Source organism: Rhodanobacter thiooxydans, assembly GCF_021545845.1.
Lineage (GTDB): Bacteria > Pseudomonadota > Gammaproteobacteria > Xanthomonadales > Rhodanobacteraceae > Rhodanobacter.
This window is the reverse complement of record NZ_CP088923.1, coordinates 2,159,039-2,272,382: the sequence shown is the minus strand read 5'-3', so window position 1 is coordinate 2,272,382 and position 113,344 is coordinate 2,159,039. Positions and strand designations below refer to the sequence as shown.

Annotated in this window: 108 protein-coding genes, 5 tRNA genes and 1 riboswitch (2 of these 114 cut by a window edge); of the genes, 42 read left to right on the top strand and 71 right to left on the bottom strand. The window is 66.1% G+C overall.

Going from position 1 to position 113,344, the window contains the following annotated elements; all coding sequences use genetic code 11:
- Nucleotides 1-1,894 carry the 3' portion of a Tn3 family transposase gene (locus LRK53_RS10165; RefSeq protein ID WP_027491976.1) on the top strand. 1,064 nt of this gene lie to the left of the window's left edge, so only the last 1,894 of its 2,958 coding nucleotides appear in the window; its start codon lies off the left edge, out of view; its stop codon occupies nt 1,892-1,894.
- Between the two features lie 86 nt (nt 1,895-1,980).
- On the opposite strand, the gene LRK53_RS10160 is transcribed toward LRK53_RS10165, so the two are convergent.
- The 6 genes from LRK53_RS10160 to LRK53_RS10135 are packed head-to-tail and all read right to left on the bottom strand — an operon-like array spanning nt 1,981 to nt 5,990.
- Complete coding sequence (locus LRK53_RS10160) at nt 1,981-2,373, bottom strand: 2Fe-2S iron-sulfur cluster-binding protein (protein ID WP_235642042.1); 393 nt, start codon at nt 2,371-2,373, stop codon at nt 1,981-1,983.
- Nucleotides 2,374-2,384: 11 nt separating this feature from the next.
- Nucleotides 2,385-2,747 (bottom strand): phenol hydroxylase subunit P4, encoded by a 363-nt coding sequence (locus LRK53_RS10155; RefSeq protein ID WP_027491975.1) that lies wholly within the window; start codon nt 2,745-2,747, stop codon nt 2,385-2,387.
- Between the two features lie 34 nt (nt 2,748-2,781).
- Nucleotides 2,782-4,344, bottom strand: a complete 1,563-nt coding sequence (locus LRK53_RS10150) for an aromatic/alkene/methane monooxygenase hydroxylase/oxygenase subunit alpha (RefSeq protein ID WP_235642041.1) — start codon at nt 4,342-4,344, stop codon at nt 2,782-2,784.
- A 39-nt stretch (nt 4,345-4,383) separates the two neighbouring features.
- Nucleotides 4,384-4,653: an MmoB/DmpM family protein gene (locus LRK53_RS10145; protein ID WP_027491973.1), complete on the bottom strand. Its 270-nt coding sequence runs from the start codon at nt 4,651-4,653 to the stop codon at nt 4,384-4,386.
- On the bottom strand, nt 4,650-5,687 hold the full coding sequence (locus LRK53_RS10140; RefSeq protein ID WP_027491972.1) for an aromatic/alkene monooxygenase hydroxylase subunit beta: 1,038 nt from the start codon (nt 5,685-5,687) through the stop codon (nt 4,650-4,652). The genes LRK53_RS10145 and LRK53_RS10140 overlap by 4 nt, the downstream gene beginning before the upstream one ends.
- 45 nt (nt 5,688-5,732) lie before the next feature.
- Nucleotides 5,733-5,990: a phenol hydroxylase subunit gene (locus tag LRK53_RS10135; RefSeq protein ID WP_027491971.1), complete on the bottom strand. Its 258-nt coding sequence runs from the start codon at nt 5,988-5,990 to the stop codon at nt 5,733-5,735.
- Here LRK53_RS10135 and LRK53_RS10130 point away from each other — a divergent pair.
- On the top strand, nt 5,935-7,950 hold the full coding sequence (locus LRK53_RS10130; protein ID WP_221174180.1) for a sigma-54-dependent Fis family transcriptional regulator: 2,016 nt from the start codon (nt 5,935-5,937) through the stop codon (nt 7,948-7,950). The two genes, LRK53_RS10135 and LRK53_RS10130, sit on opposite strands and share 56 nt — an antisense overlap.
- A 409-nt stretch (nt 7,951-8,359) precedes the next feature.
- Nucleotides 8,360-8,881, top strand: coding sequence for an ester cyclase (locus LRK53_RS10125; protein ID WP_221174179.1), 522 nt, complete (start codon nt 8,360-8,362; stop codon nt 8,879-8,881).
- A gap of 203 nt (nt 8,882-9,084) precedes the next feature.
- Here LRK53_RS10125 and LRK53_RS10120 read toward each other — a convergent pair whose 3' ends face one another.
- Both LRK53_RS10120 and LRK53_RS10115 read right to left on the bottom strand, forming a co-directional pair.
- A complete protein-coding gene (locus LRK53_RS10120) occupies nt 9,085-10,116 on the bottom strand; it encodes a YncE family protein (protein ID WP_235642040.1) in 1,032 nt (343 codons plus the stop codon).
- 57 nt (nt 10,117-10,173) lie between these two features.
- Nucleotides 10,174-11,394 (bottom strand): MFS transporter, encoded by a 1,221-nt coding sequence (locus tag LRK53_RS10115; RefSeq protein ID WP_037089010.1) that lies wholly within the window; start codon nt 11,392-11,394, stop codon nt 10,174-10,176.
- Nucleotides 11,395-11,446: 52 nt separating this feature from the next.
- Between LRK53_RS10115 and LRK53_RS10110 the strand changes: the two genes are divergently transcribed.
- From LRK53_RS10110 to LRK53_RS10100, 3 genes are all read left to right on the top strand, one after another.
- Entirely contained in the window at nt 11,447-12,418 is a 972-nt protein-coding gene (locus LRK53_RS10110) for a chromate resistance protein ChrB domain-containing protein (protein ID WP_235642039.1), read from the top strand.
- The gene (locus tag LRK53_RS10105; RefSeq protein ID WP_051257495.1) at nt 12,415-13,341 is read left to right on the top strand and encodes a DUF1259 domain-containing protein; all 927 of its coding nucleotides are present in this window, start codon (nt 12,415-12,417) and stop codon (nt 13,339-13,341) included. The genes LRK53_RS10110 and LRK53_RS10105 overlap by 4 nt, the downstream gene beginning before the upstream one ends.
- A gap of 181 nt (nt 13,342-13,522) precedes the next feature.
- The gene (locus LRK53_RS10100) at nt 13,523-13,681 is read left to right on the top strand and encodes a hypothetical protein (RefSeq protein WP_185754572.1); all 159 of its coding nucleotides are present in this window, start codon (nt 13,523-13,525) and stop codon (nt 13,679-13,681) included.
- A 391-nt stretch (nt 13,682-14,072) separates the two neighbouring features.
- Here LRK53_RS10100 and LRK53_RS10095 read toward each other — a convergent pair whose 3' ends face one another.
- The 12 genes from LRK53_RS10095 to LRK53_RS10040 form a co-directional block, all read right to left on the bottom strand.
- Nucleotides 14,073-14,744 (bottom strand): DUF6969 family protein, encoded by a 672-nt coding sequence (locus LRK53_RS10095; RefSeq protein WP_425504553.1) that lies wholly within the window; start codon nt 14,742-14,744, stop codon nt 14,073-14,075.
- Nucleotides 14,745-15,212: 468 nt separating this feature from the next.
- Nucleotides 15,213-16,304: an inorganic phosphate transporter gene (locus LRK53_RS10090; RefSeq protein WP_027491761.1), complete on the bottom strand. Its 1,092-nt coding sequence runs from the start codon at nt 16,302-16,304 to the stop codon at nt 15,213-15,215.
- Between the two features lie 85 nt (nt 16,305-16,389).
- Nucleotides 16,390-17,097, bottom strand: a complete 708-nt coding sequence (locus LRK53_RS10085; protein ID WP_037089023.1) for a TIGR04282 family arsenosugar biosynthesis glycosyltransferase — start codon at nt 17,095-17,097, stop codon at nt 16,390-16,392.
- A complete protein-coding gene (locus LRK53_RS10080) occupies nt 17,067-17,753 on the bottom strand; it encodes a TIGR04283 family arsenosugar biosynthesis glycosyltransferase (protein ID WP_037089004.1) in 687 nt (228 codons plus the stop codon). The genes LRK53_RS10085 and LRK53_RS10080 overlap by 31 nt, the downstream gene beginning before the upstream one ends.
- The gene (locus LRK53_RS10075) at nt 17,750-18,883 is read right to left on the bottom strand and encodes a methyltransferase domain-containing protein (RefSeq protein WP_235642038.1); all 1,134 of its coding nucleotides are present in this window, start codon (nt 18,881-18,883) and stop codon (nt 17,750-17,752) included. The genes LRK53_RS10080 and LRK53_RS10075 overlap by 4 nt, the downstream gene beginning before the upstream one ends.
- The gene (gene arsS, locus LRK53_RS10070) at nt 18,829-19,809 is read right to left on the bottom strand and encodes an arsenosugar biosynthesis radical SAM (seleno)protein ArsS (RefSeq protein ID WP_027491759.1); all 981 of its coding nucleotides are present in this window, start codon (nt 19,807-19,809) and stop codon (nt 18,829-18,831) included. Before arsS ends, LRK53_RS10075 begins: the two co-directional genes overlap by 55 nt.
- A gap of 174 nt (nt 19,810-19,983) precedes the next feature.
- Nucleotides 19,984-22,125 carry an FAD-dependent oxidoreductase gene (locus LRK53_RS10065; RefSeq protein ID WP_027491758.1) on the bottom strand — a complete coding sequence of 714 codons (2,142 nt, stop codon included), beginning with the start codon at nt 22,123-22,125 and terminating at the stop codon, nt 19,984-19,986.
- Nucleotides 22,126-22,150: 25 nt separating this feature from the next.
- The gene (locus LRK53_RS10060) at nt 22,151-22,753 is read right to left on the bottom strand and encodes an RNA polymerase sigma factor (protein ID WP_235642037.1); all 603 of its coding nucleotides are present in this window, start codon (nt 22,751-22,753) and stop codon (nt 22,151-22,153) included.
- A 22-nt stretch (nt 22,754-22,775) separates the two neighbouring features.
- Nucleotides 22,776-23,297 carry a DoxX family protein gene (locus tag LRK53_RS10055; RefSeq protein WP_027491756.1) on the bottom strand — a complete coding sequence of 174 codons (522 nt, stop codon included), beginning with the start codon at nt 23,295-23,297 and terminating at the stop codon, nt 22,776-22,778.
- Nucleotides 23,294-24,079 (bottom strand): HvfC/BufC N-terminal domain-containing protein, encoded by a 786-nt coding sequence (locus tag LRK53_RS10050; protein ID WP_027491755.1) that lies wholly within the window; start codon nt 24,077-24,079, stop codon nt 23,294-23,296. Before LRK53_RS10050 ends, LRK53_RS10055 begins: the two co-directional genes overlap by 4 nt.
- Entirely contained in the window at nt 24,054-24,920 is an 867-nt protein-coding gene (bufB, locus tag LRK53_RS10045) for an MNIO family bufferin maturase (protein ID WP_027491754.1), read from the bottom strand. Before bufB ends, LRK53_RS10050 begins: the two co-directional genes overlap by 26 nt.
- 9 nt (nt 24,921-24,929) lie before the next feature.
- Nucleotides 24,930-25,226, bottom strand: coding sequence for a BufA1 family periplasmic bufferin-type metallophore (locus tag LRK53_RS10040; protein ID WP_027491753.1), 297 nt, complete (start codon nt 25,224-25,226; stop codon nt 24,930-24,932).
- A gap of 248 nt (nt 25,227-25,474) precedes the next feature.
- Between LRK53_RS10040 and LRK53_RS10035 the strand changes: the two genes are divergently transcribed.
- Complete coding sequence (locus LRK53_RS10035) at nt 25,475-25,897, top strand: hypothetical protein (RefSeq protein ID WP_027491752.1); 423 nt, start codon at nt 25,475-25,477, stop codon at nt 25,895-25,897.
- Between the two features lie 106 nt (nt 25,898-26,003).
- On the opposite strand, the gene LRK53_RS10030 is transcribed toward LRK53_RS10035, so the two are convergent.
- From LRK53_RS10030 to LRK53_RS10015, 4 genes are all read right to left on the bottom strand, one after another.
- Nucleotides 26,004-27,551 (bottom strand): patatin-like phospholipase family protein, encoded by a 1,548-nt coding sequence (locus tag LRK53_RS10030; protein WP_235642036.1) that lies wholly within the window; start codon nt 27,549-27,551, stop codon nt 26,004-26,006.
- Nucleotides 27,508-27,930 carry a DUF427 domain-containing protein gene (locus LRK53_RS10025; protein ID WP_235642035.1) on the bottom strand — a complete coding sequence of 141 codons (423 nt, stop codon included), beginning with the start codon at nt 27,928-27,930 and terminating at the stop codon, nt 27,508-27,510. The genes LRK53_RS10030 and LRK53_RS10025 overlap by 44 nt, the downstream gene beginning before the upstream one ends.
- A gap of 216 nt (nt 27,931-28,146) precedes the next feature.
- The gene (locus LRK53_RS10020; protein ID WP_027491750.1) at nt 28,147-28,683 is read right to left on the bottom strand and encodes a CBS domain-containing protein; all 537 of its coding nucleotides are present in this window, start codon (nt 28,681-28,683) and stop codon (nt 28,147-28,149) included.
- A gap of 312 nt (nt 28,684-28,995) precedes the next feature.
- Nucleotides 28,996-29,850, bottom strand: a complete 855-nt coding sequence (locus LRK53_RS10015) for an AraC family transcriptional regulator (protein WP_027491749.1) — start codon at nt 29,848-29,850, stop codon at nt 28,996-28,998.
- Between the two features lie 140 nt (nt 29,851-29,990).
- Here LRK53_RS10015 and LRK53_RS10010 point away from each other — a divergent pair, with 140 nt between their 5' ends.
- From LRK53_RS10010 to LRK53_RS09975, 8 genes are all read left to right on the top strand, one after another.
- Entirely contained in the window at nt 29,991-30,548 is a 558-nt protein-coding gene (locus LRK53_RS10010; RefSeq protein WP_027491748.1) for a carboxymuconolactone decarboxylase family protein, read from the top strand.
- Between the two features lie 82 nt (nt 30,549-30,630).
- Nucleotides 30,631-31,371 carry a cysteine hydrolase family protein gene (locus tag LRK53_RS10005; RefSeq protein ID WP_235642034.1) on the top strand — a complete coding sequence of 247 codons (741 nt, stop codon included), beginning with the start codon at nt 30,631-30,633 and terminating at the stop codon, nt 31,369-31,371.
- A gap of 355 nt (nt 31,372-31,726) precedes the next feature.
- Nucleotides 31,727-32,047 (top strand): EthD family reductase, encoded by a 321-nt coding sequence (locus tag LRK53_RS10000; RefSeq protein ID WP_027491746.1) that lies wholly within the window; start codon nt 31,727-31,729, stop codon nt 32,045-32,047.
- Nucleotides 32,048-32,130: 83 nt separating this feature from the next.
- Nucleotides 32,131-32,568, top strand: coding sequence for a hypothetical protein (locus tag LRK53_RS09995; protein WP_027491745.1), 438 nt, complete (start codon nt 32,131-32,133; stop codon nt 32,566-32,568).
- 33 nt (nt 32,569-32,601) lie between these two features.
- Nucleotides 32,602-33,315, top strand: a complete 714-nt coding sequence (locus LRK53_RS09990; protein ID WP_027491744.1) for a haloacid dehalogenase type II — start codon at nt 32,602-32,604, stop codon at nt 33,313-33,315.
- On the top strand, nt 33,315-33,872 hold the full coding sequence (locus tag LRK53_RS09985) for a peroxidase-related enzyme (RefSeq protein WP_027491743.1): 558 nt from the start codon (nt 33,315-33,317) through the stop codon (nt 33,870-33,872). Before LRK53_RS09990 ends, LRK53_RS09985 begins: the two co-directional genes overlap by 1 nt.
- Before the next feature lie 204 nt (nt 33,873-34,076).
- A complete protein-coding gene (locus LRK53_RS09980; protein ID WP_027491742.1) occupies nt 34,077-34,322 on the top strand; it encodes a hypothetical protein in 246 nt (81 codons plus the stop codon).
- A 44-nt stretch (nt 34,323-34,366) separates the two neighbouring features.
- Nucleotides 34,367-35,209: a sterol desaturase family protein gene (locus LRK53_RS09975; RefSeq protein WP_027491741.1), complete on the top strand. Its 843-nt coding sequence runs from the start codon at nt 34,367-34,369 to the stop codon at nt 35,207-35,209.
- 111 nt (nt 35,210-35,320) lie between these two features.
- Here LRK53_RS09975 and LRK53_RS09970 read toward each other — a convergent pair whose 3' ends face one another.
- The 3 genes from LRK53_RS09970 to LRK53_RS09960 form a co-directional block, all read right to left on the bottom strand.
- Nucleotides 35,321-36,316, bottom strand: coding sequence for an NHL repeat-containing protein (locus LRK53_RS09970; RefSeq protein ID WP_051257493.1), 996 nt, complete (start codon nt 36,314-36,316; stop codon nt 35,321-35,323).
- Nucleotides 36,313-36,660, bottom strand: a complete 348-nt coding sequence (locus LRK53_RS09965) for a heavy-metal-associated domain-containing protein (protein ID WP_235642033.1) — start codon at nt 36,658-36,660, stop codon at nt 36,313-36,315. Before LRK53_RS09965 ends, LRK53_RS09970 begins: the two co-directional genes overlap by 4 nt.
- 183 nt (nt 36,661-36,843) lie before the next feature.
- Complete coding sequence (locus tag LRK53_RS09960; protein ID WP_037088998.1) at nt 36,844-37,719, bottom strand: transporter; 876 nt, start codon at nt 37,717-37,719, stop codon at nt 36,844-36,846.
- A gap of 449 nt (nt 37,720-38,168) precedes the next feature.
- On the opposite strand from LRK53_RS09960, the gene LRK53_RS09955 reads away from it, so the two are divergent.
- Together LRK53_RS09955 and LRK53_RS09950 are read left to right on the top strand one after the other, a co-directional pair.
- Nucleotides 38,169-38,327 carry a thioredoxin family protein gene (locus LRK53_RS09955; protein ID WP_235642032.1) on the top strand — a complete coding sequence of 53 codons (159 nt, stop codon included), beginning with the start codon at nt 38,169-38,171 and terminating at the stop codon, nt 38,325-38,327.
- A complete protein-coding gene (locus LRK53_RS09950; protein ID WP_081666542.1) occupies nt 38,324-38,779 on the top strand; it encodes a heavy metal-responsive transcriptional regulator in 456 nt (151 codons plus the stop codon). The genes LRK53_RS09955 and LRK53_RS09950 overlap by 4 nt, the downstream gene beginning before the upstream one ends.
- A gap of 38 nt (nt 38,780-38,817) precedes the next feature.
- Here LRK53_RS09950 and merA read toward each other — a convergent pair whose 3' ends face one another.
- The 4 genes from merA to merT form a co-directional block, all read right to left on the bottom strand.
- A complete protein-coding gene (gene merA, locus LRK53_RS09945; RefSeq protein ID WP_425504498.1) occupies nt 38,818-40,494 on the bottom strand; it encodes a mercury(II) reductase in 1,677 nt (558 codons plus the stop codon).
- 148 nt (nt 40,495-40,642) lie between these two features.
- Nucleotides 40,643-40,885 (bottom strand): mercury resistance system transport protein MerF, encoded by a 243-nt coding sequence (gene merF, locus LRK53_RS09940; protein ID WP_027491736.1) that lies wholly within the window; start codon nt 40,883-40,885, stop codon nt 40,643-40,645.
- 3 nt (nt 40,886-40,888) lie between these two features.
- Nucleotides 40,889-41,164 carry a mercury resistance system periplasmic binding protein MerP gene (merP, locus tag LRK53_RS09935; protein WP_027491735.1) on the bottom strand — a complete coding sequence of 92 codons (276 nt, stop codon included), beginning with the start codon at nt 41,162-41,164 and terminating at the stop codon, nt 40,889-40,891.
- A 13-nt stretch (nt 41,165-41,177) separates the two neighbouring features.
- A complete protein-coding gene (gene merT, locus LRK53_RS09930; RefSeq protein WP_037088997.1) occupies nt 41,178-41,528 on the bottom strand; it encodes a mercuric ion transporter MerT in 351 nt (116 codons plus the stop codon).
- Between the two features lie 233 nt (nt 41,529-41,761).
- Here merT and merR point away from each other — a divergent pair, with 233 nt between their 5' ends.
- A complete protein-coding gene (gene merR / locus LRK53_RS09925; protein ID WP_027491734.1) occupies nt 41,762-42,163 on the top strand; it encodes a mercury resistance transcriptional regulator MerR in 402 nt (133 codons plus the stop codon).
- Between the two features lie 161 nt (nt 42,164-42,324).
- The gene (gene ligD, locus LRK53_RS09920) at nt 42,325-43,395 is read left to right on the top strand and encodes a non-homologous end-joining DNA ligase (protein ID WP_235642031.1); all 1,071 of its coding nucleotides are present in this window, start codon (nt 42,325-42,327) and stop codon (nt 43,393-43,395) included.
- 238 nt (nt 43,396-43,633) lie between these two features.
- Here the strand turns inward: ligD and LRK53_RS09915 are convergent, their stop codons facing one another.
- From LRK53_RS09915 to lexA, 4 genes are read right to left on the bottom strand one after another with little or no spacing between them, the layout of a single operon-like run.
- On the bottom strand, nt 43,634-46,714 hold the full coding sequence (locus LRK53_RS09915; RefSeq protein ID WP_027491733.1) for an error-prone DNA polymerase: 3,081 nt from the start codon (nt 46,712-46,714) through the stop codon (nt 43,634-43,636).
- Between the two features lie 10 nt (nt 46,715-46,724).
- A complete protein-coding gene (locus LRK53_RS09910) occupies nt 46,725-48,128 on the bottom strand; it encodes a Y-family DNA polymerase (protein ID WP_027491732.1) in 1,404 nt (467 codons plus the stop codon).
- A 12-nt stretch (nt 48,129-48,140) separates the two neighbouring features.
- Nucleotides 48,141-48,764, bottom strand: coding sequence for a translesion DNA synthesis-associated protein ImuA (gene imuA, locus LRK53_RS09905; RefSeq protein WP_235642030.1), 624 nt, complete (start codon nt 48,762-48,764; stop codon nt 48,141-48,143).
- A complete protein-coding gene (gene lexA, locus LRK53_RS09900; RefSeq protein WP_037088988.1) occupies nt 48,764-49,384 on the bottom strand; it encodes a transcriptional repressor LexA in 621 nt (206 codons plus the stop codon). The genes imuA and lexA overlap by 1 nt, the downstream gene beginning before the upstream one ends.
- A gap of 533 nt (nt 49,385-49,917) precedes the next feature.
- On the opposite strand from lexA, the gene msrB reads away from it, so the two are divergent.
- Complete coding sequence (gene msrB / locus LRK53_RS09895) at nt 49,918-50,367, top strand: peptide-methionine (R)-S-oxide reductase MsrB (protein WP_235642029.1); 450 nt, start codon at nt 49,918-49,920, stop codon at nt 50,365-50,367.
- On the top strand, nt 50,364-50,873 hold the full coding sequence (msrA, locus tag LRK53_RS09890) for a peptide-methionine (S)-S-oxide reductase MsrA (RefSeq protein ID WP_027491730.1): 510 nt from the start codon (nt 50,364-50,366) through the stop codon (nt 50,871-50,873). Before msrB ends, msrA begins: the two co-directional genes overlap by 4 nt.
- 8 nt (nt 50,874-50,881) lie before the next feature.
- Here msrA and zipA read toward each other — a convergent pair whose 3' ends face one another.
- From zipA to LRK53_RS09825, 13 genes are all read right to left on the bottom strand, one after another.
- The gene (gene zipA / locus LRK53_RS09885; RefSeq protein WP_027491729.1) at nt 50,882-51,868 is read right to left on the bottom strand and encodes a cell division protein ZipA; all 987 of its coding nucleotides are present in this window, start codon (nt 51,866-51,868) and stop codon (nt 50,882-50,884) included.
- 10 nt (nt 51,869-51,878) lie between these two features.
- The gene (gene smc / locus LRK53_RS09880; RefSeq protein WP_027491728.1) at nt 51,879-55,388 is read right to left on the bottom strand and encodes a chromosome segregation protein SMC; all 3,510 of its coding nucleotides are present in this window, start codon (nt 55,386-55,388) and stop codon (nt 51,879-51,881) included.
- A 135-nt stretch (nt 55,389-55,523) separates the two neighbouring features.
- A complete protein-coding gene (locus tag LRK53_RS09875) occupies nt 55,524-55,769 on the bottom strand; it encodes a BolA family protein (protein WP_027491727.1) in 246 nt (81 codons plus the stop codon).
- An 8-nt stretch (nt 55,770-55,777) separates the two neighbouring features.
- Nucleotides 55,778-56,080, bottom strand: coding sequence for a YciI family protein (locus LRK53_RS09870; protein WP_027491726.1), 303 nt, complete (start codon nt 56,078-56,080; stop codon nt 55,778-55,780).
- 51 nt (nt 56,081-56,131) lie between these two features.
- Nucleotides 56,132-56,626, bottom strand: a complete 495-nt coding sequence (locus tag LRK53_RS09865) for a PaaI family thioesterase (RefSeq protein ID WP_027491725.1) — start codon at nt 56,624-56,626, stop codon at nt 56,132-56,134.
- Entirely contained in the window at nt 56,623-58,143 is a 1,521-nt protein-coding gene (lysS, locus tag LRK53_RS09860) for a lysine--tRNA ligase (RefSeq protein WP_027491724.1), read from the bottom strand. The genes LRK53_RS09865 and lysS overlap by 4 nt, the downstream gene beginning before the upstream one ends.
- Nucleotides 58,144-58,215: 72 nt before the next feature.
- Nucleotides 58,216-58,575: a hypothetical protein gene (locus LRK53_RS09855; protein WP_027491723.1), complete on the bottom strand. Its 360-nt coding sequence runs from the start codon at nt 58,573-58,575 to the stop codon at nt 58,216-58,218.
- Nucleotides 58,576-58,602: 27 nt separating this feature from the next.
- A protein-coding gene (gene prfB / locus LRK53_RS09850) for a peptide chain release factor 2 (RefSeq protein ID WP_185754570.1) occupies nt 58,603-59,728 on the bottom strand; the annotation gives its coding sequence in 2 pieces (ribosomal slippage) (nt 58,603-59,652 and nt 59,654-59,728; 1,125 coding nt in all).
- A 153-nt stretch (nt 59,729-59,881) separates the two neighbouring features.
- Entirely contained in the window at nt 59,882-61,549 is a 1,668-nt protein-coding gene (gene asnB, locus LRK53_RS09845; RefSeq protein ID WP_027491721.1) for an asparagine synthase B, read from the bottom strand.
- 516 nt (nt 61,550-62,065) lie between these two features.
- Nucleotides 62,066-62,431, bottom strand: coding sequence for a SpoIIAA family protein (locus LRK53_RS09840; RefSeq protein ID WP_027491720.1), 366 nt, complete (start codon nt 62,429-62,431; stop codon nt 62,066-62,068).
- A gap of 66 nt (nt 62,432-62,497) precedes the next feature.
- On the bottom strand, nt 62,498-64,306 hold the full coding sequence (locus LRK53_RS09835; protein ID WP_051257492.1) for a single-stranded-DNA-specific exonuclease RecJ: 1,809 nt from the start codon (nt 64,304-64,306) through the stop codon (nt 62,498-62,500).
- A complete protein-coding gene (locus tag LRK53_RS09830; protein ID WP_027491718.1) occupies nt 64,303-65,223 on the bottom strand; it encodes a phosphoglycerate mutase in 921 nt (306 codons plus the stop codon). Before LRK53_RS09830 ends, LRK53_RS09835 begins: the two co-directional genes overlap by 4 nt.
- A gap of 4 nt (nt 65,224-65,227) precedes the next feature.
- Nucleotides 65,228-67,156 carry an ABC-F family ATP-binding cassette domain-containing protein gene (locus LRK53_RS09825; protein WP_027491717.1) on the bottom strand — a complete coding sequence of 643 codons (1,929 nt, stop codon included), beginning with the start codon at nt 67,154-67,156 and terminating at the stop codon, nt 65,228-65,230.
- A gap of 207 nt (nt 67,157-67,363) precedes the next feature.
- Between LRK53_RS09825 and LRK53_RS09820 the strand changes: the two genes are divergently transcribed.
- The 5 genes from LRK53_RS09820 to LRK53_RS09800 all read left to right on the top strand — a co-directional run bounded on the left by LRK53_RS09820 (nt 67,364) and on the right by LRK53_RS09800 (nt 71,376).
- Nucleotides 67,364-67,729 (top strand): hypothetical protein, encoded by a 366-nt coding sequence (locus tag LRK53_RS09820; RefSeq protein WP_027491716.1) that lies wholly within the window; start codon nt 67,364-67,366, stop codon nt 67,727-67,729.
- 193 nt (nt 67,730-67,922) lie between these two features.
- Nucleotides 67,923-68,957 (top strand): agmatine deiminase family protein, encoded by a 1,035-nt coding sequence (locus LRK53_RS09815; protein WP_027491715.1) that lies wholly within the window; start codon nt 67,923-67,925, stop codon nt 68,955-68,957.
- 57 nt (nt 68,958-69,014) lie between these two features.
- Entirely contained in the window at nt 69,015-69,905 is an 891-nt protein-coding gene (locus tag LRK53_RS09810) for a carbon-nitrogen hydrolase (RefSeq protein WP_027491714.1), read from the top strand.
- Nucleotides 69,906-69,994: 89 nt separating this feature from the next.
- Entirely contained in the window at nt 69,995-71,230 is a 1,236-nt protein-coding gene (locus LRK53_RS09805; RefSeq protein ID WP_027491713.1) for a TraB/GumN family protein, read from the top strand.
- Nucleotides 71,231-71,292: 62 nt separating this feature from the next.
- Nucleotides 71,293-71,376: transfer RNA gene (locus LRK53_RS09800), tRNA-Leu, on the top strand.
- A gap of 93 nt (nt 71,377-71,469) precedes the next feature.
- Here LRK53_RS09800 and LRK53_RS09795 read toward each other — a convergent pair.
- The 11 genes from LRK53_RS09795 to LRK53_RS09745 form a co-directional block, all read right to left on the bottom strand.
- The gene (locus LRK53_RS09795) at nt 71,470-71,850 is read right to left on the bottom strand and encodes an HU family DNA-binding protein (protein ID WP_027491712.1); all 381 of its coding nucleotides are present in this window, start codon (nt 71,848-71,850) and stop codon (nt 71,470-71,472) included.
- 302 nt (nt 71,851-72,152) lie between these two features.
- Nucleotides 72,153-72,226, bottom strand: a tRNA-Cys gene (locus LRK53_RS09790).
- 84 nt (nt 72,227-72,310) lie between these two features.
- A tRNA-Gly gene (locus LRK53_RS09785) sits at nt 72,311-72,386 on the bottom strand.
- Between the two features lie 128 nt (nt 72,387-72,514).
- A tRNA-Gly gene (locus LRK53_RS09780) sits at nt 72,515-72,590 on the bottom strand.
- A 52-nt stretch (nt 72,591-72,642) separates the two neighbouring features.
- On the bottom strand, nt 72,643-73,254 hold the full coding sequence (gene pgsA, locus LRK53_RS09775) for a CDP-diacylglycerol--glycerol-3-phosphate 3-phosphatidyltransferase (RefSeq protein ID WP_027491711.1): 612 nt from the start codon (nt 73,252-73,254) through the stop codon (nt 72,643-72,645).
- A gap of 72 nt (nt 73,255-73,326) precedes the next feature.
- The gene (uvrC, locus tag LRK53_RS09770) at nt 73,327-75,168 is read right to left on the bottom strand and encodes an excinuclease ABC subunit UvrC (protein WP_027491710.1); all 1,842 of its coding nucleotides are present in this window, start codon (nt 75,166-75,168) and stop codon (nt 73,327-73,329) included.
- Nucleotides 75,169-75,418: 250 nt separating this feature from the next.
- A complete protein-coding gene (gene kdsB, locus LRK53_RS09765) occupies nt 75,419-76,198 on the bottom strand; it encodes a 3-deoxy-manno-octulosonate cytidylyltransferase (RefSeq protein ID WP_027491709.1) in 780 nt (259 codons plus the stop codon).
- Nucleotides 76,199-76,251: 53 nt separating this feature from the next.
- Nucleotides 76,252-77,562, bottom strand: coding sequence for a 3-phosphoshikimate 1-carboxyvinyltransferase (gene aroA / locus LRK53_RS09760; RefSeq protein ID WP_027491708.1), 1,311 nt, complete (start codon nt 77,560-77,562; stop codon nt 76,252-76,254).
- Nucleotides 77,559-78,647: a prephenate dehydratase gene (gene pheA, locus LRK53_RS09755; RefSeq protein WP_027491707.1), complete on the bottom strand. Its 1,089-nt coding sequence runs from the start codon at nt 78,645-78,647 to the stop codon at nt 77,559-77,561. Before pheA ends, aroA begins: the two co-directional genes overlap by 4 nt.
- Before the next feature lie 322 nt (nt 78,648-78,969).
- Nucleotides 78,970-80,058, bottom strand: a complete 1,089-nt coding sequence (serC, locus tag LRK53_RS09750) for a 3-phosphoserine/phosphohydroxythreonine transaminase (protein ID WP_027491706.1) — start codon at nt 80,056-80,058, stop codon at nt 78,970-78,972.
- Between the two features lie 81 nt (nt 80,059-80,139).
- Entirely contained in the window at nt 80,140-80,907 is a 768-nt protein-coding gene (locus LRK53_RS09745; protein ID WP_235642028.1) for an FHA domain-containing protein, read from the bottom strand.
- A gap of 79 nt (nt 80,908-80,986) precedes the next feature.
- Between LRK53_RS09745 and LRK53_RS09740 the strand changes: the two genes are divergently transcribed.
- Nucleotides 80,987-81,262, top strand: a complete 276-nt coding sequence (locus tag LRK53_RS09740) for a polyhydroxyalkanoic acid system family protein (RefSeq protein ID WP_027491785.1) — start codon at nt 80,987-80,989, stop codon at nt 81,260-81,262.
- A 107-nt stretch (nt 81,263-81,369) separates the two neighbouring features.
- The gene (gene infA, locus LRK53_RS09735; RefSeq protein ID WP_007508585.1) at nt 81,370-81,588 is read left to right on the top strand and encodes a translation initiation factor IF-1; all 219 of its coding nucleotides are present in this window, start codon (nt 81,370-81,372) and stop codon (nt 81,586-81,588) included.
- A gap of 100 nt (nt 81,589-81,688) precedes the next feature.
- On the opposite strand, the gene clpA is transcribed toward infA, so the two are convergent.
- Nucleotides 81,689-83,959: an ATP-dependent Clp protease ATP-binding subunit ClpA gene (gene clpA, locus LRK53_RS09730; protein WP_027491784.1), complete on the bottom strand. Its 2,271-nt coding sequence runs from the start codon at nt 83,957-83,959 to the stop codon at nt 81,689-81,691.
- Nucleotides 83,960-84,025: 66 nt separating this feature from the next.
- On the bottom strand, nt 84,026-84,352 hold the full coding sequence (clpS, locus tag LRK53_RS09725; RefSeq protein WP_027491783.1) for an ATP-dependent Clp protease adapter ClpS: 327 nt from the start codon (nt 84,350-84,352) through the stop codon (nt 84,026-84,028).
- A 117-nt stretch (nt 84,353-84,469) separates the two neighbouring features.
- On the opposite strand from clpS, the gene LRK53_RS09720 reads away from it, so the two are divergent.
- The 3 genes from LRK53_RS09720 to hflD are packed head-to-tail and all read left to right on the top strand — an operon-like array spanning nt 84,470 to nt 86,734.
- Nucleotides 84,470-84,955: an NUDIX hydrolase gene (locus LRK53_RS09720; RefSeq protein WP_027491782.1), complete on the top strand. Its 486-nt coding sequence runs from the start codon at nt 84,470-84,472 to the stop codon at nt 84,953-84,955.
- Complete coding sequence (gene mnmA / locus LRK53_RS09715) at nt 84,952-86,100, top strand: tRNA 2-thiouridine(34) synthase MnmA (RefSeq protein WP_027491781.1); 1,149 nt, start codon at nt 84,952-84,954, stop codon at nt 86,098-86,100. Before LRK53_RS09720 ends, mnmA begins: the two co-directional genes overlap by 4 nt.
- A gap of 10 nt (nt 86,101-86,110) precedes the next feature.
- Complete coding sequence (gene hflD / locus LRK53_RS09710) at nt 86,111-86,734, top strand: high frequency lysogenization protein HflD (protein WP_235642027.1); 624 nt, start codon at nt 86,111-86,113, stop codon at nt 86,732-86,734.
- A 144-nt stretch (nt 86,735-86,878) separates the two neighbouring features.
- Here the strand turns inward: hflD and LRK53_RS09705 are convergent, their stop codons facing one another.
- Nucleotides 86,879-88,150 (bottom strand): porin, encoded by a 1,272-nt coding sequence (locus tag LRK53_RS09705; RefSeq protein ID WP_027491780.1) that lies wholly within the window; start codon nt 88,148-88,150, stop codon nt 86,879-86,881.
- A 194-nt stretch (nt 88,151-88,344) separates the two neighbouring features.
- Here LRK53_RS09705 and rnt point away from each other — a divergent pair, with 194 nt between their 5' ends.
- The 6 genes from rnt (at nt 88,345) to phoU (ending at nt 93,850) form a co-directional block, all read left to right on the top strand.
- Nucleotides 88,345-89,007 carry a ribonuclease T gene (rnt, locus tag LRK53_RS09700; RefSeq protein WP_027491779.1) on the top strand — a complete coding sequence of 221 codons (663 nt, stop codon included), beginning with the start codon at nt 88,345-88,347 and terminating at the stop codon, nt 89,005-89,007.
- Nucleotides 89,008-89,192: 185 nt separating this feature from the next.
- Nucleotides 89,193-90,224: a phosphate ABC transporter substrate-binding protein PstS gene (gene pstS / locus LRK53_RS09695; protein ID WP_027491778.1), complete on the top strand. Its 1,032-nt coding sequence runs from the start codon at nt 89,193-89,195 to the stop codon at nt 90,222-90,224.
- A 74-nt stretch (nt 90,225-90,298) separates the two neighbouring features.
- On the top strand, nt 90,299-91,318 hold the full coding sequence (pstC, locus tag LRK53_RS09690) for a phosphate ABC transporter permease subunit PstC (RefSeq protein WP_027491777.1): 1,020 nt from the start codon (nt 90,299-90,301) through the stop codon (nt 91,316-91,318).
- Complete coding sequence (gene pstA, locus LRK53_RS09685) at nt 91,318-92,184, top strand: phosphate ABC transporter permease PstA (RefSeq protein ID WP_027491776.1); 867 nt, start codon at nt 91,318-91,320, stop codon at nt 92,182-92,184. The genes pstC and pstA overlap by 1 nt, the downstream gene beginning before the upstream one ends.
- Complete coding sequence (gene pstB, locus LRK53_RS09680; RefSeq protein WP_027491775.1) at nt 92,177-92,986, top strand: phosphate ABC transporter ATP-binding protein PstB; 810 nt, start codon at nt 92,177-92,179, stop codon at nt 92,984-92,986. Before pstA ends, pstB begins: the two co-directional genes overlap by 8 nt.
- Nucleotides 92,987-93,127: 141 nt before the next feature.
- Complete coding sequence (phoU, locus tag LRK53_RS09675) at nt 93,128-93,850, top strand: phosphate signaling complex protein PhoU (RefSeq protein ID WP_027491774.1); 723 nt, start codon at nt 93,128-93,130, stop codon at nt 93,848-93,850.
- Between the two features lie 105 nt (nt 93,851-93,955).
- Here phoU and sugE read toward each other — a convergent pair whose 3' ends face one another.
- The 4 genes from sugE to rnr all read right to left on the bottom strand — a co-directional run bounded on the left by sugE (nt 93,956) and on the right by rnr (nt 97,929).
- Nucleotides 93,956-94,273 (bottom strand): quaternary ammonium compound efflux SMR transporter SugE, encoded by a 318-nt coding sequence (sugE, locus tag LRK53_RS09670; protein ID WP_027491773.1) that lies wholly within the window; start codon nt 94,271-94,273, stop codon nt 93,956-93,958.
- A 76-nt stretch (nt 94,274-94,349) separates the two neighbouring features.
- Nucleotides 94,350-94,619, bottom strand: a complete 270-nt coding sequence (locus tag LRK53_RS09665; RefSeq protein WP_027491772.1) for a CBU_0592 family membrane protein — start codon at nt 94,617-94,619, stop codon at nt 94,350-94,352.
- Nucleotides 94,616-95,362 carry a 23S rRNA (guanosine(2251)-2'-O)-methyltransferase RlmB gene (gene rlmB / locus LRK53_RS09660; RefSeq protein WP_027491771.1) on the bottom strand — a complete coding sequence of 249 codons (747 nt, stop codon included), beginning with the start codon at nt 95,360-95,362 and terminating at the stop codon, nt 94,616-94,618. The genes LRK53_RS09665 and rlmB overlap by 4 nt, the downstream gene beginning before the upstream one ends.
- Entirely contained in the window at nt 95,359-97,929 is a 2,571-nt protein-coding gene (gene rnr, locus LRK53_RS09655) for a ribonuclease R (RefSeq protein ID WP_235642026.1), read from the bottom strand. Before rnr ends, rlmB begins: the two co-directional genes overlap by 4 nt.
- Nucleotides 97,930-98,186: 257 nt before the next feature.
- Between rnr and LRK53_RS09650 the strand changes: the two genes are divergently transcribed.
- A tRNA-Leu gene (locus LRK53_RS09650) sits at nt 98,187-98,273 on the top strand.
- A gap of 93 nt (nt 98,274-98,366) precedes the next feature.
- On the opposite strand, the gene LRK53_RS09645 is transcribed toward LRK53_RS09650, so the two are convergent.
- Together LRK53_RS09645 and LRK53_RS09640 are read right to left on the bottom strand one after the other, a co-directional pair.
- A complete protein-coding gene (locus LRK53_RS09645) occupies nt 98,367-99,665 on the bottom strand; it encodes an MFS transporter (protein ID WP_027491770.1) in 1,299 nt (432 codons plus the stop codon).
- Nucleotides 99,666-99,723: 58 nt separating this feature from the next.
- Nucleotides 99,724-100,737 carry a LacI family DNA-binding transcriptional regulator gene (locus LRK53_RS09640; protein WP_027491769.1) on the bottom strand — a complete coding sequence of 338 codons (1,014 nt, stop codon included), beginning with the start codon at nt 100,735-100,737 and terminating at the stop codon, nt 99,724-99,726.
- 423 nt (nt 100,738-101,160) lie between these two features.
- On the opposite strand from LRK53_RS09640, the gene LRK53_RS09635 reads away from it, so the two are divergent.
- Genes LRK53_RS09635 through LRK53_RS09625 form a run of 3 tightly spaced genes read left to right on the top strand, consistent with a single transcriptional unit; the run spans nt 101,161 to nt 108,174 of the window.
- Complete coding sequence (locus tag LRK53_RS09635) at nt 101,161-104,421, top strand: TonB-dependent receptor (RefSeq protein WP_027491768.1); 3,261 nt, start codon at nt 101,161-101,163, stop codon at nt 104,419-104,421.
- A gap of 26 nt (nt 104,422-104,447) precedes the next feature.
- Complete coding sequence (locus LRK53_RS09630) at nt 104,448-105,782, top strand: hypothetical protein (protein WP_235642025.1); 1,335 nt, start codon at nt 104,448-104,450, stop codon at nt 105,780-105,782.
- A 43-nt stretch (nt 105,783-105,825) separates the two neighbouring features.
- Nucleotides 105,826-108,174: a beta-glucosidase gene (locus LRK53_RS09625; protein ID WP_235642024.1), complete on the top strand. Its 2,349-nt coding sequence runs from the start codon at nt 105,826-105,828 to the stop codon at nt 108,172-108,174.
- Nucleotides 108,175-108,367: 193 nt separating this feature from the next.
- On the opposite strand, the gene LRK53_RS09620 is transcribed toward LRK53_RS09625, so the two are convergent.
- Nucleotides 108,368-109,399 carry a beta-propeller fold lactonase family protein gene (locus LRK53_RS09620; RefSeq protein WP_235642023.1) on the bottom strand — a complete coding sequence of 344 codons (1,032 nt, stop codon included), beginning with the start codon at nt 109,397-109,399 and terminating at the stop codon, nt 108,368-108,370.
- Nucleotides 109,400-109,546: 147 nt separating this feature from the next.
- A complete protein-coding gene (locus LRK53_RS09615; protein WP_027492659.1) occupies nt 109,547-109,951 on the bottom strand; it encodes a VOC family protein in 405 nt (134 codons plus the stop codon).
- Nucleotides 109,952-110,159: 208 nt separating this feature from the next.
- A riboswitch (glycine riboswitch) is annotated at nt 110,160-110,260 on the top strand.
- A 39-nt stretch (nt 110,261-110,299) separates the two neighbouring features.
- On the opposite strand from LRK53_RS09615, the gene gcvP reads away from it, so the two are divergent.
- Complete coding sequence (gene gcvP, locus LRK53_RS09610) at nt 110,300-113,188, top strand: aminomethyl-transferring glycine dehydrogenase (RefSeq protein WP_027492660.1); 2,889 nt, start codon at nt 110,300-110,302, stop codon at nt 113,186-113,188.
- 87 nt (nt 113,189-113,275) lie between these two features.
- On the opposite strand, the gene LRK53_RS09605 is transcribed toward gcvP, so the two are convergent.
- Nucleotides 113,276-113,344: the 3' portion of a hypothetical protein gene (locus LRK53_RS09605; protein WP_235642022.1), read on the bottom strand. The gene runs 333 nt beyond the window's last position; 69 of the gene's 402 nt are visible here — the last part of the coding sequence; the start codon falls outside the window, past its right edge; its stop codon occupies nt 113,276-113,278.

Genomic DNA, 113,344 nt, shown 5'->3' with positions numbered 1-113,344 from the left:
CGAGGTGCTGCAGGAGGATTGTGCCGCGATCAATGCGTACAGCGGTGACAACTACTACCCCTTGCTGTGGAAGTTCTTCAAGAGTCACCGCCCCACAATCTATCGCATGGTCCGCCTTCTTGATCTGTCCACGACCAGCGAGGACCGCTCGTTGGTGGAGGCGCTCGCTTTGGTGTTGGAACACGAACCCCGTCGCGGCGACTGGATCGACGAACCTGTCGACCTCGCGTTTGCTAACGATCGATGGCGACGGGTCGTGTCGCATCGGGCCGAGGACGGTACCGTTCGTATTCACCGCCGGCACCTTGAGGTGTGTGTCTTCTCCTGCCTGGCCAACGAGCTGAAGACTGGCGACATGGCGATCGGCGGCTCTGAGGAATATGCCGACTATCGCGGTCAGCTTTTAAGCTGGGACGATTGTGAAAGCCGGCTGGCCGATTACTGCGGTCAGTTGGGCTTGCCCACCGATGCTGCGGCTTTCGTTGCGCAACTGCGGGAAGAACTTACCCGCACGGCGGAAGAAATCGACGCGGCGTATCCGGACAACAACCAGATCGTGATTGATGATCGCGGCGTTCCGGTTCTCAAGCGCGTCGTCGCCAAGGAACCGACCGAATCGGCCAAGGCCCTGGAGACCGCCATTCTTCAACGCATGCCCGAGCGCAACATCCTCGACATCCTGTGCAACGTCGCCCATTGGGTGAATTTCCCCCGACACTTTGGCCCGCTCTCCGGCTCCGATCCCAAGCTCGAACGCGCCACCGAACGCTACGTCCTGACCACGTTTACCTATGGCAGCAATCTGGGGCCCGTACAGGCGGCACGTCACTTCCGGGGCGCTGTGACGCCGCACATGCTCTCTTTCGTCAATCGTCGCCATGTCAACGGCAAGAAGTTGGACCTGGCGATCAAGGACATCGTCAACGCCTACAACACACTGCACTTGCCCAAGGTGTGGGGCGATGGGAAAAGCGCGGCCGCCGACGGCACGAAATACGACATGCGCGATCAGAACCTGATGGCCGAGTATCACATCCGTTATGGCGGCTACGGCGGCATCGCCTACCACCACGTCTCCGATACCTATGTGGCGCTGTTTTCCCACTTCATCCCATCCGGCGTGTGGGAGGCGATTTACATCATCGAAGGCTTGTTGAAAAACAAGTCCGATATCCAGCCCGACACAGTGCATGCCGATACCCAAGGTCAGTCGGCGCCGGTATTCGCGCTGTCGTACTTGCTTGGCATCAAGCTGATGCCGCGTATTCGCAACTGGCAGGATCTGAAGTTCTTTCGTCCTTCCGCCGAGACACGCTACGAACACATCGACTCATTGTTTAAGGACACCATCGACTGGGCGCTCATTGAAACCCACTGGAAGGATCTGATGCGGGTGGTGCTCTCGATCACCGCCGGGAAGATTTCATCCGTGACACTGTTGCGCAAACTAGGCAATAACAGCCGCAAGAACCGGCTTTATCAGGCATTCCGCGAGCTGGGCCGCGTGGTGCGCACCAACTTCCTACTGCGCTACATCTCCGACTTGGATCTGCGCGAAAAAATCACGGCCTCAACCAACAAGGTCGAGGCCTACAATGGTTTCGCCAAGTGGAACTTCTTCGGCGGGGAAGGGGTGATTGCCGACAACGACCCCGAGGAACAAGAGAAGACGGTCAAGTACAACGACCTGGTCACCAACGCGATCATTTTCAGCAACGCGGTGGATCTGACACGTATCCTTCGCGAACTGGCCACCGAAGGGTGGAAGCCGAAACGAGAGGATGTCGCCACCATGAGCCCGTACATGACCGGTCATATCAAGCGCTTCGGCGACTACCTGATCGATATCGACGCTGTTCCCGATCCCTTTCTGGTGGAACTCATGCTGGAATAGCCGGAATGCCGCCAGTGCAACCGATCGCAGAGCGCCGCCACATCCAAGCTAAATTTCCAGCCAAGCTTCTGAAAGTGCGTTCCTTTTCAGAAGGTGTGTCCCATTTTTACACGTATCTCGGCTGGACCCCGTGTCAGGTCCTCGATCCGCACCACCTCGGCCTGGCGATCCTCCAGCGGCAGGTACAGCGCATCCGGGTCCTCGTCGACGTCCGCCTCGATCACCGCGTCGTCGTGCAGGGTCGCGCAGCAGGCCAGCGCCTGGCTCTCCTCCCGCTCGAAATCCATCAGCGCGAACGGGCTGGCGTTGCCGTGCTCGAACTCACCCTGCACGACCTGCACCTTGCAGGTGCCGCAAAGCCCGTGGCAGCACGCATGCGGCAACCACACGCCCTGCCGCAGGCAGGCATCGAGGATGGTCTGGTCCTGCTCGACCTCCACGGTCTGCCCCAAAGGCTCGATGGTGAGCTGGTAGGCCATGCCGAGGCTCCTTACGTACCGCTGCCGGCAATGCCGGTCAGCCCCGGTGTGCGAAATTGCACCAGCGATTTGTGCACCAGGCCGTTGTCCGCCAGGCTCTTGGTCGGATCGGGCATCCAAGCGTCCTGGCCGTGCTGCCACTGCACTTTTTTCCAGTCGATCCGGACGAAGTCCGGATGTGAGCCGTACAGACTGGGCAGTACCTCGTCGCGCAAGACGGCAAAGCGCATGTCGGGCGACACCGGAATGCAGAACGGTGCGCAGAACATCAGGTGATCCCGCCAGTGGAGATAGAGCAGGCGGTTGCCGTGGAAGTTTTCCTCGGCGTCGCGGGGAACGCCGGTATAGTCGGGTGAGAGTGCCTGGACGGCCATGCGCGAATCTCCTCGGAAAGTTGAGCGGTCTGCCTCAATCGGTGGTGCGGGTGCCGGTCCAGCGATCCCAGTTGGCCTTGTCGGGCGACAGGTCGTGGTCGCCGTTGTCCACCCCGGGCGCGAAGTGGTACCAGGTCAGTACCTCCGGCACGGTGGCGCCGCCGCAGTTGCCCTGGAAAATCTGGTGTACCGGCAGCCACGCCTGCACGTACTTCTCCGGCTCGTAGTCGAAGATGTCCTTGCAGCCGTCCGAACAGAAGTGGTATTTGGCGCCCTTGTAGTCGCTCTCGCGGAAGCAGATGCGTGTCGGGTCCGTGTCGACCTCGGTGAACAACATCGGGACCTGGCAGGTCTGGCACAGCATCGGGAGCCCGGGGCTGAACCAGCGCTCGCCTTTCTTCGCCAGGCCGTCCCAGTGCTCGAAGCGCGGGCGATAAAACTTGTCGAAGGTGTCGGGATATTTCTCCGCGAGCCACTCCTTCTCGCCGTCGCCGGGTATCCAGGTGTGGAAGGCCGCAGCATGGGAAAAGTTGTAGAACGTGCTCCAGACCTGGTGCGACAGGTGCGCCTTTTCCTTCTGCGCCACCTCGTGGTACTTCGGCATGCGTACCCCGTAGCGGGACAGATCCTCGAACAGCGCGCCGCCGTTCTTCTCGAAGTAGATCTCCCAGGCCTCGGACCAGGACATCACGCGCTTGGGCAGCATGTAATCCATCATCATCGCCACCAGCGCCAGCAGCCGGTAGCCGCGCCAGAACCACTTGTCGATCCAGCGCTGCACGATGGGCAGGTTGGCGGGATCCTGCTCCAGCAGGAACTTCACGATCTCCAACCCCAGCGTCATGTGGCGCGACTCGTCCGACTGCGCGGAGAAACCGAACGTCACCGTGGCCATGTCGCCGTTGAACGCGGCACCCGACATGAAGGGCATGAACAAGAGGTTGGTCAGTATGTATTCGAACGAGAAGGAGATCGCCGTGACGAACTCGAATGGACCGGCCGTCATGGCGTCCTCGAAATAGGACTTGGGCACCGACAGGTACCAGACGCGGTCGTACATGTGGATGTTATCGTGCAGGCCACTGAAGAACTTGTTGTAGTGGCTGATGGTGTGGACCTGCGTCTGCGCATGGCGCAGTTCGTCGATCGCCTGCATCTGGCAGGCGACCCGCGCACCGACCCCGCGCAAGTTGCGACCGGCCATGGCATAGCCGCGGCTGGCGGCTATTTCCAGTGGCGACACACCCTGGAAGAACAGCTTCAGTGCATTGATGTAGCGTGCATCGGTGACGTTGAGATGGCCGTTGTTCTGCTGGAAGGCATCGATGATGGCGTAGAGCTTGCGTTCCTTTTCGCCCTGGAACTTCCAATAGGCATCCATGGTGAGCCGGAACGGGTCCTGCCAGCCTTCCCAATCGTGGATCTTGATGCCCTCGAACTTGTCGAACGGAAAGACCTTGTCCATCGGCTGGTAGGTGGTGTCCCAGCCAAGGTCGCGCGTCATCAGGCTGTAGCGCTCTTTCAGGCCCACTTTGCGTGGGGCAGTCTTGGCGTTGTCTGCGCCTTTCGCCACGATATCGGAGGCTCGCTTGTTCATGGTTCTCTCGTCGGTACGGAGTGTGGTGTGGGTACCGCGTCAGCCGCGGACCAGACAGAATTCGTCGTCGCTTTCGTCGATGTTTCCCGACAGCGAGATCAGGCTGAGGTGCAGTTCCTGCAGGTCCCAGTCGCGACCCAGGCGTTGGCCCACGGACTCGCGCCGCACGACCAGCCGTCCCGGCGCATCGATCTTCACCATGGCGGGGAAATCCGAACGTGTGGCCGCAGGGTTGTCATCGAGGATCGCATCGATGATGGCGCGGGCCTCGTCGCTGGTTTGCAGGGCGATGAAGACGTTGTTGTTCATGGCTTCCTCCCGGTCGGGTCGGACGGCGACGAAGTATTCACAGCGATGCCGACCCGCCCGGCGCGGGCGACAAGGTCACCGACGGCTTCGGCGGTGACGGCCTCAGCCTGGTCGCCGAACGCCGCCGTCGCCCGTGGCCGGAAGGCATCGACCCATGCTGGCAACCAGTGCTCGATCCATTGCTTGAGCAGCACCGCATTGGCCTCCGACTCGGCGACCGCAGTGCGCAGGCTGGCATCCACCCAGCGGACGCTTTCCTCATACCAGCTCTGGGCGAACTCCGTGGACAGGGCGTAGCCACTGGCCGCTTGCGGTGCGAGCACCTGCTCCAGGTGGCTCATGGCCAGCGGATACACCAGGCCATCGAAGAGGAAATTCTGCACCAGCAGCACTTCGAACCAGTCCGCGGTGACGAACAGCTTTTCCATGCAGGCGCGCACGCCCTGCCAGCATGGGTCGCCCAGCCAGTCCTGCCGGGCCTGGTCGAGTACGGCGGTGTCGTTGCCGTCCAGCAGCAGGCCAATCCGGGTCAGGTACTGCGCCAGGCCAAGACGATCCATGGTGTGGAATTGCGCGGCCTGCGTGATGGCCGCACCGTAGCCATAGGCCACCACAGTGCAGTTGTTCATGTTGGCGCCCCACTCGTAGTGGCGCAGCGGCACCAGCAGGCGGGTCAGACGCGCGCGGTCGGCTTCCGCGGCATCGCGCAGCATCCTGCGGCGGTCGACGAACTCGAAGTTGCTCTCCTGCACTTCCTGCTGCCTGGCCCGCGCCTGGACATACACGCCGTAGTAGTAGTGGCGGGGATCGCGGAAGGCATACCAGTCATCCATCACGATGGCGGTGCGGCGCACGTCGTACAGGTCGTACTGGGGCTGCCAAAGCGGCCTGTAGTGGAAATTGGCCGTTGACTGCAGGTCGAACGTCGCCTCCTGGTAACGCGTGGCCGGCTTGTCAGCCCCGAACCGGCGCGCTATTTGCGAGAACGTCTGCCGGATTGGCCGGATATCACTTGTCTTGATGTCGACCTGCATGAAAAGCTCCTGTGATTGTGTGTCGGTGGCGCCGGTCGAACCGGCTCAGCTCTCGACGTCGGGTTTGCCGTAACGCCATTTCAGCCGCTCGGCGTCCACGGCTGCGCACTCCGGGTCTGACAGGAAACGGCTGTGATGCCGGGCACAGAACTCGCGAAACTGCTCGGGCCGCATTACCAGCTCCACGGTCAAATCCGGATCGCCCAGGGAAAACTCGAACTGCACGAAGCGCTGCCCGATGCCCCCGGTGACGCGCACCGTCGTCGCGGGTTGGCGAAATGCCGGCTGGGTTGATGCATTCATCAGCTGCTCCTGTTGCGCAGGCGGAACGCCTTGGCAGTCCCTAAACGCAATCGCCGTGCCAAGCCTTCACGAACGGCTTCACAGCGCGCTTTGCGCCGGCCAAGCCGCGAACGGTGCCGGGCTGCGTTTGCGCAAATGGTCAATTGATGCGCCGCAGCTTGATGATTTGCGCATGCTGCAGTGCAATCAAACTGTGCTAGGCCCTGCCGAACGGCCTGCAACGCCCGAAAGACGGGCGGCGTGCCACCGGCCCACCTCTTCCGTGGCGGCTCCGATGCCAGCGATTTCTGTTCAGAACGACCTGCTCGACTCGCTCCGATCGCTGATTCGTTTTGAATCGTCGAGCGGGCTCATCTGGCTCGACCAGCACCGCATGATGTTGTTGCACACCGGCGCGCTCGGCGCGTTGCGGCGCGAGCTGCTGGAAAGCTTGGGCGAGCAGCGCGCGCGTGGTTTGCTGCTGCGCATGGGCTTCGTTTCCGGCCAGCGCGATGCGCAGCTGGCGCGCAAGTTGCGCCCAGACCTGGTCGATCAGGTCGAGAGCTTCGCCACCGGGCCGCTGCTGCATTCCTTGGAGGGCGTCGTCAAGGTCGTCAAGGTCAAGCAGGATATCGACATCCAGCGCGGTCGCTATTACGGCGAATACCTGTGGCAGAACTCCTGGGAATGTGAATCACACGTGCGCGAGTCCGGCTATTCGGACGATCCGGAATGCTGGTCGCAGATCGGTTATGCCTCGGGCTATACCAGCGCCTTCATGAACCGCTTCATCGTGTTCAAGGAAGTGGAGTGCACGGCGCAAGGCGACCCCTGCTGTCGCATCGTCGGCAAGCCGGCCGAGGAATGGCACGATCCCGACTACCTGCAGTACTTCCGCCCCGATTCGATCGCGCACGAATTGCTCGACCTGCAGATGGAGGTCGAGCACCTGCGCTCATCCATCGCCCGCCCGCGCTACGATGGCCCGCTGGTGGGTGCATCGTCGAAGTTCCTCGACGCGATGGCCCTGCTCCGCAACGCCACACCCAGCCAGATCAGCGTGCTGCTGCTGGGTGAGACGGGCGTGGGCAAGGAGATTTTCGCGCACTGGCTGCATGACAATGGGCCGCGCGCGGCGCAGCCGTTCGTCGCGGTCAACTGCGGCGCGATACCCGACAACCTGATCGAGGCGGAGCTGTTCGGCGTCGAGAAGGGCGCCTATACCGATGCGCAGAGCAGCCGCGCCGGCCGCTTCGAGCGCGCCGACGGCGGCACGCTGTTCCTCGACGAGGTCGGCGATCTGCCGCCCAGCGCGCAGGTCAAGCTGCTGCGTGCGCTGCAATCCGGCGAGATCGAGCGACTGGGCGGGGAACGGGTCAAGGTCGTCAACGTCCGCGTCGTCGCCGCCACCAACGTCGACCTGCTCAAGGCCGTACAGGAGGGACGCTTCCGTGCCGACCTGTATTACCGACTGGCCACCTTTCCCATCACCATTCCGCCGCTGCGCGAACGCCGCGTGGACATCCCGCTGCTGGCGGAGCGCTTCATCGAGAAATTTTCCCGCCCTGTGGGCAAGCAGATCCGCGGCCTGAGCGACCGCGCGATGCAGTCCCTGGTCGATTACGCCTGGCCGGGCAACATCCGCGAACTGGAGAACGTCATCGAGCGCGGTGTGCTGTTGACGCCGGACAACTCGGCGATCGACCAGCACCATCTTTTCCCGCACGCTGGCTCGATGCCCGCGCAGCACCTGCAGGCATCCGGCGCGATCGGCACCGATACCCCCCGCCATGCCGACACGCTGGCCGAGCGCGTGCTGGAATCCGGCATCGGGCTGGAGGAACTGGAAGACGGCCTGCTGCAGATGGCGGTGGAACGCTCGGGCGGCAACTTGACCCGCGCCGCGAAACTGCTCGGCATCAGCCGCGCAAAACTCGCCTATCGGATCAAATGCATGCGAGATATAGACAAGGGGGATTGAACCGAGCGACCAAGTGGATGAAATTTGAGCGTAGCTTGTAGCCATCCCGGTCGGTACCAGTCGAACTTGTCCGCAGCGCGAAACCATAGGCGGCGGAATACAGAATCCGACGTCGTCACTAGGGGCGTGATCGCCGCGCGCATCACCCTACCCCCGATAACGCGCCCTAATCGCGCGCCCTACGTCAGCTCCCGGCCAACTGCCGACATCAGCATAGTCACGCGAACGGCAGCCATTCGGGTTGGAGCGGATCTTCGGGGCGCTCTGTCATGGGCCAGCTTGAGGTCCGAAATCGTCTCGTTCTTTCGAATGCTTGCCTGCGCTCCGAATCGTCGTGAATCACGACCAAGGGTGGCGCCATGGTTGCTGGTTATGCGCGGCCTTCGCCGCCACGATCCATGCGGGCAGCATGATCGACAACACCAGCAACGGCACGGTCACGGGTACCAAGGCCACACGGGTCGGCGACTACGGCAGTTCCTGTGGTTGCCGTTTGGCAATGCGGGGCGGCAGGACGTTGTTGTGGCATTTTGCCGGTGCTACGGTTCGGGAGTCTGATTCGCAGCCAGAACAGGAGAGGCCCATGCAAGGCGACGCGGTTAAACGTAATCTGAAGGGCATGGATGATCTCGACTTCACCGGATGGAACAACGGCGACTGGACCGGAGTGTTCGCCCATCACCACACCGACGATGTCCTGGTGGACTGGAAGGGTCAGGCTCCGACTCGCGGGATTCAGCAGCATATCGACGCCATGAAAGCGTATGTCGAATCGGCGGGTGGCACGCCACCGCAGATAACCTCCCATCCGATTGCTTTCGGATCCGGCGAGTGGACTTGCGTCGTCGGCGAGTTCGAAGGCGGAGGACGCATGGTAACCGTCGCCAAGTGGCGCGACGGCGCCATTGCTGAAGAGTACATCTGGGCTTAGAAGGCCTCGATAGAGTTGAGCGGTAACCGAGACCGCCTTCAGGCCGTCGGAATCGGGCACGCATTGAGATTGGTCGAGCCGGTGTGGGTCGAGGACCTCCCTTTGTTGCGTGCCCTCCATGCGCCTGAGCAACCGTACTGGGCGGCGGTATCCAGAGCATGGGTTTCACGCGCTTTCGGTCGCCGACTCCGGGGTGAACCAACCTACAGCTGTGGTCGCGTGATTCGCAGCTTGGACTTGCCCCACATGGGCTTCAACGGGAAATAGGCCTGGTGCGTGGTGCCATCCACGGCGACGACGTGGGCATTCGGGCCGAGCACCGCGGTGGCGAGCGGTCGAACGGTGCGCCCGGTGACCTTGAAAATCGACACCTCGCCGGATTCACCGGCCACGTAGAGCCAGCCGAGCGAAGCATCGAAGGCCAGGACATCCGGATCGTCGGCAACGTCGAAGGTGGCCCGCACTGTTCGACTGGTCAGGTCCAGAACCAGCAACTTGCTGTTGTCCTCACAGGCGATGAAAGCCAGACGTGAGGCGCCATCGATGTAGAGACCGTGATTGCCGACGGCTCCGGGAAGGCTGATCCGGCTGATCACCCTGTCGGTAGCTGGGTCGATTTCCACCAGCTGCTTGCGGGTCTGCGCGTTCGCGAAGATGTGCCGGGTGACCGGATCGTACTGGGTGTTGCCCACCTCGCCGCCCAGCGGGATCGTGGCCACCCGGGCGTTCGATCGCACGTCGATCACGGTATCGGTGCCGCCGTGTTCGTCGGAGACATACAGCTTGTGCACGTCCGGGGCATAGGCCATGCCGTCCGGATAATCGCCCGCCGGCGTGCGCGCAATGATCTTGAAGGTTTTGGCGTCGATGGCGACCACTTCATCGGCGCCGGTCGCCGAGGCGTATACCCGATCCAGCTCCGGCACATACAGCACACCGTGGACGGAGCTGACGTCGGGAATGGTCGCCACCACCTTGCGCTGGGCGGTGTCGAACACGACGACGGCGCTGTCGCCCAGATGCGCCAGGAAAAGAAGATGGCTTCGTTCGTCGAGGCTGGCGTAGTCCCAGCGCGTGGCTCTGCCGGGTAATAGCACCTCCGCGAGCGTGGTCAGCGGCAACCGGCTACCCGGACTGTTCGCCCCGCTGCACGCGGGCGTGGTTACGACCAGTGATGCAAAGGCCACCAAGGCCATCAGGCCTCGACAGAGGGTGCGGTCTGCCTTGAGGTTCATGTGCCGGCACTCGTGTCCAAGGCACACATGCTACGCGCTACGTATGCTGCCATGACGTCACCGTTCTTCCGGTGGCTTGAGGTGCCGGAACTGCGCCAGTAACAGCAGGTCGTAGAGGATCTTGAGTGAGCCGCAGATCAGCAGCGGCCAGGCGAAAGACGAAGCTGCGAACAGCGCACCCGCCAGTGCAGGACTCGCGGAGGATGCCAGGCTGCGCGGCACCGAAGTGAAGCTGGCGGCGGCACTGCGCTCGGGCTCGGTCACTACGGCCATCACGTAGGACGAGCGTGTCGGCACATCCATCTGCGACAACGCGGCGCGCACCAGCAGCCATGCCAGCGCCGGCGCAAGCGACGGGGCGAAAGCCGCGAGCATCAACGCGATGCTGGAGGGGATGTGCGTGAACACCATCGTGTTGACCAGACCGATCCGTCGCGACAGTCGCGCGGCCACCGGATACGACAGCGCGGACAGCAACCCCGTGCCGAAAAAGAACACACCGGCCGCCGTCAGCGAGAGATGGAACCGCTGGAACAACCACAAGGCGAGCAGCGATTGCACGACGAATCCACCGGCGAAGGCGTCCAGGCTGAACAGGGCCGCGAGCCTCATGACGATGCTGCGCGAAGGGCCAAGTGCACTCACCGGGACGGCCGCTCCATTGACGGCATGCCGGGGAAGGCGCGTATAGAGGTATCGCCCCGCCACTCCTAGCAAGGCGTACAGCACGAACATGGCCCGTATCGTGGTCAACCGGCCTACGCCCAGTGGTGCTGCCAGTTCGGGGACGCTGGCGAAGAGTGCACCCAAGGCTGCGGCCAAGGCGCCGGCCAGACTGTAGCGCGCGAACATCCGGGTGCGGTCCTGATCGCCGGCTTCGCGTGCCAGTGCGGCGTGCTCCAGCGGCACGAACACGCTGACGTTGCCGGCGGACGGGTTGATCGTGCCGGCGAAGGCGACGATCAACAGAACGCCGTAATCACGAAAGATGGCGAACGCCAGCCCGCTGGCGACCATCAGTCCGGCGGCGAACAGCAATAGCCGGCGGACTCCGTAGCGTGCACCCAGCCACCCGGCCGCGAAGGTCAGGCACGCCGAACCGAGCAGCGAGGCAGTGGCCAGTACGCCGACCGCGAACGGCGAAAAACCCAGTGCCAGCAGATAGGCCGAGAGCAGGATCGCGACGAAGCTGTCGCCAAAATCGCGTAATGCGCGAGCGGCAAACAGGCTATACAGCGGATCGAACGTCCGCCGTGAGGATGCGGCCACTAAATTCATAGGCAGATCCGAGTTCTTGTAGATGCTATTACATGGATGTAGCGTACGCTACATGAAAACAAATCCATCGCCTTGGCTGATGCTGGTGGTATCGCTGCCGGGACGCAGCCAGACACCACGCATGCGGCTGTGGCGTGCGCTCAAAGGAGCCGGCGCCGAGGCGCTGCGCGACGGGGTGTATGTACTGCCGGACAACACGTCGGCCCGGGACCTTTTCCAAGCCCAGGCCGAGGAGGTCATGCGTATCGGTGGGATCGCCCAGATCGTGCCGTTCCATGCGACCGATGCCACTCAGGAAGCCCAGCTACGAGGCGCATTTGACCGATCGGCGCTCTACGCCGAAGGGCTGGAGCAGTTGTCCATGGTGATGGTCGAGCTGCCCGGTCTGGCAGAGAACGAGGCGCGCCGACGGCTGGCGGCGGCGCGCCGTGCGGTGGAGGGCGTCGTTGCCGTCGATTTCTTCCCCGGGAAGGCGCGGGATCACGCCGAAACCGCCTTGCGCGATGCCGAGCAGACCCTCAACGGCCAGTTCGCGCAGGACGAACCTCACGCTGCACATGGGCTGATTGCCCGCCGGAACGCCGCCGAGTACCGCGCTCGCCTCTGGGCCACCCGCAAGCACCTGTGGATCGATCGGGTGGCTTCGGCCTGGCTGATCCGGCGTTTCATCGATCCGGATGCCCGCTTCCTCTGGCTGGACCAGCCCGCGGATTGTCCAGCTGACGCCCTGGGCTTCGATTTCGACGGTGCCACGTTCACCCACGTCGGTGCCCGGGTGAGTTTCGAAGTCCTGGTGACCAGTTTCGACCTGGATCGCAATGCCGGCCTGGCTCGTTTGGGTCGCCTGATCCACTACCTCGACATCGGTGGCGTGCCGGCCGCCGATGCCGCCGGCTTTGCCAGTGTCATGGCCGGTGCGCGAAGCCGTCGCGGCAACGACGACGACGGCTTGCTGCAGGACATGACCACCGTGCTCGACTGTTTGTACGCCGCATACCTCGACCCACCAGGAGAATCGCCATGAACGCTCGCATTTTCCGCCCCTCCCTGCGCCCGCTTTGCCTCGCGCTGATCGCGCTCAGCCTGACCGCGGCAGCCCTGCCCTCTGTCGCCACGGCCCTGGATCCCGCCACGATCGGCAAGGCCGCCGGCGTCGACGCCAAGGCGCAGCCCGATGGTGCCGTCAAGATCGGCTGGAGTCGCTCGGACGTGCCGGTCACCGTCGACGGCATGCGCCTGTCGCCGGCTGCCGGCCTCGGCTCCTGGGCGTCCTTCACCGCGATGGGCGATCAGGCCATGGTCATGGGGGACACCGTCGTCTTCCAGGACGAGGTCGACGCCGCCATGGACGCCGCCTTCGCGCACGGCTTGAGCGTCACCGGGCTGCACAACCATTTCTTCTACGACCAGCCGAAGGTGTACTTCATGCACATCGGTGGCGAGGGTTCACCGACGCAGCTGGCCGCTGGCGTCAAAGCGGTGTGGGATGCGGTGAAAGCGGTACGCGCAACCCATCCTCAGCCTGCGCAAGGGTTCGGCGGCGCCACACCGTCTCCGGGCAAATTGAATGCGACATCGATCGCCACGATCATCGGGCACCCTGCACCGGTCACCGATGGGGTGGCCAAGGCCACCATCGCACGAGAGGGACAGATGCACGGACAACCCATTGGCGCATCCATGGGGTTGACCACCTGGGCCGCGTTCAGCGGTAGCGATGACCTGGCGTCCATCGATGGCGATTTCATCATGCGAGCCGACGAGGCGCGCCCGGTACTGCAGGCGCTGCGCAAGGCCGGTATCCACATCGTGGCCTTGCACAATCACATGATGGGTGAGAATCCCAACTACTACTTCACCCATTTCTGGGGCAAGGGCAAAGCCGCCGACCTCGCGCACGGATTCCGTGCGGCACTGGATGCCCAGGTCGCCAGCGCGAAGCACTGACCATCACGCCCAAGGAGCACCATGCGGAGTGCGTCGCTGCAGCTTGCGATCGGGGTGGCCATGATGACGGCCACCACGGCAACGCGGGCGCACACGCAGAGCGCCATCGTCAGTACCGGCTTCACCCGCCGAGATCCGCGTGCTGCGGGTTCCTGACAGTACCATCCACCTGGATGGTGCTTTGGACGAACTCGCCTGGGCATCCACGTCCGTTATGGTGCTGACCCAACAGGACCCGCATCCGGGCGAACCCACGGCCAACCACACCGAGGTGCGGCTGCTGGCAGCATCGCGAAAGAAGCTCAGCAGCACCCGCCTGCCCCGCAAGGCGTCGAGATGAATCGGGTGCGCCGTGGATGCCATGCGTTCGAAATTCCGGTACAGGCGCCGGGGTCCTGATGCGCATGTCGCTCTCCAAGTCGCCCTCCGGGCGACCGGTGCGGTCCAAAGGCGTCAACTTGAAGAGACTGCAAATTCCCAGTTGGATTCATGCGCCGATCCGGGTATTCGCGGAAGCCACTCCTTCCCTGCTCCTCGACAACGTTCTCCAATCATTTCGTTCGACATGGGTCCGGGACGTTTCAGAGACGGTTTTTTGGCCGCTCGCGGTAGTCATGCGCAAGCCAGGTCGTGCAGAGACCGTTCCAGCGCCATGTCTGCCTGCTTCCTGTGGAGCGACGCGCCCGGGTCTTGAGCAGCACGATGTCAAAAGACGAATCTGGGGTACTGGCTCACAACACGATGGTCATTTCCGACAGGAGCTCCAGGTTCTGATCCGCCAGTACGCCATGTGCCGGCCTGCTGGACAAGGTGGCATCACGCGCCGCCATGACTTCGTGAATCTCGCTGGCACACAGCGCGACCACGCTCTCCAGCACGGCGTCGATGCTGGCGTGGCTGGTGTCCAGGTGCATCCGGGCCAGCAGCCGTTCGGTACTCGCGGCGCTCAGCATCAGGTCGCCGGTAACCCAGCTGTTGACGGTGAACAGACTGGTTGGCACGCCCTTGGCGCTCATGCCTATGCCCAGCAGGTGCCGGGTGGTGACCGATGCCTGCGGATCGCCGGTCAACGCTGCGAAGGCCTTTTCCGCGCCCGACCGGAGCCGCCTTGCCCACAGCGGACGGCGGGCAAACAGATGGAAGTGACCGTGCTCGGTGGCGCCGGGTCGATCTTCGGGTGAGTGCGAGTGGTAGAACCACTGGTAGCCACTGACCCGATCGATCGCATCGTTTTCGGGATAGTGCTGCCATTGTCGCGGGGGCTTGCCCGCAAGCAGGCCTTGCAACAAATGCTCGCCGCGCGCCGCCAGGGCGGCGTAGGTTTCCAGCAAGCGCCGGCCGGCGGCATCGGCGTCGGTACCGCCAACGGGACCCCGATGCCGCCGGCCAGGCGCCGGTGCCATCAGTGCTGGGCAGCGCACTTGGGAGCGCACTTCGCTCCGCACTTGGGTGCGCATTTGGGTGCGCACTTGCTGGCGCCACACTTCGCCTTCATGTGCCGGTGCGGGTGCTTCTTGGCAGCGCACTTGCCTGCCGCACACTTGGCGCCGCACTTGGTCATGCTCGTCGCCGGCCCGCACTTGGCCTGGGCGCCGCTCGTGTCCGCGGCAGCTGCGGGGAGGGCAACGATGGCAGCGGTCAACGCGGCGAGCGAGGCGAGTTTCACGGAAGCTTTCATGGGGTTCTCCAATGCAGGTGAAAGGCAGAAGTACGGGTAGAGACGCAGGGTCTCGACAACAGAGAGGCCGCCGGCGAACGAAAGGATTCAGGAAACCGATGCGGTGAAGCGTGCCCATCCGTATCGCAGGCAGGAGGCCGGCGCGAGCGGCGGAAAATCATCGTCAAGGCCGTGGGCTCGGCTTCGCCACCGCTCAACCGAGCCACAAATACAGCAGCGCGCCGAACATCGCGCCGACGGGCACGGTGATCAACCACGAAAGGACGATGGCGGTCATCACGGGGCGATCCACGCCGGCACCATTGCTGATGCCGCTGCCGGCGAGTGCGCCGACCGACACATGGGTCGTGGACACCGGCAATCCGCTGAATGACGCCGTGCCGACCAGCAGACTGGTGGTCAGGCCGGCGGCCAGCGCCCCGCCGGCATCGAGCCGCGTGATCCTGTCGCTCATGGTGCGGGCGACGCGGGCCGCCCCCAACAGGCCGCCGACGAGCATCGCCAGGCCGACCGCCAGCGCCGAGGCGTTACCGTCCAGCGCGGCGACCGGCAGCAGCAGCGCCGCGATCTTGGGTGTGTCGTTCAGGCCCCTGGCGAAACTGACCGCACCGCCGGAGAGATACAGCAGGCCATCCACCAGGCCACGGGCATCGGGCCGCCACACCCGCCGGGCCCCGACGCTTTCGCACTCGGCCACGGTACCGGCGAGAGCCACCGGCATGCCCGTACGCAGCATCAGTCCGTCCGCAGAGACCTGCACCGCACTCACCGTGCACTCGCACTCCGGCTCGCGCTCTGCTCGGGCGGTCAGCCGGCGCAGCCACGGCGCCAGCAGGTAGGCCGGCAGGACCGCAATGACGGGAGTCGCCAGCAGCGGCAGCAGGAAGCTGTGTCCCAGCGTGCCGAATTTCACCGCCGAGCCGACCGCCATCAGGCCGACACCGCTCATCGCGCCGACCAGCGCGTGGGTGGTCGAGATCGGCTGCCCACGCCAGGCGGCCAGCGCGACAGTGATACCGGCGCCGCCGGCGACCGCCAGCGCAAACGGTAGCTGTGCCGCGACCTCGGCCGGCACCAGGCCGGCACCCGTGAACGCCTTCAGCAGCGCACGCGCGAGGAACACCGAGGACAACGATCCGGCCAGGGTGGTGATGCTCGCCCAGCCCAGGCTGGTCCAGTAACCGCCGCGGCGACTGCCGTACAGGACGGCCACGCCCTTGAAATTGTCGTTGGCGCCGTTGGTGGCGGCGAGGAACAGCACGGTCAGTACGAGCAGGGTTTCCATCGGGCATCCCGGGTAGCGTCACGCGAAGACGAAGCTGTAAGGCACAAGGCCACATGCCATAGAGCCATCCGGGTGGCAAAACGATTCAGGCGGTTGGAAATTCTGCAAGTTGCCGCTGCATCCAATCCGCCAGCGCACGCTGCGCCGGCAAGGCCTCCGGCAGCCGGCCAAGCGCGCCCAGCACCCGCGGCAGATCGTCGGCGTTGTCGACATCGGCGAGCACGGGCAGATCGGCGATGCTTCCCGTCGCTGGCAGTGCCCTGCGCAACGCCAGGCAGGTGTCGCCCTGCGAATAGCGCACCGACTGCCAGATCGCCAGCGGCACCGGCGTGTTGGCGCCGAACAACCAGAAGCCACCATCGGTGGCGGGACCGAACACGAACGCCACCGGGGGCTCGGCCAGTGCCTGCGCGGCCTGGGCCAGTTGCCCCGACGTGAGCTGCGGCACGTCCGCGCCCACCAGCAGCACGCTGTCGTGCCGGCTCAGCAGGGTCTCGAGGACGTGATGCATGCGCGTGCCCAGATCGCCCTCCCCTTGCCAGATCGTGGGAAAGTCCGGCCATGCTGCGTGTGCCGCGTCGTCGGCCTCGGCTACCGCCCAGTAAGGCGTGATGAGCGGCCGGGCCGACTCGGCCACCGCCGCCACGGCAGCGCTGGCCAGCCGATGGAAGTTGAGCGCGGCGCGTTCGCCGATAACGGCTGCCAGCCGCGTCTTCAGCGGCGAATGACCCGGAGTCTTGACGAAAATGGCCAGCGCGGTCGTCATGCCCTCGTCCGCCGCGTGGCGCGCCATGCCGGCCACGCCTGTGCCGCGGTCAGTCGCCAGTGCCTGAGCGTGGTACTCAACCAGCCGTGTCGCGCATATTTGCGTGCGCTGGTTTCCAGCACGGCGGGAATGCGCCGCAGCGGCAACCCTGCATGTCTTGCGGCCCATACCAGCAGGTGGTCCTCGCCGTAACGCGCCTGCTCGTCGAAGCCGTGCAGCGCCGCGAAGCAATGCCTGGGCAACAGCAGTCCCTGATCGCCGAACGGCAGCCCCAGCCAGCGCGCGCGCCAGTTGGCACCGGCCGCGTTCAACGCCGTCCAGCGCGGGCCATCGCCACGAAAGGCGAGCGTGAACCAACCTAGCGCCTCGGCGCGCTGCCCGATGAAGTGCTGTAATTCATGCAGGGTGCCGGGACGCAAGCGCGAGTCGGCGTGCAGGAACCACAACCAGTCGCCCGTAGCCAGGCCGGCGCCGAGATTCTGCTGGCGGGCACGGCCGGCCTCGCTGCGGCACTGCCGATAGTGCAGCTGCGCGGGCCACGTCGTCAGTGGCGGCCGCGACTCGTCATCGGCGCACACCACGATCACCTCGCTGCCGCTCGGCAAGTCCGCCAGCTGCCGCAGCAGCTCGGGCCATTCGGTTTCGCCGGGCGCCAGCGGCACGATCACCGACAACGAGGTCATGTCAGCAACAGCCGGACGAACAGCTGGCCGCGGTGCCGGTCGATGCGGCGGGCGCGCAATCGAACAGGCCGAAATGCTGCCGCTTGTCGCCGTCGATGCGGAAATGCGCGGCATAGCGGCTGCCCGAGAGCATGTCGGCGGTGTTTCCGCAGACCCGCACCGGGCGGCCGCTCTCGAACAGGTGATGGTCGTCCAGCGCGAAGCGGTGCGGGTGCCCGGGCAAGCTGCCCAGGTAGGTCGCGACCTGGCCGTAATCCTCGCAGCGATCCTCCAGCGGCAGCTTGAATGCGCGCCAGGTGATCGACTCGAAGTTCGCAAAGCCGATACGTTGTTCGATCGCCGCATCGGTCAGCGCGATCGGGCTGCGCGCACACACGCGCATCGGCCATGCCCAGCTCACCGAGCAAGCGGCGGAAATCCTCCACGTACAGCGCGCCGGCCAGGCACTCGCCCAGCAGCACCGGGTCGGCCAACAGCTCGCCTGGCAGCCGGCGGTCGCTGAACACGTCGGAGAAATACAATTCGCCACCGGGCTTGAGCACGCGGCATATCCCGGCGGACGCGCGGCGCTTATCCGGCACCAGATTGAGCACGCAGTTGGACACCACGACGTCGACGGAGCCATCGGCGATGCCCAGCGCCGCCAGGTCGGCGAGATCGCCCAGCTGCAGGGTGACATTGCTGTGCGCATGGCCGAAGGCCTGTGCGTGCCAGGCGCGGTGGCGCTCGGCCACCGCCAGCTGCTGCTCGGTCATGTCGACACCGATCACCCGCCCCTGCTCGCCCACCAGCTTCGACAGCAGATAGACGTCCCGCCCGCTGCCGCAGCCGAGGTCGAGCACGGTGGCGCCCTCCACCGCCGGCGGCAGCGGCGAGCCGCAGCCGTAGAAGCGCTCGCGCACTTCCGGGTGCAACTGGGCGAGGATCGAGCGCAGTTTTTCCGGCATCGCTTCCAGGCTGCAGCATGCCGTGGTGCGCAGATCACGGCTCGACTGCAGGGTTTCGCCGTAATAGCTGCGCACGGCGGATTGCTGCTCTTCCGCGCGGGCGACGACGTCTTGTTCCAGGTTCATGGTCATGTCAACGATCCTCCACAGGAGCTGCCCGCCCCGGCGGTACAGCCATAGCAATGATTGGCGAACGCAATCGGGCCGTACCCGACGTCCGCCAGGGCGTCGATTTCCCACAAGCTGCGTCGGCGGCCGCCCAGCGGCAGCCCCAGCGCCTGGTTGAAATCGCAGTCGAACAGTTCGCCATCCCAGCTCACCGACAGCAGGTTGCGGCACATCACGCCCAGCGCCGCCCGCGGATTGAACGCATCGAGCAGGGTCTGCATGTAACGCTCGTGGCGGCCTTCGCGCTCGAGCAGGTGCAGGAAGCGCTTGATCGGCATGTTGGTAATGGTGAACAGGTGGTTGAACACGATGCCGAAGTGTTCGGCCAGTTCGCGCCGGTAGGTTGCCTCCAGCGCCGCCTGGGCCGGTGGCAGCGTGGCGCCCAGCGGGTTGTAGACCAGGTCCAGTTCCAGCCCGGAGCCGGCGCGGCCGTAGCCGAGCGCATTGAGCCGATGAAGGGCGCGCAGGCTGGGATCGAAAACGTGCTGCCCGCGCTGCTTCTCCACGTTGGCCTTGCTGTAGCAAGGCAGCGAGGCAACCACCTTGACGCCCTGCGTGGCCAGGAACTCCGCGGTGTCCTCCTGTCCGGGACGGAACAGCACGGTCAGGTTGCAGCGGTCGATGACGGTCTTGCCCAGCGCACGGGATCCCAGCACCAGGGTGCGGAAATGCGGATTGAGTTCCGGCGCGCCGCCGGTCAGGTCCACCGTATGCACGCCCGGAGCATTCGCCAGCAGTTCCAGGATGCGTTCCACCGTGGCCGCCTGCATGATCTCGGTGCGCCCGGGGCCGGCCTCCACGTGGCAATGCTGGCAGGCCAGGTCGCACAGCTTGCCGACGTTGACCTGCAGGATCTCCGTCGGCGTGCGCGGCAAGGCGAGCCCATGCTCGCGCAGAGAGCGGGCGAACGATGGTGCGGCGAAAGATGGCACGGCGTTCATGGCAGCATGTCCTGGCGATGTTGGCGGCGCTGGCGCACCTGTGCGGACCGGTCCGGGCGCCCCGGCAGCAGAGCCTCCACAGTACGCCGTGATCCTTCGCATGCCGGTCGCACGGCAAGCATGCGGCACCCGGCCCTCTGTCCTGGCATGAAATCGTGATTCCTCATGCCGTCCTCACTTCCGCCGCCAGGCGTGATAGCGGGCCAGCCAGCGCAGCACTCGTTCGGGCGCATGGGCCTTCTTCCAGTTCCCCGCCGCGTACTTGTTGGCTTCGGCCCAGGTCGGATACGCGTGGATGGTGCCAAGGATCTTGTTGAGTCCCAGCCCATGGCGCATCGCCAGCACGAACTCGGCCAGCATTTCGCCTGCATGCTGGCCCACGATGGTCGCGCCCAGGATGCGATCCTTGCCCGGCGCGGTCAGCACTTTCACGAAGCCATGCGCCTGATCCTCGGTGATCGCCCGGTCCAGGTCGTCCAGTTCATAGCGCGTGGTCTCGAACGCAATGCCCCGCGCCTGCGCCTCGCGCTCGTTGAGGCCGACGCGCGCCACCTCCGGATCGACGAAGGTCACCGCAGGAATCACCGCGTAGTCGACGCGAAAACGCCAGATCGAGCCGAACAGCGCATTGACGGCGGCGTACCACGCCTGGTGGGCGGCGACGTGAGTGAACTGGTAGGGCCCGGCGACGTCGCCGCAGGCATAGATGTTCGGGTACAGCGTGGCCATCCAGGCATCCGTATCCACCGTCCTGGTCACGGAGATGCCCAGTTCCTCCAGCCCGAAGCCGGCGACGCGGGGCTTGCGCCCGACCGCCACCAGCAGGGTGTCGAAGGGGATTCTTGCGCGCCGGCCCTGGTGGTCGCAGACCAGCGCGTATTGCCCGCCGTCGCGTTCGACCGCCAAGGCGCGGCAGTCCGTACGCACGTCCACGCCATCGGCCGACAGGCGCGCCCGCACGAAGGCGGATACCTCGTCATCCTCGCGCACCAGCAGGCGTCCGTGGCTCTGTACCTGGACGACCTGCGTACCGAGTCGGGCAAATGCCTGCGCAAGCTCGCAGCCGATCGGGCCGCCACCCAGTACCAGCAGGCGCCCGGGCGGGTCCTGCAGCTGCCACAGCGTCTCGGAGGTAAGATAGCCCGCTTCGGCCAGCCCCGGCAGATCCGGCACCATGGGTTCGGCACCGGTGGCGATCACGATGGCGCGCGTGGTGACAGGCCTGCCGTCGATCTCGACCGCCCACGGCGACACGATGCGTGCATGGCCATGCTGCACGTCCGCGCCCAGCCCGCGGTAGCGTTCCACCGAGTCGTGCGGCGCCACGGCCTGCACGGCGCGCCGCACGCTGTCCATCACGGCGCGGAAATCGACCCTGATGTCGCCGGCATCCACCCCGACGCGGGCCGCGCTCCGCGCCTGCGCCGCCAGCCGGGCCGCGTGGATCAGCGCCTTCGATGGCACGCAGCCGGTATTGAGACAGTCGCCGCCCATGGCGTCGCTTTCCACCAGGGTAACCTTTGCCCGCACGGCGGCGGCGATGTAGGCGCTGACCAGTCCCGCCGAACCGGCGCCGATCACTACCAGGTTCCGATCGAAGCGCTTCGGCGCCGGCCAGCCTGCATAGAGGCGCCGCCGCTTCACCCACGCCACGCTCCCGCGCGCCAGCCATGGGAACACCCCCAGCAGGACGAGTGAGCCGGCGATCCGGGGCGAGACGATGCCCGACAACGAGTGCAGGCGGGCCAGCTGGGTGCCGGCATTCACGAACACCACGGTCGCCGCCAGCATGCCGAGCTGGCTGACCCAGTAGAACGCGCGTATCGGCAACCGGGTCAGCCCCATCAGCAGGTTCACCACGAAGAACGGGATCACCGGAACCAGCCGTAGCGTGAACAGGTACAGGGCGCCTTCGCGACGGATGCCCTCGTCGACCGCGTGCAGGCGCTGGCCGAAGCGCCGCTGCACCACGTCGCGAAACACGAACCGGCTGGCCAGGAACGCCAGCGTCGCACCGATGCTGGAGGCAAACGACACCAGCAGCGTACCTTCCAGCAGGCCGAACGTCGCGCCGCCCGCCAAGGTCAGCAAGGTGGCCACCGGCAGCGACAACGCGGTGACCGCCACATACAGCAGGAAAAACCCACCGCCGAGCAGCCACGGATGGGTCTGCCGGAAAGCGTCCAGCGCGAGCAGGTGCGCCTTCAGCGCCGCGAGCGTGAACTGGTGCTGCCAGCCCAATGCGAAGAACACGACGACCGCACCGGACAGGCCGATGACGATCAGCCAGCGGAGGATCGTGGTGCGATTTTTCATGCGTACGGAATCCGGTCGGCGGCGCTCAGTCCCTGAGATATTCCTGGACCATCTGGCGGCCACGATGGATGCGGCTCTTGACCGCCTCCCGCGTCAGCATGAGCTGGCCGGCGATCTCGCTGATCGAGTACTCCTCGAAATCGCGAAGGATGATCGCCTCCCGGTATTTTTCCGGCAGCGACTGGATGGCGGCAGCCAGGTCCGAGCGCAGATCGGGACGCTCGACATAGACGAAGATGGCGTGATCCGGCTCCGGCAATGCCACCTGCCCGCGCATCGCGCGCAGCAGGCGGTGGCATTCGTGGCGCACGATCGAGAAGGCCCAGGCAGGAAACGAAGCGATCGTGCGCAGCGTGCCGAGCCGGCGGTAGATCAGCAGCAACGATTCCTGCACCGCATCGTCCGGGTCCACGCTGCTGGCGCATTGCGATTGGGCGATGCGCCGCAGGTCCGGCCGGCAGGCGGTCAGCAGCCGTTCGACGGCGGCGAGATCGCCCTGCCGCGCGGATTCCAGGAGGATCGGGTCATGTCGCATGGGTGAACCTTTGCATGGTTGCTCGATGGTGCAAACGGTGGAGATTCCTGTTCTCTCACCCCATAGAGGACACCAGCTCATCAAAGGATTCAAGCGGATTGACCGGCACGGCCGGCTACCCTGCCCGTACCGCGGTATCCGCGCCGTCGCCGCGCCGCGCCGCGGGCCGGAGTCGTTCGAGGATACGATCGAGCGAGAACGGGCCAGGACCCCAGGCGATCACCGCCAGCAGCATCATCGCCCAGACCTTGTGGTCGCTGAAATCGTTGCCGACCAGGCCGGCCCAGAAACCGTGCGGCCACAGATCCGGGTAGGAAACGACGGCCATGATGTTGTAGATGAACAGGAACCCCGCGGTCAGCCGTCCGCCCAGCCCCAGCAGGAGGAACCACGGCGCGACCAGCTCGATCCAGGTGCCGAGAAACGCCGCGGCGTCGCCGGACAGCAGGGGTACGTGGTATTCGTTGTTGAACAGGTAGGACGTACCCGCCGGGTCGTCGAGCTTCACCACGCCGGCGCGCCAGAACGCCAGTGCCACCCACACCCGGAACAGCAACAGCACCACCGGCCCCAGGCTCGACAGCGCCTCCGCCAGTTGCCGGTAATAACCACTCGTGCGCCACAGCAGCTTGTTCATGTGCAGCCCTCTTGGTTGTTGAACGCCACGACCAGGCCCTGCACGAGCAGGTCCCGCAGGCAGGGTTGAAGATCGAAAGCGGCATCCAGGTCCGCGGCCGCCCGATGGGCCGCAGCCACGTCGCCGCCCGCGGCCAGCACCTCGATGCAGCGGAACGTGGCGGGGTCGACCGCGGCCATGGCCACCTCGCCGCCGTCACGCCATAGCAGGACATTCTCGCCACCTCGATCGGGACGCGGAGCGGGCCCGACGGGCGACTGGCACCACTGCCACAGCGTGAGCACAGCCCAGCGGCTGTGCAGCCGATGCAGGCTCGGATGCAGGCGCAGGTGCAGCCGGTGCGGTTCCACCGCAGCCGCGTCGGCGGCGGCCCGGGCGTCGGCAGGCGTCGCATCCGGCGCCAGCACGGTCAGCTGGCGCAACCAGTCCAGCCTCGCGATGTCCGCCAGATAGCCCAGCGAGCGGGCCTGCGGCATCGCCTCGATGAACCCGGGCAGCGCGCCGCCGAAGGACTGCAGGTTGCCGCAGGTCGAGGGATGCTGCTGCTGGTAACGCGCCGCCATCGCCTCGAAGAAATCCTCGCCCACCAGCGCATGCACGGTGGGGAAAGTGTCGTGCAGGGCCGCCTTGAGGGTCGCGGCCACCGCGTTGCGGTAGATGCGCAGCCGTGCCGCCGGATCCAGCCCGGCGCCGTCGACCCATGCCGCCACGTCGTCGCCGCGGCCCAGCACGGCCGCGGCAAAGCCTTGCTGCAGTTCATGCAATCGCGGTGCGGCAGGCATGCAGCGCCTCCTCGGCACGGGCGGCTTCGGCCAGCAGCACCTCCAGTTCGGGAATGTCCTGGTCCCATTCGATCAGGGTCGGCTGCGGTCCGCACAATTCCAGCGCCTCGCGATAGAGCGCCCATACCTCGTCGGCGACGGGACGGCTGTGGCTGTCGATCAGCAGTGGCACCGGCAACCGGTCTTTGCGCAGAAACCCGGCCAGATGGATCTCGCGCACCGAGGCATGCGGCATGGCGCGCAGGTACTCGCCCGGGTCGAAACCGTGATTGACGCTGTTGACGTAAACATTGTTCACGTCCAACAGCAGGCCGCAGCCGCTGCGGCGTACCAGCTCGGCGACGAAGGCCGACTCCGGCATGTCGGCGTGGCGGAAGCTGAGATAGCTCGAGACGTTCTCGACCAGGAACTCGCGCCCCAGCGCGTCCTGCACCTGCTGCACGCGCGAGACCATCAGGTCCAGCGCTTCCCTCGTATACGGCAAGGGTAGCAGGTCATTCAGGTGGACGCCGCCGATCGCAGCCCAGCAGATGTGGTCCGAGACGAGCGCGGGCTGATAGCGGTCGACCAGCCGCCGCAGGCTGGCCAGATGTGCGACGTCGAGCGCGTCGGACGAACCCAGCGACAGGCCGACGCCGTGCAGACTCAGGGGATAGTCCGCGCGGATACGCTCCAGCGCCGCATGCATCGGACCGCCGGCGGCGAAATAGTTCTCGCTATGCACTTCGAACCACGGCACCGGTGGCCGCTCCTGCAGTACCCGGGCGATGTGCGGCGCACGCAAGCCGATCCCGGCCTCTGCAGGGATCGGGCGCTGCGCCTGTGGCAGCAGGCAGCTCATGGCCTTGGCTCAGGCCTTGTCCGCCGGGGTGGTGGAACCGCCGTCGATCTTCTCGCACAGGCCGGCCGGCACGGCCACGAATGCATTAGCGTCGCGTGCCTTGCTGTCCTGGCCGGCGCACGAATGCCCCGGCGACTTGCAGTCGTTCTTGTGCGCCGCGTTGATGCCGTAGCACTTGACCATCGCCATCTTGCCGCTCTTCATGTCGTTCGCGCCGTTCGGCGCCGGGCTGGCGGTGGCGACCGACGCCACGCCGAGGGTCAGCGCGCCGGCCAGAGCGACCTTGAGCAGGTTGTCGTAGTTCATGATGGATATCTCCATAAGGTGAGCCGGGGCGTCCGGCACCTCATAGAGCCGCCCGGGAGGCCAAAGGATTCACCATACGGGTGTGCTGCAGGCGACCCATCAAGCCGATGAGGCAGCAAGGCGGCGGGTGTCGACTGCGTCGCCACGGCAACAGCATCCGTCGGCAGGCAACGGACTGGTGCGGACGCTGACCTGCGGCCGCTGCGTACCGATTGCAACGTGGCCCTCGATGGCGTCAAGCTGCACGAATGAATCACAGGTCGGCAAAAATCTGGCGCTCGTATCGCAGCCTGCCCCGCTGGGTACAGGTCTGGGTGGGCTTCGTGCTGATACCGGTCAACGTGTTGCCGTTCCTTCTGCTGGACACCTGGAGCGGCCGTGCAGGCACCGCGGCCGCCCTCTTTGTGGTGGCTACCAACCTGCCGATCATGTGGTTCGCCGGCGGCATGAGCCGGGCGATGTCGCTGCCGCACCTGTTGGCCTGGATTCCGCTGGAAATCGCGTTGGCTCTGCGCCTATCCGGTGCCGCCGGCAATCTGCCGCCGTCAACGGCCGAAATGGCGCTCGCGATCGCATTGTTGCTCGTCAACGGCATCTCGCTGGCGTTCGACGCGCTCGACTCGTGGCGCTGGTTGCGAGGACGGCGCGACGTACCCGGAACTGCAGCCTGAGTCTGCCGTGGCGGGGAACGACATCAGCCTCGTACCGCCACTGACGACCGATGCGAGCTGGCTTCCCGCCATCCATGGGTGGACGCGCATTCAATCGCCGGCAGGATCATCGCCGTCCAACCCCAGCCGGCTCTGCAGCAGTCGTGGCATGTGGATCCACCAGGGCAGACTGCTCATCGCGCAGCTCGCGCAGGAAGCTCTGAAACTCCGGCGCCTGAGTCAGCAAGCGCCCGGCCAGCGCACGCAGCGCATCGACCTGATCGCGGCGCAGGTGAAATGCCGTCGGCATCGCATTGAATCGCTGCCGTTCGGCACCGTCCTTGATCTGGCCGAAGGTCAGCACGGCAAAGTTCACGTCCACCGTGGGGTCTCCCGCCGGACGCAGCGCATTGACGTGGCGTGCCCACATCAGGAAGCCGTTTTTCGCCAGCGCCGCGGTCTCGTTGTTGAGTATGCCCAGTGAAGCGTCGAACGAGGCGCGCAAGATATCGATCGTTCCCGGAGCGCGCCCCCGTTCGGACCATGGGTAGGGCGCATAGACCTGGGCATTGGCGACGATGACCAGCACATGCCGCACACGGCGTAGCTGTTCCGGGGTGAAGGCACCGGCCATGTCCGGCACGTTGCCGTACTGCGCCACCGGACTCATCATCGAACCGCGTACGCCGAGGTTGTCGGTGATGCCGCCGTCGACCAGGCGCAGGACCGGCATCCGTTCCGGGTCGTCATAACGTGACAATGCGAGCGCCACGGCATGGCGGCGTGACAGCAGGTCATCGTGCGCCAGCGACTGCGCCACCCACGGCTGGTGTCGTTGCGGGCAATCGGGATAGTTGCGCAGTGCGATCGGCGCGAACAGCCCCGGCACGGCAGCCGATGCCATCACCGCGTTGGCCACCGGATAGGTCGACAGATCCGAGCAGAGAAAATCGAACTGCTGCTGGATGAAGGAAAACGTGGTGGCGTTGTTCAGGTCACTGGCGTTGAGAATGACCATCGGCAGGCCCGCCGGCGACATGTCGGCGAATGTTTTGCCCTCCAGCAACGTCCGGTCGAGATAGGCGGCGACCAGATCGCTGCGGTTGTAGTGGCGACCGGCAATCGACAACAGATGATCCGGGCGCCCCAGCAGGCCCAGCAGCTCGCCTTGCCAGTCGCGATAGAGGAAGCGGGTCCGGAAGTCACCGAAAATGCGGTCGCCGAACAGGCCGTAGTACGCCGCGGTGTAGCTGCCGCCGGAAACCGAGGTGACCACGTCGACCAGATCAAGCAATCGCGTCGGCTGGCCGCCCGACGGGACTTCGGTGTCGCGCAGCTTTTCCAGCACACCGTAACTGAAGGCAGCCGCGCGGGTGCCTCCGCCGGAAAACGCCAGCACGACGAAGGTATCGCGGGGAGCGTGCGGGAATCGCGTCTTGAATTCGTAGCGATCCTCCACCCCGGCCGGCTTGATCCGGGTATTCCAGGTCCGCGTGGCGCAACCGGCAAGCGCGCACAGCGCGAGGCCAAGCAGCAGGCATGGCCAGCTGCGCGGCAGACGACGGGACGCAGGCGTCACGGCCTTGTCCTGCGTTGCGGTGGGCATGGTTCGTCCCCGGCCCGGATGGCTTTCAGGGGCGAACCATGACACCGTGCCAGAACGCGACGTGCCCACGGATTTCCGCCGCTTCCGGCTTGGGTTCCGGGTAGTACCACGCCGCGGCGGGATTGACCTCGTCGTTGACCACTACATCGAAATAGCTGGCCGTGCCCTTCCATGGACACATCGAATGCCGGGTGCTGTCGCGCAGGTGCTCGCGCCTGAGCGATTCTGGCGGAAAATAGTGATTGCCCTCGATCACGATCGTGTGATCGCTTTCGGCGATCACAATGCCTTGCCACATGGCGCGCATGGGTCTCTCCTCGTTGCGGTTTGTCGGAAAAGAAATCGAACCGATGCCACTGCCGCCCGCGCGGGCCGGCTCATTCGCGATCAGGGTGCGATGATCGGCCCGCACATCGCCGAGGATGCATCCGACTCCCGGAGCGATCACTGGTCATGTCTCCACACGTACACGCCCGATAGATGCGCCTCCCCGGTCGAAGGATTCATCAGGGTCACGCTTCATGACAGGGCCGTAGCAGCAACGGCTTGGGCCGGCTATCCACGTTTCATCGCGACACAGGCAACACGATGTCCGCCACCAGCTCGACGAATTTTCCCGGTGCCGGTACAACCTCGATGACCGGCTGCGGCATGCGATGTCGGCTCATACCGGGAGCCGCGGAAACATGGATGTTTCCATCTCGGTCCGGACCATGGAAGCGAGCACCGGCGAGATGCCGAGGCGCCGTTCGATCTCGGTGCGCGAGATCAATCCGCGTATCTCGTCGCGTTCATCGTCCTGGCGCTCGGTGATCAGGAGATGGGTCTGTCTGGTTTCACGAAAGGTTTCCAGGATGTCGCCTGTCCGCGCTTTGCGGATGTCCTCGACCCGCAGGGTCGGCAAGCTCTCCACGGCGGTCATAATATCGGCCACCTCGATATCCTCGTGCCGGCATTTCGGATGGGTACAGTTCGAACCGCGCAGGAACTGCAGCGGCTTCTGCCCCTGGATGTCGTAGGCTGTGATCAGCCCGAGCATGCTTTCCTTCACCAGCACCAGCAGCGTACGCACACGTGCATCGATCATGCGCTGGAGTGCCTCATCGATGCTTCGCTCGGGCTCGACCGTCACCGGACAGACTCGATGGAAATCCACCATGACCGCCAGCGCGGGATCCTCGTCTTTCAGCGAGGATTCCACGAGATGGGGGTGCCTACGTACAAACGTGGGAAGGCGGCTGAGATGGGTAACGACTGAGCGAAACGGCATGGGGATCACCTCGACTCGGTGGGGTCGAAACCCACGGGGACCGTAGTGCAGAACCAACCTGCGTCAATGGTATGCGCAGCTTCGGAGATCAACGGCCCGTGAGGGGTGAAGACGCGCGCGGCAGTTCGGATAGGCTCGAAATCCATGGTCAGGAACGCGGGGCAATGACCATGAACTTCCCGCTGCCGCGCGACGCCCTCACCCGATAGAGCTGCCGAACCACCAAAAGGATTCGGCAAGGTTTCAACGCGATCGCGAAACACCCGGCGAGTATCCATGGAGGCGCTTGAAGGCGCGGCTGAAGGCTGCCTCCGTCGCATAGCCGGCGATCACCGCCGCTTCGGCCACGCTGACGCCGCGCTCGGCCAGCGCCGACTTCGCCTGCTGCATGCGCAGGCCGGTGACGTACCCCATCGGGGTGGCTCCGGTCGAATGGGCAAATCGCCGGGCGAACGCCGCCCGCGACAGATGCACCCGGTCGGCGAGCATCGCCACCGTCCAGGGCTGCTGCGGATCCTGATGGATGGCCAGCAACGCCGGGCCGAGATGCGGGTCGAAAATCGCGGTCAGCAGCCCCTGCGCGACCGTGCCGGCGGCCAGGCATTGGCGCAGCGCATACATGAACAGCGCATCGGAAAGCTTGTCCATCAACGCCATGGCGCCGGGACCGTTCGACTCGGCTTCGGCGACGATCAATTGCAGCAGGGCCGCCGGCGCGCCGGAGTCCCCGCCGCCCGGCTGCGGATCGTGCCGAAGCAGCAGCTGCGCCGGCAGCGAAGCCAGCAGCACTTCCGACAACGGCGAGTCGAACTCGAAGTAGCCGCACAGCAGCAGCGTGGGAACGTCGCCATCGGCGCCCAGCGACGCGATCAGGCAATGGTCCACCGGGCGGTTGAACAGTACCGCGTCGCCGGCCCGGAGCAGGATGTCGCCGGCATGGCCGTCATACCGCATCACGCAGCGGCCGGTGGCCACCAGGTGGAACATCGCCTTGCGCTCGTATTCACCATCGACCACCCACTGCCCGCAATGCGTGGTCCGATGGAACACACGCGTCTGCAGGCGGAGGTGCCGCATCAATTCACTCAGTTCGTCCACGAAGGCTCCCGATCAAGACGCGGAGACAAGCATGCGCGCGTTGCAGACATGGTTGCGCGGGCGGTCTAGGGCCACAGTATGCCCATGGCCGCTTTACCATTCGACCGGCCATCCATCAACCCATCAATGGAGTATGAACCATGAGCGAATTCACCTTGCAGACCCCCGACTCCGCCCCGGAAGCAGCACGCCCACTGCTGCGGGGCGCACGCGACAAGACGGGCTTCGTGCCCAACCTGTATGCCAACCTCGCCAACGCGCCGGCAGCGCTGGAAGCCTACTTCGGCCTTTCCGCCCAGTTCGACAAAACTTCGTTCAACCCGGTGGAACGCCAGGTGGTACTGCTGGCCGCCAGCGTGGAAAACAATTGTGAGTTCTGCGTCGCCGCCCATTCACTGATCGCCCGCAAGGTGGCCAAGGCTCCCGATGCCGTCGTCGACGCGTTGCGCAGCGGCACCACCCTGCCCGACGCCCGGCTGGAAGCCCTGGCCACGTTCACCCGCCGCATGGTGAAGGAGCGTGGCGAGGTGGCCGGAGCGCCGCTGCAGGCCTTCCTCAAGGCCGGATTTACCCACCAGCAGGCGCTGGAAGTCGTGCTGGGCGTGACGATGAAGACGCTCAGCAACTACACCAACCACCTGACCGAAACCCAGACCAACGAGCAGTTCGCCAGCGAGGCATGGAAGCGCCAGGCATGACGTTTTCGGCAGGGTCGCAGGGACTGAAGCATCCGGCCCGCAACATACCCCCCATCATCAGGACATCAGGTTCATGCATTGCATGCAAAAGACTCTCGCACTTCTTGCGGCATCCGTGGGTATCGGTTTCGCAGCCGGCCCCGCCCATGCACAACTTCCCAAGACCACCATGCAGGTCGACCACGCCAACACCGCGCTGGTCGTGATTGACCCGCAGGTCGACTTTCTCAGCCCCAAGGGCGTGACCTGGGGGCTGGTCGGCAAGAGCGTCGTGGCCAACCACACCGTTGAAAACCTCGACACCTTGTTCAAGGCAGCGAAGGACAGCAACATGCAGGTCGTCATTTCGCCCCACTACTACTATCCGTGGGACCACGGCTGGAAGTTCGGCGGCCCGCTTGAAGTGGCGATGCACAAGATCGGCATGTTCGACCGCAAGGGACCCCTGAGCCTCGACGGGTTCGAGAACTCCGGCGCCGACTGGATGCCGCAGTACAAGAAGTACATCAATGACGGCAAGACCATCGTCACCAGTCCGCACAAGGTCTATGGCCCACAGACGAACGATCTGGCGCTGCAGCTTCGCAAGCACGGCATTTCGAAGGTGATACTCGCCGGCATGTCGGCCAACCTCTGTGTCGAAAGCCACCTGAGGGAACTGCTGGAGCAGGGTTTCGAAGTCGAAGTGGTGAAGGACGCCACCGCTGCCGCGCAATTGCCGGGGCTCGACGGCTACGCCGCCGCTTTGACGAACTTCCAGATGATCGCAAATGACGTGGTGACCACCCAGGAAGCGAAGGACGCCATCCTCGCCACCAGGTAACCCCCTTCGACCGGGCGGCCCTTCCAGGAAGGAAGAGCCGCCCGGACCGAATGGCGCTTACTCAAGCCCCGTTCGTCCCCGGATCAAGTCCGGGGCAGGCTCTGAGCGTAGGCCGAAGGCCGAAGTCGAAGGACACGCCGGCGATGGGGCGGCCCTGGTCTGGCGGCGCTTCGACTCCGCCCGCTGCGCGGGCTACGCTCAGCGAGAACGGGGCTTAAGTAAGTGCCATTCCCGCCCGGATCGAATGCATCGAACACAAGCAGGACCGGCCCGCCTGCATTCGAACGGAGGCAAGGCGTACCGACAGATTCCCTGGCGCGCGCAAAGTGCGCCCCCAACCATGAGCAGGAAAATCATGATCAAGATCAGTGTGATGTACCCCCATGCCCCGGAAGCCCGGTTCGACCATGCGTACTACCGTGACACGCACATGCCGCTTGTGAAGCGACGCATGGGCGACAGCTGCCGGTACTACTCGATCGACAAGGGACTGGCCGGCGGAGCCCCCGGGGCGGCACCGACCTATATCGGCGTGAGCCATATTTTCTGTGACTCGGTGGAAGCCTTCCAGAACGGTTTCGGACCGCACACCGCCGAACTCATGGCCGACCTCCCCAATTTCACGGACATCACGCCGGTCATACAGACCAGCGAGGTCATGGTCGAGCGCGGCTGACCGGCCTTGCGTCGTCAATGCATCCATTCGGCGAAAGGATGACCGTTAGTCTGTCGCCCTCGCCTTCCCCGGAGATCCATCCCATGAATTCATCAAAACGGCTGGGTTGGGCACTGCTTGGACTGCGCCTGTCGATCTTTCTCGTGATGCTGATGTGGACGCTGGACAAATTCATCCGGCCCGAACACAGCGCTGGCGTATTCAGCCATTTTTACGCCGTCACCGGCCTCGGCCAGGGTGCCTTCGTCGTGATCGGGGCCATGGAGCTGGTACTTCTGCTGGCCTTTGTTGCCGGGCTCGCACGGCGTTACACCTACGGCGCGGTGTTGCTCCTGCATGCCGTCTCGACACTGTCCGCCTGGCATCAATACGCGCACCCCTATGAAGGCACCAATCTGATGTTCTTCGCCGCCTGGCCCATGCTTGCCGGATGCGCGGCGCTCTATCTGTTGCGCGATGCCGACACCATGACGATCGACGGCCGCAGACAAGCCGCGCGCGGCAACCCGGGCCATTCCTGAACATCCTGGACAAACTGAAGGAGGCACGGCCACATGACACGCCCCGAAATCGCGGTATTCGACGCCTACGGCACCCTGTTCGATGTGCACTCGGCGGTAGCCCGGCTGGCCGATCGCATGGGCCCGGAGGCCGAAGACATATCCGAGCGATGGCGACAGAAGCAGCTTGAATACACCTGGACCCGCAGCCTGATGCAGCGCTACGCGGATTTCTGGCAGGTAACCGGAGAAGCACTGGATTACGCCCTGGCCGCAGCGGGCCGCCGTGATGACGCCCTGCGCTCGGCGCTGCTGGACGCCTACCGCGAGCTGGACGCCTACCACGAGGTGCCCCGCGCCCTGGCTGGATACCGCGCGGCGGGGATGCGCGTTGCCGTGTTTTCCAACGCCACCCGCTCGATGCTGCAGACGGCGCTGGCCGCCGCGCATCTCGACGACCTCGTCGACATGGTGTATTCCGTGCACGAACTGCAGGTATTCAAGCCCGATGTCCGCGTCTACGCGGCGGCGGCCGACGCATTCGGCGTCGCACCATCGGCCATCGCCTTTCATTCATCCAACGCCTGGGATGTCGCCGGCGCGGCTTCCTCAAACTGGCAGGCGTTGTGGATCAACCGGACCGGGCGCCCACAGGAATACCCGTGGGTCCCGGCCCCCGCCGTACCTGACCTCGTCCAGGCATTGCGGCACGTCGTGGGAGCGGCGCCAGTTGCCGGCATCAACGACATCCGGGGAGGAGTCGATTGATGGGCTGGATCAGCGAAATCCCGGACAGCGAGGCACGCGGCCCGCTGCGTGACATCTACGGCACCATCAAGAAGCAACGCGGCAAGGTGGCGCGCATTCTCAGCGTGCACAGCCTCGACCCGGACGCCCTGCAGCACCATCTCGACCTGTACCTGCACCTGATGTTCTCCCCCGGTCCATTGAGCCGGCGCGAGCGCGAGGCCATCGCGGTGGTGGTCTCCACCGCCAACGGTTGCACCTATTGCGTGGCGCATCATCTGGAGGCGCTGCAACGCCATGAAAAGGATGCGGCCGTGCTGGCCGCCGTGCGCACGGCACCCGACCAGCTCGCCGACTTGCGGCTGCGTGCGATGCTGCTGTACGCGCGAAAGCTCACCGCCGCCCCGTCGACGATGGACCAGGCGCAGGTGACGGCATTGCGCACGGAAGGGCTCACCGACGGGGATATCCTGCGCATCAACCTGGTCACCGCCTATTTCAACTTCGTCAACCGCATCGCACTGGGCCTTGGCGTGGAAGCCGACTCGGAAGAGATCACCGGCTATGCCGACGAATGAAGCGGTTCCCGTCCATACCGGCCCCGGGGCCGGACAAGACACGCCACCCCGTGCTTGCCACGCGACGTCATGCTCAGTGGTAGGGTTGCCTGCGCGGGTGGTTCCGGCGCGGATAATGCGGCGTTCCCGCCCTGCACGCCATCGCCCGCTTCACGATCTGATGCCGGCTCCCGTTCCATGCCGGCTTGCCGGAAAGACCATGACATGCTGACGTTGCGTCACATCCTGGGGGTGGTGTTCCACCCTCCCCATCTGAAACGGACCTGCATGGTGGCGCTGCTGGTGGGTGTGTGGCTGAGCGTGTTCAACCTCGGTGGCCAGCTGCTGGCTGGACCGTGGAACGCGCAGCTGGCGATCAAGATCGCCATGAATCTGCTGACCCCGTTCGCGGTCGCCAATCTCGGACTGATATCCCGCCAGGCCGGTTCGGAATCGGACAAGGCTGGGTGATGTCCTCGACGATCGATCCGGCCTCCTGACCAGGGCATCCGACGATGGCCCCGTTTATACTCACTCACGAACCCGCGATCCGGCTCGGTGCCTTCACCGGCATCTTCGCCATGATGGCGCTGTGGGAAGTGCTGGCGCCCCGGCGGCGCCAGACGATCGGTCGATGGCGGCGCTGGCCCGGCAATCTCGGCATCGTCGTGCTCAACAGCGTGCTGGTGCGGCTGCTCTTCCCCACCGCCGCCGTCGGCGTGGCGTTGTACGCCGAGACCCATGGGTGGGGACTGCTGCATGTGCTGAAAGCACCAAACTGGCTGGCGCTTGGCGCATCGGTACTCCTGCTAGATCTAGCCATCTATCTGCAGCACGTGTTGTTCCACGCGGTGCCAGTCTTGTGGCGGCTGCACCGGATGCATCACACCGACCTCGAATTCGATCTGACCACCGGCGCACGCTTCCATCCGCTGGAGATCCTGCTGTCGCTGGGCATCAAGCTGGGCGTCATCGTGGCCTTGGGCTCACCCGCGACGGCCGTGCTGGTTTTCGAGGTGCTGCTGAACGCCACTTCGATGTTCAACCACGGCAATGTCCGCCTGCCGATGCCGCTGGACCGCCTGCTGCGCCGGATCCTCGTCACGCCGGACATGCATCGCGTGCATCACTCCTGGCATCCGGACGAGACCAACGCCAACTTCGGCTTCAACCTGCCCTGGTGGGATCGCCTGTTCGGCACCTATCGTGCGCAGCCACGCGACGGCCACCTCAACATGACCATCGGCATCCAACAGTTCCGCGACCCACGCGAGCTGCGCCTGGATCGGATGCTGTGGCAGCCGTTTCGCGTCGACCAACGCACTGACCAGGACGGCCGCCCATCATCCGGTGTCTGACCATGGCGGGCTGCGCGTCCCTTGATCGGTACTTGTCTGCGCCAGAGTCCAGAGCAGCCCTGACTTTGCTTGTAGCCGCCTTTCATGAGAGGGCACAAACACACTATCGGTTTACCGGGATGATGCCGACTTCCACACCTCGACCGAGTTGTCCGCAAGATTGGTAGCGTAGACCGTGCCATCCTCTGCCACCGCCACCCCGGTTTCGGTGAAGCCCGGAATCCGATGGGGCGTTCCGAAGGCGGTCAAGAAGCGACCCTTGGCGCTGAATTTCTGGATGCGGTTGTTTTCCTCGTCGGCCACAAACACATTGCCATCAGGGCCGATGGCAATGGCGGTCGGCGTCCTGAACCAGCCATGGAGCGAGCCGAGGATATTGATGAACGCAGGAAGGTGTAGCCCCATAGGACCGCCCCACATCCGGAGGAATCGCCCATCGGGGCCAAACATCTGGATGCGATCGTTGTAGCCATCCGTGACATAGATATGGCCACGCCTGTCGGTGGTCACGTCGGTGGGATAGTTGAATGCGCCTGCGGACACATAGCCCTTCTTCCCGGTGGTGCCCCACTGACGCACGAACGTGCCATTGGAACGCAACTCCTGGATACGCTGGTTGTAGAAATCCGCCACCACGAGATTCCCGTTGGGCAACACGGCAACCCCCGAGGGTGCCTTGAACTCGCCTGGTCCTGAACCGCCGTGGCCGATGACCTCAAGCAACGCGCCGCTGGTCGAAAATACCTTGATGTCGTCGTTCCAGTAGTCCGCAACATACAGTTTGCCGCTGGCCACGGTGAGGTTCATGGGCCGACCCAACCCGGCAGCACCGGTGGCTGGATGATCGATGGCGCGAAGAAACCGGCCGTTGCGGTCGAAGACCTGGATGCGATGATTGCGCGAGTCGGCAACAAAAACCCTGCCCTCGGCCAGCGTAATGCCAACCGGATCCTGGAATTGACCCGGCTTCGATCCGGCACCGCCCCAAATCATCACCCGCCGGTAGGGCGGCTCTTTGCAACCGGGCACCCAGAGCAGCCAGCCTGTTCCAGCGATCAGCAACAGGGCGGCCACAACGCCGAGCAACCCGTACAGCGTGCGTTTCACGGCTTGGCTCCAGCCGGACGATTGACTACAGCTTTCAGTTGAAAACCGGCCTTGTGCACCACTTGCGCCAGCTGCGCGTCGGTAAATGCGGTTCCAGGACTCACCGTCACGATGAGCACGCCATTGCTGAGGTTCACGTCGGTGTTCTCCACGCCCGGCTGCTTGGCGAATTCTTTTTCGATACCGTAAGCGCAGAACGGACAGGCCAAGCCGTCCACGCGCAGCACGTAGGCGTTGGCAGGCGGGGGGACCGTAACTGTGGAGCTGGCGAAAACCGGCCTGATAGCTATCAGGCCCAGCGACAGGACGAGCAGACGCAGGAAGTGGACCATGGGACGAAACATAAGCGTTCTCCTTGAAAAATCGCGCACGGCTCAGAGCTTGTGAAGAAAACCACTTCCTGTGGTTTTCTTCAGTCGCGAGTCCGGTACACGCCCGGACTCGCTCACATGAAGCAGTCACTTGCGTGACTGTTTCATGCCCGGCCCTCCATGGCCGGTCTGAGAGGTTGAAAAATTCACAACCTCTCAGAAATTGAACCGCAGGGCAACGTTGTAGATACGACGATCGCGCAAGCTGCCGAAGGGCACATTGCGCTGCACTGGAATCTGGACAACTCCTTGCAAGACCCAACGAGGCGTGACGTACTCCAGACCGGGTGCGATGAACCACTCGGTGCCGCCGGACGCCACGACAGGGCTGCCGTTCATGACGTTGCGCCCGGTCCGGATCAGGTTCGTTTCCAGCACGCCATAAAGGAAGTGCGGCAAGCCGTTGCCAAGTTTCCGCGGCAGCAGCCGGTACTGGAACGAGGCGTCGAACTCGCTGACATGGCCGGGCGAATACCCGGCATGCCGGCCGTTGCCTTGGTAGCTCAGGGACGTATCGATCTCGTAGTTCAGCGTCTGCCAGGTGGCCACGACACCTCCGAGTACACCCCACGTGCCCGAACCAGGTTGGAACATCCGCGGCTGCGCACCATAAGTATCCCGATAACTGTCGCGGCCGGTCGGCGCCACCGCGCCAAGGATCGGCGCCACGCGAAAACTCGCACCAGCGATATTGTTCTGCCACACCGTATAGCGGACGAAGAAAGTGCTGTCGCCCAGACCATGGTTGGCCCGATGGACAGCTCCCATGGGCGTGGTCATATCCAGCGTCTTGTCCAGAAACGGCACCATTCCAAACACGGTCAGTTTGCCGGTAACGCCATAGGCCAGGACGCTGATGCCGGCCCGGGCGGCCACCCGCATATCGGGTAGTGCCGTTCCATCGTCGAGCAAGCGATACATCATCGTCTCCTGGAACAGCAGCTCACCCTGGCTGACCGGCAACGCCGTATTGAAGGTGATGGGCCCAGCAGCGGCGGGCGCGCTGCCGAATGCGCCGACGGCAGCAGTCATCAACACAACCCATGTCGCTCGAAGCTTTGCCGTTGATGCGTTTGAGTGGTTCGCTTTGCATGGTTTCATGGTGGTTCGTTCCCAGCAAAATCGTGGTCCGGTGAGGGCTCGCCTCACCCGGTCCAATCCAGCACCGCGTGAGCGTCGCCGGGGAGTTTCAAACCTGGAGCACGCTCCAGGTCAAGAGCATGGCCATTCCGGTTGAGATTTCCTGCACTTGGCATGCCTTTCGCAATGAACGAAACCGGTCTTGCACAACCCACGCAAGGAACCATCGCCGGTGAGATGGGAGCGTCTCCAGCACGTGGACATCGCTGATTACCTGGAGCAAACTCCAAGTCAAGCTATTCCGCGACTGTCATTGCATCGTGCCTGCCGAGCTTTACTACAATCCCTACTGCACCGCCTGCGGTGGCGTCGAGGAAGCAACGGACCAACGCAGTGAATCCGTGCACTGGATCGACGCAACCGTGCATCTGGAAGCGGCCGCCAAATTACGCATCGTCCGCCTGCCCGCATTGGTCATCGACGGTCGGCTGGTGGTGCAAGGCCCGCGCGCGTTTGCGCAGCTTCGTGCGTGGATCGCCAGGCAAGGAAACGACACGTGAGCGCTTATCGGATCGGCGATGCCGCGCAGTTGGCAGGCATGAGCGTCGATACCTTGCGCTATTACGAACGCATCGGACTGATGCGCCGCGTGTTGCGCGACGGCGGCGGACGGCGCGCCTACACCGAAACTGACCTCGAACGCCTGCGCTTCATCGCCCGCGCGCAGGCCATGGACTTCTCGCTGGCCGAGATCCGACAGCTTCTGGAACTACGCGACCATCCGGCCACGGCGCGCGCGGAAGCACGTCGTCTGGCTCATGGCAAGCTCGATGCCGTGACCCAGCGTCTGCGCACCTTGCGCCATTTGCGCGACGAACTGCGCCTCCTGCTGAATCTGTGCACCCGTGTCGACGGTTCCTGCCCGATCCTGGAGATGGAATCCACATATCAAACGACACCACCTGCCCCGGACCGTGTGAGAAAAACGGCCCTGACCCGAAGGCGCTCGTGAGCCATGGCTGGCACACACCCACAACCCGACCGTCTCGCTCAACCTGCGCAGCACGACAGCTGTTTCACATCCTTGCTGAAAGTCTGCGCGCACAACTTCAGCCCCTCGACCATCGTCAGGTACGGGAACAACTGATCGGCCAACTCCTGTACCGTCATGCCGGCCCGCAACGCCAACGCAGCCGACTGGATGATTTCCCCGGCCTCGGCGGCAACCGCCTGCACGCCGAGCAGGCGAAGGGAACCGGTTTCCGCAACGATTTTTATAAAGCCTTGAGTATCGAAATTGACCAGCGCGCGTGGCACGTTGTCCAGGGTGAGCGTGCGACTGTCGGTTTCGATGCCCATGAGGTGGGCCTCGGCCTCGGACAGCCCGACGGTGGCGACCTGGGGTTCGGTGAATACCACCGCCGGCATCACGGTGAGATCCAGGGACGCCTCGCCGCCCAGCATGTTGGTGGCTGCGCGGGTACCGGCCGCCGCTGCCACATAAACGAATTGTGGCTGATCCGTGCAATCACCGGCGGCGTAGATGTGTCCGGCACTGGTGCGCATGGACTCGTCCACCACAATGGCGCCGCCCTGGTTACGCGAGACACCGATCGCGTCCAGGTGGAGATCCCGCGTGTTCGGTGTGCGGCCGGTGGCCACCAGCAGACGGTCGGCACGCAGTTCGCCAGCGTTGGTGTTGAGTACGAACTCGCTCCCTGCATAGGCAACCTCGCTGGCCTGCGTGTACTCGAGTACGCTCATGCCCTCGTTCTCAAAAGCAGCCTTGACCGCGACTCCGATGGCTGGGTCTTCGCGGAAGAACAGCGTGCTTCGCGCCAGAATGGTGACCTGGCTGCCCAACCGGGCGAAGGCCTGGGCCAGTTCCACCGCCACCACTGAAGAGCCGATCACCATCAGGCGCCGGGGGATGGTGTCGCTGACCAGTGCGGTGGCGCTGGTCCAGTACGGCGTGTCCTTCAGCCCCGGGATCGGGGGAATCATCGGGCTGGCGCCGGTGGCAATCAGGCAGCGGTCAAACGTCACCGAACGCTCGCCACCGTCATTCAGACGCACGCCGAGCCGATGTGCATCCACGAATTGCGCCTGGCCATGGATCACCTCGATGTTGGCTTTCGCAGCCAGAATGCCTTCGTACTTGATGTGGCGAAGCTCCTCGACGCGTGCCTGTTGCTGCGCGAGCAATCGGGTCCGATCGATCACCGGGGTCGCTGCACTGATTCCCCCATCGAAAGGGCTGGTTCGGCGCAGGTGGGCAATGTGCGCACCGCGGATGAAAATCTTGGACGGTACACAGCCGATATTGACGCAGGTGCCACCGATGGTGCCGCGCTCGATCAGCGTTACCTGTGCGCCACTCTCTGCAGCCTTCAGCGCAGCAGCCATCGCCGCCCCACCGCTGCCGATCACGGCCAGCCTGAGCGGGGAGCCTCGATCCGGACCTGGTGCTTCCATGGTGGGCGTGTTCGTCACCGGTGCGCTCGTACCCGGGTATTGCCGTTGAGGCGCGATCACACGGTACTTGCTCGGCAGCGCGGCATTGAGCGATTCAACCGTCAACGCGGATTCGGCCCGGATATGCGCGGTATTTTCGGGATAGGCGACCGTCACCGCATGGAGACCGGCCACGCTCTTCAGCGCGTCTTCGACATGCGCGGCGCAGGCATCGCAGGTCATGCCAGACACGGACAAATGCATTTCTTTCATGAATATCTCGAAATAGTGACATGAAGCAAGTAGCCGCAAACGGACACTTCTTGGAGGAAACTTCGAAACCTTCCCTTGCACCGGAAAGCGACGTTCCAGCAACCATCGGGGGCAACAAGAAATACCAACACAACCAGTGATGCCCCGATCACCGCTGCTCTTTGTGGCTCGGCATGCAGCAGGCTCGCTCCCGCTGCCGTTTCCATAGCGCATAGACCGTGATGCCGAGAAATACCACCAGGGCAGGCAGCAACACATAGTCCAGATAACCGGTGAGTGCCGACAGGCCGATGGCCCCCAGCAAGAGCACCAGAATCGGCGTGGCGCAGCACAACACCGCCAGCACTGAGCCGACCACACCCACCTGTATCAATGTTTTTGGATTCCCCACGTCTTATTTCCTTACCGTGGCTGGATAACCGGCATTGGCCGTAGCTGTGGTCAACTGCTGGACGCTGGTCTTGGCATCGTCAAAGGTAACGACCGCCTCGCGCTGCTCGAAAGCCACCGTGACGTTCTCGACGCCCCCTACTCGATCGAGCGCCTTCTTCACCGTGATCGGACAGGCCGGACAAGTCATCCCCGGCACGGACAGCGTGACGGTCCGGGTGGCGGCCCAGGCAGGGGCAGTCACGACGGCGAGTGCAAGAACGGCAACCAGCTTTTTCATGATGAACTCCAGATCAGTAGAACAAGGGAAGCACGTAGGGAAATCCGAGCGCGACCAGCACCAGCGCGGCCACGATCCAGAAGATGAGCTTGTAGGTGGTCCGAACCTGCGGTATCGCGCAGACCTCACCCGGCTGGCAGGCAGTTGCCGGACGAAAGATGCGTCGCCAGGCAAAGAACATCGCGACCAACGCCAGCCCGATGAACCACGGACGGTAGGGTTCCAGCACGGTCAGATTGCCGATCCATGCGCCAGAAAATCCGAGGGCCACCAGCAGCAGCGGCCCCAGGCAGCAGGTGGATGCCAGGATCGCGGCCAGGCCGCCGGCAACCAGTACGCCACTGGGTTTCTTTGGTGCAGACATAAGTGATTCCTTTTCCATTGCGACGATCCGGTTCACCGTACAGGGACAGCGTAAGGGCGTACCTAAGTACGGAGTCAAGCGTTCCATGCGGAGGTGTTGTCGGGTGCCGTGACGCATGCCGTTGCGCGGTGGAGGGAACGCCGCCGTGATAACGGCTACGCCGGGATCTGGCCCTTTGTGCATCGCCACACGGTGCTAACCTGCCTGCGCAGTCCTGCATGGAATCAAGCGCGATGACGAACAGCCAGAAAAACCTGACCATCGGCGCCTTTGCCAAGGCGGCCGGGGTCAATGTGGAGACGGTCCGGTTCTATCAACGACGAGGCCTGCTGTCTGAACCGGACAAACCTTACGGCGGCATCCGCCGTTACGACGAGACGGACGTCGCGCGCGTGCGATTCGTGAAATCGGCTCAGCGACTCGGCTTCAGCCTGGACGAGATCGCCGAACTGTTGCAACTGGAGGACGGCACGCATTGCAGCGAAGCCAGTGTGCTGGCCGAACACAAACTCAAGGACGTGCGCGAGAAACTGGCGGACCTGAAGCGCATGGAACGGACCCTGTCCCAGCTGGTCCACGCCTGCCACAGCCAGTCTGGCCAAGTGTCCTGTCCGCTGATCGCGGCCCTGCGTTGAGGGGTTGTGATTTTTTCAACCGCTCAGACCGGCCACGGCGAGGGCATGGATGCCCGAGTTGAGGCAACGCAGGAGCAGTTGCCCGATGCCCGAGTTGAGGCAACGCAGGAGCGGTTGCCCGATGGCCGAACATGAAACAATCACGCCAGTGACTGTTTCATGTGAGCGAGTCCGGGCGTGTACCGGTCGCGGTGGCCGAGGTGTACTACCGCGGCATCGGCAACAAGAACCTGTTGCGCCAACCGAGCCTGAAGACCATGCGTACCGACAAGACCGCGGCGGACCTGGCCGATACCGATCGCACCCCGCCTGCCCGCCCTGCCAGGGCCTCCACACGCCGCCAGGCTGGCCAGACCACCGGCGGCATCGTCATCAGCCATCCCGAGCGCGTGGTGTATCCCGACGACGGCATCACCAAGCAGCAGGTGGCCGATTACTACGCCAGTGTAATGAAGTGGTTCCTGCCCGGCGTGGCGGGCCGTCCGGTGTCGGTGATCCGTTGTCCGGAAGGCACGGCGAAAACCTGCTTCTTCCAGAAGCACATGATCCAGGGTCTGAAGCACGTCGGCAGCGCGAGGCTGAAGGAAGAGTCCGGCGCCCAGGCCAGCTACATCTACCTGCGCGACGCCGCCTCGGTGATCGAGCTGGTGCGGTTCGGCGTGCTGGAGTTCCATCCCTGGGGCGCGACCATCGAGCAGCCCGACCGTGCCGACCGCGTGGTGTTCGATCTCGACCCCGGCAACAACGTGGGCTGGGAGCGCGTGGTGGCCGCGGCACGGCTGGTGCATCGGCTGCTGTCGCAGCTGGGTTTGGAATCATTCCTGCGCACCACCGGCGGCAAGGGCCTGCACGTGGTGGTGCCGCTGAATCCCGGCTGCCCCTGGCCGCAGGTGAAGGATTTCGCGCGGACGTTCGCCGGCACGCTGGCGCAGGCCCATCCGCTGGAGTTCGTCGCCACCGCCAGCAAGGCCCGCCGCAATGGCCTGATCTACGTGGATTACCTGCGCAACAGCCGTGGCGCGACCAGCGTGGCGTCGTACTCGCTGCGCGCGCGCCCCGGCGCGCCGGTCGCCATGCCGCTGCGTTGGGCCGAGCTGGGCAAGCTGAGAAGCGGCCGCGATTTCGACATCCGCTCCGCGCCCAGGCGCCTGGCGCGCTTGCGCACCGACCCGTGGGCGGGCGTGGACACGCTGCGCCAGAACCTCGACCAGGTAATCAAGAAGTTCGGCTGAAGCCGTTCCCGGGCCGTGCACTGCGCCATGCACCACGGCCCCGTACCAAGAGGAGCGGGGTCAATGGCGCGAACTCGGCCCGCAGGCGCCGGGGTTCGCCACCTGGCATCCCTCCGCGCTGCTGCGCATGCCGCGCGAGGCGTGCCGGTGGCCAGCGGTTCGCAGGGCTGACACTAACGCGGAGCGTTCCCGCGCGGTTCTCCCGACCATCTGCGCCGGTGCAACGACGGGCGGCCGTTCAGTGAAAGTCCCGCGAGCGCGCATCCAGTGCACCCAGCAGCGGGGTGAGGTCCCGCAGTCGATGTGCGATCAGGTGACTGACGCGATCGACGTTTTCCCACTGCCCTTCCACCGCGAGCAACCGTGCCTGCAACAGCGCACGACGCTGGGCTTCGGCCACTTGCCGCCGCACGATGACGTTGATCAGGCCATGCTCGTCCTCCAGCGTCACGAAGATGATGCCGCTGGCGGTTTGCGGCTGCTGTCGCGACGTCACCAGCCCGGCTACGCGCACGCGACTGTGGTGCGGTTGTCTGCGCAGCGTTTTTCCGTCCATGCAGTGCGCCGCGTTCAAGCGGGCGCGGATCTGCCGCAGTGGGTGCGCGCCCAGACTGAGACCGACGCGTGCGTAGTCCGCCAGCGTGTCCTCGGCCTGCGTGGGCAACGGCAAGGCCACGGCCCGCTCGCCCGGGCTTTCGCTGCCGAACAACGGCAACTGTGGCTCGACACCGGCCACCGCCCAGCGCGCGCGATGGCGATGACCGGCCAGTCCACGCAGGGCCGCTGCATCAGCCAGCAGTTCCTGATGGCGACGATCGAGACCGGCCCGCGAGCACAGATCGGTGACGTCGGCGAACGGTTGCCGTCCGCGCGCCGCCATCAGGCGAAGCGCGGCCGCTTCGGAGCATCCCCGCACCATGCGCAGGCCCAGCCGGATCGCGCGCGCATCAGCATGGCCGCGCGGATCAGGTTCCAGCGTGCAATCCCAGTCGCTGAAACGTACGTCCACCGGCCTCACCGCGACGCGATGACGCCGCACGTCCTGCACGATCTGGCTCGGCCCGTAGAAACCCATCGGCTGCGCATTGAGCAGTGCGCAGGCGAACGCCGCCGGGTAATGACACTTCAGCCAGCACGAGGCGTAGACCAGGTTGGCGAAACTGGCCGCGTGCGACTCGGGGAAACCGTAGGAACCGAAGCCCTTGATCTGCTCGAAAATGCGTGCGGCGAATGCCGCCGTGTAACCGTTCTTCAGCATGCCCTGCATCAGCTTGTCGCGATGCGGCTCCAGCCCGCCATGACGTTTCCATGCGGCCATCGAGCGGCGCAGCTTGTCGGCCTCGCTATCGGTGAAGTCGGCCGCCACGATGGCCAGCTTCATCACCTGTTCCTGGAACAGCGGTACGCCGAGCGTGCGTTCCAGCACGTCCTTGAACTGCGGTGACGGATAATCGACGACTTCTTCCTTGTTCCGGCGCCGCAGGTACGGATGCACCATGTCGCCCTGGATCGGGCCGGGGCGCACGATCGCCACCTGGATCACCAGGTCGTAGAAATTCGCCGGTCGATGTCGTGGCAGCATCGCCATCTGCGCGCGGCTTTCGATCTGGAACACGCCGACGGTGTCAGCACGCTGGATCATCTCGTAGGTGGCGCGGTCACCCGGCTCGATCGTCGCGATGGTTTTCGCCACGCCATGCCCGCTTTCCAGCAGGCCGAAGCATTTGCGCAGACAGGTCAGCATGCCCAGCGCCAGGCAATCGACCTTCAGCATGCGCATGTAATCCAGGTCGTCCTTCTCCCACTGGATCACCGTGCGGTCGGGCATCGCCGCATTTTCCACCGGCACCATTTCGCTCAGCGAGGTATCGGAGATCACGAAACCGCCGACGTGTTGCGACAGATGCCGCGGCATGCCCAGCAGTTCGTACGTGAGCTTCAGCACGCGGCGGATGATCGGGCTGTCCGGATCGAAACCCTGTTCGCGCAAGCGTTCGTCAGCCTTGCTGTCGCCCCAGCCGCGCGCAAAGACGTCGCTGAGCCGGTCGATCTGGTCCAGCGGCAGGCCGAGCGCCTTGGCCACGTCGCGCACCGCGCTGCGGCCGCGGTAGCAGATCACGGTGGCGGCCAGCGCCGCGCGCTCGCGCCCGTATTTCCCGTAGATGTACTGGATGACCTCCTCGCGCCGCTCGTGCTCGAAATCGACGTCGATGTCGGGTGGCTCGTCGCGGTCCTCGCTGATGAAGCGCGCCACCAGCAGGTGGTTCACCTCCGGGTCCACCTCGGTCACGCCCAGCGCGAAACACACGGCGGAATTGGCGGCCGAGCCGCGGCCCTGGCAGAGAATGCCTTCGCCACGTGCGAAGCGGACGATGTCGTGCACGGTGAGAAAAAAAGCTTCGTACTGCTTCGACGCGATCAGCGCCAGTTCGTCATCGATCAGCTTGCGCACCTTGGCGCTCGCGCCTTGCGGCCAGCGCCAGCGGATGCCCTCCTCCGCCAGCTGGCGCAGCCAGCTGGCGGGCGTGTGGCCATCCGGCACCAGTTCGGTCGGGTAGTCGTATTTCAGCTCGCCCATATGGAACGTGCAGCGTTCGGCGATGCGCACGCTCTCCTGCATCAGGGCTGCGGGATAGATCCCGGCCAGCACGTCGCGTCGGCGCAAATGCCGTTCGCCATTGCGGAAGATCAGCGCGCCCGCCTCGGCGATCGGCACGCGATGGCGGATCGCGGTGAGCGTGTGCTGCAAGGCCAGCCGGCGGCGCACGTGCATGTGTACGTCGCCGCTGGCCGCCAGCGGAAGGTCCAGTGCGTGGCCAAGCGCCTGCAGTTCGCACAGGCGCCCGACGTCGTCGGGGCCGCGATGCAGTTCCACCGCCAGCCATGCGCGGTCGCCAAACGTCGCGCGTATCCAGCGGCCGTGGGCGGTGTCCGCTTGCAGCCCGGGCATCCACAAGGCCAGCGTGCCCGGCATGCCGCTTTCCAGGTCCGCGCAGGTGAGCCGGTACGTGCCTTTCCCCGAAGCACGGCGCCCGCGCGTGATCAGCCGGCAGAGTTCGGCATAACCCTGCCGGTTCTCGCACAGCAGCACCAGCTTCGGGCCATCCTCGAGCTGGAATTCGGCACCCACGATCAGTTTCAGGCCGGTTTCGTTCGAGGCCTGGTATGCACGCACGATACCGGCGAGCGAACATTCGTCGGTGATCGCCAGCGCGCTGTAACCGCATGCCCTGGCACGCTCGAACAACTCGGCCGCGTTCGAGGCACCGCGACCGAAGGAGAAATCGGACAGGCAATGCAGTTCGGCGTAATCGCTCATGCGAGCCGGCTCATGCGAACCAGCCCTGCAGCATCCAGCCGCTTTGCTCGCCGGGCGGACAGAAGGCCCACGCCCGCTGGCCGAGCGAGGTCTCGATCACGTAGTAGTCGCGGCAGGCTTCGGCGCCATCCCACCAGCCGGTTTCCAGCCGCTCGGGGCCGGCCAGGATGCGCGGCGCCGCGCCGCGCAGGGGAAGCGGATGCGCCAGCAGCCAGGTGGGCCGCGGCGATGGCTCGTCGTGGACGCCGCCGCATTCGGCCACGGCCTGGGCGCGTTCGGGACGCGGATCGGTGGTGCTGCCCAACCGATAGACCGCCCGATCGCCAAGGCGCGCGCGCAGGCGTTCGCGCAGCTGCCCGATCGGCAATGCATTCGCCGGCCGTTCGTCGAACAGATCGCGCCCGGCGGGCACAAACGCCGGCAGCTCGCGCGCGATCAGGCGCAGCGCCAGCACCGGCTCGGGGAGCACGACGTGTTCCAGCCGGCCCCGTGCGAACTCGAACAGCATCGCGCCCTCGCGCTCCGGCGCCAGCAGCCCCACCGGCACATCGGTACAGCGTTCCTCGCGATGTTCCAGGCGCAGCAGGAAACGTTGCACGCCTCCATCGCGGCCGGCGAGATAGGCGGCAAGGTCATCGGCCATGCGTCGCACCGGAAAGATCAATGCCGACTGATTCTCCACTTCGTGGAGCAATTCGATGCGCAGGTCGAAGGTGTCCGGTGGACGATACAGCTCCAGTCCGGAGAGCCGGTCGCCGATTAGGCGATCCAGCGCATCCAGCAGTTCCGCGCCGAAGCGCCGGCGCAGACCATCCCGCGGCAGCGCCAGCACCTGTCCCAGGCTGCGGATGCCCATGCCGGGCAGCGCGGCGATGGCGTTCGCCGGCAAAAAGCTCTTCGCGAGCGGCACCCGCTGCAGGGCATGGCGCAGCGCATCGACAGACAGCACCGCCTGCCCGTCGGAGACCGTGGCCAACACATGCGCGGCGTGAGCCGTCGGTGCCGCGGCCAGCCGATGGCGAAATCCCAGCCCGGCGAAATCCGCCCGCAGCATCGCTTCAAGCTGCGGCCACGGCCCGAACAGGCTCATACTGCGGCTGACTTCCAGCACGATCGCGTGTGGCAGCAGGCTGACCTCGGAGCTGTACCGGTAGGCCACGGCCGCGAGAAAGCGGTGCCAGCGATCGACCGATTCGCGGTCGTACGGAATCGCCTCGAACTTCGACAGCAGCGCCTGGGCGGCGCTAAGTCGCTGCCCGACATGCAGGCCCGCCGCCTGTGCGGATTCATTGGCCGAAACGATCGCGCGGGCGTTGGCCGGACCGTCGACGAGCACCAGCGGCCCCGTCGTGGGGCGGCGTCGAAGCATCCCATCCATGGCCAGATGCGGCAGGTTGATGCAGGTCCAGAGCATGTCCGGTCGCCATCAACCGGCAAGTCGCGCCAGCGGAACGGGCCGGGTGGGCACGGCCCCACCGCGGCATTTGCGCACCCACAGCTGCGGCTGCGGCAAGGCTTCCAGTTCCAGGCGCAGCGCGGCCGGCGAGGCGTTGGAAAGATGGGAGCGATCACGGAACACGAAGGCGAGCGCCTGCCCGGTAGCCGCCGCCACCTGCAGGCGACGCAAGGCGCGATCGTCGGCTTGCCGCGGCCATGCCAGCACGGCGGCACAGCTTCCCGAACGCAGGCATTGTTCGGTCGCCCAAAGCACGTCCTTTTCAGGGGCCTCGACGATGTCCACCTGGCGCATGTCGACGCCTTGCTGCTGCCAGCCAGCGACACACGGCGCATATGGCGGCGACACGATCACCACGTTGCGCCGGCTTCGGGTCAATCGCGCCAGCGTGGGCAGCACCAGGCGAAGTTCGCCCACGCCATCGGCGGGCAGCAGGATCTCGGACAGCGAGGCGTCGGGCCAGCCGCCCGCCGGCAGCACGGTATCGAGTGCGCGCCAGCCGGTGGGCTGGTCGCCGGCTGGGACCACGGCAGCACGGCCACGCCAGACCCGGCGTGCATCGAGCAAGGCGGAAAGTGGAACCACTGCGTTCATCAGCTGCCCCGCAGCAGGCCTGCATACAGGCCTTCAATCGCGAAGTCTTCGGTGGGGTCCACGTCGATCGGGTGGAAACCCGGGCTGTTGGGCAGCAGGCGAACCACGTCGCCTTTCCAGTACAGCCGCTTGATCGTGAAACGGTCGCCGCCCACGCGTGCGGCCACCACCTGGCCATGACGGGCCACCGGCGTGGCGTGCACCGCCACCAGGTCGCCATCGAGAATGCCTTCCCCGCGCATCGAATCGCCGACCACCTTCACCAGGTAGTCCGGCCGCAACCGGAACAGCGAACGGGATACACGCAGGCTGCGATCGACCCGTGACTCCGAAAACAACGGCTCGCCGGCCGCGATGCGACCGATCAGCGGCAGCTCCATGGTGTCCGCATCCAGCGGATCGGGCTCGCGCACCAGCCGGATGCTGCGGGCGTGGTTGGGTTCGATGGTCAAGCGGCCTTTCGCTTCGAGCGAGCGGATGTGCTTGAGCACCGCGCTGACGTTGCCGATGCCCAATGCCTCGCCGATTTCCTCGAGCGTGGGTGACTGCCCATCGCGCTCGATCCGGGCGCGGATGAAGGCAAGGACGTTCAACTGGCGATTCGTGATCTGGATGGTCATGGTTCGCATAGTTTCACCTAAATAGGTGAAAATTGAGAGTAGAAAAATATTGCTGGGGAGGCTCTGATTTTGCTCGTCATCCAGCGAGGCGCTTTTCAACAGCCGGAGGCTGGTCAAGCTGGGATCCAGCGGCTCCAAGCCGTTGAACGCAAAGGCGCTGGATGACCAGACCTTCGTCTGTTGAAAAGCGCTTCCTGCCTTCGCAGGAATGACAAGCAAGAAGTCGGTTAATCATACTTTTGATATATATATCAATACCTTGTAGTTTTAATCGCATCCAGTTTTGAAGATGAGGCGGACTCCAGCGTCCTCCCTCGGCATCTCAAGAAATGAGAGGACGGCTGATGCATTGCCCACCTTTCGCGCTTATGCGCCTGATGGCCGACCTGCGGGCACGCACGTGTTCTGTGAAGCCCGCGATCGCAAGAGAATCCGAAGCGCCTTCTTCTTCCGTCGTTTTCACCGGCTGCCTTGATAAGTGCGCGGGAACAGCCATCTTCCACCTGCATCCGAATCACGACAGGAGGCTCCGCATGCCCCGTTACACCAGGAATCCCGAGGTGTTGTCGCGGCTCAGCCCCGAGCAGTACCGGGTGACCCAGCAAAGCGGCACGGAGCGCCCCGGCACCGGCGAGTACCTGCACAACCGGGAGCCGGGCATCTACGTCGACATCGTGTCGGGCGAGCCGCTGTTCGCCTCGACCGACAAATTCGAATCGCCTTGTGGCTGGCCGAGCTTCACCCGGCCGATCGAGCCGGCCCACGTCCACGAACTGCGCGATACCTCGCACGGCATGATCCGCACCGAGGTGCGCTCGGTGCACGGCGACAGCCACCTCGGCCACGTTTTTCCCGATGGCCCGGCCGATCGCGGCGGCCTGCGCTACTGCATCAACTCGGCCTCGCTGCGCTTCGTCCCCCGCGACGACATGGCGGCCGAAGGCTACGGCGACTACCTGGACCAGGTGGAGCAGACGCGATGAGCACCGAGCGCGCAGTGCTCGCCGGCGGTTGCTTCTGGGGCATGCAGGACCTGATCCGCCGCCTGGACGGCGTGGTTTCAACGCGCGTCGGCTACAGCGGCGGCGAGGTGCCGAATGCGACCTACCGCCACCATGGCAGCCATGCCGAGGCGATCGAGATCGTGTTCGATCCGGCGCGCATCGGCTATCGCACGTTGCTGGAATTCTTCTTCCAGATCCACGACCCGTCCACGCCGAACCGGCAGGGCAACGACCGCGGCAGTTCCTATCGCTCGGCGATCTTCTATACATCCGAGGAGCAGAAGCGGATCGCCGAGGACACCATCGCCGACGTGGATGCCTCGGGCCTGTGGCCCGGCAAGGTGGCGACGGAAGTGGCGCCGGCCGGCGATTTCTGGGAAGCCGAACCCGAGCACCAGGATTACCTGGAGCACTACCCCGACGGCTATACCTGCCATTTCATCCGGCCGGGCTGGAAACTGCCGCACCGCCACGCGGTCGGCTGACCCGGACATCAACGCCCGAAGATGATTTCCTTGCCTTCGTGGTCGCGGTCCCAGCCGCGCAGCTGGTCGCGGATGTGGGCGATGCGCTGGCGACCGAGCGCGTTGCGTTCCTCGTCCAGCACCTGACCGTCCAGCAGTTCGGCCAGGCGCTGCGCGGTGGGCAGCATCGCGTCCCACGCGTCCAGCGCCGGCAACGGCGCCGGCAGGGTCATGAAGAAGCTCACCCCCGGCGTGCGCAAGGCATCCAGCCGGGCCAGGTCGAAATTGCCGGGCTTGAGCATGTTGGCGACGCTGAAGATCGGCCCCAGCTCGCGCTTGCCGTCGACCAGGCGGTGGTAGATGCCCATGTCGCCGAATTCCAGGCCGGCCTTCTCGGCGGCCACGACCAGGTCCGGGCCGTGGAAGCGCCCGTTGTCGCGGGCCACCACGAACAAGGTGACGATGCGCTCCACCGGCAGTTGCGCCGGGCGCCGGCCAAGCTCGGAACGCGGCGGCGCAACGGCGGCTGGCGCGGCAACGGGCGCCTGCGCCGGTAAAGCAGGCTCCTCCGCCGCAGGCAAGGCGTCCGGTGCCGCCGGTTCGCCGGAGCTGGGCGCGCGCAGGGCGTCGATGATCGAGGCGACATGGTCGGCCAGCTTGGGCTGCTGCCTGGATCTGGCCTTGGGTGCGGCGGGCATGGGCGCCTTGGCGCGCTCGCCGGACAGTGTGGCGCCCAGCCGCTCGAGTTCCTCGCGCAGGCCGACGTCGAGCTCGCCCTGCTGCGGCTGCGTATCGCCGATGAAGGGTTCGCCTGCGCCCGGTTCGCTCCCCGGCCCGCCCAGGGTGGGTTCACGACGCTCGCCGGCATGTGGCTCCGGCATCGCCCTGCGCCTGCCCTGCTCCTTCTTCGGCTGGCCGAACAGCCAGATCAGCGCCAGCACGATCACCCCAACGATCAGCATCGGGATGCCGACGGCAGGGTTCCAGGCGAAGGCGAGCACGGGTTGCAACGTCATCATCAGGTCCTCAGGCAGCTCCCGCCAGTTTAGCCGCTTCGGCCAGGTCTACCTGCACCAGGCGCGACACGCCGGGCTCGCGCATGGTCACGCCGCACAGCTGGCTGGCTGCTTCCATGGTGGCCTTGTTGTGGCTGACGAAGATGAACTGCACCTTCTCGCTCATCTCGCGCACCATGTTGGAGAAGCGGCCCACGTTGGCCTCGTCCAGCGGCGCGTCCACCTCGTCGAGCAGGCAGAACGGCGCGGGATTGAGGTTGAAGATGGCGAACACCAGCGACACCGCGGTGAGCGCCTTCTCGCCGCCGGAGAGCAGCGAGATGTTGGAGGGCCGCTTGCCCGGCGGCCGCGCCATGATCGACACGCCGGTGTTGAGCAGGTCGTCGCCGGTAAGCTCCAGGTAGGCGTGACCGCCGCCGAACAGGCGCGGGAACAGCTCCTGCACGCCGGCGTTGACCTTGTCGAAGGTTTCCTTGAAGCGCTGGCGGGTCTCGCGATCGATCTTCTTGATGGCGTTTTCCAGCGTCTCCATCGCGCTGGTGAGGTCGGCCAGCTGGTTGTCCAGATAGGTCTTGCGTTCGCTCTGCTCGGCGTGTTCCTGGATCGCCGCCAGATTCACCGGCTCCAGCCGCGCGATCTTCTGGCCGAGGTCGCCGAGTTGCGCGCGCCACTGCTCCGCGTCGATGTCCGCGGCCAGTTCGGTCAGCAGGGTCTCCAGTTCGAGGCCGGAAGCGTTGATCGCCGCGGCCAGCTGTTCGGCGCGCAGCTGCAGTGCCTGGGCGGCGAGGCGCTTCTCGGACAGCCCCTCGCGCAGGCTGGCCAGGCCCTGTTCGGCCAGGTGGCGCTGCTGTTCGAGCTTGCGGAATTCGAGGTCGCAGTCTTCCAGCGCGCGGCGCGCCTCGACCAGTTGCTTGTCGACCAGCAGGCGCTGGTCCAGATAGGCTTGCCGTTCGGCTTCGAGTTCGGCGATCGGGTCGGAGCCGGCGGCGAGCTGTTCGCTGATCTCGTCGCGGCGCGCCTCGATCTGGCGCAGCTGGGCGTCCATGCGGCCCAGCGCCTGCTCCAGCGAGCCCAGCGAGGATCGCTTCGACTCCAGCGCCAGGGCCAGCGCATGTGACTGCTCGGCAGCCTCGCGCGCGTTCATGCGTGCCTCTTCGCGCGCTTCGAGCAGCGTGCGCCGCTCGTTCTCCAGTTCGCGGCGCTGGTCTTCCTGGTCGCCCATCAGGCCGACCGATTCGTCCAGCCGCGCGCGCGCCTCGCGGGTCTGACCCTGCAGTTCGTCGAGCTGGGCCGCTAGACCATCCAGTTCGCCGCTGACCTTCTCGGCGCGGGCGCGGGCGGTTTCCAGCTTGCCACGGTGGCTCTGCAGCTGGCCGGCCAGCTCGGACTGGCGGCGATGCGCGTTGTACAGCTCGCGCTGCGCGTCGTCACGGGCGCGCTCGGCCTCGAACTTGCTGATGCGCAGTGCGTCGAGCCGTTCGCTGGATGTTTCCAGCTGCGCTTCCAGTGCGGCGATCTGTTCGGCCAGCAGGCGCAACTCGCGCTCGCGCGCCAGCACGCCGACCTGGCTGCCCTGCGCGCGGCGCACGCGCGCCCAGCCCGGCCCCAGCCATTCGCCGCTGCGCGTGATCACCGACTGGTACGGCGCCAGCGCGGACAACGAGGCCACCTGCTGGTGCGCGTCGCCCAGCGACTCGGCGGTGAGCACGTGGCCGAGGATGGTCAGTGCCGCCGCCGGACCGCGCACATGGGCGGCCAGCGTACCGGCGGTGTGGGCGCCGCCGTCGGCGGCGTCGAGCAGCGCCACGTCGGCGTTCTCCAGCGCCTCGAATTCGGCGGCCAGCGCGTGCGAACCATCCACCAGCACGCTGTCGAGGAAGCCGCTCAAGGCGGTTTCGACGGCGGTTTCCCAGCCGTTTTCGACTTGCAGCGATTCACCGAGGCGGCGTGACTTGTTCAGTCCGAGGCGAGCCAGCCAGCCGCTGGCGGCGTTTTCTTCCTGGCCCAGTGCGGCGTGTTGCAGCGCCTCCAACGAGGCTTGTCGGCCGCGCGCAGCCTGCAGCTGCTGGCGCGCCTCGTTCAGCGCCGACTGCACCTGGCGCTCTTCCTCCAGCAGCTTCTCGTGGCCGCCCTTGTGCTGGTCGAGCAGGCTGCCCAGCGTCTCGACGCGTTCGCGCTGGGTCTCGTGCTCGTCGACCAGTTGCTGGCCGGCGGCGTCCAGCGCGGCCACGTCGGTGGCCTTCTGCTCGGCTTCCAGCGCCTCGCGCCGGCGCGACAGGTCGATCGCCTGGCGGTCGAGATAGTTGAGCTTGGTGCGCTCCACCTCGGCTGCGCGGTTGGATTCGCCGGCGTTGCGGGTGTGGCTGTCCCAGCGCTGCTGCCAGTCGGCCAGCTTCGCCTCGGTGCTGCGCTGGGCTTCGGCGGTGTCGTCCTGCAGCTGCTGCAGGGCTTCGAGTTTCGGCTCGCCTTCGGCCAGCGCCAGGCGCAGCGCCTCGACCTGATCACGATCGGTGGCGATGTGCGCGGCCAGCTCGGCATGCTCGCGCTCGGCGTCGCCGTGGGCGCGCTGCAGGCGCTCGGCGGTCTCCTTGTTGTAGCGCACCTGCTGCTCGACCCGGGCGATCTCGGCGCCGACCTTGTACACCTCGGCCTGCACCGCGTTCAGGTGTTCGCTGGCGTCGGTGTGGCGTTCGCGCACGCTTTCCAGCTGCGCCTCGATCTGGCGCTGGCCGGCCAGCTGCTTCTCGATCTCGATCTCGGCGGCGGAGAGCACTTCGCCCTCGCCGTCATGCTGGCTCTTCAGGCCGCGGTATTCCAGCGCGCGCAGTTCGGCTTCCTTGCGCGTCTGTTCTTCCTTCAGCGCCTTCCAGCGCTCGGCCGCGCGGGCCTGGCGGTGCAGGTGTTCGAGCTGCTTGTCCACCTCGTCGCGCACGTCCTTCACGCGGTCGAGGTTCTCGCGGGTGGCCTTGATGCGGCTCTCGGTTTCCTTGCGCCGTTCCTTGTACTTGGAGATGCCGGCGGCTTCCTCCAGGTGCGTGCGCAGTTCCTCCGGGTGCGCCTCGATGATCTGGCTGATCATGCCCTGCTCGATGATCGAGTAGCTGCGCGGGCCGAGGCCGGTGCCGAGGAACAGGTCGGTGATGTCGCGCCGGCGGCAGCGCGCGCCATTGAGGAAATAGGCGGACTGGCCGTCGCGGGTGACCTGGCGCTTCACCGAGATCTCGGCGTACTGGCCGTACTCGCCCTGGATCGAACCGTCGGCGTTGTCGAAGATCAACTCGACCGTGGCCTGCCCCACTGGCTTGCGCGTATTCGAGCCGGAAAAGATCACGTCGGTCAGCGAATCGCCGCGCAGGCGGCTGGCCGCGCTCTCGCCCATCACCCAGCGGATCGCGTCGATGATGTTGGATTTGCCGCAACCGTTCGGGCCGACCACGCCGATCATGTTGCTCGGCAGGTGCAGGGTGGTGGGGTCCACGAAGGACTTGAAACCGGCGAGTTTGATCGTGGTCAGGCGCATGCGGTCGTCAATGGGTCATCGGTAGTGCCCGCGCAGTCGGGCGACAAGGCACTGTGCCAAACGCGGGACGGCGCTGCAATGCGTTTCCGCGTGAAGTAACAGCTGAAGAGTTCTATATAACTCGTTGTTTCAAAATTACTTGTTTTTCGCATCGATCGACAAGGCGTGGATTCCGTTGTCCATCAACCCGTCCAGCGCCGCATAAACCAGGCGGTGGCGGCGGATCGGCAACAGCCCGGCGAACGCGGGGCTGACAATACGCACGTGGAAATGGCCCTTGCCCTCGCCGGCATGTCCGACATGCAGGTGGCCTTCGTCGACGATTTCCAGTTCGGTGGGTGCCAGTGCCTGGATCAGGCGCTGGCGGATTTGTTCGATCATCGCCTCGCTCACGCCGGCAAGGCCTTGCGGAATGGCTTGATCTGCACCTGGGCATAGACGCCGGCCGCCACATAGGGGTCGGCATCGGCCCAGGCGCGGGCCTCGGCCAGCGACGGGAACTCGGCGAGGATCAGGCTGCCGCTGAAACCGGCCGGGCCTGGATCTTCGGACTCGATCGCCGGGAACGCGCCGGCAACGAACAACCGCCCCTCGTCCAGCAGCGCCTGCAAGCGCGCGATATGCGCCGGACGCGCGCCCTTGCGCTTCTCCAGCGAATCGGCAACGTCCGTTCCGAGGATGGCAAACCACATGATGCGGGCTCCGGGTTTCGGCGAAACCGCAAGTTTAACCCACGCCGCCGCTCAGGCGTTCCGCGCGGCCGCAGCCAGCTGCGCCGTGTCGACGCGCACGAAGATCGAGTCGCCCAGCGCGGTCATCACCTCGCCGGCGTAGACCTCGCACAGCACGCGGGTCTTGCGCCCGACCTCGCCCTCCACGCGTGCCTTCAGCGTCAGCGGCACGTCCATCGGGGTGGGCTTGAGGAACCTGATGCCGAGATTGCCGGTGACGCAGTCGATGCGCGGCTTGCTGTCCGGCGCGCGATGCTCGGCGCGGTAGTGGTCGGCCATCGCGGTCCAGTTGGAATGACAATCCACCAGCATGGCGATCAGGCCACCGTAGACAAGCCCCGGCCAGCCGTGGAAATCGGCGCCCGGCAGATGGGTGCTCACCACGTGCACGCCATCCTCGTGCCAGTGGCTCTTGATGTGCAGGCCACGTGGATGGGCGCTGCCGCAGCCGTAGCAGACGCCGTCGGGAGCGGCCAGGTCCTGCAGCGCGGGCGTGTCGAGGCTCACGCTTCCGGCCGCATGTACGGGAACAGCAGCACGTCGCGGATCGAGGACGAGCCGGTCAGCAGCATCACCAGCCGGTCGATGCCGATGCCCAAGCCGCCGGTGGGCGGCAGGCCCACTTCCAGCGCGCGGATGTAGTCGGCGTCGAAGTGCATCGCCTCGTCGTCGCCGGCGTCCTTGGCTTCCACCTGGGCCTTGAAGCGCGCAGCCTGGTCTTCCGGGTCGTTCAACTCAGAGAAACCATTGGCGATCTCCTTGCCGTTGATGAACAGCTCGAAACGGTCGGTGATGCCCTTGTCGGTGTCGTTCTCGCGCGCCAGCGGCGACACTTCCACCGGGTGCTGGATGATGAAGGTGGGCTGGATCAGGGTGTGTTCCACCGTCTTCTCGAAGATCTCCAGCAGCAGCTTGCCCCAACCGTAGCCGTCCTTGACCTGCACGCCGAGCCGCTTGGCGTGCGCGGCCATCGCCGTGCGGTCGCGCAGTTCCTCGCGCCGGATCTCCGGGTTGTGCTCCAGCACGGCGTCTTCCATGCGCCAGCGGCGGAACGCCGGACCGACGTCGATCGCGGCGCCGTCCCATTCCAGTTGCGTGGTGCCGAGCACGGCCTGCGCGGTGTCACGGATCACGCTCTCGGTGAGGTCCATGATCTCGTGGTAGGTGGCGTAAGCCTGGTACAGCTCCAGCATGGTGAACTCGGGGTTGTGCCGGGTCGACACGCCCTCGTTGCGGAAGTTGCGGTTGATCTCGTAGACGCGGTCGAAGCCGCCGACCACCAGCCGCTTCAGGTACAGCTCCGGCGCCACGCGCAGGTACAGGTCCAGGTCCAGCGCGTTGTGGTGGGTGACGAACGGCTTGGCGGTGGCGCCGCCGGGAATGATGTGCATCATCGGCGTCTCCACTTCCATGAAGCGGCGCGCCGGCGCCTCCAGCCACTGGCGCATGTAGCCGATGATCTTCGAGCGCAGCATGAAGGTGCGCCGCGCTTCCTCGGTGACGATCAGGTCGACGTAGCGCTGGCGGTAGCGCTGCTCCACGTCGGCCATGCCGTGGTGCTTGTCCGGCAGCGGGCGCAGGCTCTTGGTCAGCAGGCGCAACTGGTCGACCCGCACCGAGAGCTCACCGGTCTTGGTGCGCATCAGCGTGCCTTCGGCACCCACGATGTCGCCCATGTCCCAGCCCTTGAACGCCTCGTAGACCTCGCCCACCGTGCCTTGGTGGATGAACAGCTGGATGCGTCCGCTGAAATCCTGCAGCTGCACGAAGCTGACCTTGCCCTGCACGCGCTTGAGCACGATGCGCCCGGCCATCTTCACCCGGCGCGCGGCAGCCTCGACCGCCTCGGCTGTGTGCACGTTCTTGTCAGCGAACTCGGCCTGCAGGTCACCGGCGAAGCTGTCGACCTTGAAGTCGTTCGGGAACGCGATGCCCTGCCCGCGCAACGCCTTGAGTTTTTCGCGGCGCTCGGCGATCAGCTTATTCTCATCGGCGGCAGGCAGGGTATCGGTGACTTCGCTCATGGGGCTTCCGTGGTGACCGGCGCACGCGGGCCGGCCGGCACATGTGTCGTGGTGGAGGGAGTATCGGGGCGATCAATCGCCCTTGTTGAACACTTTTTTGGTGGCGCCCTTGGTGGCCTCCCAGCCTTCCTTCGCGCCATGACCGATGGCGATGCCGGCGTCCCTGGCGCCATGGCCGACCGCGATGCCCGCCTTCTTCGCGCCGTGGCCGATGCCGGTGCCGGCTTCCTTGGCGCCATGGCCGACCTTCTTGGCAACGTGCTTGGTGGCATGGCCCACATCGCGGGCGCCGTTGGCGACGCCGTGGCCCACGTCCTTCGCATCCTGCTTGATGCCCTGGCCGGCGCCGCCCTGTTGCGACTGCGCGACCGTGCCGAAGGTCGCCAGTGCGGTGCAGGCAAACACGATGATGCAGATCTTCTTGCCGTTCATGCAGGTCACCTCGTCAATGATCGGAACTTACGCGTCGATGCGCTTGGCGCCGGCCTCGAGGCCGGATTTCAGGCTCGCCTCGATGAACTCGTCGAGGTCGCCGTCGAGCACTTTCTGGGTGTCGGAACGCTCGATGCCGGTGCGCAGGTCCTTGATGCGGCTCTGGTCCAGCACGTAGTTGCGGATCTGGCTGCCCCAGCCGATGTCGGACTTGGTGGCTTCCAGCGCATCCCTCTCGGCGTTGCGCTTCTGCACTTCCAGTTCATACAGCTTGGCGGCCAGCATCTTCATCGCGCGGTCGCGGTTCGCATGCTGGCTGCGCTCAGTCTGGCACGCCACCACCGTGTTGGTGGGAATGTGCGTGATACGCACCGCCGACTCGGTCTTGTTGACGTGCTGGCCGCCGGCGCCCGACGAACGGTACACGTCGGTCTTCAGGTCGGCCGGGTTGATGTCGATCTCGATACTGTCGTCCACTTCCGGCGAGACGAACACCGAGGTGAAACTGGTATGGCGGCGGTTGTCCGAATCGAACGGACTCTTGCGCACCAGCCGGTGCACGCCGATCTCGGTCTTCAGCCAGCCATAGGCGTAGTCGCCCTCGACGCGGAACGTGGCGGACTTGATGCCGGCCACCTCGCCGCCGCTGACTTCCATCAGCTCGACCTTCCAGCCGCGGTGCTCGCACCAGCGCAGGTACATGCGCAGCAGCATTTCGGCCCAATCCTGCGCCTCGGTGCCGCCGGCACCGGCCTGGATGTCGACGAACGCGTTCATCGCATCCATCTTGCCGGAGAACATGCGCTGGAACTCCAGTTTGCCGACCTGCGATTCCAGCTTGGTCAGGTCGTCGATCACCGATTGCGCGGTCTCGTCGTCGCTGTCGGCGATGGCCATCTCCAGCAAGTCACCGGCGTCATTCAGGCCGGCGGTCAGCGTGTCGATGCCGTGGACGATGGTGTGCAGGCGGGCGCGCTCGCGGCCCAGTTCCTGCGCGTTGGCCGGGTCGTCCCACACGGTGGGGCTTTCCAGTTCACGGGTTACTTCTTCCAGACGTTCGCTTTTCGTAGCGTAGTCAAAGATACCCCCTAAGCGACTCGACCCGACCGCGAAGGTCGGCGATCTGCGCATGGATGGGATTGGTCTCGATCATGGCGAAATCATTGTGGGAGGCAAGCGCACAAGAATAACAGACCCGTTTGCCGCAGGCGCCCTCGCATTGTAGGGCGGGCACTGCCCGCCGATCCTGGTCATGACCCGTCAAAAGCGGGCGGGCAGTGCCCGCCCTACGACCAGCCGGCCAAATTCACGCCAGCGCCTGGGCGTGGACGCCTCTCACCGCCCGCCCGGACGGATCGGCCGCGTTGGCGAACGCCGGGTCCCACGCCAGCGCCGCCGGCGAGGAACAGGCGATCGACTTGCCGCCAGGCACGGTGGCCGCGCAGGCTTCGCCGGGGAAATGCCGTTCGAAGATGCGCCGGTAGAAATACGCCTCCTTGGTCGCCGGCGTGTTGAACGGGTAGCGTGCCGCCGCCGCAGCGAACTCGCGGTCGCTGACCGCCTGCTCCGCATGTGCCTTCAGCCCGTCGATCCAGCCATAGCCCACGCCGTCGCTAAACTGCTCCTTCTGTCGCCACAGGATTTCCTTCGGCAAGGCGCCGTCGAACGCCTCGCGCAACACGTGCTTCTCGATCTTGCCGTTGCCGGCCATCTTGCGCGCGGCATCCAGCCCCATCGCCACGTCGATGAATTCCAGGTCGAGGAACGGCACCCGCGCCTCCACGCCCCAGGCCATCATCGCCTTGTTCGCGCGCAGGCAGTCGTAGCTGTGCAGCGCGTCGAGCTTGCGCACGGTTTCCTCGTGGAAGGCCTCCGCCGAGGGCGCCTTGTGGAAGTACAGGTAGCCGCCGAAGATCTCGTCGCTGCCTTCGCCGGACAGCACCATCTTCACCCCCATTGCCTTGATCCGCCGCGCCAGCAGGTACATCGGCGTGGCGGCGCGGATGGTGGTGACGTCGTAGGTCTCGATGTGGCGGATCACTTCCGGCAGCGCGTCGAGCCCCTCCCAGAAGGTATAGACGAAGCCGTGGTGTACGGTGCCCAGCGCATCGGCGGCGACCTGCGCGGCGGCCAGGTCGGGCGAGCCTTCCAGTCCGATCGCGAACGAATGCAGACGCGGCCACCAGGCCTCGCTGCGGTCGTCGTCCTCGACTCGTTCGCGCGCGAACTGCGCGGCGCAGGCAGCGACCAGCGAGGAATCCAGCCCGCCCGAAAGCAGCACGCCGTAAGGCACGTCGGTCATCAGCTGGCGATGCACCGCCTGCTCGAACGCCTTGCGCAAGGCCGGTGCCGCCACGTCATGGCCGCGCGTGGCGGCGTAGTCGCGCCAAGGCTTGTCGTAATAACGCTGCAATTCGCCGCTGACGCTGTCGTACACATGGCCGGGCGGAAACGGCGCCACGTCCGCGCAGACGCCGACCAGCGCTTTCATCTCCGACGCCACGCACAGGCGGCCCTGTGCATCGTGCCCCCAGTACAGCGGGCAGACGCCGATCGGGTCGCGCGCAATCAGGTAACGCTGCGCCGCGCCGTCCCACAGCGCAAACGCGAAGATGCCGTTGAGCCGGCCGACGAAATCGCTGCCCTGCTCGCGGTACAGCGCGTTGATCACCTCGCAGTCCGAGCCGGTGGTGAAGTCGTAGCCCAGTCCGGATGCCAACTCGCGGTGGTTGTAGATCTCGCCGTTCACCGCCAGCGCCAGCGCGCCGTCACGCGAACGCAGCGGCTGCGCGCCGCTGGCGGGGTCGACGATGGCCAGCCGCTCGTGCACCAGGATCACCCCGGCATCGACGAATACCCCGCTCCAATCCGGCCCGCGATGGCGCTGGCGCTGCGACAGCTCCAGCGCCTGCCGGCGCAGCGCCGCCAGGTCGTCGCCCGGCTGCAGATCGAACATTCCGAAAATCGAACACATAGTGAAGTTCCTCAGTTACTGGTGGTGAATACCGCTTTTGTGAAGAGTCGGCCATGGCTGGCCAGGTGTTGCTCTTGCGCGGATGGAACCGCGCACAAAGTTGAAACATCGGCCATGGATGGCCGGTTTTTGCGCTTGCGCGGATGGATTCGCGCACAAAAAAAGGCCCGCACTGGGCGGGCCTTTTCGCGTATTCGATGAAACTTGCAGCTACGCGCGGGTCCGCCAACGGTTGGCGTTATTGTTCGCGCGATTATTGTTGTTGCCGGCCGGCACGAAGCCCCGCGCGGAAGGCGCGGTAAGGTTCAGATGGCTGGCAGCGACGGAATGCATGGGCCAACTTGAACAGATTCCGCGGCGTCTGGCAAGTGCGGGTGCGATCCAATCACTGTAGGAGCCCGCTCGCGGGCGATGCTTTGGCTTTTGCGAATCCCGGCTCTCAACAGACGAACGTCTGGTCATCCCGAGCCTGGTCCCAGAGCATCGCCCGCCAGCGGGCTCCCGCCAAGGGCGAGTTCAAGGGACCGTGACCCAGCGGGTGGCTTCCTCGATCTCCGCGCCATGGAACAGGCGAAACTGCGCCGGGATGGCGAAGCTGAAGGCGACCGCCGTACCGCGCAGCCACGGCACGTCGGTGACCAGCGCGATGCGGTCCCAACCGCTGAAATGGCGCATGCCCAGCTTAGCGTCATCCCATAGGGCGCCCGGGTCGAAGCCGGTGAAATCGTCGGCGGTGACATACAGCATGCGCAGCTTGCGGTTGAGCGCGAACGCCGCTTCGACATCCGGCACGATGACCTTCTCGTAATCTTCCGTCGTCACCTGACTGTGGGCACGGAAGCCGAGCGTGCCGGGTGGCAATCCTTCGATCAGGGCGATCACTGGCGTTCTCCATGAGCGGGGTGAGCCCAGTCTGGCCCCGACCGCGTGAAAAACGTGCAAGCGGAATCAGGCCGGCTCGATGTGCCGCAGCAGCAGGCGCGGGCTTTCGCGGCCCTGCCAGTCGTTGATGGTCAACTCATAGGCCGCGCGCAGCCGGGGTGGCGGCGGCTGCCCGTGGTATGCGTTGAACATCACCGCATCGTGCACGGCGCCGTCGCGCGGATCGCGCAGTTGCAGGCGCAGGTGACGTTCGCCCATCAGCTTCCAGCCGGCACAGTCGAACAGGTTGTCGAACAGCGGCTCGGGGAAGGCCTGGCCCCACGGCCCGGCTTCACGCAATTGCCGGGCCAGCGCCAGCGTGGCGGCGCCGGGCGGCAGTTCGCCGTCAGTATAGAGCACGGCCTGCAGGCGTTCGGGCTCGATCAGCTCGCGCGCGATCGCGTCGAAGGCGGCGGCGAAGCGCGGGTAGTCGTCGGCCTTCAGGCTCAGCCCCGCGGCCATCGCGTGGCCGCCGAAGCGCTCGATCAGGCCAGGCTGGCGCGCGTCGATCGCGGCCAGTGCGTCGCGGATGTGGAACCCGGGGATCGACCGCGCCGAGCCACGCAGTTGGGTGTTACCTGTGCGCACTTCCTGCGCGCCAGAATCAAAAGGCGGCGATCCCTCGCCGCACTCTTCAATGCCGGCGGGCGCGAACGCGATCACCGGGCGGTGCAGCCGCTCCTTCAGCTTGGAGGCGACCAGACCAACCACGCCGGCGTGCCACGACGGCTCGAACAGGGCCACGCCCACCGCGTCCGTGTGGCCGAGGCTGGCGGCCATCAGCTCGGCCTCGGCCACCATCGACGCCTGCAGATCGCGCCGCTCGCGGTTGATCGCATCGAGCTGTTCGGCATGGCGGCGCGCCTGCGCGGCATCATCGGTGAGCAGGCAGGCCACACCGAGGCGCATGTCTTCCAGGCGCCCCGCCGCGTTCAGCCGCGGCCCCACGGTGAAGGCCAGGTCGGTGGAGCACAGCGTGGCCAGGCTGCGCTTGCCTACCTCGACCAGCGCGGCGATGCCGGCGCAGGCACGGCCGCTGCGCATGCGTTGCAGACCGGCCTCGACCAGCACGCGGTTGTTGAAATCCAGCGGCACCAGGTCGGCCACCGTACCCAGCGCCACCAGGTCAAGCAGCGGCGACAGATCGGGTTTCGCCGCGCCGAACGCGCCCTGCCCGTGCAACTTCGCACGCAGCGCCAGCAACAGGTAGAACATTACCCCCACGCCAGCCAGGTTTTTCATGCGTGCGTCCTGCACGCGAGAGTCAAAAAGCGGGCTTCCCTGCCCGCATTTCTCAGGACCTACGTTGGGGTTCACGAGCGCGTCGCAAGCCGGCAACTGTTCGCCCGGCAGGTGGTGGTCGGTGACGATGACCTTGATGCCGCGCGCCTGCGCCGCCGCCACGCCGGCGACGCTGGCCACGCCGTTGTCGACGGTGACGATCAGCTGCGGCGTAGGCTGCAGCGAGGCGACGAAGGCCGGGCTCAGACCGTAACCATGCGCAAAGCGATTGGGGATTGCGTAATCCACCCGCCGCGCCCCGAGCAGGCGCAGCCCGCGCACCGCCACCGCGGTACCGGTGGCGCCGTCGCAGTCGTAGTCGCCGGCGATCAGGATGGCCCAGTCGTCGCGGATCGCCTCGACCAGCAGCTCGACCGCCTGCGCCATGCCGCCCAGCAACTGCGGCGACAGCATCCGCGCCAGCCGGTGCTCGGCCTGGCCGGGTTCCAGCACGCCGCGTGCGGCGTAGATCCGCTGCAGCACCGGGTGCACCGAATCCGGCCAGCCACGCGGCGCGCCCTTGCTCTCGCGCCGGCGCAGTTGCAGCACGCTCAACGCCCGGCCCCGCGCCAGAGGCGCCAGCGGTGCCGGGGTTTGTGCAGCCAGCGTTCGCCGCCGGCGAAATGCAGCACGACGGGCTGGCGTTCAAGCAGCGGCAGCAGTGCCGGCCACCAGTGCGTGGCAATCTCCTGCGGCGGCAGGTCCTGCAGGTCGATCAGCCAACCGGCCCCGCCGCCGGCGATCGCCTCGGCCGCGCGCGACTGCTGGGCAATGCCGGCACGTGCGGCCAGCGCGCGCAGCAGCAGGTCATCGCTGACCACGCCCGCCAGCTCGCTGGTCGCGGGCGGCGGCAGGCGCCCGCCACCCCACAACCACAGGCTGTTGACCGGCGACTGGCCGCGCGCCTGCCGCGCGGCGTTCCGCGGATGCTGGTGCAACAGAACCTGGATGTCGTTGAGCAGCACGCGCCAGCGGCGTCCTTCCGGACCTTGCGGCAGGTGCTGTGCGAGGTCTTCGCCCAGCGCCTGCTCGGGCGCGGCGAGGCCGGGCAGCGGGGTATCGGCCAGCAGGCGCAGGTGCCAGTGGTCCGGCGTGGAAAGCTCCAACTGCATGCCGGCCTCGTCGAACACCGGCCGCAGCGGCTCGGCCAGCACACGTGCTTCATCCATGTCCAGACCCATGCGGCCGCAGGCGAGCAGGCGCACGCCGTTCATGTCCGGCTGTATCCATGCTGGATCGGCCGCCAGCCAGACCTCGCCATCCGCATCGCCGGCAAGGAACTCGCGGGTGATCGCCGCGGCCGGCACGCTCGCGTCGACGCCGGAAAAATATTCGCCCAGGCCGCCGAGGTAGCCAATGCCGCCGTCCGGCAGTCGGTCGGCTCGGGGCAACCATGCACGCAGCGGATGCGCCGGCTCGACGTGCGCCAAAGAGGGCAGCCACAGTTGCAGCGATCGCTCCGACTTGGACATTTCTTCAGGCTTCCAGTTGTTCGACCAATGCCAGCCACTCGGTTTCCAGCGATTCCTTCTCACCGCGCAGTTCGGTCTGGCGCTGGCCCAGTCGCATCATGTCGCTGGTCGGGCCGTTGTAGGTGGCCGGGTCGGCCAGTTGTGCCTCCAGCGCGGCCAGCTCGGTGTCGATGCTGGCGGTGCGCGTCTCGATCTTCTTTACCCGCTGGCGCGCGGCTTTTTCCTCATCACGCTGGGCCGCAGCCTGCCGACGGCGCTCTTCCGGCGGAACTTCCATGACCTTGACCACCGGCTTCGTCGTCGCATCGGCCTTCGCCGCTTTCTTGTTCGCGGCGGTACGCGTCTTCAGCCAGCGCGCGTAGTCGTCCAAGTCACCGTCGAACGGCGCCACCTCGCCGTCAGCGACGCGCCAGAAGCTGTCGCAGACCATGCCGAGCAAATGGCGATCGTGCGAGACCAGCACCAGCGCGCCGTCGAAATCGGCCAGCGCGTCGGCCAGCGCCTCGCGCATGTCCAGGTCGAGGTGGTTGGTCGGCTCGTCCAGCAGCAGCAGGTTCGGCTTGTCCCAGGCGATCAGCGCCAGCGCCAGGCGCGCGCGTTCGCCGCCGGAAAAACCGTCCACCGACTCGAATGCGCGGTCACCGGCGAAATTCCAGGTGCCGAGGAAATCGCGCATGACCTGGGTGGCCACGCCCGGCGCCTTGTCCTGCAGGTGGTCGAGCGGGCTCGCCCCTTCGCGCAGGCTTTCCACCGTGTGCTGGGCGAAGTAGCCGATCTTCAGGTCCTTGTGCACCTTGCGCTCGCCGCCGAACGGTTCGAGCTCGCCGACCAGGGTCTTCACCAGGGTGGACTTGCCCGCGCCGTTCGGGCCGAGCAGGCCGATGCGCTCGCCCGCCTCGATGCTGAAGCGCACGTCGGACAACACGATGTGCGCCGCCTCGTTCCCGTGCGTGGACGGATCGGCCAGGTAGCCGGCGACGATGTCCTCCAGCTGCAGCATCGAATCGGGCAGCCGTCCCGGTACCGGGAACTGGAAGCTGAAGGGCCGCTCGGCGCGCACCGCCTCGGTGCCGGACAGCTTCTCCAGCCGCTTCATCCGCGATTGCGCCTGCTTGGCTTTGCTGGCCTTGGCCTTGAAGCGGTCGATGAAGGACTGCAGGTGCGCCCGCTCGGCCTGCTCGCGCTCGTGCGAGATCTGCTGTTGGCGCAGCTGCTCGGCGCGCAGGCGTTCGAACGCGCTGTAGTTGCCGGTATACAGCTTCGCCTTGCCCTCGTTGAGGTGCAGCGTGTGGGTGATCACGCCGTCGAGGAACTCGCGGTCGTGCGAGATGATCAGCAAGGTGCCCTGGTAGCGGCGCAGCCATTCCTCCAGCCATAGCACGGCGTCGAGGTCGAGGTGGTTGGTCGGCTCGTCGAGCAGCAGCAGGTCGGACGGGCACATCAGCGCGCGCGCCAGGTTCAGCCGGCCGCGCCAGCCGCCGGAAAACTCCTGCACCGCGCGCTCGTGCGTTTCCGACGGGAAGCCCAGGCCGTGCAGCAGGCGGCCGGCGCGGGCGCGGCCGTCGTAGCCGTTCAGCTCCTCGATGCGGTGGTGCGCCTTCGCCATCGCCTCCATGTCGCCGCGCTCGCCGGCGTCGACCTCGTCGCGGATCGCGGCGGCCAGTTCCTCATCGCCGCCCAGCACGTAGTCGATCGCCGCATCCGGCAGCGCCGGGGTTTCCTGCGCCACCGAGGCGAGGCGCAGCTTGCCCGACATCTCCAGCTCGCCGGCATCGCCCTCCAGCGTGCCCTGCAGCGCGGCGAACAGGCTGGACTTGCCGCAGCCGTTGCGGCCGATCACGCCGAGGCGCCAGCCGCCCTGGATCACCAGGTCGATGTCGGAAAGCAGCAGCCGGCTGCCGCGGCGCAAGGCGAAATGTCGGAAGGAAATCATGGAAAGCCTGGATCGGAAGCGGGCGGGTCGGCGCCCGCAGCCGCCCATGATAGCGGCGATGACGCCCTTCCCGACGAGGCACCCTGGTACCGCCGCGCGCAGGCGAATGCCGAACCCATCGCATTCGGCGGGCGTCAGCGTGGCGCAACACCGGCGCTTCTGCTACAACGACGCCGCATACAGCCTTGTATGGAGAGGGGAGCCATAATGGTCAAGTTCACGAGCAGTTTGCCGATCGTCATCCTGCTGGCTGCTGCCGCCGGCCTGGCCACGTCGCAGCTGGCCAGTGCGGCTCAGTCGCGCGAGCACGGCGACAGCCTGCTGATCCACCGCGTGCAGCAGGAAAAGGACATGAACCTGCCCCGCCGCGGGCTGAGCATGGCCCAGGTCGAGAAGACCTGGGGCGCGCCGCAGCGCAAACTGTCGCCGCGCGGCGGCGACAGCAAGAAGCATCCGCAGATCAACCGCTGGGAATACTCGAACTTCATCGTGTACTTCGAGCACAGCCACGTGATCCACGCGGTGCTCAATACGCCGGCCGGCAACAACACCAACCCGGCAGACGCCAACTGAGCTGATTTTCCGACCGATGCGGCCCGCGGCGACGCGGGCCGCATTTTTATGGCGCGCGCTCCCGTGCGCCATTCCGGCGAGCGCCCCGCAAGCACGCACAAGGCGCCCCCGCCGTTCCGCCCCGATGCATCGCGTAAAATGTGCGGCCCGGCGCCGACGCAGGCGCCAAACCACACTCCACGGAAATCCCGTCATGACCGACCACTCCTTGCGCCTGCCGGCGGAATGGGAACCGCAGGCCGCGGTGCTGATCGCCTGGCCGCATGCCGGCACCGACTGGGCCGAGCGGCTGGCCGCGGTGGAAACCACCTACGTGGCGCTGGCCGCCGCGGTCACCCGCTTCCAGCCGCTGATCGTCGTGGTCGCGGACGCGGCGCTGCGCGCGCACGTGCAGTTGCAGCTGCGCAACGCCGGCGTGGACCTTTCGAAAGTCCGCTTCGTCGAGCTGCCCTACGACGACACCTGGCTGCGCGATTCCGGCCCGATCACCCTCGCCGACGCCGCCGGCGGCTTCCAGCTCACCGACTTCCGCTTCACCGGCTGGGGCGGCAAGTTCGGCGCCGCGCAGGACGACGCGCTGGTCGCCGGCCTGGTGCAGGTTGGCGTGTTCGGCCATGCCACGCACCGGCGCATCGACTGGGCATTGGAAGGCGGCGGCATCGAGAGCGATGGCGCCGGCACCGTGCTCACCACCTGGAAGTGCCTGCACCAGCGCCACCCCGAGCAGTCGCGCGAGGCGATGGACGCGATCCTGCGCGATGGGCTGCACGCGAAGCGCGTGCTGTGGCTGGGCCACGGCTACCTCGAAGGCGACGACACCGACGCGCACATCGACACCCTCGCCCGCTTCGCGCCGGGCGAGCGCATCGTGTACCAGGCCTGCGACGACGCGGCCGATCACCACCACGACGAACTCCGGCGCATGGGCGAGGAACTGGCCGCGCTGCGCACCGTCGACGGCCGCCCGTACCAGCTGTATCCGCTGCCGTGGGCGCAGCCGATCCTCGACCAAGGCCGCCGGCTTGCCGCGTCCTACGCGAACTACCTGATCGTCAACGGCGCCGTGCTGGTGCCGGCCTACGGCGACGCCGCCGACGCCGAGGCCGCGCACATCATCGGCAGTGCGCACCCGGGCCGCGAGGTGGTGCAGGTGCCATGCCGCCCGCTGATCTGGCAGAACGGCAGCCTGCATTGCATCACCATGCAATTGCCCGCCGGAATCGCCTGAAACTGCATCGGTTAGACTGTACGGTCTACGCTGGCGACACGCCGAGGATTCACACCGATGACCCGCAAGACCCTCAAGGTCGCGCTGTTGCAGGAAACCGACCGCGGCAGCCGCGACGCCAACCTCGATGCCATCGACGCCGGCCTGCGCCAAGCCGCCGCGGCGGGTGCGGAACTGGTGCTGCTGCAGGAACTGCACAACGGCGCGTACTTCTGCCAGCACGAATCGGTGGAGATCTTCGACCAGGCCGAGAGCATTCCCGGCCCGGCCACGGCGCGCATCGGCAAGCTGGCCGAAGAATTGAAACTGGTGGTTATCGCCTCGCTGTTCGAGCGCCGCGCCGCCGGGCTGTACCACAATACCGCGGTGGTGTTCGATCGCTCCGCGGCGATCGCCGGCGTCTACCGCAAGATGCACGTCCCCGACGATCCGGCGTTCTACGAGAAGTTCTACTTCACACCGGGCGATCTTGGCTTCGAACCGATCGACACCTCGGTCGGCCGCCTCGGCGTGCTGGTGTGCTGGGACCAGTGGTACCCGGAAGCGGCGCGCCTGATGGCGCTGGCCGGCGCCGAACTGCTGCTCTACCCCACCGCGATCGGCTGGGACCCGAACGACGCGCAGGCCGAGAAGGATCGCCAGCGCGACGCCTGGATCACCGTGCAGCGCGGCCACGCCGTGGCCAACGGGCTGCCGCTGCTGTCGTGCAACCGCACTGGCTTCGAGGCCGACCCGTCGGGTACCGGTGCCGGCATCCAGTTCTGGGGCTCCAGCTTCGTCGCCGGCCCGCAGGGCGAGTTGCTGGCCCAGGCCGGCACCGACGCGCGCGAACTGCTGCTGGCCGAGGTCGACCTGGCGCGCAGCGAGCACGTGCGGCGGATCTGGCCGTTCCTGCGCGACCGCCGCATCGACGCCTACGCCGACCTGCTCAAGCGCTTCCGTGACTGATAGCGCACCGACCTCGCCCGTACCGGCTTGTTCCGCATGCCCGCCGTCCCCATGCTTGGATCTCCCACGACGACCGGCCTGCTGAACGGATGAGCGCCCCCGAAACCGAAGTCACTGCGTTGCCCGCCGCCCTGCAGGGCCAGCCGATCGAGCGCGTGCAGCACGACGGCGTGGAATACGTGGTGCTGGGCACGGCGCATGTCTCGCGCAGCAGCATGGAGGCGGTCGAGGCGCTGCTGGACCACGAGCACTTCGACGCGGTGGCGGTGGAATTGTGCGACAGCCGCGCGCAAAGCATGCGCGACCCCGAAGCGTTCAAGCAGATGGACCTGTTCAAGGTGATCCGCCAGGGCAAGGCCGGCATGGTCGCCGCCAGCCTGGTGCTGTCGACCTTCCAGAAACGTCTGGCCGACCAGTCCGGCATCCAGCCCGGCGCCGAAATGAAGGCCGCGATGGACGGCGCCGAGGCGCGCGGGCTGCCGCTGTGGCTGATCGACCGCGAGGTCGGCACCACGCTCAAGCGCGCCTGGCGCAGCGTGGGCTTCTGGCAGCGTTTCGGCCTGCTCGGCGGCCTGCTGGCCAGCGTGTTCGAGCGCGAGGACATCGAACAAAGCGAGATCGAGAAACTGAAACAGGGCGACCTGCTGGAGAGCGCGTTCAGCGAATTCGCCAGCAGCTCGAAACCGCTCTACGACAGCCTGATCGGCGAGCGCGACGCGTTCATGGCCGCGCGCCTGCGCGAGGAAGCCGCGCGCGCGGCCACGACGGAACATCGCCGCGTGCTGGTGGTGATCGGCGCCGGCCACCTCAAGGGCTTGTGCACCCAGTTGCGCGAGCAGCAGGACGATCCCGCCGCCAGGGTCGCCGAGCTTGCCGTCCCGCCGCCGAAGGCACGCTGGCCGAAGTGGGTGGCCGCCGGGCTGGTGCTGCTGGTATTCGCCGCGATCATCTGGGCCTTCCACCGCAACGCCTCGCTGGGTACGCAAGCATTGATGGCCTGGGTGCTGTTCACCGGCGGCTTCGCCGCGCTCGGTGCCCTGGTTGCTGGCGGCCATCCGCTCAGCGTCGTCGCCGCCTTCATCGCCGCGCCGATCAAACCGTTCCGCCCCGGCATCCCCGCTGGCGGCATCAGCGCGATGGCCGAAGCCTGGGCGCGCCACCCGCGGGTGGTCGACTTCGACACCCTGCGCGACGACATCGTGCACTGGAGCGGCTGGTGGAAGAATCGCGTGGCGCGCACCCTGCTCAACTTCTTCCTGGTCAGCGTGGGCACCATCGTCGGCGAGTACAGCGCCGGCATCCACATCTTCAAGAGCCTGTTCTGAAGCCGGTCCGCGGCTCCACGCATGCTACGATGCGCGCGCCCGCGCAGCGCCGCGGACGCCACGCCCGGATGGCGAAACTGGTAGACGCAAGGGACTTAAAATCCCTCACCCTCACGGGTATCCCGGTTCGATCCCGGGTCCGGGCACACCTCTTCCCCGCCTGCGGCGCAGCCACAAAAAAAGTGCGGCGGGATCGCCCGCCGCACTTTTGATTGCCTGTACCGGGGAACCCGGAACGATCAGGCTGCCGCGTCCTTCAGCTTCTTCAGCGGGCGGATCTTGATCTTGGTCGACGCCGGCTTGGCCGCGAACCACTGCTCTTCCTTGGTGAACGGGTTGATGCCCTTGCGCTTCGGCTTGGCCGGCACGCTGACCGCGGTGATCTTCAGCAGACCAGGCAACTGGAACGAGCCGGCGCCCTTCTTGTGCACCGAGCCGGCCACCGCGCCTTCCAGCGCTGCCAGCACGGCGCGCACATCCTTGGCCACCACACCGCTGGCTTCAGCGATGTGCGCCACCAGGCTGGACTTGCTCAGGACTTCCTTGATCGGCTTGGGTGCGGCGGGTGCGGCCTTGGATGCCGGCTTGCTCTTTGCAGCTGCTTTCTGCGTCTTTGCCATGGGTTTCCCCTCGTGAATATGTGATGGTTGGTTCGTATGCCTCGCGGCACGCTGAATGTAGGGGAATTCGGCGGTGCCGCCAACGGGTCGAGCGGAAAAAACCGCAAAAAAACCGCGGCAATGACGCAATCGACTACCCCACGGCCGATGGCAAGTGCGAAACGGCCATGCCTCTGCGGCATGCACGCTCTTGCATGCCTCGACCCGCACGGCACGGAGAGCCCGAAACCCGCCGTTCGAAACGGCACAAAAAAACCCGCCGAGGGCGGGTTTCCTGCGGCTGCCTGCAGCCGGTTGCGCAATGGAGGCCAAGGTCGGAATCGAACCGGCGTACGCGGATTTGCAGTCCGCTGCATGACCACTCTGCCACCTGGCCATTGCTTGGTGCATCGCGACCATGATGATCGCAGCTTGCCTGTAAAAAACAAAACCCCGGTGGACCGAGGTTCTGCCTGAAAATTGGAGCGGGAAACGAGACTCGAACTCGCGACCCCGACCTTGGCAAGGTCGTGCTCTACCAACTGAGCTATTCCCGCATCGGAGCCGCGAATCATAGCAGAACGGGTTCGCCTGTGAATAGCCTCGACACGGATTGCCGGCATGGCATGCGCAGGAGGCGCCGCTACGACAAAGCCCCGGACGGGCCGGGGCTTTGTCTGCAAACTGGAGCGGGAAACGAGACTCGAACTCGCGACCCCGACCTTGGCAAGGTCGTGCTCTACCAACTGAGCTATTCCCGCATCGGAGCCGCGCATTCTAATACGTGAATGCGGATCGTCAAGCCCGCGCAGCTCAGGCGCCATCCTTGCCGGCCGCCGTCGCGCCTGCCCCGTCCGCGCTCAGGCTGGGCCAGGCGGCGCGCAGGTAGTACAGGCCCGACCAGATCGTGAGTATGCCGGCAACCACCAGCAGGGCCTCGCCGATGTGGTACAGCCGCAGCGCCTCGGCCGCCTTCTCGTGCTGCACGATCAGCACCACCAGCGCGACCATCTGCATCGTGGTCTTCAGCTTGCCGATGAAGGCGACCTTGACCGTGGCGCGCATGCCGATTTCGGCCATCCATTGGCGCAGTGCCGACACGCTGATCTCGCGCCCCACGATCACCGCCGCGGTCACTGCCATCAGGATGCCGGACCAACCGCCGCGGTGCGACTCGACCAGCAGGAACAGCGTCACCGTCACCATCAGCTTGTCAGCCACCGGATCGAGGAACGCGCCGAACGCCGAGGTGAGGTTCAGCCGCCGCGCCAGGTAGCCGTCCAGCCAGTCGGTGATCGCCGCCAGCAGGAACACGACCGCCGCCGTGATGTTGTGCCCCGGAAACGGCAGGTAGAACACCACCACCATCACCGGCAGCAAGGCAACGCGGAAGAGGGTCAGCCAGGTCGGCAGGTTGATGTGCATGGTTCGTCCCGATGGTTTGCTGTGCAGTTTCGCATGCCCGCGCGCCACTGCCGAGTGAATGCGCGTGGGCGATCAGCCGTGCAGGCTGGCGTAGATGCGTTCGGCCAGGCCGCGGTCGATGCCTTTGACCTGCATCAGCTCCTCGACACCGGCGCGCTCCAGTCCCTGCATGCCGCCAAACGCCTTCAGCAGGGCGGAACGACGACGCGCGCCGATACCCGGTACGTCCTCCAGCACGCTGTGCTCGCGCGCCTTCTCACGCCGCTTGCGGTGGCCGCTGATGGCGAAACGGTGCGCCTCGTCGCGCACTGCCGCGACCAGGTGCAGCGCGGGCGACGACGAGCCCGGGTGCAACTCGCGCCCGGGACTTCCCGATTCGAGCCGCGCGAGCACCAGTGTCTCTTCGCCGGCGCGCCGGCCCGGCCCCTTCGCCACGCCGACCACCTCGATGCCGTCGACGCCAAGTTCCCTCAGCACGCCCAGCGCCTGCGCCACCTGCCCGCTACCGCCGTCGATCAGCAGCACGTCGGGACGCGCACCCTCGCCTTCGGCCAGCTTGCGGAAGCGCCGGGTCAACGCCTGGTGCATCGCCGCGTAGTCGTCACCGGGGGTGATGCCGGTGATGTTGAAGCGGCGATAGTGCGATTTCTCCGGTCCTTCCGGGCCGAACACCACGCACGAGGCGACGGTCAGTTCGCCCATGGTGTGGCTGATGTCGAAGCACTCGATGCGGCGTGGCGACTCGTCCAGTCCCAGCACCTTCTGCAGGTCGTCGAAACGCGTGCCCAGGGTCTGCCGGCTGGCCAGCCGCGCGGTCAGCGAGGCCTGCGCGTTGCGTTCGGCCATCTGCAGGAACTGTGCTCGCTCGCCACGCACGCTGGATTTCAGATCCACCGCATGGCCAGCCTGCTGGCCGAGCAGCTCGGCCAGGATCTCCTGATCGGCCAGCGGCTCGCCCAGGATCAGCTCGCGCGGCACCGGCCGATCCAGGTAGTACTGCGTGATGAACTGCGCCAGCACGTCGGCCGGCTCGGCATCCAGCGGCAAGCGCGGGAAGAAGTCGCGCGTGCCCAGGCTGATGCCGTCGCGGAAGAACAGCACGCTGACGCAGGCCATGCCCGCCTCGATGCGGCAGGCGAGCACGTCCATGTCGGCGCTAGCGCCCTGCACGTGATGCTGCGCCTGCAGCTGGCGCAGCGCGGCCACCTGGTCGCGCAGTTTCGCCGCGCGCTCGAACTGCAGCGCCTTGCTGGCCTGCTCCATCGCCTCGGCCAGTTCGTCGATCACCGCGTTGCTGCGCCCTTCCAGGAACATCTCGGCATGGCGCACGTCGTTGCGGTAATCCTCCACGCTGATCAGCCCCACGCACGGCGCGCTGCAACGGCCGATCTGGTACAGCAGGCACGGCCGCGTGCGGTTGCGGAAATAGCTGTCCTCGCACTGGCGCACCTTGAACAATTTCTGCATCAGGTTGAGGCTTTCGCGTACCGCGTAGACGCTCGGGTACGGCCCGAAGTAGCGCCCCGGCAGGTTCTTCGCGCCGCGATGGAAGGCCAGCCGCGGGTAGTCCTCGCCGGTGGAAAGATAGATGTACGGGTAGCTCTTGTCGTCGCGCAGCAGGATGTTGTAGCGCGGCTTCAATGACTTGATCAGCTGCGATTCCAGCAGCAGCGCCTCGCCCTCGGTGCGCGTCACGGTGATCTCGACGCGGGCGATCTGCGCCACCATCGCGGCGATGCGCGGTTCCATCCGCGGCTTCAGGAAATAGCTGCCGACGCGCTTTTTGAGGTTGCCCGCCTTGCCCACGTAGAGCAGCTCGCCGGCTGCGTCGAAGTGGCGGTAGACGCCGGGCGAGGTGGTGAGCGTGCGGACGAAGGCCTTGCCGTCGAAGGGGGGTGGTTGCGCGGACTGCATGAAGGGATTCTAACGGGTGCGGAGGGCGACCCGTCCGATGTGGTGGCTCAAGGCCCGTGAAAAAAGCCACTCTCTGTGGTTTTCTTCCGTCGCGAGTCCGGCACATGCATGCCATCCACGGCATGCCTCCTGCGGGCCGGCCGGTGGCTGTTCAAATCCGTTGCTGACGGATTTGTACGGACTCGCTCACGCGAATCATGCACGGGTGCGGCCGACTCGCGGCCGGCTCGAGAGTTTGTTCTGCAGGCTCTCAATGCCGCGTGCGCAGCCACTGCTCCGCACGTTCCAGGTCGGCCTCGGTGTCGATGCCGGGCGGGAACGGCTCCGGGGTCAGCCGCACCGCAATCGCATGGCCATGCTCCAGCACGCGCAGCTGTTCCAGCGATTCGGTCTGCTCCAGCGGCGTGCGCGACAGGCGGCTGTAGCGCTCGAGGAAGCCGGCGCGGTAGGCATAGATGCCGATGTGACGCAGGAACGGCGAACCGGACGGCAGCGCGTGGCGGTCGATGGCGAACGCATCGCGCGCCCACGGCAGCGGCGCGCGGCTGAAGTAGAGCGCGCGGCCGTTGGCGGCGCGCACCAGCTTCACCACGTTGGGGTCGAACAGCTCCTCGGCGTCGATGATCGGCGTGGCCAGGGTGGCCATTGGCGCGTCGTCGCCGGCCAGCGCCTGCGCCACCGCGCGGATGCCGGCGGCGGGTGCGAACGGTTCGTCGCCCTGCAGGTTCACCACGATGCTGTCAGCGGCCCAGCCGTAGTGGCTGGCGCACTCGGCCAGCCGGTCACTGCCCGAGGCGTGGTCACTGCGGGTCATGCAGACGTCCACGCCTTCCTGCCCGGCCAGCGCGTCGGCGATGCGGCGATCGTCCACCGCCACCACCACCTGACGGGCGCCGGCCTGCATCGCGCGCTGCGCCACGCGCACCACCATCGGCACGCCACCGATTGCGCGCAACGGCTTGGCCGGCAGCCGGGTCGAACCGTAGCGGGCGGGAATGGCGACGATGAACGGGGGTACCGCGTTTGACATGGGTGATCCTTGGGTCAGGCGGCAAGCCTAGCGCAGCGCTGCGCGTGGCCGATTCACGGCGCAACCTGCAGCGCGAAGCCACAGCCGTTGGCCAGTTCCTGGAAGCCGGGAAACGAAGTGGCGACGTGGCTGCAGTCGTTGATCCGCACTGGCCCGGCGGCAACCAGGCCGGCCACCGCGAAACTCATCGCGATGCGGTGGTCCAGATGGCTTTCCACCGTGCCGCCGCCCAGCCGACCGCCGTGGATGGCCGCGCCGTCCGGAGTTTCCTCGATCGCCACGCCGAGCGTGCGCAGGCCGGCGGCCATGGTGGCGATGCGGTCAGACTCCTTCACCCGCAGCTCGGCCGCGCCGCGGATCACCGTGGTCCCACCGGCGGCGGCGGCGGCAATGAACAACGCAGGAAACTCGTCGATCATGTCCGGCGCCAGCGCCTCGGGCAGCTCGACGCCATGCAGCGGCGCATGGCGAACCACGAGGTCACCCACCGGCTCGCCACCCGCCTCGCGCTCCTGCTCGATCGCAATGTTCGCGCCCATCAGGCGCAACGCCTCAAGCAGGCCGGTGCGGCGCGGGTTGAGGCCCACCGCGGGCAGGCGCAGTTCGGAGCCGGGTACGATGCTCGCGGCGACCAGGAAAAACGCCGCCGAGGAGAAATCGGCTGGCACCTCCACATCGGTGGCGCGCAGCACATGGCCGCCGGAAAGTTTCGCCCGGCCTGGCGCGAACGCGATCGGCCAGCCGAACGCGGCCAGCATGCGTTCGGTGTAGTCGCGGGTCGGATGCGGCTCGATGATCTCGGTATCGCCGTTGGCATACAGGCCGGCCAGCAGCAATGCCGACTTCACCTGCGCGCTGGCCACCGGCAGCTCGTAGCGGATGCCGTGCAGCGGCTGGCCACCATGCACGTGCAGCGGCGGCAGACCGCCTTGCGTGTCGATGCGCGCGCCCATCAGCGCCAGCGGGTCGGTGACGCGGCGCATCGGCCGCTTCGACAACGAGGCGTCGCCGACCAGGGTGCTGTCGAACGCCTGTCCTGCCAGCAGCCCGGCCAGCAGGCGCATGCCGGTGCCGGCGTTGCCGCAGTCCAGCGCCTGCGTGGTGCCGCGCAGGCCGTGCAGGCCCGCGCCGTGCACTACGCGCTCGCCGGGCGACGGCGTGTCGATGCGCACGCCGAGCTGCGCCAGCACGGCGGCGGTGGCGCGGGTGTCCTCGCCTTCGAGAAAGCCGCGGATGCGCGAATCGCCCTCGGCGATCGCCGCCAGCATCAGCGCGCGATGCGATACCGACTTGTCGCCGGGCACGCGCACGCTGCCGCGCAGCGGGCCACCGGGCCGGCTGCTCCAGTCCAGGCGGCCGCTCAAGGCAGCGCTACCGGGTAGGAGCCGAGCACGCGGATGGTCGCCGCCGACGTACCGATCTCCTGCACCGACGCCTGCAGCGCGAGATCGTCGATATGGCCGGAGACATCAATGAAGAACGCGTACTGCCATTTGCCGGTATGCGCCGGCCGCGATTCGATCCGGTTCAGGCTGACGCCGTGCTTCGCGAACGGGTTGAGCACGTCGTACAGCGCGCCAGGCTTGTCGTTCACCGTGACCAGCAGCGAAGTACGGTCGTTGCCCGAGGGCGGGAACAGCGTGCGGCCGATCACCAGGAAGCGGGTGGTGTTGTCGGCGCGGTCCTCGATGCCCTGCGCCACTGTCTTCAGCCGGTAGACCTTGCCTGCGCTTTCACCGGCGATCGCCGCGACATCGTCGGCATGCAGCGCCAGTCGTGCCGCCTCGGCGTTGCTCGACACCGCAATGCACTCGATCTCGGGCAGGTTGATGCGCAACCAGGTCTTGCACTGCTGCAGCGACTGCGCATGGGCATAGATGCGGCGCACGTCCTCCAGCCTGCCGCTGCGCGAGTGCAGGCACTGGTGCACGCGCAGCTCGATCTCGCCGCAGATGGTGGCCGCGGAAGTGAGGAACATGTCCAGGGTCACCTGGATCATGCCCTGCCCCGAATTCTCCACCGGCACCACGCCGAAGTCGGCGTGCCCGGCGGCGACTTCCTGGAACACCTCCTCGATGCTGCCCAGCGGCAGGCTATAGGCGGCATGGCCGAAATGCTTGCGCACGGCCTGTTCGCTGAAGGTGCCCTCCGGACCGAGGAAGCCGATCTTCAGCGGGTCTTCCTGCGCCAGGCAGGACGACATGATCTCGCGAAACAGCCGCACCATCTCGACGTCGGACAACGGTCCCTGGTTGCGGTCCACCACCATGCGCAGCACGTGGGCTTCGCGCTCGGGACGGTAGTAGTCGATCGCGGAGAGCCCTTCGCCCTTTACCTTCGCCACCGTGCGTGCGTGGTTCGCGCGTTCGGAAATCAGCTGCTGGATCTGCCGGTCGATGCTGTCGATGCGCTCGCGCATCTCGCTCAACGGGGTCTTGGGATCGGTCATGCGTTCAGCCGCCTGGATGGATGGAAGTCCAAATGATGAAGCGGCATCTTGCCGTAAAACATCGTCCGCGTCCGCTCAGCGCTTGTGAAGAAAACCACCTCCTGTGGTTTTCTTCAGTCGCGAGTCCGGTACACGCCCGGACTCGCTCACATGAAACAGTCACTGGCGTGACTGTTTCATGTCCGGCCCTCGGGCAGCCGCTCCTGCGCTGCCTCAACTCGGGCATCGGGCAACTGCTCCTGCGTTGCCTCAACTCGGGCATCCATGCCCTCGCTATGCCCTCGCCGTGGCCGGTCTGAGAGGTTGAAAAAATCACAACCTCTCAGCCGTGCCGCTGCGCGAAGTCCCGCATGAACGCCACCAGCGCCTCGACTGCCTCCAGCGGCACCGCGTTGTACAGCGAGGCACGCATGCCGCCCAGCGCCTTGTGGCCCTTCAGCGCGATCAGGCCGGCCGCTTCCGACTCCTGCAGGAACGCCGCGTCCAGCGCAGCGTCGTGCAGGGTGAAGCGCACGTTCATGCGCGAGCGCGCGGACAGTTCGACCGGGTTGCGGTAATAGCCGCCGGAGCCGTCGATGGTCCGGTACAGCAGTTCGGCCTTGGCCCGGTTGCGCTCGGCCATCGCGCCCAGCCCGCCCTGTTCCTTCAGCCACTGGAAGGTCAGCCCGGCCACGTACCAGCCCCAGGTGTTCGGCGTGTTGAGCATCGAGTCGGCGGCGGCGTGCTCGGCGTAGCGGAAGATCCGCGCCATTGGCCGGCCGGCCCGCTGCAGCAGATCGCGGCGCACGATCATCAGCACCAGGCCGGACGGGCCGATGTTCTTCTGCGCACCGGCGTAGACCAGCCCGAAACGGCGCACGTCCAGCGGCTCGGACAGGATGTTCGAGGAGAAGTCGGCCACCAGCGGCACCGTGCCGCCGACGTCGGGAACGGTGTGGAACTCGACGCCGTGGATGGTCTCGTTCGGTGTGTAGTGCACGTAGGCGGCGTTTGGGTCGAGTCGCCAGTGCTCGCGCGACGGCAGCTTCAAATAGTCGTCCGCCTCACTGCTGGCCGCCACGTTGACCCGCAGGTAGGGTTTGGCTTCGCTGACTGCCTTGGCGCTCCAGTGGCCGCTGACGACGTAGTCGGCGCTGTCGCCCTCGCCCGCCAGGTTCATCGGGATCTGCGCGAAGTGCTGGGTGGCGCCGCCCTGCAGGAACAACACGGCGTAGTCGCCCGGTATCCCCATCAGCTCGCGCAGATCGGCTTCGGCCTGCGCGGCCATCGCGATGAAGCGCTTGCCGCGGTGCGACTGCTCCATCACCGAAGCGCCGCTGCCGTTCCAGTCCAGCATGTCGCGCTGGGCGCGTTCGAGTACCGCCAGCGGCAACGCCGCCGGACCGGCGCTGAAGTTCCAGACTCTGCTCACGTGCGGCTGCGTCCTGTCGAAAGGTGTTTTGCGCATTATGGCGCGGCGCAGCATGACGCCGTCAACTACCGCAACCCGTCGTCAGAAGCGGATCAGCAGCACCAGCGCGATGCCCAGTGCCAGCACGGCGGCGGTGACGATCAGCCACCACACTTCGCCGCTCGGGCCGGCCGACTCTTCCGGCAGGTGCGGCGGCAACGGTTCGGCCAGCACGATCTCCGGCTCCGGCTCCATGCCCGGCCCGTCGAGCACGAAGCGGTGCATCGCCACGCCGATCTGGTCGCCGGGGTGCAAAGCCAGCTTCTGCGCCACCACACCGTTCACCCGCAACGGGTGCTGCTCGCACGAGCGGGTGGTCTCCAGCCACAGCTGACCGCCTTCCCAGAAAATCCGCAGCGCCACGACACCACCCTGCGGCAACTCCAGCGGACAATTGCCGTGCGGCCCGAACGTCAGGCTGTCCTGCAACGGCAGCACCCGGCCCGACAGCGGGCCGGCCACGGCGCGCAGGGCCACAGTGCAACGGCCCTGCGCGGGCACGTTCAGCAACGGGCGTTGGGCGGGGTCCTCGTCATCGCGCAACAGCAGGCGGCAGTCGCCCACGCTGACCACGTCGCCGGCGCGGAGCAAGGCGCGCTCGCGCACCGGCCGCGCGTTGACGTAGATGCGGTCGGCCGACGGCAGCACCTGCAGCACCCAGCCGCGGCGATCCTGCTGGATACGCAGGTGCTGCGGCGCCGCCTGGCTGGCGGCCAGCACGAGATCGTTGTCCGGCGCGCTGCCGATGCGCAACTGCGGCTGCACCCAATGGAAATCCTCGCGGGCCGCATGGGGAAATTCGATACGCATGGATCAACCGGTCGATGGACCGCGAGACTCTAGCATGCGGCCACATCGCATTAAGATGCGTCTTTGCCAGGAGCCCGCCATGCCCAAGATCGATATCCGCCGCCCGCACCAGTTGCCGATCGCCGAGGCCCGCGCCGTGGTCGACCTGGTGGCCGCGCGCATGCGCGAGAAGTTCGGCATGGATGGGCGCTGGCTGGACGACACCTTGCTGTTTTCCCGCCCCGGCGTCAGCGGCTCGATCGCCGTGGGCAAGGAGACGATCCAGGTCAAGGCCGAGCTGGGCCTGCTGCTGGGGCCGCTGAAAGGCATGATCGAACAGGAGATCCAGCGCAAGCTGGACGAGCATTTCACCTGACCTCCATCGCCCCGGGCCGGCGCTGATGATTCTTTGACCATGCCCCCATCCGTGGCATAATCGACGGCTTACGCAGCCATGACGGCTGCGCGTGAACCCCGGAACACATGGCCAAAGACGACGTCATCGAAATGGAAGGCACGGTCCAGGAGACCCTGCCGAACACCATGTTTCGTGTGCAATTGGAAAACGGGCACGTCATCATCGCCCACATTTCCGGTCGCATGCGCAAGCACTACATCCGCATCCTTACCGGCGACAAGGTCAAGATCGAAATGACCCCGTACGACCTGAGCAAGGGCCGCATCACCTACCGCATGAAGTAAGCGCGGCGGTGTTGCCGGCTGCCGCGCCCGCGAGGCGACGGCAGCGGACATGACAAAGGCGGCGCCCATGCGCCGCCTTTGCTTTGCCCCGCTTCCCGGTTTACTCGACCACGGCCGGCAGCTTCTCCGCCGCCTTGCAGTCGACCTTCAGCTCGCCATCGGCCACGCTCAGGCGGACCACGCCGCCCTCGGCCAGCTTGCCGAACAGCAGCTCGTCGGCCAGCGCGCGCTTCACCTTTTCCTGGATCACCCGCGCCATCGGTCGCGCGCCCATCTGCGGGTCGAAGCCGTGCTCGGCCAGCCAGCGGCGGGCATCGGCGCCCACGTCCAGGCTCACCCGCTTCTCGGTCAGCTGGCTTTCCAGCTCGATCAGGAACTTGTCGACCACGCGCAGAATGTGCTCGAAGTCGAGCGCACCGAACTGGATGATCGCGTCCAGCCGGTTGCGGAACTCCGGGGTGAAGATGCGGCGGATCACTTCCATCGCATCCGATTCGTGCTTTTGCTCGACGAAGCCCATGCTGCGTCGTGCGGCGATCGCCGCACCCGCGTTGGTGGTCATCACCACCACCACGTTCTTGAAGTTCGCCTCGCGGCCGTTGGTGTCGGTCAGCACGCCGCGGTCCATCACCTGCAGCAGGATGTTGAACACGTCCGGGTGCGCCTTCTCGATCTCGTCCAGCAGCAGCACCGCGTGCGGATGCTTGGTGACCGCCTCGGTCAGCAGGCCGCCCTGGTCGAAGCCGACGTAGCCCGGAGGCGCGCCGACCAGCCGCGACACCGAGTGCGCCTCCATGTACTCGGACATGTCGAAGCGGATCATCTCGATGCCCAGCTGCATCGCCAACTGCTTGGTCACCTCGGTCTTGCCCACGCCGGTGGGGCCGGCCAGCAGGAAGCAGCCGATCGGCTTGGACGGATCGGCCAGGCCCGAGCGGGCCATCTTGATCGACGCAGCCAGCGCCTCGATCGCCGGATCCTGGCCGAACACCACCATCTTCAGGTTGCGCTCGAGGTTGCGCAGCACGTCGCGGTCCGAGGCCGACACCTGCTTGGCCGGGATTCGCGCCATCTTCGCCACGATGTACTCGACCTCGCCCACGTCGACCTTGCCGGTGCGCTGGTCTTCCGGCAGCAGCCGCTGGCGGGCACCGGCCTCGTCGATCACGTCGATCGCCTTGTCCGGCAGCAGCCGGTCGGGGATGTGCTTCACCGACAGGTCCACCGCCGCCTTCAGCGCCTCGTTGGTGTACGCCACGTGGTGATGTTCCTCGAAGCGCGAGCGCAGGCCCTTGAGGATCTCGATGCTGTCGGCCACGGTCGGCTCGACCACGTCGATCTTCTGGAAGCGGCGGGCCAGCGCGCGATCCTTCTCGAACACGCCGCGGTATTCCTGGAACGTGGTCGAACCGATGCAGCGCAGCTCGCCGGAAGCGAGCATCGGCTTGATCAGGTTCGACGCGTCCATGGTGCCGCCCGACGCCGAGCCGGCGCCGATGATGGTGTGGATCTCGTCGATGAACAGGATCGCGCCCGGCTGCTTCTTCAGCTGCGCGATCACGCCCTTCAGGCGCTTCTCGAAGTCGCCGCGGTACTTGGTGCCGGCCACCAGCGCGCCCAGGTCGAGCGACCAGATGGTGGCGCTTTCCAGCACTTCCGGTACCTCGCCGTCGACGATGCGCTTGGCCAGGCCCTCGGCCAGCGCGGTCTTGCCCACGCCGGCCTCGCCCACGTACAGCGGGTTGTTCTTGCGCCGGCGGCACAGCACCTGGATGGTGCGCTCGATCTCGTCGGCGCGGCCGATCAGCGGGTCGATCTTGCCTTCCAGCGCCAGCTCGTTGAGGTTGCTGGCGAACTCGTGCAGCGGGTTGCCCTTCGGCTCGCCGCCCTCCTCGCCCTCGCGCTCGCCGCCGGACACGCCGGCCGCCGGCTCGTCGCCGATCTTGGCGATGCCGTGCGAGATGTAGTTGACCACGTCGAGCCGGGTGATCTCCTGCTGGTGCATGAAGTACACCGCGTGCGAATCCTTCTCGCCGAAGATCGCCACCAGCACGTTGGCGCCGGTGACTTCCTTGCGGCCGGAGGATTGCACGTGGTAAACGGCGCGCTGCAACACGCGCTGGAAGCCTAGCGTCGGTTGCGTGTCGCGCTCATCGCCGGGCGGCAGCACCGGCACGGTCTCGTTGATGATGCGTTCCAGATCGGCCGACAGCCGCGGCAGGTCCGCACCGCAGGCGCGCAGGGCGCCCAGCGCCGACTGGTTCTCGGTCAGCGCCAGCAGCAGGTGCTCCACCGTCATGAATTCATGGCGCTGTTCACGGGCCCGCTTGTAGCAGTGGCCGATGGTGACTTCCAGATCCTTGCTGAACATTCGGATCATCTCCGCTTGCAATGTTGAGCGGCCTTCAGCGCCGCGATGAGCACAAAATGGGGTCGCTCAAAGCTTTTCCATAGTGCACAGCAACGGGTGTTGATGGGAGCGTGAATATTCGTTGACGTGGGTTACCTTGGTTTCGGCCACTTCGCGGGTAAATACACCGCATACGCCCCGTCCGCGCGTATGGACGTGCAGCATCACCTGCACCGCCTGTTCCTGATCCAGGTTGAAGAAGGTACGCAGCACCTCGACCACGAAGTCCATCGGGGTGAAGTCGTCGTTCAGCAGCAGTACCTGGAACAGTGGGGGTCGCGCCACCTCGGGCTTGGCGGTTTCCAGCGCCAGGCCGCGGCCGCTGTCCTGCTCGTTGTCGGGTTGATGGACCATGTTTTCCGGCATCGTGTTTCTGGCTGGGAGTATACGCTGCGACGGTGCGTCCACCTGTCGCGGTGCGATGGCAGAGGTGATGGCACAATGACGCTTTTTCCAGCCCCACGTTCCCGCATGCCCGCCGCCCTCGCCCCTGCCGAAGTCTGGCGCCCGCACGTCACCGTCGCCTGCGTGGTGGCCGACGGCGGGCGGTTCCTGATGGTCGAGGAAGAGGTCAACGGCCGGCCTGCCTGGAACCAGCCGGCCGGCCATCTGGAAGACGGCGAAAGCCTCGCCGCGGCCGCCCTGCGCGAGACGCTGGAGGAAACCGGCTGGACGGTGCAACTGCAGCACCTGATCGGCGTGCACCAGTGGCGCAGCACCGAGCACGGCGACGTGGTGGTCCGCTTCAGCTTCGCCGCGCGTGCGCTCAGCCACGACCCGCAGCGTGCGCTGGACACCGACATCCGCCGCGCCGTGTGGCTGACCCGGGCCGAGATCGCCGCCCTGGGCGAGCGCCTGCGCAGCCCGATGATCCTGCAGAGCATCGACCTGTGGCTGTCCGGCCAGCGGCTGCCGCTGGATGTGCTGAGCCACTTCCCCGCAGGCAGCGCATCGTGAAGGTGATGCTGGGCATCTCCGGTGGCGTCGACTCCTCGGTGGCGGCCCTGCTGCTGCAGCAGGCCGGCTACCAGGTGGAAGGCCTGTTCATGCAGAACTGGGAGGAGGACGAGCGCAGCGGCCCCTGCACGACCGATGCCGACCGCAAGGATGCCGTGGCCGTATGCGGCCGGCTCGGCATCCCGTTCCACACACGCAACTTCGCCGCGGAATACTGGGACGGCGTGTTCGAACACTTCCTCGCCGAGTACCGCGCCGGGCGCACGCCGAACCCGGACGTGCTGTGCAATCGTGAGATCAAGTTCAAGACCTTCCTGGATGAGGCCCGCACGCTCGGTGCCGAGAAGATCGCCACCGGCCACTACGCCCGCGTCGACTGCAAGGACGGCCGCTACCGGCTGCTGCGCGCGGTGGATGCGGCCAAGGACCAGAGCTATTTCCTGCACGCACTGGGTCAGCAGCAGCTGGCCGCCACGCTGTTCCCGCTGGGCGGGATCGAGAAGCCCCGTGTGCGCGAGATGGCCCGCGCGGCGGGGCTGCCTACCCACGCGAAGAAGGACTCCACCGGTATCTGCTTCATCGGCGAGCGCGATTTCCGCGGCTTTCTGGCCCAGTACATCCCCGCTCGCCCAGGCGAGATGCGCACGCCCGCCGGCGAGCTGGTCGGCGAACACCAGGGCGCCATGTACTACACGCTGGGCCAGCGCAACGGGCTGGGCATCGGCGGCCGCCACGGCGCCGGCGGCGAGGCGTGGTACGTGGTCGGCAAGGACGTGGCGGCGAACGTGCTGTACGTGGCCCAGGGCGGCGAGAACCGCTGGTTGTATTCACGCCGGCTGCGCTCGGAGCTGCCCAGCTGGATTGCCGGCGCCGCGCCGGCCACCCATTTCCGCTGCACCGCGCGTACCCGCTACCGCCAGGCCGACCAGGCCTGCGAGGTCGGGGTGACCGACGACGGACTTGAGGTACGCTTCGACGAACCCCAGCGTGCCGTCACCCCCGGGCAATCGGTGGTCCTCTACGATGGCGAGGTCTGCCTCGGCGGCGCGGTGATCGCCGCCACCGACGCGCCCTACGGCAGCCTGCTGCCGCCATTCCAATCCTTCCCCACGCATCCCGCAGGAGAATCGCAAGCTCGTGTTTGAAACTTTTTCCATGACCGAAGAGCGCGTGCTCGCCCTCGCCGGCCTATTCCAGGCCTGTGCACTGGCGCAGCAGCTGGCCAACGAGGGGCGCTGCGACGAAGCCGCGATGGAGGCCAGCGTGGCCAGCGTGTTTCGCATCGACGCGCCTTCGGTGGTCGGCGTGTACGGCAACATCTCGAACGTGCGGCTCGGCCTGCGCACGCTGATTGCGCAACTGGACGAAAGCACCCCGGACATGTCGGTGACGCGCATGACGGTGACCGTGATGCGGCTGGAGCGCAGCCTGTCATCGCGCGCGGACCTGCTGGAGAAACTGCAGCAGGGAATTATCGCCGCCCAGCGGCAGGTCGAGCATTTCGGCCAGGATTCCAGCCAGGTCAGCAGCCGGCTGGCCGAGGTCTACGCATCGACCCTGTCGATCCTCAAGCCGCGCGTGATGGTCAGCGGCAACCCGCAGCAATTGCAGCAGACCGCCGTGGTGGAAAAGGTGCGCACGAACCTGCTCGCCGCCGTGCGCTCGGCGGTGCTGTGGCGGCAACTCGGCGGGCGCCAGTGGCAGCTGCTGCTGTACCGGCGCCAGTGCAGCATGCTGGCCCGCGGCCTGCTGACTGGGGCCACGCTGGACCATCGCTGACCACGGTCCGCCCGACGGCGGAAAAGCAAACGGCGGGCTGATGCCCGCCGTTTTCCTTCCCTGGGTGGAACTCCCTTGCGATAGACCGTCCGTCACTCAACCCGTGCAGGCAGCGTGTCGCCTGCACGTGTCAGTGGCATGGCATCAGAATGACACTTCGCCGAACACGCCGATCTCGTTGGTCTTGGTGTTCTGCACGTGCGGCGGCACCGGGGTGGTGACCGACTTTTCGACCTTGCCGTGCTTCCACACGCCGGCCAGCTTGAAGCCCTTGGTCACCTGGTACTCGACGCCGGCGTTGTAATAGCTGTCCTTGGCATCGCGATCCAGGCTCTTGCTGAGCTTGGCATTGTCGTAGCGGGCGAAGATGTTCACGTTGTCAGCCACCGCCACGCTGCCCCAGAGCGAGTAGCCGTCGGCCTTGTCCGAAGACAGGGTGCGCACGTTGTTCCAGTTCTTCGCGGTGAAGTACTCGGCACCGACGCGGAAGTCCTTGCTGGCATAGGCCACCATGAAGTCGCCGCGCGTGGCGGTATGCTGCGCATCGATGTTCTCGGTCTCCTGGCCGCGATGGCCGCTGTAGCCGCCGACCGCCACGATCATGTTCTCGAACGGCACGAAGCCGACGCGGCCTTCGAAATCCACGCCCTTGCTGCGGCCCGGGTTCTTGTAGCCGTTGCCGTTGACCACCGACACCGCATAGTTGAGCGACTTGCTGGCGCCGATGTCGCCACCCAGGTGCAGGCCCCAGTCGGCCGAGGTGCCGTACTTCAGACGGTCGGTCAGGACGTTCTCGACGTAGCGGAAGCCGTAGTACTTCTCGACGAACGGGATCCATGGCAAGTCGCTCGAACCGATGCGGAATACCGCAGCCTGGTCGAACTTGCCCTGCACGTAGGCCTTCTTGACGAACAGGTTGGTCTGGCCATCGTTGCTGACATAGTTGAAATCGGTGGTCAGGTTGGCCGACCAGATATCGTTGAACTGGTGGTCGATACCGAGGTAGAAGCGCTTCACGTCCATGCCGATGCCGGACTTGTCGCTCTTGCCCTTGTCGCTGTTCTTGTCGTCGATGCTGGTGAAGTCGAAGAACATCTTGCCCGACAGCGTGGTGTTGTTGATCGCCTTCGACAGCGCGGCGAGCTTCTTGTCGCTGGCCGCCGTCACATTGGTGGCCTTCTCCACCGCCTGGCCGGTGCTGACGTTGATCTCGGACTGGGCGTCGGTGCGCTGTTCCAGTTCGTCCACCTTGGACTGCAGCGCGGCCAGTTGTGCCTTCAGCTGTTCGATCTCGCCATTGTTGGCGGCGGCCGTCCTGCTCTGCGCCGGCGCCCTCTGCGCCGGCGCCGCGGAAGCTGCAACACTGGTGAGGCCTAGGCCGGCGGCAATCGCCACCGCAATCAGTTTGGAACGCATGTGATTCTCCGCAAGTGGGTGGAAAGCATCTCGATCGCCCCCTCGATCCGATGGCTGGCTAGCGATTGGTTAACAATTCTGACCCGGGAATTTTACGGTTGGGTGCAGATTTGATGACAAATCAAAGACAGCACCACGACACCGCAGGAAAGTGCGCATCTCATGCCGCATGATGCGGCTGATATGCTTCGTCGATGGATATTCCCAGCAACAACATTACCGCACCGCGCATGGCTGAGCGGTTTCGCGGTTTCCTGCCGGTGGTGATTGACGTGGAAACCGGCGGCTTCGATGCCGAGCATGACGCCCTGCTGGAGATCGCCGCGGTGCCCTTGACCATGGACGAAGGTGGCTACCTGCGGTCGCAGCCCACCGTATCCACGCACGTGGAGCCGTTTTCAGGCGCCAATCTGGACCCGCGTTCGCTGGAGATCACCGGCATCGACCCGACCAACCCGCTGCGCGGGGCGCTGGCCGAGAGGCAGGCGCTGGACCATATCTTCCATGTAGTGCGCGAGGCGGTGCGCGCGGCCGGCTGCCAGCGGGCGATCCTGGTCGGCCACAACGCCGCGTTCGACCTCGGCTTCCTGAACCAGGCGGTGCGTCGTTGCGGCCACAAGCGCAATCCGTTCCACCCGTTCAGCTGCTTCGATACGGTCAGCCTCGGCGGCCTCGCCTACGGCCAGACCGTGCTGAGCAAGGCGGTGCTGGCCGCCGGCCACGCGTTCGACAGCCGCGAGGCACACTCGGCGGTGTATGACGCCGAGCGCACCGCCGAACTGTTCTGCAGCGTGGTCAACCGCTGGCGCCAGTTGGAACTGTTCGAGCAGGCCCGCAGCGGCCTCGACGCCGCCTGATCCGTCGTGCAGGCGCGCCACCACCGGCTGCGGCCGTCGTGCGTCGCCGAATGCCAGGCTCAGCCCGCATGAAACGGCCATGTGACAGTTTGTCATATGCCTGCAACATTCATTTCATCCAATGGCAACACGAAAAGCCTGAAATGGTGGGGTCGCATCCGACTTCCCTCCAAGGAGCTACCGTGTTGACCATCAACAAAACTCCACTTCGCTTCGCTGCCGTGGCCGCGCTTGCCGTGGCCTCGACCTTCGGCGCAGCCGCGCACGCCACCGACATTACCGGTGCCGGCTCCAGCTTCGTCTACCCGGTCATGTCCAAGTGGTCGGCGGCGTACGCCGAGAAGACCGGCAACCACCTGAACTACCAGTCGGTCGGTTCCGGCGCGGGTATCGCGCAGATCAAGGAAGGCACCATCGATTTCGGCGCCTCCGACGCGCCGATGAAGGCTGAGGACCTGAAGAAATTCGGCCTGGGCCAGTTCCCGATCGTCGTCGGCGGCATCGTGCCGGTGGTCAACATCTCCGGCGTGCAGGCCGACCAGATCAAGCTGGACGGCGCCACCCTGGCTGACATCTTCCTGGGCAAGATCAAGAACTGGAACGATCCGAAGATCGCCGCGCTGAACGCCGGCCTGGCCCTGCCGGCCGGCAAGATCACCGTGGTGCACCGCTCGGACGGCTCGGGCACCTCGTTCAACTTCACCAACTACCTGTCCAAGGTCAGCCCGGAGTGGGCCAGCCAGGTGAAGTTCGGCACCGCTGTGGAATGGCCGACCGGCGTGGGTGGCAAGGGCAATGAAGGCGTGTCGCAGTACGTACGCCAGATCAAGGGCTCGATCGGTTACGTCGAATACGCCTATGCGGTGAAAAACAAGCTTGCCTGGGTCGACCTGAAGAACGCCAGCGGCAACTTCATGAAGCCGAGCGCCGATGCCTTCGCCGCCGCCGCCGCCACGGCGGACTGGACCAGCGCCAAGGACTTCAACCTGATCATGACCAATGCACCGGGCAAGCAGGCGTGGCCGATCACCGCCACCACCTGGATGATCATGTACAAGTCGCCGAAGAACGCCGGCAACAGCAAGGTCGCCTTCGACTTCTTCAAGTCCGCGCTGGAACACGGCCAGCAGGCTGCCAGCGAACTGGATTACGTACCGCTGCCGGCCTCGCTGGTCAGCCAGATCGAAGCGTACTGGGCGTCCGAGTTCAAGCATTGATGCCGTGAAACGAAATCCCCCGCCGATCCTGTCGGCGGGGGATTTCAAGTTTTTATCCGCACTACTGGATCCTCATGCCAGCGACCGAAACGGCCATCCCGGCTCCCGACATCCTGGAACAGCGCAGCCGTCGCGATGCCCGCCACGAGCAGCTGTTCCGCTGGCTGTTGAAGGGCTGTGCGCTGCTCGTGCTGGCCTCCCTGCTCGGCGCCGCCGGCGCCACGCTGTGGGGTGGCCGCGACGCGTTCAGCGCGTTCGGCTGGCACTTCCTGGTCAGTGCGGAGTGGGATCCGGGCAATGAGGTCTACGGCGCGCTGGTGCCGGTCTACGGCACGGTCGTCACCTCGTTCATCGCGCTGCTGATCGCGGTGCCGATCAGTTTCGGCATAGCGGTCTATCTTTCCGAGGTCGCGCCGACCTGGCTGCGTACGCCGGTCGCCTCGGCGATCGAACTGCTGGCCGGCATTCCCTCGATCATCTACGGCATGTGGGGCCTGTTCATCTTCGCCCCGTTCTTCGCCGACCACATCAAGCCGTGGCTGACCAGCAACCTCGGCAACAAGCCCGACGACGGCAAGCTGTCGTGGGTGGCCGAACACGTGCCGTTGATCGGCAAGCTGTTCGGCAGCGACTACCCGTTCGGCGCCAGCATCCTGGTGGCCGGCATCGTGCTGGCGATCATGGTCATCCCGTTCATCTCCTCGGTGATGCGCGAGGTGTTCCAGACCGTACCGACACGATTGAAGGAGTCGGCCTATGCGCTTGGCTCCAGCACTTGGGAAGTATCGTGGGACATCGTGCTGCCATATACCCGCTCGGCGGTGATCGGCGGCATCTTCCTCGGCCTCGGCCGCGCGCTGGGCGAGACCATGGCGGTGACCTTCGTGCTGGGCAATGCGATGCACCTGTCGGCGTCGCTGCTCGATCCGGGCGCCTCGATCGCCTCGACCATCGCCAACCAGTTCAGCGAGGCGGTCGGCTTGCAGAAGTCCGCGCTGATGGCGCTGGCCTTCCTGCTGTTCGTGGTCACCTTCATCGTGCTGCTGATCGCGCGGCTAATGCTGCGCCGGCTGGCCAGCAAGGAGGGACGCTGATGAGCGCGCTGTACCTGCGCCGCCGCGTCACCAACGCGGTCGCCATGTCGTTGAGCATGCTGGCCACCCTGGTCGGCCTGGCCTTCCTCGCCTGGATCCTGTGGGAAACCCTGCGCCAGGGCATCGGCGCGCTGGACCTGAAGCTGTTCACCAAGGTCACCGCCTATGGCGAGGACGGCGGCCTGCTGAACTCGATGGCCGGCAGCTTGATCATCAACTTCATCGGCATCGGCCTCGCCACCCCGATCGGCGTGCTGGCCGGCACCTGGCTGGCCGAATACGCGAACCGCACCCGGCTGGGCGAATCAATCCGCTTCCTCAACGACATCCTGCTGTCGGCGCCGTCGATCGTGATGGGTCTGTTCGTCTACACCATCATCGTGCTGCCGAGCACCGCCCTCACCCACGGCAAGACCACCTTCTCCGGTTTCGCCGGCGGCGTGGCGCTGGCGCTGATCGCGCTGCCGGTGATCGTGCGCACCACCGACGAGATGCTGCGGCTGGTGCCATCCACGCTGCGCGAGGCGGCGCTGTCGCTGGGCGTGCCGCAGTGGAAGCTGACCTTGCAGATCCTGATCCGCGCCGCGCGCTCGGGCATCATCACCGGCGTGCTGCTGGCGCTGGCGCGGATCAGCGGCGAGACCGCGCCGCTCTTGTTCACCGCGTTCGGCAACAATTACATGGCGTTCAACCCGATGGACAAGATGTCCAGCCTGCCGCAGATCATCTACCAGTACGCCAACGACCCGGGCGACGCCATGCACGCCCTGGCCTGGGCCGGCGCGTTCGTGGTCACCATGTTCGTGCTGCTGCTGAGTCTGGCCTCGCGCCTGATCCTTTCCCGCAACAAGGTATCCCATGACTGATTCCGCCCTCGCCACGAATCCCGCGCCGGTGGCGGCGGCAGCAGCCGTCGCACCCAAGCTCATCGTGCGCGACCTGAACTTCTACTACGGCGGGTTCCAGGCGCTGAAAAACATCAGCATGGACATTCCGGAGAAGCAGGTCACCGCAATCATCGGCCCGTCCGGTTGCGGCAAATCGACCCTGCTGCGCATCTTCAACCGCATCTACGCGATCTACCCGAAGCAGGAGGCGAAAGGTTCGATCGAACTGGACGGCGAGAACATCCTGGATCCCGGCTACTCGCTGAACCGCCTGCGCAGCAAGGTCGGCATGGTGTTTCAGAAGCCGGTGCCGTTCCCGATGACGATCTTCGAGAACGTCGCCTACGGCATCCGCCATCACGAGAGGCTGTCGAAGCCGGACATGGAAGGCCGCGTGGAACAGGCCATGCGCAGCGCCGCGCTGTGGGACGAGGTGAAGGACAAGCTCAAGCAGAACGCGCTCGGCCTGTCCGGCGGCCAGCAGCAGCGCCTGTGCATCGCCCGCGCGATCGCGCTGCGGCCGGAAGTGCTGCTGCTGGACGAACCCACCTCGGCACTCGACCCGATCGCCACCAGCCGCATCGAGCAATTGGTGGAAGAGTTGAAAAGCCAGTTCACCATCGTCATTGTCACCCACAACATGCAGCAGGCGGCGCGCGTCTCCGACCTCACCGCCTTCATGTACCTTGGCGAGCTGATCGAGTTCGACGAGACCGAGAAGATCTTCACCAAACCGGGCAAGAAGCAGACCGAGGACTACATCACCGGGCGCTTCGGCTGATTGACTGAAAACCCCTCTCCCTCTGGGAGAGGGTTGGGGTGAGGGTTCGGGCGGAGCATCAGCACCCCGCTCCGCCCGCACCCTCATCCGCCCTTCGGGCACCTTCTCCCAGAGGGAGAAGGGACAAGACACGAGGCATACATGAACACCGGCACCGACCACATCATCAAGAGTTACGACAGCGAACTGGCCCGGCTCACCGGCGAGATCGTGCGCATGGGCGAACTGGCGGTGACGCAGCTTGAGGCGGCCATCGACGTGCTCGAGCGGCGCGACGAGCGCGCCGCCCAGCGCGTGGTCGGCAACGACGACGCGATCGACCAGCTGGAACAGGAAATCGGCCACGACGTGGTGCGCCTGCTGGCGCTGCGCGCGCCGATGGCCAGCGACCTGCGCAACGTGTACGCAGCGCTGCGCATTGCCTCGGACATCGAACGCATCGGCGACTACGCCGCCAACGTCGCCAAGCGCTCGATCCCGCTGTCGATGGTGGCGCCGGTGGCTCCGGTCGGCGGCCTGCACCAGTTGGCCGCGCTGGCTGCAGCCGAAGTGCGACAGGTACTGGTGGCCTACCGCGACCGCGATGCCGAACGCGCCTACCAGGTGTGGAAGGACGACGTGGTGCTGGACGAGGCCTATACCGGCTACTTTCGTCAGCTGCTCACCTACATGATGGAAGACCCGCGCAACATCACGCCGTGCACCCACCTGCTGTTCATGGCCAAGAACATCGAGCGCATCGGCGACCACGCCACCAACATCGCCGAGAACGTGTGGTTCCAGGTCACTGGCGAGCCGCTGGACAAGCAGCGCAGCAAGCGCGACCTTACCTCGAGCCCGGAAACCACCAAGCTCGGCGAGTGAACCGGGAACGCACGCCGCTCCGTAGGGCGGGCACCGCCCGCCGGCTTTTGCAGTTGAATGATTTCCGCGAGAGCGGCGGACGGTGCCCGCCCTACTGTTCTTCAGCTAGCCGGCGGTAAGCTTGAGGCCGACGATGCCGACCACGATCAGCGCCACGCACAGCAGCCGCGGCAGCGTGGTCGGGTCGCCGAACAGCATGATGCCCAGCACCACTGCGCCGACCGCGCCGATGCCGGTCCAGATCGCATAGGCGGTACCGATCGGCAGCGTCTTCACCGCCATCGCCAGCAGCACGATGCTGACCGCCATCGCCGCCAATGTGCCGACCGTGGGCCACAACCGGGTAAAACCTTCGGTGTACTTGAGGCCGATAGCCCAGACCACTTCGAACAGGCCGGCCAGCAGCAGATAGATCCACGCCATGTGGTGTTCCTCTGTGTGCGGCAGGGCCGTCCCCGCAATGGGAAAGCGCACAGGGTCGTCCCTGCGCACGCCGCCGCTACGGCAACTCGCGAGCCTCGCGTCGACGCTTGATGCCACGCACGATGCCGTAGCTGCCGATCAGCAACCACGCCACCTGCATGATGAACGCCGCCAGATTGAAGTTGCCGAAGCCCAGCGACAGCATCACGCCGATCGCGCCCAGCACATTCATCAACTGGTAGACCAGGCCACTGCCCTGCAACTTGCGCTCCTGCAACAGGAAGAACGCCAGCAGCACCAGCGCCACGCCGAGATAGCCGGCCCAGTCGTACCAGAAAAAATTCATCTTTTCGCTCCACGCTGGCGCAGGGCCTCGAACAGCGCGACGCCGGTGGCGACGGAGACGTTGAGACTTTCCATCGTGCCCGGCATGGGGATCTTCGCCACGAAATCGCACAACTCGCGGGTCAGTCGGCGCAGGCCCTCGCCTTCGCTGCCCAGCACCAGCGCCACCGGTCCCTGGAAGTCCACGCCGTAGACGGTGGTGTCGGTGTCGCCGGCCAGGCCGGTGATCCACACGCCGGCGTCCTTCAGTTCGCGCAACGTGCGCGCCAGGTTGGTCACCGCGATCAGCGGCACGCGGTCGGCACCGCCGGCCGAGGCCCGGCGCACCACCGGTGTCAAGCCCACCGCGCGATCCTTCGGCACGATCACCGCGGTGACCTTCGCCGCCGCCGCGCTGCGCAGGCAGGCGCCGAGGTTGTGCGGGTCAGTGACGCCGTCGAGCACCAGCACCAGCGCGTCGCTGCCGTCGCGCTCCAGCAGGCCGGGCAGGTCGCTCTCATGCGCCGCGGGCGCCGCTTCATAGCGCGCGGCCACGCCCTGGTGGCGGGCCTCACCGGCCAGCCGGTCCAGCTCGTCGCGCGGACGATGCTGCACCGGGATCTTCAGCTTCTGCGCACGCTCGGCCAGCTCCAGCACGCGGGCATTGCGCTGGCCGTTCTCCACCAGCACCTCGCGCACGCGCTCGGCGTCGTTGCTCAACGCGCCTTCCACCGGATTGATGCCGACGATCCAGCTCTCGCTCATGACTTGCCTTTCGGTTTCGATTTGCGGCCAGCGTGTTTCTTCGGCGTCTGCGGGGCGGCAGCGGGGACCGGCCCGCGTTTGGCGGAATCGCCTTTGCGCGGACGACGGTCGGATGACGGCTCGACCTTGCGGCCCTGCTGCTGCCCACCACCCGCCTGCTGGCGCGTTGCCGCCGCTGCACGCGGCGGCGGATGATCACTCATCGCGGCCTTGCGCGGGGCCGGCGCCGGCGGTGCAGCGACCTCGACCTCCTTGCGACCAAACGCGCGGCCGATCGCCTTGGCCGCCCGACCGAACATGCCCGGTGCCTTGGCCGTAGCGGCGGCCTTCTTCGGCAGTGAGTAACGCTCGCCCGCGGCGGCATAGTCGTAGGCCTTGCCGCTGCCGGCCGGCGGTGCGGCCGGCGTGCGCGGCGAGACTAGCCGGAAGTCGATCTTGCGGTCTTCCAGGCTGGCGCGCAGCACCTTGATCCGCACGTGGTCACCGAGGCGGAACTGCGCGCCGGTGCGCTCGCCCTTGAGCAACTTGCGGGTGGCATCGAAGTGGTAGTAGTCGTTCATCAGCTGGCTGATGTGCACCAGGCCGGATACCTTCGACTCGTCCAGTTCCACGAACAGGCCGAACGAGGTGACGCCGGTGACCACGCCGTCGAACTCGCTGCCGATGTGCTTTTCCATCCACGCGCACTTGAAGCGCTCGTCCACGTCGCGCTCGGCCTCCTCGGCGCGGCGCTCGCGCTGCGAACAGTGGATCGCCATCGCCGCCATCTCGGCGGACGTATAGGTGTAGTCGGAAGGCTTGCCCCCGCTCAGCGCGTAGCGGATCGCGCGATGCACCAGCAGGTCGGGGTAGCGGCGGATCGGCGAGGTGAAGTGCGCGTACGCCTGCAGCGCCAGGCCGAAGTGGCCGCGGTTGTCCGGCTGGTACGCCGCCATGCTCTGCGCACGCAGCAGCACGCTCTGGATCAGCTCGCGCTCGGGGCGCTCCTGCACCAGCGCCAGGATTTCGGCGAAGTCCGCCGGCGTCACCTCGTCGACCGGCGGCATGCGCAGCTTGAACTCGCGCAGGAACTGCTGCAGGTCTTCGTACTTCTCCGCCGGCGGCGGCTCATGCGCGCGGAACAGCGCGGGAATTTTCTTCTTCTCCAGGAACAGCGCCGCCTGCACGTTGGCGGCGATCATGCATTCCTCGATCAGCTTGTGCGCGTCGTTGCGCTCGGTGGCGCCCATCGATTCGACCCCACCGGTCTGGTCGAGACGGAACTTCACCTCCGGCGTCTCGAAGTCGATCGCGCCGCGGCGCTTGCGCTGGCCCGCCATCGCCTTGTACAGCGCATGCAGGTGCTCCAGCTGCGGCAGCACATCGGCCACCTCGTGGCGCGCGTCCGGTTCGCGCAGGCCCACCGCCTGCCACACCTTGTCGTAGGTCAGCCGTGCATGCGACAGCATCACCGCGTCGTAGAACTTCGACTTGGTCACGTTGCCCTCGGTGTCGACCAGCATCTCGCAGACCATGCACAGTCGCTCGACGCTCGGGTTCAGCGAGCAGATGCCGTTGGACAGCGTCTCCGGCAGCATCGGCACCACGAAGCCGGGGAAGTAGGTGGAGGTGCTGCGCTCGAACGCTTCCTTGTCCAGCGCGTTGCCGACCTGCACGTAATGCGAGACGTCGGCGATCGCCACGATCAGGCGCCAGCCGCCGCCACGCCTGGGTTCGGCGTATACCGCGTCGTCGAAGTCGCGCGCGTCGGCGCCGTCGATGGTCACCAGCGGCAGCTGGCGCAGGTCGGTGCGGCCCTCGCGCTCGGCGGCGGTCACCGCCGGTTCCACCTGCGCCGCGTCGCGCAGCACCTCGGCCGGCCATTCGTGCGGCAGGTCGTGGCTGGCGATCGCCATCTCCACCACCAGCGACGGCTGCAGGCGCTCGCCCAGCACCGTGCGGATCTCGCCGATCGGGCCGCGCTGCAGGGTCGGCGGGTCGGTGATCTCGGCCACCACGATCTGGCCGGAGCGCGCGCCCAGCTCGCGGCCGGGCTTGATCATCACGTCCTGGTTCAGGCGGCGGTCGTCCGGCGTCACCAGGGTCACGCCGTTGTCGATCACCACCCGGCCGACCAGCCGCGGCGAACGGCGCTGCAGCACCTCGGCGATCGCGCCCTGCCGGCGACCGCGGCGGTCGATGCCGACCACGCTGGCCAGCACGCGATCGCCGTGCATCACCGCGCGCATCTGCTGCGGCGACAGGTACAGGTCGTCGCCGCCCTCGTCCGGGCGCAGGAAGCCATAGCCCTCGGCATTGGCCAGCACCACGCCGGCGATCAGGTCCAGCTTCTGCGTGGGCGCGTAGCCACCGCGCCGGCCCAGCAGCAGCTGACCGTCGCGCACCATCGCAGCGAGCCGTTTGCGCAACGCCTCCAGGTCGGTTTCATCGTGGATGTCCAGCGCCTCGGCGATGCGCGCCTCAGTCAGCAATTCGCCACGCTGTTCGAGCAGGGCGAGGATCGCCTCGCGGCTGGGGATCGGGCGCGCATAACGCCGCGCCTCGCGATCGGCATGGGGATCGCGCACGGCGCCTGCGGCAGCCTTGTTGCGCTTGTCGGGTGCAGTGGTGACTCGCGGCGCTTGTTTGGCGGGCTTCTTTGCGGCACGCGAGTCCTGGGGATGGCCGGAACGGGGGGGAGTTTTTCTGGTCACTCAAGGTCCTTGTGATGTTTGCGCCGCGGAGCATGCCACGTCGCAGCGAATGGATGTGAAAAGTGTTGACAAGCCGCCGACAGATGCCTAAATTACGCGGCTCACGCAGCTCGGTGAGCGGTGTGACACCTGCCCAGGTGGCGGAATTGGTAGACGCACTAGCTTCAGGTGCTAGCGGGGGCAACTCCGTGGAGGTTCGAGTCCTCTCCTGGGCACCAATTGTAAACGAAGCCCGCAGCAATGCGGGCTTTCGTCTTTTCAGGGGGTCGTTCGAGCGCTTGGTCCACGCTTGGTACACAAGTTGGCCATCTTCAGCGCGCGCCGCGCACCGGCAGGATGGCCCAGGCTCCAAGCGCAACGAGGGCCGCTGCCATGGTGAACAGGGCGGTATAACTCCCGCCGCTCGCCAAAAGGATGCCCGGTGCAATTGCCGGCATCAGCGACTGCGGCATGACGTTGGCGATGTTGAAGATGCCAAGATTCCTGGCTGCATGTGTTTCTCGTTCTGGCAACACATCGGTCACCAGCGCCAGATCCGCGGCCAGGTATCCCCCCTGCGCGATGCCGGTGATCGCCATGGCTACGAGGAAATAGGTGTACGAAGTGGCAAAGGCGATCATCAACAAGGCCAGCGCATAGATCAGTGCCGTACCGCAGACGAAAGCCTTGCGCCGCCCGCGGGCATCCGACAGCCCGCCGCCCACGACACTGGCGACTGCTACCGCACCGGATTGCACCAGGGTCGACAGAAAGATCCACCGCGGCACAGCAGCCGGGGCGCAGCCCAACTGATGGATCAGATAGAACTCCTGGTAGGTCATCAGCAGCGCGACACCGGCATAGAGCAGGAAACGGCTGCCCCATGCCCAGGCGAAGTCGGGGAAACGCAGCGGATTGATCCAGAAGCTGCCCAGGAATTCGCGCCACCCGTAACGCGGCCGCTGCATTGCAGCCAGATGATGGTCGGGCAATACCCAAGCCAGGAGGAATGCGCCGGCCAAGGCGATCACCGCTGGCACCAGAAAGATGGCCAGCGCGGAATACGCAAGGAGCTCCACCAGATAGGTGCCGCCCACCATACCCACCGGCAGGCTGACACCCACGATGCCGGATACCATGCCGCGCTGTGACGCTGGAATCTGATCGGCGAGGATTGCAGTCAGCGCGGCCAACTGCGCATTGTAGGCAAGTTGCGTGATGCACCAGCCCAGCAGCAGTTGCGGAACCGACACGGCCATCGCGACGACCGCCAACCCGACTACTCCCCCCGCGGCGCCGGCAATCAGCCAGGGCCGTCGCATGCCGAAGCGCGAGGTCGTGCGATCCGAGAGGCTGCCGAAGAACGGGTTGCCGAACAGCGCAATCAGCGCCCCCACGCCCACCACCAGCGACAGGCTGCCCGTCGCGTGCGCCGGGGTAATCTCGCTCACACGCATTGCCAGACCCACCAGGATGGGCGGCAGCAGCGCCATCCACAGACCCATGTAGGCCATGCCGTAGATCGCGATGAACGGCCAGCCGGCACGGCGCACTGGTGGCGCCTCACCCGCGCATGCACCGACGGGCATGGGTAGCCCGCGCATCACCACTCCGGCCTCGTCGTCGATCACCGCCCCTCCGCTTCGTCGATCCGCGCGCCAGGTCTCCTGCGCCGGTGCTGGACGGATATTACGGTTTCCGGGGCGCGGCCGTGGATGCGCGCAAGTGCACCTCGTAGGGCACCCGTGCCTGCTGGGGTGCGGAGGCATCGCGGATCGACTGCAGCACGCTTTGCACGGCAAGGCAGCCGAGCTCGCGGCATGGCTGGTGCACCGTGGTCAGGCCGGGCGAGATCAACTGCGATACCGGTGTGCCGTCGAAGCCGCATACCGACAGATCGTCGGGAATCGACAGTCCGCGTTCGTAGGCCTCGCGCATCACGCCGCAGGCCATGTCGTCGTTCGCCGCGAAGATCGCCGTGGGCGGGCGCCGCTGGTCGAGCAGCGCCCGGGCACCCGCCGCCCCCGACGCGAAGGCGAAATCCCCGTCCACCACCAGCGACTCGTCGAAAGCGATGTCGGCCCGGCGCAGCGCGTCGCGATAGCCGGCGAGCCGCCAGATGCGGGCGCCGTGCCCCTGTAGCCCGGCGACGTGGCCGATGCGCCGGTGCCCGAGCGAAATCAGGTGCTCGACGATCTCGGCGGCCGCCCTGCGCTCGTCGAAACCGACGTCGATGCGTGACTGGTGCAGGCGGGAGGAGATCGTCGCGTAGGGAATGTCCAGCTCGTCGAGGCGTTGCAGCAGCTTCGCGTTGTTCGCATGCGGCGGCACCAGCACCAGCGCGTCCGGCCGGTGCGTGGCCACGAAGCCGTCGATCCGCGCGGCCAGGTCGTCCGCTGCGTCGAACGGATGCAGCACCGCGTTGTACGGTGTCCCCTTGCACGCTTGCAGCACGCCCACGATCAGCTCCATGGTGTAGCTGGAACCGGCCATCGGGTTGTCGTACAGCAAGGCGACCAGGTACGAGCGGTTCCCCGCCAGGCTGCGCGCCGACGCATTCGGCACGTAGTTGAGCGCACGGATCGAGGCCTCGATCCGCGTGCGCAACCTGGCACGCACGCTCGGATTGCCGTTCAGCACGCGGGATACCGTCTTGGTGGATACGCCGGCATGCGCAGCGACGTCTTCGATTCTCGCAGGCATCTGCAGATCCCGCCCCCGTATGGTTTGCAGCGTTCCATGCTACCCCAAGTGGAACGCGCACAACCATTCGGATTTTCAGTAATTTCGTACAAAAGTACCAGCGCTAGTATTTTCTATTGACAGCGCTGGTACATTTGATTAGCTTGCGACGGGTCCAGAAGTTCGTCGTGCGGGGGCGCAACGCAGGGAGGGAGGGGGGAAGTCTCCGTCGACTGTGGTTCGCGAAGCGCCCTGTGGTGGCTCCGCCGCCAGCCGTCCATGCGACTGCAACTTCCACCCGCCGGCTACGAAGGCATGCGGGGTTGTACCTGGCCGACGACGGCGGGCGATGGTCTGGGGTCTGGACGGCTGGCGGAAGAAACCGAGGTCGAGGGGCGGAACTGCGTTGGCCGAGCGTTCACTGAAAACCGGGGAGATATCGAAGTGAAGAAGCAATCCGTGCATCCGCTTGCAGGCGGCGCCAGTCAACTGCGCCTGCTGCCCATCGCGATCGCGATGACGCTGTTCGTGGCCGGCCCGTCGCATGCGCAATCTGCGCCGCAGGATGCGGACCAGACCACGCAGACTGCACCCGCCGCAAAGAAGGATTCGAAGGTCGCTGCAAAAAAGAAGAACGCTGCCACGACGGCGAACGAGAAGGAGGCGAAGCAGCTCACCGGCATGACCGTCAACGGCTACTCGTCGAGCCTCAATCGCGCGCAGAACATCAAGCGTTACGCCGACACCGTGGTCGACGCCATCTCGGCGCAGGACGCCGGCTCGCTGCCCGACCTGTCGGTGACCGAGGCCCTGCAACGCGTGCCCGGCGTGGCTGTCAGTGCCTTCGGCGTCGCCGCCGACCCGGACCATTTCTCGATCCAAGGTTCGGACATCAGCCTGCAGGGCCTGCCCTACACCAGCACGCTGTTCAACGGCCGCGAGGTGTTCTCCGCCGGCGGCGGCCAGGGGCTCAATTTCTCGACGGTGTCGCCCGAGCTGATCGGCTCGGTGGTGGTGAGCAAGAACCAGACGGCGGACATGATCGAAGGCGGCATCGCCGGCTCGATTGACCTGCACACGCGCATGCCCTTCGACAGCAACAAGGATACCCAGACGTCCATCACCCTTGGCGGGTACTGGGGCGACCTGGCCAAGAAGGGCACGCCGCAGATCGCCGGCCTGTTCAGCCACAACTGGAATACCGGGATCGGCCGCTTCGGTTTCCTCGCCAACGTGGCCTACGACCGCATCGACCAGACCGACAACGCGATTTCCGTGGTCGATTACCAACGGCGCTGCAATGACTGCAACCTGCCGGGCGGCAGAACCGACGCCTTTCCCGGCCTTGCGCCGGGCGAATATCGCTACGTGCCGGTCGGGGGCGATCTTCGCCACCAGGACGAGACCAGCACGCGCTTCGGCCATGCACTGGCCCTGCAATGGGAAAGCCCGGACAAGACCTGGCAGGCCGCGCTGACCTGGAATCGGGCATCGGACTCCGAAACCACCTTCGAGCACACCTTGCAGGCATCGACGGATGGTTGCAACGGCCAGACGCTGGCCGGTTGTGCCGTGCCGCTGGCGGGCACCACGCCGGTGTACGACGCCAACGGGGTATTCCAGTCCGGCACTATCTCGGGCGACCCGGCCGCATCGACCTTCCTGCCGTTCACCTATGGCGGCGTGCCGACGCAGCTCGATACCGCCGCTTTCAAGCGGCGTTATGTGACCAACGACTACGCCTTCAACCTGAAGTGGAACGTCAATGATCGGCTGCACCTCAGCCTGGACGCGCAGGACACCCACTCCGATTACTCGGATTCCTACTACTACATTCGCCAGATGACCCAGGCGAACTGGTACGTCGCCACGCACGGCGACAACGTACCCACGATCAAACTGTTGTCGCCCGATCCCAACGAAACGACGGCCCAGTATTTCGCCAACCCCAACAATACCTATTGGTCAGCAGCACAGGATCACCAGGAGAAATCCTGGGGCAACCAGCGCGCCTTCCGCCTGGACGGCAGCTTCGACGTGGACAAGGGTCCGCTGGACAACATCCAGTTCGGCTTCCGGCACAGCGACCAGGAAGAAACGCTGTATTCCTCGCCATACAGCTACTTCTGGGACATCAGCACGCCCTACGCTGGCGGGAATGGTCTGGCGGTCACGGCCGCAAACACACCCGGCAATGTTTCCCCGTACCACGTCAACCTGCCGGCCTTCAGCAACGGCGATTTCGGTGTGGTCGCGCCCTTCTTCAACCTGAACCCGCAATCGCAATTCTGGCAATCCGTCGCCGCGATGAAGCAGATCAACCAGCAGTCGCTGGCCATCAACCCGGGCTGGAGCTGGTGGAGTCCCTACTACACCAACTACGAACGCGACCAGTACGGCTATACCTTCGTGCCGGGCACGCATTACCTGCCGCAGGAAATCTCCTCCAACGGGGAGAAGACCAACGCCACCTATCTCCGCCTGAACTTCAGCAACAGCAACATGGATTTCCTGAGCGGCCTGCAAATCAGCGGCAACATCGGCCTGCGCTACGTGCATACCCAGGACGATGCCGCGGGCTACCTGCTGCTGCCGGACATGAAGCAGGCTCTCGGCAACGCCAGCGTCCCGCAGTATTGCCAGGGCGTAACGAAGAATGGCACCCAACCGGCCTCGCCGGGCACGTTCTGCGCGCTCACTTCGGCGCAGCAGCAGCAATACGTGACCTTCGCCAACGGCGGGTACCGCCGGATAACGGCCAGCAGCGGCTACGGCAACTGGCTGCCCAGTTTCAATCTGTCGATCGGCTGGACGGACGATCTCATCACCCGTTTCGCATTTTCCGAGTCGATCTTCCGGCCAGCGCTCAACCAGTTGGAGGCGGGCCAGTCGATCAGCGGGCTGCTGCCTTACGGCACCAATGGCAGCATCGAGCCGACGGTGGGCAACGGCTACAACGGCACGAACCCGTACCTCAAGCCCATCACGGCGCACAATTTCGACCTGACCCAGGAGTGGTATTTCGGCAACGCCGGTTCGCTGACCGGCATGCTGTTCTGGAAGCAGTTGAACCACACCATCCAGTACATCACCAACGTGGTGGACACCACGGTGACGAACAACGGCGTGACCTATCCGGAGCAGTACACGGCGGGCCTGGCCAACCTCGACCAGAAGGGCAGCGTGGGCGGGGCGGAGCTGGCCTACCAGCAGAAATTCGATTTCCTGCATGGTTGGCTGTCCGGCTTCGGCGTGCAGACCAACTACACCTACATCAAGCCGCATGGACTGGCCTTCGGCGTGGTCAACTACTGCCCCGCCACGTATCTGCCGGCCACGCAGTGCGTCAACCAGCTCAAGCTGCCGCCCGGCGAATTGTCCCGCGATACCTTCAACTTCACCGCGTATTACGAAAAAGGCCCGCTGTCGGCACGACTGGCGTGGAACTGGCGTTCGCAGTTCCTGATCACGGGCCAGGAGGCGGATTATCCGTTCCTGCCGGTCATGGCCGCCTCCCAGGGCCGGCTGGACGGCTCGGTGATCTACGCGCTGACCCCGCACGTCAAGGTGGCACTGCAGGTGGCCAACCTGTTGAACTCGACGTTCAAGAGCCGCGAGATCATCGACACCAACGGCACCACCGTGCCCAAGGGCTTCTTCCGCGACGACACCCGCTACAACCTCAGCCTGCGCGCGGACTTCTGACCGGGCCCGTGCAACAGGCTCCCGCCATGGCGCATGCCGAACCACGTGCCATGGCGGGATGGCAACACAACATGGCGAGCTCCCCGGTTGCCGCCATTCCCGCGAAAGCGGGAGTGGCGGCCTTGTTCGCCTGCCTGCTGCTCACCGCATCCACGGCAACGCCGGTGCATGCGGCAACCACGGCGTCCGCGACGCCCGAGATTGCAGCGCTCGAGCGTGCAGGCTGCGACGCCATCGCCGCGCGCGTCGATGCACTGCCGGGCAACACTCCGGTCTTGCTGCGCAGCTACGACAGCGAACGCGGGCAAGACGCGCCCGCCCTGCCACCGCTGCACTCAGCGGCGTTCACCTACGACAACGCACTCGCCGTCATCGCCATGCTCGCCTGCGGCAGGCGGCCACAGGCGGAACGCATCGGCGAAGCGCTGCGCCTCGCGGCCATGCACGACACGCGCCTGCGCGATGCGTATCGCGCAGGCGCTGTCGCAGGCGACAAGCCCTTGCCGAATGGCTGGCAGGATGCGCGACGCAAGCAATGGGTCGATGCCGCGCACCAGTACTCCGGCGCGTACCAGGACGGCAGCTCCTGCGGGAACGTCGCGTGGACCGCGCTGGCGTTGCTGGCACTGCACGACGCCACCGGCGAAACGCGCTGGCGCGATGCCGCCGTGCATCTCGCCGACTGGGTCGTCGTCCACGCGTCGGGCGCGCACGGCGCTGCCGGCTTCCACGGCGGCATCGAGTCCTACCTGCGGGTGCCGCGCAAGGCATCGTGGAAATCGACCGAGCACAACATCGACCTGGCCGCGATGTTCACGTGGCTGGCCCGGATCTCCGCACCCGGCGGCGACTGGAACGCACAGGCGAAGCACGCCCGTGACTTCGTCGCGCTGCAATGGGATGCCGCGAGCGGACATTTCTGGACGGGTACCGAAGGCGACGGCGGGACGCCGCTGCGCTCGCCGTCCGCCCTCGATGTACAGCTCTGGGCGCAACTCCTGCCGGACGCACCGAAGGCATGGCAGCGCGCGCTGGGCTGGGTCGAACGCAGGCATGCGGTCAAGGGCGGCTACGCCTTTACCGATGCCCGCGACGGGATGTGGACGGAAGGCACCGCGCAAGCCGCGCTCGCCTGGCGATGGGTCGGCGACGAGGCCAGGGCGGACACGCTGTTCGCCGCGATCGCGCAGCAAGCCTCGCCGGGCGGCTTTCTCTACGCCACGCCCGAGCCACGCATCGTGGCGCTGTATGCCTGGTACTACCACCGGCCATGCCTTGCCGCGACGGCATGGGCCGTGATCGCCGCATCGAATCGCAACCCGTACCTGCCGAGTCACGCGTTTGCCACCCGGCACCCGTGATGAGCATGCTTTCAATCTGTTCCGAAATAACGAAGGGGACGTCATGGCACTTCACAAGACCCGCATCGCTTCCTTGATCGGCATGGCCCTGCTGGCCTTCGGCGGGACATGCGCCAGCGCGAACGCGAGCGGCGACGCGTACCCGTGGATGAACGCCAGGCTGACGCCCGACCAGCGCGCCGATCTCGTGCTGAAAGCGATGACGCAGGACGAGAAGTTCCGCCTGATCCGCGTCGACTTCGCCGACACCGAGAACGGCCACGTGATGGCGCCGGGTGCGCTGGGTTCCGCCGGCTACGGCCCGGCGATCGCGCGGCTGGGCTTGCCGGCTATCCAGGAGAGCGACGCCGGTCTCGGCGTAGCCAAGCCGCACAAGCTCGGCGCCACCGCCCTGCCCTCGGGCCTCGCCACCGCGGCCAGCTTCGATCCGGCGATCGCCCGCGAAGGCGGCGCGATGATAGGTAGCGAGGCGCACCGCCGCGGCTTCAACGTGATGCTGGCCGGCGGCGTGGACCTGGTGCGCGACCCGCGCAACGGCCGCAATTTCGAATACGCGGGCGAGGACCCGCTGCTGGCCGGCGTGATCGCCGGCAACGCCATCGCCGGCATCCAGAGCCAGCACCTCGTCTCCACCATCAAGCACTACGCGCTCAACGACCTGGAAACCGACCGCACCACGCTGAGCGCGAATATCGACCGCGCCGCCGCGCGCGAGTCGGACCTGCTCGCCTTCGAGATCGCTATCGCCACCGGCCACCCGGGCTCGGTGATGTGTTCCTACAACCGCATCAACACGGTCTACGCCTGCGAGGACGGCTGGCTGCTCAACGACGTGCTGAAGCACGACTGGCACTACCCCGGCTTCGTGATGTCGGACTGGGGCGCGGTGCACAGCAGCGCGAAATCCGCGCTGGCCGGGCTGGACCAGGAATCGGCCGGCGAGACCTTCGACAAGGAGGTGTACTTCGACCAGCCGCTGCGCGCCGCGGTCGCTTCTGGCAAGGTGCCGCAGTCGCGCATCGACGACATGGCCCAGCGCATCCTGCGCAGCCTGTTCGCGGCCGGCGTGACCGATCATCCGGCCACGCAGTCGCCCATCGACTTCGCCGCCGACCGCAAGGTGGCGCAGCGCGCCGAGGAAGCCGGCGCGGTGCTGCTGCGCAACCAGGGCGCGCTGCTGCCGCTGTCCGCCGCGCAGTCCGTGGCGGTGATCGGCGGCCATGCCGACAAGGGTGTGCTAACCGGCGGCGGCTCCTCGGCGGTGCAATCGCCGCAAGGCAACGCGGTGCCGGGCCTGCCTCCTTCCGAATGGCCGGGGCCGCGCATCTACCAGCCGTCCGCACCGCTGGCCGCGATCAGCCAACGTGCGCACGGCACGGTGAGCTACGCCAGCGGCGAAGACATCGCCGCCGCCGCGAAGCTGGCGGCGCAGGTCAAGGTTGTCGTGGTGTTCGTCGAGCAGTGGGTGGCGGAAAGCTTCGACACGCCGCACCTCACCCTGCCGGGCAACCAGGATGCCCTGGTGGCAGCGGTGGCGAAGGCCAACCCGCGCACCATCGTGGTGCTGGAGAACAATGGTCCGGTCGCGATGCCGTGGCTGGACAAGGTCGGCGCCGTGCTGGAAGCGTGGTACCCCGGCGTGGCTGGCGGCGAGGCGATCGCGCGGCTGCTATACGGTGAGGTCGATCCTTCCGGCCGCCTGCCGCTGACCTGGCCGCGCGACGAATCGCAACTGCCGCGCCCTGCTATCCCAGGCGCAGGCCTGGCGTCGATCGGCCTGCCGCCGCAGGGCCAGCCGGCGCAGGACGTGGACTACAACATCGAAGGCGCCGACGTGGGCTACCGCTGGTACCAGCGCCAGCACCTCGAACCGCTGTTCCCGTTCGGCTACGGCCTGAGCTACACGCACTTCGACTACAGCGGCTTCGCGCCGCACGTGGCCAACGGCAAGCTCACAGCCTCGTTCACCGTGACCAACCGCGGTTCGCGCGCCGGCGTGGACGTGCCGCAGCTCTACGTGACCCTGCCCGGTTCGAACAATGCGCGGCGACTGGCCGCCTGGTGCCGCGTCACCCTCAAGCCCGGCCAGTCCGCGCATCTCACGGCCACCGCCGACCCACGTCTGCTGGCGAAGTTCGACGGCAAGAGCCAGCACTGGCAGCAGCCCGCCGGCGGCTACCAGCTGCAACTGGGCCATTCGGCGACCTCGTTCCAGGGTGGAGGCAAGGTGACGCTCACTGCAGTCTCCTGGGGCGCCGACGCGTCGCCCCAGGGTTCACCTCAACCCTGCGTAACGGGTAACCGCCGAGACGACACACCTTATCGGGATGTCAAACGAGAGCACGTTTCGCCAACTTGGATAACTCTGCCCTACCCCGATAACAGGGGCTAATCGCCCTCCGCCACCCTTGTTGGTGCCGGCCTGTCAAAGATCATTTGCGAGTCTTGACGGCTACTTCCGAGCCGGTAGAGCCACTCAAAAGCGGGGGACATCGCAGGGAGCAGCGCGCCTGAACAAGTGCACCGCGTCGTGGGATTCGGAGCGCGTGGGTTTCACGCGCTTTCGGTCGGGGCGATGAACCAGCCTAGAGCCGGGGCCGCGTGATTCGCAGCCTGGATTTGCCCAGCACAGGCTTCAACGGGAAATAGGCCTGGTGCGTGGTGCCATCCACGGCGACGACGTGGGCATTCGGGCCGAGCATCGCGGTAGCGAGCGGTCGAACGGCCTGCCCGGTGACCTTGAAAATCGACACCTCACCGGATTCACCGGCCACGTAGAGCCAGCCTAGCGAGGCATCGAAAGCCAGGACATCTGGATCATCGGCAACGTCAAAGGTGGCCTGCACCTTTCGACTGGTCAGGTCCAGCACCAGCAACTTGCTGTTGTCCTCACAGGCGATGAAGGCCAGGCGTGAGGCGCCATCGATGTAGAGGCCGTGATTGCCGACGGCTCCGGGAAGGCTGATCCGGCTGATCACCCTGTCGGTAGCTGGGTCGATTTCCACCAGCTGCCTGCGGGTCTGCACGTTCGCGAAGATGTGCCGGGTGACCGGATCGTACTGGGTGTTGCCCACCTCGCCGCCCAGCGGGATCGTGGCCACCCGGGCGTTCGATCGCACGTCGATTACGGTATCGGTGCCGCCGTGTTCGTCGGAGACATACAGCTTGTGCACGTCCGGGGCATAGGCCATGCCGTCCGGATAATCGCCCGCCGGCGTGCGCGCAATGATCTTGAAGGTTTTGGCGTCGATGGCGACCACTTCATCGGCGCCGGTCGCCGAGGCGTATACCCGATCCAGCTCCGGCACATACAGCACACCGTGGACGGAGCTGACGTCGGGAATGATCGCCACCACCTTGCGCTGGGCGGTGTCGAACACGACGACGGCGCTGTCGCCCAGGTGCGCCAGGAAAAGAAGATGGCTTCGTTCGTCGAGGCTGGCGTAGTCCCAGCGCGTGGCTCTGCCGGGTAACGGCACCTCCGCGAGCGTGGTCAGCGGCAACCGGCTACCCGGACTGTTCGCCCCGCTGCACGCGGGCGTGGTTATGAACAGTGATGCAAAGGCCACCAAGGCCATCAGGCCTCGACAGAGGGTGCGATCTGTCTCGAGGTTCATGCGCCGGCACTCATGTCCAAAGTACCCATGCTACGCGCCAGGTGCGTTGCCATGGGGACCACCGGGCGCGCCTCCGCGACTGCCGCCGCACCAGCGTGCCGTTCTGCTGCAGCCCTGTCCGCCGTTGCAAGCGAGCCTCCCAACGCTCTAGGAAAATCCCCCCTTCAGCTCGATCATGTTGCCCTGCGGGTCGTACAGGTAGATCGACGGGCCTTCGCCTCTCGCGCCGTAGCGCGAACCCAGCTCACCGATACGCACGCCATGCGCCTGCAGGTGTGCCACGATCGCCGCCTCGTCGTAATCCTCCACGCGCAGGCACAGGTGATCCATGTTGTGGCCTTCCCTGCCCGGCGCGGCGCCACCATGGCGGCCGAGCTTGCCGTCGATGGACACCAGGTCGATCAGCGAGGCGCCGGCACGCAGTTGCACCAGGCCGATCTCGTCCTGCCGGCGTTCCTCGCTGCAGCCGAGCACCTCGCAATAGAAGCGTTGCAAGGCGGCGACGTCGATGGCGCGCAACACCACGTGGTCGATTTCGCCGATACGGATCATGGGAGCTCCGGTGGGCCGGGGAACGGGACGTCCGAGCATAACGCGGGAGCGTTCCTGAACCACACCCCGGCAAGCAGCAACACGCACCGCTCGCCCTGTATAATCGCCGCGGTAAACGCATGGTGGGAGAAGCAGGCGGCCCCAGACCGGGGGCGCCCGCTGCCGAAGACGCAACGCCCGTAATCGCTCAGGCCCCATACCATCCTGCGGCAAACACTCTGGAGAGACCGGTTGAATCCGGCGCCGAAGGGGCACGAAGCGCAGCCATCGCGTTTCCAAACTCTCAGGCAAAAGGACAGAGGGGCGCCCCGCGTGCGGCACGGCACGCGAGCCTTCGGATGCCCACCCATGAGCCACAACCCCCCTTCTCTGCGCGACCTCGAACACCACGGCGCGTTCATCGAGCGCCACATCGGCCCGGACGACGCCGAGATCGCGCAGATGCTGCATGTGATCGGCCACGATTCGCTGGAGTCGATGACCGACGCGATCGTTCCCGGCGCGATCAAGTCCGCCGCGCCGCTGGCGTTGCCGCCGGCGATCACCGAAGAGGATGCGCTGGCGAAGATCCGCGCGATCGCCAGCAAGAATCAGGTGTTCCGTAGCTTCATCGGCCAAGGCTATTACGGCACCCACACGCCGAACGTCATCCTGCGCAACATCCTGGAGAACCCCGCCTGGTACACCGCTTACACGCCGTACCAGGCGGAGATTTCGCAGGGTCGCATGGAGGCGCTGATCAACTTCCAGACCATGTGCGCCGACCTCACCGGCATGGAGATCGCCAACGCCTCGCTGCTGGACGAGGCCACCGCCGCGGCCGAGGCGATGACCCTGGCCAAGCGCTCGTGCAAGTCGAAGTCGAACGTGTTCTTCGTGTCGAACGGCGTGCACCCGCAGACGCTGGAAGTGGTGCGCACGCGTGCCGAACCGCTGGGCATCGAGCTGGTGGTCGGCGCAGATGCCGACGCCGCCGGCACCGAGGCGTTCGGCGTGCTGCTGCAGTACCCGGACACCTTCGGTGGCATCCACGACTACCGCGCCATCGCCGACGCCGTGCATGCGCGCGGCGGCCTGGTCGCGGTGGCCACCGACCTGCTTGCGCTGACCCTGCTCGCCGCGCCCGGCGAGTGGGGCGCCGACATCGTGGTGGGCAATTCGCAGCGCTTCGGCGTGCCGTTCGGCTTCGGCGGCCCGCACGCCGCGTTCATGGCCTGCCGCGACGCGTACAAGCGTTCGATGCCGGGGCGCCTGATCGGCGTGTCGATCGACGCCGAAGGCAAACCCGCCTACCGCCTGACCCTGCAGACCCGTGAGCAGCACATCCGCCGCGAGAAGGCCACTTCCAACATCTGCACCGCGCAGGTGCTGCTGGCGGTGATGGCCTCGATGTACGCGGTCTACCACGGCCCCAAGGGCCTGGTCCGCATCGCCCGCCGCACGCATCGCCTGGCCGCGATCCTCGCCGCTGCGTTGCGCCAGGCCAGCGTCGCCGTGGGCAAGGAGTTCTTCGACACCCTGCACGTCACCGGCGTGGATGCCGCCGCGCTGCACGCCAAAGCCGCCGCAGCACGCATCAACCTGCGCCGCATCGACGGCGGGAGCGTCGGCGTCAGCCTCGACGAGAGCACCACGCGCGCCGACGTGATCGCGCTGGCCGCCTTGTTCGGCGGCAACATCGCGGACATCGATGCGCTGGACGCCGCCACCGCCGATGCCCTGCCTGCAGCCCTGGCGCGCAAGAGCGCGTTCCTCACCCACCCGGTGTTCAACACCCACCACAGCGAGCACGAGCTGCTGCGCTACATGCGTGCGCTGGCCGACAAGGATCTGGCGATGGATCGCACGATGATCCCGCTGGGCTCGTGCACCATGAAGCTCAACGCCACCGCCGAGATGATCCCGATCACCTGGCCGGAGTTCGCCAACATCCACCCGCTGGCCCCGGCCGCGCAGGCGCAGGGTTACAAGGAGCTGATCGACGGTCTGGAAGCGATGCTGGTCGAGTGCACCGGCTACGACGCGGTCAGCCTGCAGCCGAACTCCGGCGCGCAGGGCGAGTACACCGGGCTGCTGGCGATCCGCGCGTATCACCGCTCGCGCGGCGAAGCGCATCGCGACATCTGCCTGATTCCCGAATCCGCCCACGGCACCAACCCGGCCTCGGCCCACCTGTGCGGCATGACCGTGGTGGTGACCAAATGCGACGCCAACGGCAACGTCGACGTGGAGGACATCCGCGCGCAGGCCGGGAAGTATTCGGACCGCCTCGCCGCGCTGATGATCACCTACCCGTCCACGCACGGCGTGTTCGAGGAAGACATCGTGGCGATCTGCGACATCGTCCACCAGCACGGCGGCCAGGTGTATACCGACGGCGCCAACATGAATGCGCTGGTCGGCGTGGCCAAGCCCGGCAAGTGGGGCTCGGACGTATCGCACCTCAACCTGCACAAGACCTTCTGCATCCCGCACGGCGGCGGCGGCCCGGGCGTGGGCCCGTGCGCGGTGAAGTCGCACCTGGCGCCGTTCCTGCCCAAGGCCTTCGGTGCGGACGGCGTGCGCACGCATGGCAGTGGCAGCAACGCGATGGTGAGTGCGGCCAGCTTCGGCAGCGCGTCGATCCTGCCGATCTCGTGGATGTACATCGCGATGATGGGCGCGGAAGGCCTGCGCAAGGCCACCCAGGTCGCCCTGCTCAACGCCAACTACATCGCCCGGCGGCTGGCGCCGCACTACCCCACCCTGTACACCGGTCGCAACGGGCTGGTGGCGCACGAGTGCATCCTCGACCTGCGCCCGCTCAAGGACGCCACCGGCATCGGCGCCGAGGACGTGGCGAAGCGGCTGATCGACTTCGGCTTCCACGCGCCCACGCTGAGCTTCCCGGTTTCCGGCACCCTGATGGTGGAACCGACTGAGAGCGAATCGCGCTACGAACTGGACCGTTTCATCGACGCGATGATCCAGATCCGCGACGAGATCCGCGCGATCGAGGAAGGCAAGCTGGAGCGCGAGGACAACCCGCTGAAAAACGCCCCGCACACCGCCACCATGGTCAGCGGCAGCGAGTGGACCCATGCCTACCCGCGCGAACTGGCGGTGTTCCCGCTGGCCAGCCTGAAGCTGCAGAAGTACTGGCCGCCGGTGGCCCGCGTCGACAACGTCTACGGCGACAAGCACATCCAGTGCGCCTGCATTCCGGTGGATGCGTACAAGGAAGAAGCCGAGGCTTGATCGGCCGCGCCGCTTCGCCCAGGTAGGACGCAGGAAGGCCCCGCACGCGGGGCCTTCCTGCGTTGGTGGCGATGCCGACGCAGGGCGTCAATCCCCAGGCGACATGCTCATCTCGAACGACGTGTAGAACGGCGCGCGCGGCGGGGTGAACAGCGA

Coding starts and splice junctions, on each gene's coding strand:
- rlmB (WP_027491771.1), bottom strand. CDS start 95,362: ATGAGCGAGAGCTGGATCGTCGGCATCAATCCGGTGGAAGGCGCGTTG.
- LRK53_RS10105 (WP_051257495.1), top strand. CDS start 12,415: ATGAACGCTCGCATTTTCCGCCCCTCCCTGCGCCCGCTTTGCCTCGCG.
- pstC (WP_027491777.1), top strand. CDS start 90,299: ATGCCAGCGACCGAAACGGCCATCCCGGCTCCCGACATCCTGGAACAG.
- infA (WP_007508585.1), top strand. CDS start 81,370: ATGGCCAAAGACGACGTCATCGAAATGGAAGGCACGGTCCAGGAGACC.
- merA (WP_425504498.1), bottom strand. CDS start 40,494: ATGAAAGAAATGCATTTGTCCGTGTCTGGCATGACCTGCGATGCCTGC.
- LRK53_RS09995 (WP_027491745.1), top strand. CDS start 32,131: ATGAATTCATCAAAACGGCTGGGTTGGGCACTGCTTGGACTGCGCCTG.
- LRK53_RS10095 (WP_425504553.1), bottom strand. CDS start 14,744: ATGGCACCGGCGCCTGGCCGGCGGCATCGGGGTCCCGTTGGCGGTACC.
- LRK53_RS09910 (WP_027491732.1), bottom strand. CDS start 48,128: ATGCTCTGGACCTGCATCAACCTGCCGCATCTGGCCATGGATGGGATG.
- LRK53_RS09665 (WP_027491772.1), bottom strand. CDS start 94,619: ATGAATTTTTTCTGGTACGACTGGGCCGGCTATCTCGGCGTGGCGCTG.
- LRK53_RS09630 (WP_235642025.1), top strand. CDS start 104,448: ATGGCGCATGCCGAACCACGTGCCATGGCGGGATGGCAACACAACATG.
- LRK53_RS10110 (WP_235642039.1), top strand. CDS start 11,447: ATGAAAACAAATCCATCGCCTTGGCTGATGCTGGTGGTATCGCTGCCG.
- lexA (WP_037088988.1), bottom strand. CDS start 49,384: ATGACCATCCAGATCACGAATCGCCAGTTGAACGTCCTTGCCTTCATC.
- LRK53_RS09975 (WP_027491741.1), top strand. CDS start 34,367: ATGGCCCCGTTTATACTCACTCACGAACCCGCGATCCGGCTCGGTGCC.
- LRK53_RS09965 (WP_235642033.1), bottom strand. CDS start 36,660: ATGTTTCGTCCCATGGTCCACTTCCTGCGTCTGCTCGTCCTGTCGCTG.
- clpA (WP_027491784.1), bottom strand. CDS start 83,959: ATGTTCAGCAAGGATCTGGAAGTCACCATCGGCCACTGCTACAAGCGG.
- smc (WP_027491728.1), bottom strand. CDS start 55,388: ATGCGCCTGACCACGATCAAACTCGCCGGTTTCAAGTCCTTCGTGGAC.
- zipA (WP_027491729.1), bottom strand. CDS start 51,868: ATGACGTTGCAACCCGTGCTCGCCTTCGCCTGGAACCCTGCCGTCGGC.
- LRK53_RS09855 (WP_027491723.1), bottom strand. CDS start 58,575: ATGAACGGCAAGAAGATCTGCATCATCGTGTTTGCCTGCACCGCACTG.
- LRK53_RS10135 (WP_027491971.1), bottom strand. CDS start 5,990: ATGAATGCATCAACCCAGCCGGCATTTCGCCAACCCGCGACGACGGTG.
- LRK53_RS10120 (WP_235642040.1), bottom strand. CDS start 10,116: ATGAACCTCAAGGCAGACCGCACCCTCTGTCGAGGCCTGATGGCCTTG.
- merP (WP_027491735.1), bottom strand. CDS start 41,164: ATGAAAAAGCTGGTTGCCGTTCTTGCACTCGCCGTCGTGACTGCCCCT.
- phoU (WP_027491774.1), top strand. CDS start 93,128: ATGAACACCGGCACCGACCACATCATCAAGAGTTACGACAGCGAACTG.
- LRK53_RS09745 (WP_235642028.1), bottom strand. CDS start 80,907: ATGCGTATCGAATTTCCCCATGCGGCCCGCGAGGATTTCCATTGGGTG.
- LRK53_RS09985 (WP_027491743.1), top strand. CDS start 33,315: ATGGGCTGGATCAGCGAAATCCCGGACAGCGAGGCACGCGGCCCGCTG.
- uvrC (WP_027491710.1), bottom strand. CDS start 75,168: ATGCAGTCCGCGCAACCACCCCCCTTCGACGGCAAGGCCTTCGTCCGC.
- LRK53_RS09820 (WP_027491716.1), top strand. CDS start 67,364: ATGGTCAAGTTCACGAGCAGTTTGCCGATCGTCATCCTGCTGGCTGCT.
- imuA (WP_235642030.1), bottom strand. CDS start 48,764: ATGAACGCAGTGGTTCCACTTTCCGCCTTGCTCGATGCACGCCGGGTC.
- sugE (WP_027491773.1), bottom strand. CDS start 94,273: ATGGCGTGGATCTATCTGCTGCTGGCCGGCCTGTTCGAAGTGGTCTGG.
- LRK53_RS09915 (WP_027491733.1), bottom strand. CDS start 46,714: ATGAGCGATTACGCCGAACTGCATTGCCTGTCCGATTTCTCCTTCGGT.
- LRK53_RS10090 (WP_027491761.1), bottom strand. CDS start 16,304: ATGGAAACCCTGCTCGTACTGACCGTGCTGTTCCTCGCCGCCACCAAC.
- LRK53_RS09990 (WP_027491744.1), top strand. CDS start 32,602: ATGACACGCCCCGAAATCGCGGTATTCGACGCCTACGGCACCCTGTTC.
- LRK53_RS09810 (WP_027491714.1), top strand. CDS start 69,015: ATGACCCGCAAGACCCTCAAGGTCGCGCTGTTGCAGGAAACCGACCGC.
- kdsB (WP_027491709.1), bottom strand. CDS start 76,198: ATGTCAAACGCGGTACCCCCGTTCATCGTCGCCATTCCCGCCCGCTAC.
- LRK53_RS10155 (WP_027491975.1), bottom strand. CDS start 2,747: ATGGCCGTCCAGGCACTCTCACCCGACTATACCGGCGTTCCCCGCGAC.
- LRK53_RS09825 (WP_027491717.1), bottom strand. CDS start 67,156: ATGATTTCCTTCCGACATTTCGCCTTGCGCCGCGGCAGCCGGCTGCTG.
- clpS (WP_027491783.1), bottom strand. CDS start 84,352: ATGGTCCATCAACCCGACAACGAGCAGGACAGCGGCCGCGGCCTGGCG.
- LRK53_RS09870 (WP_027491726.1), bottom strand. CDS start 56,080: ATGTGGTTTGCCATCCTCGGAACGGACGTTGCCGATTCGCTGGAGAAG.
- LRK53_RS10145 (WP_027491973.1), bottom strand. CDS start 4,653: ATGAACAACAACGTCTTCATCGCCCTGCAAACCAGCGACGAGGCCCGC.
- LRK53_RS09805 (WP_027491713.1), top strand. CDS start 69,995: ATGAGCGCCCCCGAAACCGAAGTCACTGCGTTGCCCGCCGCCCTGCAG.
- LRK53_RS09830 (WP_027491718.1), bottom strand. CDS start 65,223: ATGTCCAAGTCGGAGCGATCGCTGCAACTGTGGCTGCCCTCTTTGGCG.
- LRK53_RS10160 (WP_235642042.1), bottom strand. CDS start 2,373: ATGGCCTACCAGCTCACCATCGAGCCTTTGGGGCAGACCGTGGAGGTC.
- msrB (WP_235642029.1), top strand. CDS start 49,918: ATGCCCCGTTACACCAGGAATCCCGAGGTGTTGTCGCGGCTCAGCCCC.
- lysS (WP_027491724.1), bottom strand. CDS start 58,143: ATGAGCGAAGTCACCGATACCCTGCCTGCCGCCGATGAGAATAAGCTG.
- LRK53_RS09625 (WP_235642024.1), top strand. CDS start 105,826: ATGGCACTTCACAAGACCCGCATCGCTTCCTTGATCGGCATGGCCCTG.
- LRK53_RS10050 (WP_027491755.1), bottom strand. CDS start 24,079: ATGCCTGCCGCACCGCGATTGCATGAACTGCAGCAAGGCTTTGCCGCG.
- LRK53_RS10085 (WP_037089023.1), bottom strand. CDS start 17,097: ATGGCGCGCCACGCGGCGGACGAGGGCATGACGACCGCGCTGGCCATT.
- bufB (WP_027491754.1), bottom strand. CDS start 24,920: ATGAGCTGCCTGCTGCCACAGGCGCAGCGCCCGATCCCTGCAGAGGCC.
- LRK53_RS10150 (WP_235642041.1), bottom strand. CDS start 4,344: ATGAACAAGCGAGCCTCCGATATCGTGGCGAAAGGCGCAGACAACGCC.
- pstB (WP_027491775.1), top strand. CDS start 92,177: ATGACTGATTCCGCCCTCGCCACGAATCCCGCGCCGGTGGCGGCGGCA.
- LRK53_RS10115 (WP_037089010.1), bottom strand. CDS start 11,394: ATGAATTTAGTGGCCGCATCCTCACGGCGGACGTTCGATCCGCTGTAT.
- LRK53_RS09620 (WP_235642023.1), bottom strand. CDS start 109,399: ATGAACCTCGAGACAGATCGCACCCTCTGTCGAGGCCTGATGGCCTTG.
- LRK53_RS09980 (WP_027491742.1), top strand. CDS start 34,077: ATGCTGACGTTGCGTCACATCCTGGGGGTGGTGTTCCACCCTCCCCAT.
- LRK53_RS09705 (WP_027491780.1), bottom strand. CDS start 88,150: ATGCGTTCCAAACTGATTGCGGTGGCGATTGCCGCCGGCCTAGGCCTC.
- LRK53_RS09720 (WP_027491782.1), top strand. CDS start 84,470: ATGCCCGCCGCCCTCGCCCCTGCCGAAGTCTGGCGCCCGCACGTCACC.
- gcvP (WP_027492660.1), top strand. CDS start 110,300: ATGAGCCACAACCCCCCTTCTCTGCGCGACCTCGAACACCACGGCGCG.
- LRK53_RS09875 (WP_027491727.1), bottom strand. CDS start 55,769: ATGATCGAACAAATCCGCCAGCGCCTGATCCAGGCACTGGCACCCACC.
- pgsA (WP_027491711.1), bottom strand. CDS start 73,254: ATGCACATCAACCTGCCGACCTGGCTGACCCTCTTCCGCGTTGCCTTG.
- rnt (WP_027491779.1), top strand. CDS start 88,345: ATGGATATTCCCAGCAACAACATTACCGCACCGCGCATGGCTGAGCGG.
- LRK53_RS10125 (WP_221174179.1), top strand. CDS start 8,360: ATGATCGACAACACCAGCAACGGCACGGTCACGGGTACCAAGGCCACA.
- LRK53_RS10000 (WP_027491746.1), top strand. CDS start 31,727: ATGATCAAGATCAGTGTGATGTACCCCCATGCCCCGGAAGCCCGGTTC.
- hflD (WP_235642027.1), top strand. CDS start 86,111: ATGACCGAAGAGCGCGTGCTCGCCCTCGCCGGCCTATTCCAGGCCTGT.
- LRK53_RS10010 (WP_027491748.1), top strand. CDS start 29,991: ATGAGCGAATTCACCTTGCAGACCCCCGACTCCGCCCCGGAAGCAGCA.
- LRK53_RS10035 (WP_027491752.1), top strand. CDS start 25,475: ATGAATCACAGGTCGGCAAAAATCTGGCGCTCGTATCGCAGCCTGCCC.
- LRK53_RS09815 (WP_027491715.1), top strand. CDS start 67,923: ATGACCGACCACTCCTTGCGCCTGCCGGCGGAATGGGAACCGCAGGCC.
- LRK53_RS10040 (WP_027491753.1), bottom strand. CDS start 25,226: ATGAACTACGACAACCTGCTCAAGGTCGCTCTGGCCGGCGCGCTGACC.
- LRK53_RS10080 (WP_037089004.1), bottom strand. CDS start 17,753: ATGACCTCGTTGTCGGTGATCGTGCCGCTGGCGCCCGGCGAAACCGAA.
- LRK53_RS09960 (WP_037088998.1), bottom strand. CDS start 37,719: ATGACTGCTGCCGTCGGCGCATTCGGCAGCGCGCCCGCCGCTGCTGGG.
- LRK53_RS10055 (WP_027491756.1), bottom strand. CDS start 23,297: ATGAACAAGCTGCTGTGGCGCACGAGTGGTTATTACCGGCAACTGGCG.
- LRK53_RS10140 (WP_027491972.1), bottom strand. CDS start 5,687: ATGCAGGTCGACATCAAGACAAGTGATATCCGGCCAATCCGGCAGACG.
- msrA (WP_027491730.1), top strand. CDS start 50,364: ATGAGCACCGAGCGCGCAGTGCTCGCCGGCGGTTGCTTCTGGGGCATG.
- LRK53_RS09615 (WP_027492659.1), bottom strand. CDS start 109,951: ATGATCCGTATCGGCGAAATCGACCACGTGGTGTTGCGCGCCATCGAC.
- LRK53_RS10065 (WP_027491758.1), bottom strand. CDS start 22,125: ATGAAAAATCGCACCACGATCCTCCGCTGGCTGATCGTCATCGGCCTG.
- LRK53_RS09640 (WP_027491769.1), bottom strand. CDS start 100,737: ATGCCTGCGAGAATCGAAGACGTCGCTGCGCATGCCGGCGTATCCACC.
- LRK53_RS10005 (WP_235642034.1), top strand. CDS start 30,631: ATGCAAAAGACTCTCGCACTTCTTGCGGCATCCGTGGGTATCGGTTTC.
- pheA (WP_027491707.1), bottom strand. CDS start 78,647: ATGACCGATCCCAAGACCCCGTTGAGCGAGATGCGCGAGCGCATCGAC.
- pstA (WP_027491776.1), top strand. CDS start 91,318: ATGAGCGCGCTGTACCTGCGCCGCCGCGTCACCAACGCGGTCGCCATG.
- merR (WP_027491734.1), top strand. CDS start 41,762: ATGACGAACAGCCAGAAAAACCTGACCATCGGCGCCTTTGCCAAGGCG.
- merT (WP_037088997.1), bottom strand. CDS start 41,528: ATGTCTGCACCAAAGAAACCCAGTGGCGTACTGGTTGCCGGCGGCCTG.
- asnB (WP_027491721.1), bottom strand. CDS start 61,549: ATGTGTTCGATTTTCGGAATGTTCGATCTGCAGCCGGGCGACGACCTG.
- LRK53_RS09740 (WP_027491785.1), top strand. CDS start 80,987: ATGCCCAAGATCGATATCCGCCGCCCGCACCAGTTGCCGATCGCCGAG.
- arsS (WP_027491759.1), bottom strand. CDS start 19,809: ATGAACGCCGTGCCATCTTTCGCCGCACCATCGTTCGCCCGCTCTCTG.
- LRK53_RS09795 (WP_027491712.1), bottom strand. CDS start 71,850: ATGGCAAAGACGCAGAAAGCAGCTGCAAAGAGCAAGCCGGCATCCAAG.